Below are 115,343 nucleotides of genomic sequence, written 5' to 3' on the forward strand. Positions count from 1 at the left end.
CGCACGCTCAGCAAGGCGCGACCATCCGGCTCATAACGCACCGGCGCGTGGGTGCCAGTGGTCATGGGCAAGCGACTGGGCAGCAATTGCCCCAGACGCTGCTTCAGCTCCCAGGGCAGCGCATGCTCGAGCAGCTCACAGACACTGAGGCGGGCCAGCTGCGCCAGTGACGAAACCTTATCCAGATAGGGCGCCAGCCACTGCTCCAGTGAATCGAGCAATGCTTCGGTGCTGAAATCCGGCCAGTTGTAGCCGCTATCATACTGGCGTGCAAGCAAAACCCGAATACACAATTGCTCAGCCGTCTCATCGAAATCAAGCAGTTGCAAGCCCTTTTTACGCACCAGCGCCAGCATGGCGGATTTGATCATGTCAGGATCGATATTCTGGATCCGGCTGGATTTGAGGGTGATGCCGCCCAGCATGGTGCAGCGCATGGCACTGACCCGGCCGGTTTGCTCATCAAAGCTGCAGTCATTTGTCTCCTGCAGCAAATACGCCAAAGGCCCATTCAGCCATTCAATATCGAAGGCAGACGCCAGATAAATCCGCCCGGCGCTGCGCCCCTGGGATTGCTGAAAGTCGGCCACCACCAGAAACTCCTGGTGGCTCAAGCCGGATTCTGGCGCCAACGTCACACCTGTGCCATTGGCCAGCTGAAAACCTTCCACGCCCCGGCGTTTGGCGATGCGATCGGGAAACGCCAGTGCCAGCAGCAGCCCAATGTCTTTGGGATGTGCCCGACTGGCAATGGCAGACAGATCATCGCGCCGCGCAAAATGCTTAAGCCAGCGACTGGCCTGAGTCGCCAGCTGACCTTTGGTCGCCAGCGGCAAATAGTGACTGATGTCTTCTCCCCGGCGCGGCAGACCGCGGGCTTCCAGTATCGCCGCCAGCATACAGGCCAGTGGCAATAGATCAGTGTCATTCAGCGATGATGCCAGTACGTTTGCCTGCAGCAGCATATGTGCCAGTCGCGGATGACACCCCAGCTGATAAGCTTGCCGTCCCTGTGAGGTGAGTTTGTGCTGACCATCCGCCAGTTGCAGCGACTCAAGCAATGCCCAGGCCTGCGCCTCATGGGCCGGTGGTGGCGGGGTCATTAAAGGCAAATCCGCCAGCGCCCGGCCGCCCCAGTTGGCACACTCCAGAGTCACGGCCAGCAGATCGGCATGCAGAATTTCAGCATCTTCCGCCCTGGGCTGACGCTCAAACTCCTCCTGACTCCACAGCCGCAGGCTGTAACCGGGCGCCAGACGACCGGCGCGGCCGCTGCGCTGAATGGCCGATGCCTGACTGATACGCTTGAGCGCCAGTCGGGTCACGCCGGTTTTGGGGTTAAATCCGGCATGGCGCTTAAAGCCGCTGTCCACCACCATGGAAATGCCATCTATGGTCAGACTCGACTCGGCCACATTGGTCGCCAGCACCAGCTTGATCCGGCCATCGGTCAGCGGTGCCACGGCGGCATCCTGCTCGCGGGCACCGAGCTCGCCATACAGGGGAAAGATGCCATAACGCTCAGGGCTGAGGCGCTCGGCCAGATACTCCTGCAACCTGAGAATTTCTGCTTTGCCCGGCAGGAAGGCCAGCAGCCCCTGATGTTCAGTGGCTGCAATGGTTGCCGGCAGATTTTGCAGCAAAGAGACGATCTCCTGCCCCATGTGCGCCAGCCAGTCCTGCTGGCTTTTGACGCCCCGGTACTCCACCTCCACCGGGAAACTGCGACCTTCACTGACCAGCAAAGGCGCGTCCGGCATTAACTGCTCCAGCGGTAAACCCTGCAACGTGGCCGACATGGCGAGGATCTTCAGGTCATCCCGCAGGCTGGCCTGCACTTCCAGCGCCAGTGCCAGGGATAAGTCAGTGGTCAGATGGCGTTCATGGATTTCATCGAAAATGATCAGCGCCACCCCGGTTAATTCCGGGTCCTGCTGGATCATCCGGGTCAATACCCCTTCCGTCACCACCTCCAGCCGGGTGTCTTTACTGACCCGGCTTTCGCCGCGCACCCTGAACCCCACTTCGCCGCCCACCGGCTGACCACGTTTGGCGGCAATAAACTGGGCTACGCTGCGGGCAGCGACCCGACGCGGCTCAAGCATAATGATGCGGCCGTCGATTTCACTCCAATCGAGCATCGCCAGCGGCAGCGCCGTGGATTTACCGGCACCGGTCGGCGCCTGCAGAATGACCTGAGAAAAGTTGCCCAGCGCCTCACGAACAGGCCCAAGCAGTTGATGAACAGGCAGAGAATTCAAAGGGGAACATCGTCTAAGGCTGGAAAAATTAGCGCCAGTTTACTAAGGAAGGCCAGACCAAGTCCAACCAACAACCTGCGACCATGATGATCAGGCTCAGGCGCTGATATGCAGGCTCGCCGGAGGTTGGTCAATATCCAGCTCTGCCAGAGGACGCGGACGGGCAATCGCAAACCCCTGAGCATAATCCACCCCGACACGGGCCAACTGAGTGGCAATGGCATCATCTTCGACGAACTCTGCGATGGTTTGGAAATGCATCTCTCTTGCCAGCTGGCAGATAGCGTTAACTATGGCCTTGTCCTTGGCATTGTTACACACCTGCTGAATGAACTGACCGTCAATTTTGACAAAATCCACATCCAGTTCCTTAAGATAAGCGAAACTGGAAAAACCTGAGCCAAAATCATCCAGCGCCAGCTTGCAGCCCAATGGCTTAAGCAGTTCAATCAAACGGGTGGCCACCTCGATCTGACTGACGGCCGCCGTCTCGGTAATTTCAAAACAAAGCTTATCCACCAGTTCTGGCTCACTCATCAGCCGCAACTCAAGCCAGGTCATGAACTCCTCATCCTGTAACGACGTTGCTGACAGGTTCACTGATACCAGTGCCAGTTGTTGCCACTGTGACAAATGATCCGCGGCCCACAACAGCAAATTATCCACTACCCAACGGTCAATTCTGGGCGCCAGACTATAGCGCTCGGCAGCCGGTAAAAAAACACCGGGAGACAGCATCTCGCCATCGCCCACAGGTAAACGCAGCAGCACCTCCAGATGCATCCCGGTCTCAGGCACCAGCAGCGGCACTATGGGCTGGAAATACAGTTCAAATCTGTCATCGGCCAGCGCGCTGACCAAATCCACCGACGCGGCCATTTCACCATACAGCCGCAACATTTTGGGATCTGCCGGATTGTAAAAATGCCAGCCATTGCGACCCTGCTCTTTGGCAAGCCGACAGGCGACATCAGCTTGGGTCATCACGTTGTATATGTCCCGGGCATCGGGATCCAGCATGGCCATGCCCAGGCTGGCGGTCACTCTGTGCTGTTTGCCCTCCCACGAAAATTCATGGGATTCAATCTGTTGACAGATACGTCTGGCGATCATCTTGGCCGATTCCGGATTACAGTAGTGCATCAGAATGCCAAACTCGTCGCCACCCAGACGGGCAACCAAATCCCCCTTGCGAACCAGTTGTTTCAGGCGCATGGCAATCTGGCAAACCAGTTTGTCTCCGGCGATATGGCCACTGATATTATTGACCACCTGAAACTGATCCAGATCCACAAAGGCAATGCACACAGGCACCTGCTCTTCCCGTTTAAGCAGTTTTTCCAGCATGGCTTCAAAGTGCAGACGATTGGGCAACCCTGTCAGAGTGTCGTAATTGGCATGGAAGGAAAGCTCATCGGCCAGACGATGCTGCTCACTGACATCTTCAGCCATAATCACCAGATTGTCGCTGTCCTGGATACGGCTGAAATTCAGTTTGAGCCAGTGCCGGGTATTGGGCCGCACCACAATTGGCAATTCACACCAGGCCTGAGACAGGCGCCCCTCACGCACCACCTGAATGGTTTCCCGCAGCACATCATGTTTTTCCTCGCTGACCAGCTCATAGATCAGATGATCTTCAGCCAGAGGCATGTTCAGGCGGGCAACCTTGTTGAGCATGGTCAGTTTATCGCTACTGTCCAGCACTCCGCAGGCCAGCGGCAATTGGTTGAACAAATCCTGGTAGCGCCGCTCACTTTTGAGCAGCTCCCGGGCAATTCGGGTCAGTTCCATGGCTGCGCCGATAAGCGCCTGGGCGTGCTGCAGCTCTGAGATAAATGTCTCATCCCAGCTTCTGGGCTGCTCATAGTTCACTGCACCAACCGCAATTTGAGTGTCACCAAACACCAGCGGTGGCAACACCAGCAGACTTTTGACCTTTTGCTCCCGCAGAAACTGCTTTTCCTGCCGGGCATCCTGGGGCAGATCGTTGATATCAGTCAGATTCAATAACTTTGGTGTACGCATCAAACGGCGAAAATAGGGCATTCTGGCCAGCGGCCAATCGGCGTTTCCACCAAGACCTGCGCCAGCTTTGACGTAAAGATTTCGGGGTTTCAACCCCTTGCCGGAAAAGTCTGAACTGAGCACAAACACCCCGCCGCATTTGAGCTGTTGAGTAATAGTTCGCAGCGCTCTGTCGACATTCTGTTCCAGCGTAACCAGTGGCGCATCACTGAATATATCCACCAACGCCTGCTGCAGAGGGGTGCCATTCACTGCCGACATGAAAACCATTCCTTTATTCTTAAGCAGGGACAACCAGAATCCGGGTTGCTTTTCCCCATTTACCTCTAAGAATAGATTAAGATTTCCGGCTTACCCTGCTGCTTGAGGATTTTTGGATGAGGCGACTTTTTCTTGGCTTTGCTCCGACACCGGCGCAAGTTGTACAGCTGAGCGCGCTGCAGCGGGACTGTCAGTCCAGTGGTCAACCGGTAAATCAGGCCAATCTGCATATGACACTGGTGTTTTTGGGTATGGTCAGTCAGGAGCAGGAGCAACAGCTGCGCGACGCAGTGGCAGGTCTGCCACGGTGCAGATTCAGTGTTACCCTTGATCAACTGGTTTATTGGCAAGGCGCCAAAGTGCTGTGCCTCAGTGGCACGGTGATGGATCCGGCACTTAAGCAACTGGCGCACTGCGCCGGCCAATTGGCAGCGCGTCTGGGGCTGCACCAGAGTGAGCATCCGTTCACGCCCCACATTACCCTCAGTCGTAAAGCCAAATCCTTGCCCGCAAAGGTCGTGCCGCCGAGCATAAGCCTACAGCCCGATAGCCTGCATTTATACCTGTCCCACAATCCAGGTGATGGCGTGCGCTATGACATTATCCAGAGCTGGCCGCTGCGCTCTGGCTAATTCAAATTAGCGTCTTACTCATTCTGACACAGGGTAAATCCACCCCTCTGGGCAAATGGTAAATGGCATCGACTTCTTTCCCCTCACCACCGTAACCGCAACGGCGATAAAAAGATGCGGCGTTAAGCGTGGCTTCCAGCGTCAGCGCAATAAATCCCCGGGAGGCAGCCATGGACTCCAGAAATGTGATCATCGCCCTGCCATCGCATCTGTCCAAACAAAAATAGCCTCCAACGGGTCTTACTCTTCATCCAAAAAACCAGTAACTACGGGGCGCTGATCAATCACGCCCAAATAGAAATGTTGTTCGACCACCTCAACAAACCAATCTTCCAACTCTCCAGATGACCAAATCCGCCTGCGGATAAAATCCATGACACCCTTTCAATATTGCTTCCCGGCGAATATCCAGACAAAGCTGCGCATCTGCTGCAGTGGCTTTTACTCTCTTCATTCTTTAATTCCCTTCCATAAAAAAACCGCCGGTAAACGGCGGTTTCTGAATCATTAAGCCTGCTGTCAGTCTTTGAGCAGCTCGGCCACAGTCAGTACGCCGTGCGCGGTTGCACCGGCGCTCCACATTGAGCCAGCGTTATCTTCAAAGGCAGATGCGATATCCATGTGCAGCCAATTGGCATCCGGTGACACAAAGCGAGACAGGAAAGCCGCCGCATTGGAGGCGCCCCCCGGACCACCACCTTTTACTGCGCGGCTGTTGGCGGTATCCGCATAGGCCGACGGACAGGCCTCCAGATGCCAGGGATCCAGCGGCAGTGGCCAGACCCGCTCATCCACGGCGGCGGCTTTGGCCCTTGCCAATTCGAGCACTTCGGGACGGGTCGAGAAAATGGCGTTGTACATCTTACCCACGGCCATGACGGCCGCGCCGGTTAAGGTCGCAGCATCAATAATCAGTGGCGCACCCGATTCACTGGCAGCCTGCAGGCCATCGGCCAGCACCAGGCGCCCTTCGGCATCGGTGTTGACCACTTCCACTGTTACCCCATTTTTGTAGGTGAGAATGTCACCCAACTTATAGGCATGACCGCTGATCAGGTTTTCGGCACAGCACAGATACAGCTTCACCCGTTTATTCAGTCCCTGATGAATCGCCAAGCCCAGCGCTGCGGTTACCGTTGCCGCACCGCCCATGTCGCACTTCATGCCCAGCATGCCTTCAGAGGGTTTGATGCTGTAGCCGCCTGAGTCAAAGGTGATGCCCTTTCCGACCAAAGCCACAGATACTGGTGCATCTTTACCCAGAGGGTTGTAATCCAACTCCAGCAATACAGGCGGCCGATCGCTGCCGCGCCCGACGGCGTGAATACCAACCCACTGCTCTTCTATCAGGGCTTCGCCTTCAACGATGCGATAACTGATGTGCTCAGGTGCCAAATCCTGCAGCCAATGGGCCGCCGTCAGCGCCAGCCTGACCGGCGACAGATTCTCGGGCGTTTCATTGATCAGCTGACGGGCAAAATTGGCACAGATCAAACGCTGGGTAAGAGTTTGCTGGATGTCGTCATCCCCGCACCAGCTCAGTTCATAGTCCATGCGGGCATCAACAAATCCCTGGGCGAAGGCCCATTGGGAAGACAACTGCCACAGATCGCCGCCCAGTTGTACCCGATTGATACCCAGAGCGCGCAGCTTGCGGGCAGCCTTTTGGATCTGCAGCAGCGGCTGACTATTGCCAACGTGTATATAAGCAGAGCTTCCGGCAAAGGTGACATCCGCTTTTCCCCAACTGGCCTGGGGCGCCTCTTCGGTCAGGCTGACCAACATAAGTTCCGTCATGGAGATTCCTTATCCTATGTGTACAGATTGTCCTCAGTGTACATGGGCGGCATAGGCGAACCAAGTGAGATCATTGACTGATAAAGGGAAGTTGCTAGCCTGTAGGCTTTTCCATTGCCGGAGCCATTCATGCAATTCGCGACGCCACTTGAGCAGGGCAAACTGCTCAAACGCTACAAACGCTTCCTCGCCGATATCCAGTTGCCGGATGGCAGCGAGATCACCATTCACTGTCCTAATACCGGCTCCATGAAAAACTGTCTGTTTCCGGGAGAAACAGTATGGTTTTCCCGCTCGGACAACCCCAAACGCAAATACGCCTGCACCTGGGAGTTAATGCAAACCCCGGATGGTGAGCTGATTGGCATCAACACTGGCCGCGCCAACGCGCTGGCAGAAGAAGCTATTCTGGCCGGCAACATTCCTGAGCTGACCGGGTACGCCAAACTCGCCCGGGAAGTAAAGTATGGCGAAGAAAACAGCCGCATTGATATTCTGCTGACCGATGACCAAAAAGCAGATTGTTATATCGAAATAAAAAGCTGCACATTAAAGGAAGGAGATAGAGGCTACTTTCCTGACGCAGTTACCACCAGAGGCCAGAAACACCTGCGGGAACTGATGCAAATGGTGGCCGAAGGCAAGCGGGCAGTCCTGCTATTTATTGTGCAGCATACAGGTATAAATAATGTATCCCCGGCAGCCCACATCGACCCGGATTATGCTGCACTGTTTAACGAGGCGATAGAGGCTGGCGTCGAGGTGCTGGCCTATCGTTGTCATCTGAATGAAAACACCAGTGAATTAGACTGCAGCTGTCCTGTATTAGTATAAATTTTCAGCACAAAATTTGAATTTCAGGTAATTAGCGGACATAGTCAAAGAATTCATTCAAGCTGACGAGAAAGATTTGCCTAGGTGGGTAGATTCTGATATAGATAGCGGCCGTTCTGAATCAGACGCCCTACAACGCAATTGAAGACAGGAGATGCGTTATGCCTGAAGGCACTAAAAAACTTGGCGTTCTCGCTATCGCAGGTGTAGATCCGTACCAGGAGAAACCTGGCGAGGAATACATGAACAGCCAGCAAATGGCCCACTTCAAGACCATTTTAGAAGCCTGGCGTAATCAACTGCGTGAAGAAGTGGACAGGACTGTAAACCACATGCAGGACGAAGCGGCCAACTTCCCGGATCCAGTTGACCGTGCGGCTCAGGAAGAAGAGTTCAGCCTGGAGCTGCGTGCCCGTGACCGTGAGCGCAAGCTGATCAAGAAGATTGAAAAGACACTGCAGAAAATTGAAGACGATGATTTCGGCTTCTGTGATTCCTGTGGTATCGAAATCGGTATCCGTCGCCTCGAAGCGCGTCCTACCGCCGACCTTTGTATCGACTGCAAGACACTGGCAGAGATCAAAGAAAAGCAGATGGCAGGTTAATCCCTGCCTCAGGTGCGGGTTTTTGCCCGCCCTGGCTGCAACCCAGAGCAGCATTATTCAAGTATGTCATCTTATACAGGCCGTTTCGCGCCGTCCCCCTCAGGTTCTCTGCATTTTGGTTCACTGGTTGCCGCACTGGGCAGTTATTTGCGTGCCCGCTCGCAGCAAGGCAAGTGGTTGGTTCGTATTGAAGATATTGACCCGCCGAGAGAAATCCCGGGGGCTGCGGATGATATCCTGCGCACGCTGGAGCAATTTGGTTTGCACTGGGATGGCGACATCCTGTATCAAAGCAACCGCCTGGAAGCCTATCAACAGCAGATAGATAACCTGCTGGCCGATGATCAGGCCTATTTTTGCCAGTGTACTCGCAAACAAATCAAAGAGATGGGCGGCACCTATGATGGCCGCTGCGGGCGACTTGAGCCGCCGCTGAGCAGTGGCGCAATTCGCATCCGCAACCAAAGTGCTATCGCCAGCTTCGACGATATTCTGATGGGCAAGGTCACCACATCCACAGATTTTGCCGCCGAGGATTTCATCCTCAAACGCAGTGATGGATTGTATGCCTATCAATTGGCAGTCGTGCTGGATGATGCCTTTCAGGGCATAACTGAAGTGGTTCGGGGGGCAGATTTACTCGAAGCTACCGTCAGGCAGCTCAGTCTTTATCAGCAATTTGGCCTGGCCGAGCCCCAGTGGCTGCACCTGCCGCTGGCCAGCCTTGAGCCAGGTTTTAAACTGTCCAAGCAGAATCACGCCACGCCGGTCGATGGCAATCAGCCACAACCTGCGCTGCAGGCTGCGCTGACATTTCTCGGTCAGCCACAGGTCGAGTGGTATCAGGATATCCGGCTTATGCTCGAGCAGGCCGTTGCTCAATTTGAGCTGCACAGAATTCCCGGCCAACGGGAAATCCTGCTGACAAACTGAGGCCTACGGGCTTGCGTATACTCATCCCGTGGCATTTGGTATAGAATAGCCGCCAGATTTTTAACCCATTACACAATTGTTCCGAGGTGTCCCATTTTTCGCCGTATCAGCCAATTCTGTAAACAACTGTTCGAAGACGCGCAGAGTAAGACCCAATCAGATGTTGAGACCCTGGAATCCGGCCTGACTCTGGAGATCATCCCTCGCAACGGTCATAACATTTCCCGCAGGCAAATCAGCGAAAATGCCCTTAAGGTGTTGTACCGTCTGCATAAATCCGGTTTTAAGGCGTATCTGGTCGGCGGCGGTGTTCGGGATTTGCTGCTGGGCCTGGAACCCAAAGATTTCGACGTGGTCACCAATGCGACGCCGGAAGAGATCAAAAAGCTGTTCCGCAACTGCCGTGTGGTTGGCCGTCGTTTCCGTCTGGCACACATTGTTTTTGGCCGGGATGTGATTGAAGTGGCGACCTTCCGTGGTCATCACGATCAGGGCGACGACAAAACATCCAAGTCCAATGCCTCAGGCCGTCTGCTGCGTGACAACGTCTACGGCAGCATTGATGAAGATGCCGAGCGCCGCGATTTTACCGTCAATGCCCTGTATTACGACATCAGCGATTACAGCATCCGCAGCTATGGCGGCGGTCTGCAGGATCTGAATGCCGGAGTATTGCGCCTGATTGGCGATCCCGCCACCCGTTACCGGGAAGATCCAGTGCGCATGCTGCGCGCCGTGCGTTTTGCCACCAAGCTGAATATGCAGCTGGATAAAGCGGCCGCGGCCCCGATCCGTGAACTGGCGCATCTGCTGAGTGATATTCCTGCCGCCCGCATGTATGAAGAAGTGCTGAAACTGTTCTTCGCCGGAAAAGGTGAAGCCAACTTCCACATGATGCAGGAGTATGGCCTGTTCCAGCCCTTGTTCCCACTGATCCACAACGGTATTAAAGAGAACCCCAAGGGCCCGCTCAACCGTATGGTGCAGATGGTGATGAGTAATACCGATGCCCGCGTCATCGAAGACAAACCGGTCACACCGGCCTTCTTCTACGCCGCCCTGCTTTGGTATCCACTGCGTACCCGCGCTGAAGAGATCGCCCACGAAAGTGGCCTGAATCTGTATGACGCCAGCTTTGCCGCCATGGGTGATGTACTGGAGGATCAATGCCGTACTATCAGTATCCCTCGCCGCTTTACCGCGCCGGCACGGGATATCTGGCAGATGCAGCTGAGATTTGATCGCAGCCAGAACACCCGAGCATTCAAACTGCTGGAAAGCCCGAAATTCCGTGCAGCCTATGATCTGTTACTGCTGCGGGGCGAAGCCGAAGGTGGTCATACGGCCAAATGTGCCAACTGGTGGCAATCCTTTGTGGAAGGTAATGACGAGCTGCGTTCGACCCTGGTGAAATCCGGTGGCAAAACGCCGCGCCGCCGTAACCGCAACCCAAGGCGCCGCCGTCGCAGCAATGAAGACAGTCACAGCCCGGAAAGCCAGGGCAGAGACGAATAATGCCTTTGGTGTTTGTTGCACTCGGAGCCAATCTCGAGCAGCCAAAACAACAACTGGACAGCGCCTGTCAGGCGCTGTCTGCGTTGGCACAGCCCGGTACGCTGCGGGTATCGCCCTATTATCGCTCAGCGCCAATGGGCGAAGTGGAGCAGCCCGACTATGTCAATGCGGTAGCCTCATTTCAGACTGAACTTGCACCGCTGACGCTGCTGGATGAACTGCAGCGTATTGAGCTTGAGCAGGGACGTCAGCGTCTGGTGCGCTGGGGCCCCAGAACGCTGGATCTTGACCTGCTGCTGTATGGCGATGAAATCATCAATACCCCCCGATTGACCGTGCCTCACTATGGCATGAAACAGCGTGCCTTTGTGCTGGTTCCACTGGCAGATCTGGCGCCGGATCTGCAACTGCCCTGCCAAACCCGGCTTGCGGCACTGATCACCCAATCCATGCGCAACGAGCTGATCCCTCTCTGATTTAATCACCAAATCTTCTCAGCCTGTGACGGACAGACGTTGAACTTCCCTTGCAGTTCCCTTATAACTGCCTCTCCTGACAGTTTAATAAGTACCCATATGTCTAAAGTCACCAGCTCGACCTTAATCAAATTCAAACAGGAAGGCCGTAAATTTACGGCGCTGACCGCCTATGACGCCAGTTTCGGTGGCGCATTTGACCAGGAAGGCATTGATGTTTTGCTGGTAGGCGACTCGCTGGGAATGGTGTTGCAGGGTCACAGCGATACCCTGCCCGTGACGATTGACGATATTGCCTATCACACCCGCTGTGTCCACAGAGGGATTGAGCGTGCCTTGTTGATTGCCGATATGCCATTCATGAGCTACGCCACGCCAGAGCAAACCATGGTAAACGCCACCAAACTGATGCAGGCCGGCGCCAATATGGTCAAGGTAGAAGGCGGCGAGTGGTTGCTCGAGAGCGTCAGTATGCTCACCCAACGCGGCATTCCTGTGTGCGCTCATCTTGGGCTGACACCTCAGTCAGTCCATGTGTTCGGTGGATTCAAGGTTCAGGGACGTGACGCCGACAACGCCCAGCGTATTATCAACGAAGCCAAAGCCATGGAGGCCGCCGGCGCGCAGCTGCTGGTACTGGAGTGCATCCCTGCCGCGCTGGCCAAAACCATTACCGAGGCGCTGACCATTCCGGTTATCGGCATTGGTGCGGGTAAAGATACCGATGGCCAGATCCTGGTCATGCATGACGTACTGGGCATTTCCAGCGGCTATATCCCGAGATTCTCCAAGAACTATCTGCTGCAAACCGGTGAGATCCGCGCAGCGGTTAGAGCTTATATCGAAGAAGTCAGCGACGGCCGTTTCCCTGCAGCAGAACACACTTTCAACTGAGCCAATTTTTGTGAATGAATCCAGTATGATTACCAGCGCTAATATTGCTGACCTCCGTGCCCGGGTAAAAGCATGGCGTCAGCGCGGTGAAACCATCGCCTTCGTCCCCACCATGGGCAATCTGCATCAGGGGCATATCACGCTGATCAAAGAAGCGGTCAAACGTGCAGACCATGTGGTGGCCTCCATCTTCGTCAATCCCCTGCAATTCGGCCAGGGGGAGGACCTTGATGCTTACCCAAGAACCCTTGAGGCGGATCAGCAGGCCTTGAGTGAAGCAGGATGTGAACTGCTGTTTACGCCTACGCCGGGGATTATGTATCCTAAAGGCCTGAGCGAGCAGACCTATGTGGAAGTGCCGGGGATCAGCGATGAGCTCTGCGGTCAGACCCGCCCGGGACACTTTCGCGGCGTAGCCACAGTCGTGTGCAAACTGTTCAATCTGGTGCAGCCTGACATCGCCCTGTTTGGCAAAAAAGACTTCCAGCAACTGCTGGTGATCCGCACTATGGTGGAAGACCTGTCTATTCCGGTAGAAATCGTGGGCGTCGATACGGTGCGTGAAAGCACAGGGCTGGCGCTCAGCTCCCGCAACGGCTATCTCACCGCCGATGAGAAACAGCTGGCGCCGTCACTCAAGCACACATTGGATAAACTGGCAGCCGATATTCAGGCTGGCAGCAGCGTGCAGACTGCAACTGAAGCCGCGCTGATGCAACTTGAACGCTGTGGTTTGCAGCCGGACTACATTGCCGTGCGCAGTGCCCGCACCCTGGCCGAGCCGACAGATGAAGACGCTCAGCTGGTGATCCTGGCGGCAGCTTATCTGGGTAAAGCCAGGCTCATCGACAATCTTGAGTTCAGTCGCTGACCGCAGCGATTACACCATGCGTTTTAGGGTCGCCTGCGGGCGGCCCTTTTTTATTTCGTCAGAAGCCCTTCCGCCGTCAAAGAACTGGCATAAATGCCAAGCTTGAGTACAATGTTAAAATATTGCTAATCAAGAATATGTTCTGCCAACATAAGCAAGCAGATACCCCTGAAATAACTGCAATCTCAGCCCCGGACAGCCCAATAAGGATATTGATTGATGATTTATCGCATCACCCTGCTGACACTGTTGCTGCTGTCCCAGGCAGCTTACGGAAATTCCGTATACAAGTGCATGCGGGATGACAAAGTCATCTTCAGTCAAACCGCCTGCCCTTCAGAATTTCGTCAACACAAAATCGAGTATCAGCTCGGTCTGACCACAGAGATAGATTCAGACAAGCGGCCGGAAGCCAAAGATCATCTGCAGGAACTGCTCAGCAACCAAAACCTCTCCAGCGATAAACTGCTGAAGCTGCTGGATGCAGAAATCTATCGGTTACAGCAGGAAAACAGTTATTTCCGTATCCTTAAAGCGAGTGAGGAAAAAAAATTGGAGCGTAAACGCTATTGGCAGAAAAAACCCCAGAATGACCCTGAGTATGTCAAAGAGAAAGCGGATATAGACCAGCATTTTGAACAACTTACCGACCTAAACAACGACACTATCAGCTTGCTGCAACAGCACAAGCAGCAACTGCTCTCCCCCTCTCAACCTCCGGCATCACAATGAAATACCGGGCGAATACGCCCTTGTGTTGCAAACCGGGCAAGCGGGTTGATTTACGCTTGCTATAGTTAATTTGACCCTCCCCCAATCCAGAGACGGAAATCTGCACCATGAAGATTGCACACAAGATTGTCGCGGCCTGCATGCTACTGTCAACGATAGCGATTCTCGGCACCGGCAGCGTAATTGGCTGGTTAACCCTGTCAAAATCGGAGACGGCCCTCGAAGACAGAGCAGTCAAACAGCTCATGTCGATCCGGGCAATCAAAATGGAGGAGATCTCCGGCTACCTGGAAACCATCGCCACCCAACTGCAGAACTACGCCGGCGATCCCACGATTCATAACGCTCTCAGGGAGTTTTCTGCGGCTTATCCGAAATTCTCCGCCCAGAGTCAGGGGAAATACCAGAGTACTCAGGCGCTCAGCCGTTACTATCAGGATGAATTTCAGCAGCAGTATCAGCAACTGAATGATGGCCTGAAAATTGATGCCCAATCCCTGCTGACAGAGCTGAGTAAAACCGCGCAGGCATTGCAGACCGCATACATTGCCGACAACCCCAATCCACTGGGCAGCAAGAATAGTCTCAATACCAGTGATGACACATCGGACTATGCCCGGGTACACAGTAAATTCCATCCGGCGATCAACAACTTCCTGACTGCTTTTGGTTACTATGATGTGTTCCTGGTCGACCTTGATGGCAATGTGGTCTATTCAGTGTTCAAGGAACTGGATTTCGCCACCAACCTCAGCACCGGCCCCTACCGCAATTCAGGTCTTGCCCGCTCCTTCCAGCAGGCGCTCAAGACACCCGGCGAAACCGTGTGGGAAGATTTCACCGCTTATACGCCTTCCTATGAAGCGGCGGCGTCATTCATTGCCACCACCATCAACACAGATGGCGCACCTGCCGGTGTACTGATCTTCCAAATGCCCATAGACAACATCAACGCCATCATGACCTTTGATGGTAACTGGGATCAGGCCGGTATGGGCAGCAGCGGCGAAACCTACCTGGTCGGGCCGGACAAAACATTGCGCAGCCAGAGTCGTTTTTTGGTGGAGGACAAAGCCGGATATCTGGCAACCCTCAAAGCCTCTGGCCTGCCAACTGAGTTAGTAAACACTATCGCCAGTAAAAACAGTGCGATAGGTATGCAACCGGTTGACACCAAAGCGGTACGCAATGCCCTGGCCGGTCAGGCCGGGATGGAACTTATCCAGGATTATCGCGGGGTTGAAGTGTTGTCAGCCTATGCCCCTTTGAAAATACTGGGTAATCACTGGGCCATTGCCGCTGAAATTGACAAAGAAGAAGCCTTTGCCGATGTGCAGACATTGCAGCACACCGTCATCCTGAGCATTCTGCTGACATTTGGTCTGTTACTGATACTGGCTGCAATTCTCGGGGTTGTGGTCGGCCGCGGCATCGCCAGACCGATAGTCAGCACTCTCAGCCAGATTGACCGGGTTTCCAGAGAAAAAAATCTGACGGCCAGATTCGATCAAAATCGCAGCGATGAGTTGGGCAAACTCAACGCCAGCCTGAATCAGTTGTTTAATGAAATGCAGCAGCTGCTGTCCAATTTCGGCAAAACCACAGATGAAATTTTCCAGCACAGCAAACAGATAGCCTCTGATATGGAAAAAGCCCGGGAAGCGACGGGCTCCCAGACCCGCACAGCCCAGAGCCTGTCCTCATCCGTTGAGCAAATGAGCCACTCCATTCAGGACGTTGCCAGCTCTGCAGGCAGCACGGCCAATGCAGTGCAAACCGCCAACGTAAAATGTAAAGAAACGGCCAATGTCGCCACCAATATGGGTAAGGACATGAGCCAGCTTAACAACACCATGCAACAGGTGACTCAGTCAATCATCCGGCTGGAGCAGGAAAGTCTGTCAATTGCCACTGTGCTGGACGTGATCCAGAGTATCGCCGAGCAAACCAACCTGCTGGCGCTGAACGCTGCCATTGAGGCCGCCCGTGCCGGCGAACAGGGGCGGGGCTTCGCCGTGGTAGCTGATGAGGTGCGTACACTGGCAAGTCGTACTCAATCCTCCACCGAGGAAATCCGCACCAAGATTGAGCGACTGCAACAGGAAACCAAAAGTGCCGTGGCGCAGGTCAATCAGGCGGGCGCCAATACCAATAAAGGGATCAGCGCGTTTGAAACCACTGGCAAAATGCTGAATGAAATCGTAGAGATGATCGAGTCACTGAATACCATGAACCTGCAAATTGCCGCAGCCGCTGAGGAGCAGTCCAGAGAAACTGGGAAAATCAATGACAGCTCAAGGATGATAGCCAAATCCTCAGTTGCCATCTCTGATATGACCCAGAACACCCAAGGAAGGATCCTGGAACTGGAGCAAGGAGCTGACAGTCTGAAACGACAGGCCGCACGATTCAAGTACTGACAGATTGCCGCCGGATAAACAACAGGGCGACCCATGGGTCGCCCTGTTTTTTTAATGATACCAACTTCATTAATAGTTTGATCAATTCAGTACGGGTTTCAGCTTCTCAGGCCAATGCCGCGGGACACCAGATAGTAAGCCAGAGTCCACAGACCAACACAGAAGGCCACTATGATACCCAGCGACAGCGGTACACTGATATCCGCCGTCCCCAAAAAGCCGTAACGGAACACGTTGATCATATACACCACCGGGTTGAGTGCCGACACGCCCTGCCAGAAATCCGGCAACAGGGAGAGTGAATAAAACACCCCACCCAGGTAGGTCAGGGGCGTCAGCACAAAGGTGGGGATTATGCTGATATCATCAAAGCTCTTGGCAAATACCGCATTGATAAGCCCCCCCAGAGCAAACAGCATGGAGGTCAGGAGTACGGTCACGGCCACCAGCGCCACATGCTGGATACTGATATCCACGAAAAACAGTGCCACCAGAGTCACGATAAAGCCCACGCACAGCCCCCGCGCCACACCACCGAACACATAGCCGGCAATCATCACATAATGGGGCACAGGCGCGACCATCAGTTCCTCCAGATTGCGCTGGAACTTGGCGCTGTAGAAGGAGGAGGCCACGTTGGAATAGGAGTTGGTAATCACTGACATCATGATAAGGCCGGGGGCAATAAACTCCATGTAGGACACGCCCCCCATGTCGCCAATCCGGCTGCCCACCAGATTACCGAAAATCAGAAAATACAGGGTCATGGTGATCGCAGGCGGCACCAGAGTCTGCACCCAGATCCGGGTAAAACGGGTGATCTCTTTAATCAGAATGCTCTTGAAGGCAGTGAAATACAGCTTGGTCATGTTCATGCCTGTTGCTCCTTCTTGACCTTGTCCACCAGCGACACAAACAGCTCCTCCAGGCGGTTGGCTTTATTGCGCATGGAGATCACTTCAATCCCCAACGTCGTCAGCTGAGTAAACACCGAGTTGAGGCTGAAATTCTTGGCCACTTCAATCTCCAAGCTGTTGCTGTCAGTCAGGGTGCAGCGGATGTGCTCAAGCACAGGTGCTTCACTCAGCGGCTTGCGCAGATCCAGAATAAAGGTTTCCACATTCAGTTGACTGAGCAGATGCTTCATCGAGGTGCGCTCAATCAACCGCCCCTTGTCGATAATGCCGATATTGCGGCACAACATTTCAGCCTCTTCCAAATAATGGGTAGTCAGAATAATGGTGACCCCTTCACGGTTGAGCTTTTTAAGGAACTCCCACATGGATCGGCGCAGTTCAATATCCACCCCGGCGGTAGGCTCATCCAGGATCAGCAATTTGGGTTCATGCATCAGCGCACGGGCGATCATCAGTCGCCGCTTCATGCCACCGGACAACTGACGCGACTGGCTGTCACGCTTGTCCCACAGATCCAGCTCTTTGAGATACTTTTCTGCCCGCTCCAGCGCCACACTGCGGGGGACGCCATAATAACCGGCCTGATTCACCACGATCTGCAGCACAGTTTCAAACTGATTGAAGTTAAACTCCTGCGGCACCAGACCGATACACAGCTTGGCCAGCTCCAGCTCTTTATCCAGACAGTGACCGAACACCTGCACCTGACCACTGCTCTTTTGTACCAGCGAGCAAATCACCCCAATGGTGGTGGATTTGCCCGCCCCATTAGGTCCCAGCAGAGCAAAGAAATCCCCCTGCTCCACCGTCAGGCTGATGCCTTTAACGGCTTCAACCCCGCCTTTGTAAGTTTTCCTCAGGTCATCAATCACCAATGCGCGATTTGTCATTACTCATCCTGTGGTCTTTTTATGGGAGAAACAAAAACTCCCGCGATTGCGGGAGCTTATTGATACACGATCGGGCGACTTATTCCAAGGGCACCACTTTGGCGATATACGGCAGATTGCGATAACGCTCGGCGTAATCGATACCATAACCCACGATAAATTCGTCAGGAATGGTAAAGCCCACGAAATCCACATGCACATCCACTTCACGGCGCTCAGGCTTGTCCAGCAAAGTACACAACGCCAGACTCTTGGGCTCACGCAACAGCAGCATTTCACGGATCTTGGACAGGGTATTACCTGAATCAATCAGGTCTTCCACGATCAGCACGTCACGGCCATTGATATCGGATTGCACGTCCTTGAGGATCTTCACATCGCGCGAGCTGCTCATGGCATTGCCATAGCTGGATACGGCCATGAAGTCGATTTCCACATGACCATGGATGCGGCGGCACAGGTCAGCCATAAACACCGCCGAGCCTTTCAGCAGGCCAACCATCAGCAGACGCTCGCTGTCTTTATAGTGGGCGTTGATTCTCTCAGCCAGCTCATCCAGCTTCGCATTGATCTCGTTAACGGAGATCATCTCTTCAATGGTGTGTTTCATATCAATCTCAGTTGTCGTCGCTGGCAGGCTGATCCGTTTGTTCAGTCGCGCCATAACCCCAGCGATCGGTTAATCTGTGTTCAACGCCCAGATGGTCCAGAATTCGGGCGACCACGAAGTCTACCAGATCCTGCAGCGTTTGGGGATGGTGATAAAAGCCCGGTGACGCTGGCATCACCACGGCTCCCTGCTGGGTCAGCTTGAGCATATGCTCCAGATGAATCGCGTTGAAGGGCATTTCTCGTGGCACCAGAATGAGTTGGCCGCGCTCTTTGAGCACCACATCCGCGGCCCGCTCCAGCAGATTATTGCTCATGCCGGTGGCCACCGCCGCCAGCGTGCCGGTGGAGCAGGGACAGATCACCATCTGTTTGGGCGCAGCGCTGCCGGAGGCAGGCGGCGAAAACCACTCTTCTTTGCCCAGCACCACCAGCTCACCACAGGCGTTGTGCTTGAACCGTGCCAGCAATTGCTCGCGGGCCTTATCCGGATGGCTGGAGAGTTTAAGCCCTTCTTCTGTCGCCAGCACCACCCGCGCGGCACTGGAGATCATCAGATACACCCGGTAACCATCGGCCAGCAGACACTCAAGCAGCTTCAGCCCATAAGGCGCGCCGGACGCGCCGGTCCAGCCCAGGCTGATGCACTTGTCTTTGATTGAGTGGGTTTGACTCATTGGCTTTCCTTGTCGCCCAAAGCTATCTCGGCTGGCACAGCTTTGTCTGCCAGCGCGCACTTCTGTGCAAGCGCATTCAGCAGCTTGCCATGAACGCCGCCAAAGCCGCCATTGCTCATCACCACGATATGCTCATTCGCTTCGCTGCCATCTACCGCCGCCTGAACCAGGGCATCAAGATCATCAAACACAATCACCGGGATGGGAGCGTTGCCCATGCTGGCAGCCAGATCCCACTCCACCTTGTCGCCCTGAAACAGCAAGGCCCTGTCAGCCAGCTGCATGGACGCGGCCAGGGTGTCTTTATGCACGCCGCGCTTCATGGTGTTGGATCGCGGCTCCAGCACCACAGTAAGCTTATTGTCGCCCACTTTGGCGCGCAGCGCCTGCACTGTGGTGGCAATGGCGGTGGGGTGATGGGCAAAATCATCATACACAGTCACGCCCGCCACAGTACCCAGCTCCTCCAGGCGGCGCTTGGGTTGGACAAAGCGGGTCAGCGCGTCAATGGCGGCAGCGGGCGCCACGCCCACATGACGGGCAGCTGCAATGGCCATCAAGGCATTTTCCATATTGTGACGGCCAATCAGCTGCCAGTTAAGGATGCCCTGAGAGGCGCCATCGAGGAAGATTTCAAACTCATGGCCATCATCGCTTAACGCCTGAATAAACCAGCCTTTGTCGGTAAGCGTATTGTTCAGGGTTTCCTGCTCACTCCAGCAGCCCATCTCAATCACTTCACGTACAGCTTGAGTCTCGGCAGGCCAAATCACCTTGCCTTCCCCGGGCACTGTGCGCACCACATGGTTAAACTGGCGCTGAATGGCCTTGAGATCATCAAAGATATCGGCGTGGTCGAACTCCAGATTGTTGATCACCAGGGTACGCGGCCGGTAATGCACAAACTTGGAGCGCTTGTCGAAGAAGGCGCTATCGTATTCATCCGCCTCCACCACAAAGAAGTCAGTTGCGCCCAGGCGGGCGGATACGCCGAAGTTTTGCGGCACGCCGCCAATCAGGAAACCGGGCTGATAGCCGCAATCTTCCAGGATCCACGCCAGCATGCTGGAGGTAGAGGTTTTGCCGTGGGTACCGGATACCGCCAGCACCCATTTGCCCGGCAGGATATAGTCTGCCAGAAACTGCGGGCCAGAGGTGTATTTAAGACCGCGATTGAGCACGGCTTCGACACAGGGATTGCCGCGGCTCATGGCATTGCCAATCACCACCAGATCCGGCTTGCTGTCGAGCTGCGATGGGGCAAACCCCTGGATCAGTTCAATGCCCTGCTCTTCCAGCTGAGTGCTCATAGGCGGATACACATTGGCATCCGAGCCGGTGACCCGATGGCCCATCTCCCGGGCCAGCAACGCCAGACCGCCCATAAAAGTGCCACAGATCCCCAGAATATGTACGTGCATGCGCTCGCTCTTCTTTAAGCTAAAAAACCAGTCAAAAAAATCGATTCAGAAAAATCGGTTCAGAAAAATCAGCCTCATTGTACCTTTGCAGGCATTGAGCACAAGCCATGCCGCCGGGGTTTATGCGCCCTCCCCCACAAACGTCAACGCCCGGCATGGCCGGGCGTTATCAGCTTAAGTCACTTTGTCAGTCAGGCAGTTGCCGCATCAATGGCCTGAGACACGTCGGCAATAATATCGTCGATATGCTCAATGCCTACGGAAATGCGGATCAGGTCTTCCGATACCCCGGCGCTGGCCAGTTCGCTGGCATTCAGCTGCCTGTGGGTGGTGGTCGCCGGATGACAGGCCAGCGACTTGGCATCGCCAATATTGACCAGCCGCAGGATCATCTGCAGCGCATCGATAAACCGGCCACCGGCCTCGCGCCCGCCTTTGATGCCAAAGCTGATAATGCCTGAAGCCTTACCGCCGCAGATTTTATCGCAATTGGCCTTGTAGGGGCTCTCTGGCAGAGCGCCATAATTGACCCAGTTCACCGCCGGATGCTGCTCAAGGAAAGCCGCCAGTTTTTCAGCGTTACTGCAATGCCGCTCCATACGCAGGCTCAGGGTTTCCAGCCCCTGCAGCAGCAAAAAGGCACTTTGTGGCGACAGCGCCGCGCCGGTATTGCGCAAAGGCACTACGCGGCAGCGACCGATAAAGGCGGCAGGCCCGAACGCCTCGGTATAGACCACGCCATGGTAGGACGGGTCCGGGGTATTGAGCACAGAGAATCTGGCCTTATTGGCCGCCCAGTCAAACTTGCCCGAATCGATAATCACCCCGCCAATGGTGGTGCCATGACCGCCGATATACTTGGTCAGCGAATGGATGACGATATCCGCGCCATGTTCAAACGGCCGGCACAGCACAGGCGTGGCCACTGTGTTGTCCACTATCAAAGGCACGCCATGCCGGTGGGCAAGCTCAGCAAGCTTTTGCAAATCGACAATATTGCCCGCAGGATTGCCGATGGATTCGCAAAACAGCGCTTTGGTGTTGTCATCGATCAGCGCTTCCAGTCCGTCAAAATCATCAAATGCGGCCATGCGCACCTCCACGCCCTGGCGCGGCAGCGTGTGGGCGAACAGGTTATAGGTCCCGCCATACAGCTGACTGGTGCTGACGATATTGTCTCCCACCTGCACCAAGGCCTGAATCGCATAGGTAATCGCCGCCATGCCCGAGGCCAGCGCCAGTGCGCCAATCCCGCCTTCAATGGCCGCCAGTCGCTGCTCCAGCACATCCGTGGTCGGGTTCATGATGCGAGTATAGATATTGCCCGCCACCTTCAAGTCGAACAGATCCGCCCCATGTTGCGTGTTATCAAAGGTATAGGAAGTGGTCTGGTAAATCGGCACCGCCGCCGCTTTGGTGGTCGCTTCCGATTGATAGCCATGGTGCAGTGCCAATGATTCGAGTTTCATGATTCGGTTCCTTGAATGTGGGCGATATTTGCGCAGGGGAGTTCAAGTTAGCAACTGGACATCTGGATGTCTAGATGTTTTATTCATTCTGAGGCCACAGAATGGTCTGGCTTGTTTGTTGATTGAGTTTCACCTTCAACGTAGCCGTTAACGTTTATAGGCAAAGGGTTCCTGCAACCACTGCCGTATGGTGTAGTTGCCAAGCTTCGCTTGCCAGAATGATGTTTTGCCCCTGTGGAACATGCCGTTTGTCAGTGGCTAACGTCGTGGAGTAAATACATCCTTGTATAACGGCCAGTTCGCCATCCATGGCTCTCGCTCATAAGCACATTTACCTTAGGCAAATACTCGCCAACCCACACCCGGGGAGAGGGCTTTGCTCTTCCAACAAATACTTCCCTGTGCAAGGCCAGTTCGCCATCCTTGGCTCTCGCTCGTAAGCGCGTTTGCTTGGGCAAACATTCGCCCTAACAACCCCAAGGACGCCCCAACCGAAGTTGTTACCCACCGTGAAATACCTTCAATACACGCAATCGACACCGAATCAGCATCCCTGCTTCTACGATGCCTGCCTCGTCATCCATGACGAGACTTGCTATTGAATTCATTTCCCTCGACTCTGGCATCCTTCTTTGTTCTACCTCCCGCATCCATGCAATCATCCGGCAACTTCGGACGGGGACAGGTGTAATCTGTCAGCATCCAGAAAAAATGGTGCCCGCCCTAACTCTCTCACAGTTACAGACCGTCCAGATGACCGCAAGAGAATAATATTCAAGCGATTACACTCGTCTTTGTCCCTTGTTTTATGCATTTTTTGAGATTCGGCGTCTCTCAGAAAAATTTAGCAATGTTAGAATCATCGGCTCGGTTTCTGTGAGTTAGTTTGGCGATTGAGCAGAACACTCAAATCAAGCCGAGTTCCCTTCTATTTTTTCGAAAATCAGTGATCTGCATTTAGAAACAGCTAATTAGCTAAAGCGATACTCTAGCTTGAGAACTGAAGTATCAACTACAGGCGACCCGAAAGGCTCGCTTTTTGTGGTTCCGACAAGCTTCACAAATTAGATGTATTTCCCGTTATCTATCATGATTTTATGAAAAAATATGCTGCCACATATATTTCCAACTCCATATTCAATGTGTATCACAGAGTGGCGGTAAAAATTATCCCCCTCTCCGCGGCATAACGTTGCAATATGGCCTCAATTTCAAAAGTATAAAGAAGCACCAAGATGGAAGTTTTAGAGAGTTTACTGCGCAGTTTTAACACGGATGTTGTCAACAGCTGTATTTTGGCCGCTATGGCCGTGATTTTTGGACTGGGACTTTGGTACACCAAACAAGCTAAGCAGATAGAGTTTGTAAACTATGTACCGACGCTGCTCACCACCTTAGGCATATTTGGTACCTTTTTGGGTATTGTGCTGGGCCTGCTCGATTTTAACCAGAGCAATATTGAAGCCAGTATTCCACCACTGCTGGAAGGTTTGAAAACCGCTTTTATTACCAGTCTGGCGGGTATTTTCTCATCCCTGATTTTCAAAACCTTGTCGACCTTTGACATCCTCAAGCCCAAACAGGTTGAAGAAAGTAGCTCCCATGCCACGCCAGAGGCGATTCTCGGTGCGATGCAAGCTCAGGTTGCTGAAATTAAAACACTTAGAGAATCTATGGTTGGCAACGAAGAGTCGACCTTGTTTGGTCAATTGAAAATCCTCCGTGGTGATATTAATGACAATGCCAAATTGTCATTGAATAGCGCCAAAGAGCACGCAGACAAGCAACAACAGAACTTTGAGGAGTTCTCTGAGAAGCTGTGGCTGAAGCTTCAGGATTTCGCCGATACTTTGTCGAAGTCTGCGACAGAACAGGTTATCGAAGCGCTTAAGCAGGTTATTGTTGATTTCAACAACAACCTGACCGAGCAGTTTGGTGAAAACTTCAAGCAGCTTAATGAAGCCGTGCACAAACTGGTTGAATGGCAGGAGAACTACAAGCTTCAGCTACAGCAAATGCAGCAGCAGTATGCTCATGGCGTCGAGTCTATTTCAGCGACTGAAGCATCTGTTGCCCATATCAGTGAGCAAAGCAAAGTCATTCCTGAGTCCATGAATGACCTAAAAACCATTATGGAAGTCAATCAACACCAGTTAGCTGAGCTGGAACGTCACTTGGAAGCGTTTAAAGAGATGCGTGATAAAGCCGTAGAAGCCGTACCGCAAATCCAGCAACAGGTACAAGATACGGTTAATGATATTTCTGCTGCTGTCTCGACCGCCAGTGAACACTATAAGCAGTTGCTCACTGAATCCGACGAATATATCAAGTCGCACGTAACTACCTCCAATGAACTGTTGGAGAAATTTGCCAATGAGACTGAAACAGGTATTACCAAAGTCAGAGACCGTCTGGTAGAGAGCTCTGAGCGCATCAGCAATGATATTAATTTGGCCGGAGATCAGTTTACTGATGCAACATCCAGAACCAATGAATCTTTAAAAGGTAATTCTGATTACTTGCAGTCGCAGACCGAAATTATCAAGCAGCACCTGCAAGATGCGGTGAGCGATCTCAACAGTGTGATGCGCGACATGATTGAGAAGATGGTCAGTGACGCGAAAGAAATGACCTCAACCATTAAAGAAGCTAATCACAATCTGGCAAGTGATACCGAACAGGTACGAGATACCGTGATTAAGTCCACCGAAAAGCTTCAGCAGCGCCTCAATGAAGTGATTGATGAGACGGCAACCCAGCAAATCAATCAAGCAAAACGTACCTTCGATGCAATGGAAGACCAGGTTAAGCAACAAGTAGGCTTTACCGCTGAAGCTGTTGACTCTCAGCTGAAACTGATTGATTCCGCTATGCAGCAGGAAATCAATCGGGTGATGAATGAAATGGGACAGGCATTGGCCCAGGTCAGCGGCAAGTTCGTCGAGGATTACATCAAACTGACTCAAGCTATGAATGAGATTGTGAGCAAGCGGGTTGCATAATGGAAAAGCTATTTGGAACCAGTAAGGGCGCTCAGGAAAGCGGTGAGCACTGGTTAACAGTATCGGATTTGATGGCTGGACTCATGATGGTGTTTTTGTTTATCGCCATCGTCTTTATGATGATTACCCAGCAGGAGAATGACAAAATCAAGGATGTCGCGGTTGCCTATCAACAAAATCAGGTCGCGATTTATGAGGCTCTACAGCAAGAATTTAAAGATGACCTCGACAAATGGGGCGCAACCATCGACCAAGAGACATTGGCATTCAACTTCCAGTCACCGGATGTGTTGTTTGCCAATAACGAAACACGGCTGAGCGCTGCATACAAAGATATTCTGGATGACTTCTTTCCGCGTTATATCAATGTATTAAAACCCTATCGTGATTCTTTGGATGAGATCCGCATTGAAGGCCACACCTCCAGTGTTGGCCTGCGTGGTTCCACTGAAACCGAGGCCTACTTCTACAACATGCGCCTGTCTCAAGGACGCACCCGTGCTGTGCTCGAATACGGTTATGCACTCATGCCTGAAGAAGCTGACTGGATTAAGGCCAACATTGCAGCGGTTGGGTTTTCGTCATCCCGATTGGTAATGAAAGATGGTGTGGAAGACGCGGCGAAATCTCGCCGGGTCTCTTTCCGGGCGATCACCAATGCTGATATTCAAATTAAGCGCATTCTGGAGAGCAACTAAGTGAAACTGACTGTTGATCTCAGTGCGCTTCACAGAGCTGTCGCGCCGCTTGGAAAAGTCGTCACCAACTTTTCCATCCAAAGTAACTCCAGTGGATGGGTGGATATTGGTGACCATTTAAAAAGCGGGATGATCCTTGGTAAAGACATTCAGCTTGCTGATATTGACGGTACCAACGGTATTCTTAATTACAACGGTCACCAGGTAATGCTCTACATCCCCGATCAGGGAGGCTACATAGCGCAGGTCTTGGCTGACGGGAAGCAAAAAGGTGCCAAGCGAGTACACGTGGCTGAATGTAAGACCATCATCGGAATGCGTGAACGAGGCAGGTTTAATGACAGATATGATGTCATCAACAGGATTGACGGACTGTTTCCCGTTTTTGGCGTTGACTACCACTCGCAACAGGAAGTTAAGGGAGATGCCGCTCTAGCGGTCTGCCAAAACTGCTTAAGCCTCCTTAACCATAAGGACTTCCCTAATCTCAGTTGGGGAGATAAAACTAAGTTCGTGAATGAGTTCTCTTACGCCAAATTCTTCGAAACCTACAGTTCATATTTTAAGTCCTTACCTAAATCGACAGTGGGCTTCCAATCTGGTGGCTATACAGCTGACTGGCCGGGAATTTCAGCCAAGTTGCGAAGTGAACTGGACTATACCTGCGAGCAATGCGGAGTCAATTTGACTGGTAACACCAAGCTCTTACATGTCCACCATATCAATGGCAATAAAGCAGACAACAGCAGGAATAACTTGAGGGCACTCTGTGCTGACTGCCATAAAAAGCAACCTCATCACGGCCACCTTTACGTTAGTAACGAAGATACACTAAAAATAAACGAATACCGTCGTGAGCAGCACAAGTTCGACGTATTTAACTATGACAGTGTGCTTGAATGCGCAGACACAGCCTTAGAGGGCTTAGTCATTAAGTGCCAAACTAGAAGTTTGATGGTTCCTGAGCTAGGCTTTGTGATTAACAGTGGTAGCAAAATGATCTCTATCGATCTGTGTTGGCCAAGGCGGAAAGTCGCCGTCTTAATCAGTATGGATTCGGCACCAGATTTGAGACAACTTGGCTGGAATGTATTTTCGGCCTTTGAAGCCTTGAATAACTTCTATGAGTTTCAGGCGAAAGTAAGGTAATGTCCTTAAAATGGTTGGGACATAGATTCTATGTCCCAATATAAATCTAAAATCAAGTAACCAATACAAACAAAGAGCATCAACCAAATTCAAACACAGACTTCAGTAAAATTGTTCACAAATTGGCTAACACAAGACTCAATGTCAGATATAACAGCGTTCTCCTGTTGATTTCGCCCTTTAATTGCTACTCGAAATGAAATCAACATGCCACTTGGTAGCTGTTGTTCTAGATACTGGATATCAGCTCTAAACTGTCTTGTGAGCGACTTGATGACTTGTGCTCTCTGATATATCGCATCATGCCGTACAATCAAATCTGGAAGCTCAACTTTCAGCCTTGCCTCTTCAATTTTGATATCCTGAGTTTCTTTCTCTATCTGCTCGACTCGCTTATAAGAGCTCTTGGTCGCAAAATACATCATCGGCAGTGCCACAATACCACCCAATACAGCAGCCCCACCTGCCATACCAGCACCACCCGCAGCCAAAGCTCCACCACCAAACCATGCAAGAGTAGCATTACTGGCTGCCACTCCTGATAATGTTGCGATAGCTGTTCCGGTAGAAGCTGAACCGACCAACGACACAATGGCCCACGCGCCAACCGCAGAGGCTCCGCCAACCACACCACCAAAGCCGGCCTGAAGCACATAACTGTGATTTTTTGAAAACTTGTCAATATAGGTAAGTAACGTCTGGCTCTTATACGAAGAATTCAATTCGGCATGAGTTAGTATCAACTTTCTAACAGACTTGAGTGTTTTATTGACCAACTCGATTTCCCGGCCCACTTCAGCCAACAAGCTATTTATAGCGTTAGTATGTTCTGATACTTCAGCGTATATAACTTGATATTGCTTGTATGCTTCTTCACGCTCTTCTTCAGATTCTCTGATACATTCAGAGCCGCCTAAGGTAATCACACATTTTAACAATCGCCAGAGGCCCTTTAAAACAAACCACAAACCTTTAAAAAACGCCATCACGACTGATTACCACCTGACAAAAGACTTTCTTAATAAGTCGATACAAAAATTTAAGCGAGCGAGACTTTACTGCATATCAATCACTTAGAACAGGTGACAATAAACAAAATGCAATGAACGCGTAATTTACTCCAAGAGGTCTAAGGCGGGACAGGGCTAACTTCCACTGTACTCACATATTACACCCGGTCTCCCTCGAAGCGGCCGAAGGGGATGGGTTCAAATGCCGTGGACGAGGCATGGACGCCGAGTCAGCGCCAGTCGAATCAAGGGCGAGTATCGCGAAGCGATGAGCTTACGAACGCGAGGCAGGATAGCCGAGCTGGAGGGATTTACAGGGATATAAATCGAGCGTCTGTCGCGTTAGCCAATTTTCGACAAAAGCCTGAGGAGTTGTCAGCGTTGGTTGGGGCGGCAAGGGAGATGCAAGAGGGAATTGCTGTTGATCCCCTCTTGCCCGGGTGAAGCCTGGAAGGCTTCGATGTTCTGGCAAGCGAAGCTTGCCTAATCCATGCCGCAGGCATATTGGTGCAACACGCCAACAAGTTCGCCAAGCACAGCTTGGCCAAACTCACTCAAATCGCCATAAAGGCGAAACTCAAACATAAACGGCTGGTAACACCATTGGTCGGCGCACATACTGATACAAGAGCGAGTGAAACCGCTCCATATCAGCGCGGGTGCACTTGCTCCATTCAAGCGCCTCGCCCACCACACCATGATGGCCAAAGGCATTGAGCCGAATGCCAACAGATTCTGGCAAGCTGGCAAGAAACTCGCCGACGGCGGCGACTTCAACCTCCAAATCACTCTTGCCGGGGATGTGCAGCAGGCGCACTTCGTGCAGTTTGCCAAGGGATGCCAGATGGCGAATGGAAGCCAGCACTTTGTGGTTATCCCGGCCGACCAGCCAGTGGTGAGTCGCGGCTTGCCAGGCTTTGAGGTCAATCATGGCGCCATCAAGCCAGGGGGCAACTTTATCCCAGCCGCTTAAAGGCAACTCACCATTGCTGTCGATAAAACAGGTTAAATGCTTAAGCTCACTGTCGGCTTTTATCGCGCGAAACAGTGCAATGATAAAAGGCAATTGCAGCGTGGCTTCTCCGCCGGACACCGTAATGCCGCTTAAAAACAAGTGGTGCCTGCGGATGAGTGCCAGCATGTCGCTGACGCTCATCTGATCTATCTTGGGGTTGGCCTGATGGGGGCAAACATCAAGACACAGATCGCAGCCGGTGCAGCGCGCACTGTCCCACACCACTTTGCCCGCTTGCAGACTCAGCGCTCCGGCCGGACAAGGCGCTACACAATCACCACAGTGGTTGCAATGGTTGATGGTGTGGGGGTTGTGGCAGTTTTTACAATTGAAATTGCAGCCCTGCAGGAAGATCACCAGTCGGTTGCCCGGGCCATCCACGCAGGAGAAGGTCAGAATACGACTGACCTTTGCGCTTCTTTCACTGTGCTTCTCTGTTGCTGTTACTGCCACTGCTGCTGTCACTGCGGGGTATTCCTGCCTCAATCTTTGTCTGGTCTGGCCTAGAGTTATCTGGTCTGCGATGCGGCGAGTGGCGGGGTCATCTCCAGGCTCACCACTCTGGGCTGACGCTCAAGAATGCCGGTGTTTTTGGCCGCCTCAGCACCGAGGAAAGTGGTGTTGGTGCGCGAACCCTGCTCATCGTAGCGGGCAATGTCTGACAGCTTGACCATATAGCCGGTCACCCGCACCAGATCGTTGGAGGCCACATTGGCGGTAAACTCGCGGTAGCCTGCCATCAGTGCGCCTTTGGCCAGATTAAACATGGCTTCCGGATTGGCTTTGACTGTCTCATCTATGGTGAGAATGTCGCTGATGCCAGAGGTGTAATACTGGTGATGCCCGGCGGTGGCCTGCACATAACTGACCGGGTCCGGCTCAGTGCCATAAGGAATGCGCACGCCCGGGGTCACGTCTTTATCTATGCTGATGCCGCCCTGGGCATGCAGCACGGCCTTGCCATTGAGGCCATAAGCCACGCTCATGTCATCCACCAGCTGCGCCAGTTTGGCCGAAATGCGATGCCCCATGGCGTTGGCCCCGGCATCCTGACCATATCGTCCGGCATGCCCGGCTTTGTCCATCAGCTGGTTGACCGCCTCGGCCATGCCATAAATGCCGAACATGGGGGCAAAACGCGCCTCCTCAATCAGGCCTTCCTGCACCAGGAAGCTGTCAAAGAAGTTGGACTCTTCATGCAGGAAACGACTGCGCTCATCCATCAGCACCCGCATCTGCTCACTGTGATAAGGCAGCACACGGGTCAGGAAATCCGCTTCATCTTTGGCCTTGGCCGCCACCAGTTTGAGGTTCATGCGCACCAGAGTATTGGAGCCACCGGCCAGCGGCAGTGAGTTATAACAGCTGACAATACCGAAGCGCTTGTCACCATAGGTCGCGGCATGCATGGGGTAATTGGCGATATGCGGCTTGCTGCACTCACAGATATTGGCCGCCGCCTGACGCAGCAGCGAGTCCGGGGTGATGGCCGGGTCATACATAAAGGTCAGGTTGGGCGCGATCTGCTTGAGCTCGGCATCGATTGTCAGAATAGTGCGGCACACAGGATTATCGGTTGGGCCGATATTCACGTGCATAAAGGCGTCCGGCAGGGTGCGGTCGAGCATGATCCAGAAGCGCTTGAGTTTGGCATACAGCTGCTGGTCGCTGAGATCGCCCACATAGGGCATCAGCAGATCATCCAGTTGCCCCAGATACACAGGAATGGAGGTTACCGAAGGCACATGGTGATAGATAATGCTGAGCATATTGAGCGCATCATCAAAGTCAGCCGCAGGTGGCAGCTCCAGATACTCAGAGCCATTGTTCAAAAACACCGCATAGTCCGGCAGCACATATCTGGGCTTAAATGGCGCATGGCCCTCAAACATGTCGCACAGACTGCCATCGCTGAGCAGCTCACGCACCGCATCCGGCACGCTCACATAGGGCAACGAGGCTTCTGCCTCCAGCGCCAGCCAGTGGCTTTTTTGCCTGGGTGACAAATTAGGATTGGTGATGATGGACTGGAAGGCTTGCTGCAGTGAGCTGAGTTCTTGAGGCATAGGGTAGATTCCGAAGCGACTGTGATTGCTGGCCTGCACAGCGGGAAGATCAATCCGTCGCAGGCCTTGCGCATTGCCCTGTACTTTACCCAGCGCCAGCGCGCTACCCCAGTGAATTATCCGGCCGACCATTTTTCCAAAACGGAAATCCGCTGCACAGATCACATCCACAGTTTCGGCGTTTCACCATAGAGTCAGCTCAGTGAGGCTGCTACCCTGTGCCCATGGTGGTTATCCCTGTACTTTCTTATGAATTATCTCGCCCTGTCCCGCGTCAGCATGAAACATCTGGCGGTGTTGCAACTCATGCTGCGCAGCCAAAGCGTCACCCTGGCTGCCGAACGTCTGTGTGTCTCCCCTTCCAGCATCAGCAAGACGTTGTCGCAGCTGCGGGAAATCCTCGACGATGAGCTGTTTTACCGCGAAGGCAATCAGCTGACACCCACACCCTATGCCATCAGCCTGGCGCCGGCGGTGCAGGATATTCTGGCGCGGGTGAATGGTCTGGTCGCTCAGGGCGAGTTTGATCCGCAAAACTGGGTCGGGCAGTTTTCGCTGTCGATGCGCGCCAGTACCCTGGAGCTGTTTGCCCGGCAGCTGGCTCTGCTCAGCCAGTCGCTGCCCAGCTCGGTGGAGTTCAATATCTTTGCCAAGGAGCAACTGGGGTTTGATGCGCTGCTGCGCGGCGAAGTGCAGTTTTTGCTGCTGCCCCACGACATCACCCAGCCGCCGGTATTGCACCGGGATCTGGTGTGGCAAACCCTGGTTACCGATGAGCTGGTGTGCCTGATGCGCCGTCAGCACCCGCTGGCTCAGCTGCCGCTGACTCAGGAGCGTTATCTGAGTTTTCGCCATATCGGCATCCATGATCGCGAGCTGGCCGAGCCTTATTTTATTCAGCACCTGACTCACAATGTCCACGCCCGGGATGTGGCACTGACGGTTGCCGATTTTGGCGGCGCGGCCATGCTTTGCCACCACACTGACTATCTGCTGACCTGCTCCAGACGCTGGGCGCAGCAGGCGTCGCAGGCGCGGGACTTGTTGCAGCAGCCGCTGCCGTTTGATTATGGTCAGGTGGGCTACAGCCTGGTGTGGAATCGCAACAGCCTTAAAGATCCGGCGCTGCAATGGTTGCAGCAGGAACTGCTTGCAAGGTTGTCGGCAGAAACCGAAAAAACGGCGCTGACAGGTGGGCAGGATCACACTTCGAAATCTGGAAGTAAAAACATCTAGACGTCTAAATTGACAGACATCTGTCTATTCAATATATTTGCCGCTAACTTGAGTGACATGAAACGGGTTTTCAGCGTCACATCTCAGATGTTTGGCCGGAAATGATGCCGCCAGGATACAGCCAAGATTTGTGCCCACGAGGGATTTGGCGCAAATACACAAGAATAAAGAGAGAATAATTTTGACTCATCCAGTGACACCAGCCACGGCAAAACAACAGGGCTCCATCATTGCCCTGCTGCCCCTGTTCCTTTTCCTGGTACTGTTTATCGGTGCCGGTTTGTACTTCCAGAGCCAGGGCGTAGATTTTGCTTTTTATCAGCTGCCTGCCCCGGTAGCCATTCTGCCTGCGGTTGTGCTGGCATTGCTGATTTCCAAACAAAGGCTCAATCAATCGATTGAAACCTTTATTGGCGGGATCGGCCACAGCAACATCATCGCCATGTGTCTTATCTACCTGCTGGCAGGTGCCTTTGCCTCGGTGGCCAAGGCTACCGGCGGGGTGGATGCCACAGTGGCACTGGGCCTGTCGCTCATCCCCTCATCCCTGCTGCTGCCCGGCTTCTTTGTGATTGCCGCCTTTATCGCCACTGCCATGGGCACCTCCATGGGCACCATAGCCGCCGTGGCACCGATTGCGCTGGGTGTGGCCACGGAGGCCGATATCAGCCTGCCACTGATGGCCGGTGCTGTGATGTCAGGCGCGCTGTTTGGTGACAACCTGTCGATCATTTCGGATACCACTATTGCCGCCACCCGCACCCAGGGCTGCGACATGAAAGACAAATTCCGTGAAAACCTGATTTTCGCCCTGCCAGCCGCGCTGGTGACTCTGGTGCTGTTCGCCGTTGCCGGTCAGGGACAGGTAGAGCTGGCGCCGCAGCAGATCGATCTGCTGAAGGTATTGCCATACCTGACCATTCTGGTGCTGGCGGTGGCGGGTCTGAACGTGTTCGTGGTGCTGACTATCGGTATCGTACTGGCAGGTGCCACCGGGCTTATCGGCGGCGACTATGGCTGGGTAACCTTTGGTAAGGATATCTACGCCGGTTTCACCAACATGCAGGAAATTTTCATCCTGTCCATGCTGGTAGGTGGTCTGGCAGCACTGATGCAGCAACAGGGTGGTCTGGCGTTTGTCAGCCGTCAGATTGAAAAGCTGATCGCCCGTTTCTCCAGTGCCAAAGGTGATGCTTCCTGCCGCGCCGCTGAGCTGGGCATGGCCGGTATCGCTGCCGCGACCAACCTGTGCGTGGCCAACAATACCGTGGCGATTGTGGTCAGCGGTGACATTGCCAAAGATCTGGCCACCAAGCATGGCGTGACGCCCAAGCGTGCCGCCAGCATTCTGGATATCTTTGCCTGTATCGTGCAGGGGCTCATTCCTTACGGAGCCCAGGCGCTGCTGATTGCTTCGACCTTCGCTATCAGCCCTGTCGATGCCATAAGCTACACTTGGTATGGTATGGTGTTGGCACTGGTCGCGGTTGTTATTGTGGTAGTGCGTCCCCGCAACTGAATATTCCACGGAACAGGAAGGCCCCAGCCGAGGGCCCCGGCAATCAGGAAGTGTCGTGACTATGGATGATGAAATCCAGCACGGAAAATATGACCCCCACAGACTCATCTTCCATATGTGTCTGGTGGGGGTAAGCATATGTGTTATAGGCATAAGCATCAGCCTGATTGCATTTTTCCAGCAATTGGGCTGGGGTATTTTTGGACTCCATGTCGACGCGCTTGGCGATTATCTGCGCTCTCCCCTCGCCTTTCTCTATAACGTTTGCCTGCTGCTGGCCGGTGCCTGTTTTGTGCTGGCCATGTATGGTCTGCATCTGGTCAGATATGACAGATTCACCTCACTGCTGGCAGCGTCCGGCGCGCTGTGTGGTATTAGCGTGATGCTGCTGGGCGCCTATCCATTCAACGATCAGCCCATTCACTATATGGTCGTTATCGGCTTTATCTGTACGTCAATGCTGATGTTTGGTGTGCTCTTTATCTACCGTTTCAGCCGCCCGCAGCTGTGTCCCGGATTTCTGGGCGTAATCAGCCTGCTGGGGATCATCGCCAGCATACTGGTGCTGTGGGAGCTGGAACCCAACCGCAGCTCAACCCTGTGTGCGGATGTGGGGTTTTGTTATCTGGCCTTTTTGATGTGGTCACATACTTTCCTCACCATGCTGGTTGCCGTAGGGCTGGCACTGATGGCCCGCCGACTGGTGGCAGCCGCTGCCGACTGATTTATCCTCAAAAATGTGACCTGCGTACTGGACTCGCTGGCCGGGTTAATGAATATTAGCGCCCCCGAAATGCAGTTAAATTTTCGCCATGTATGCCAAGCCTGCCCCGTCACTGGGTCAGTACGATCTACACCATCTGATTATCTTCCTGATGCTGACCGGCGCCTTTGTCGCTACGGCAGGACTGGTGCTGACCGTCGACTACGAATACCAGCGCATCGGCCTCAAGGTATTTTCCCTGCGGGCCAATCAGCTTGGCGACTATCGCCTGTCGGAAATGGCCTATGTGATCAACGGCAGCACCCTGTCTTACGGCATGTGTACCCTGCTGGGGATGTTTGGCCTGTATCAGCTCAGGCTCGACCGACTGAGCAAACTGATGGCACTGACCGGTGCCTGGATGGGACTGTCCATCCTGCTGATGGGCATTTATCCGCTGAATTATCTGACGGAGCACAGGTTCTGGTCGACCAATATGCTGCTCAGCTGCCTGCTCATCTGTCTGGTGACCATAGTGGGCTGGCTCAGCCACAAATGTTATTGCACCCGGGGGATGACCGTGGTCAGTATCCTGCTGTTTCTGGTCAGTTTCAGCATTCTGCTGCAGGTGGATTTACGGACCCTGAGACTGCTGCCCTGCGATCAGCTGATGGAGCCGCATTTCTGCGCTACCGCCATGAACTCCTGGGCCATGTCGATTTTATCGGTGATTTGGGACGTGCTGCTGGCGCTGAACATGCGCAAACTGGTGATCAAGGATTATCAAACCCGGTCACTGAGGCATCTGAAAGGTGAGTAGTATCCGTCTGGCGCAGTATCTGGCACAGTGTGGCATCGCCTCCCGCCGTCAGTGTCAGCGCCTTATCACCGCAGGTCAGGTAACCCTCAATGGCCACCAGGCGCTGCCCAATGCCAGAGTCATTCCCGGGCAGCTGGCATTGGGCGATATTTTGCTCAATGGCGAGCCGGTGACCGGGCCGCAAAGCCGCACATGCTGGCTGTATCACAAGCCCGTCGGCGTAGACTGCCGCCTGTTACCCCAGCACCCCGACAGCCTGTATCACCAATTGCCCGACTCCCCCCGCCTGTATCCTATTGGCAGACTGGATAAGGACTCCCGCGGGCTGTTGCTGCTGACCAATGACGGCGAGTTGACCCAACGGCTGATGCATCCGGACTTTGCCCATGAAAAATACTATGAAGTGACGGTTGACCGGCCTTATGAGGATGAGTTTATTGCGCAAATGCAGGCCGGCGTGCGCTATCAGCAAACGCTCACCCGCCCCTGCCACTGCGAGCGTTTGGATGACATACGCTTTGGCATCACTCTGACTCAGGGGCTTAACCGGCAAATTCGCCGCATGTGCGCCGCGCTGGGTTATAAAGTGGTGGATTTGAAGCGTACGGCCATTTTGTCGCAAACCCTGATCGACGATAGCGGCCACGAGCTTGACGCAACAAAAATGCGGCCGCTCACCGAAGATGAGCAAGCCGCATTGTATCGGGCTGCTGGGCTGGCCTGAACTGTATGCCAGTCCAAACCTCCAGTTAGGTTTGCCGGTCGCTGCTGACACTGAGCCGCCAACCACCGGCAACACTGAGGGTTACTTCACAATCACCATCTCTTCGAGCAGGTTATCGGCGTTATCCAGATACTGCATCACCCACAGCATGTAACGGCTGTCGACCTGAATCGAGCGGTTGCTGTCATCATCATAGTTCCAGTCACCGATAATCGACTCATACACGCCGTCAAACAGCAGGCCCACCAGCTCAGCGCGACCATTCATCGCAGGCGAACCTGAGTTGCCGCCTGTAGTGTCCAGGGTCGACAGGAAGTTAACCGGCACAGAATCAATGGCAGACATATAATAGTCGCCGTATTGTTTCTGCTTGATCAGCTCCAGCTGCTTTTTGGGGGCATCGAAGGGATCGATGCCAGTGTCTTTGGCGGCAATACCTTCCAGACGGGTAAACGGAATCGCGTACAGCCCATCCTGCGGCGCATAGCCTTTCACATGGCCGACCGTGACCCGCAGGCTGGAGTTGGCATCGGCATATACAGGCTTACCCAGGCTCTGGTTATAGGCAATGATAGCTTCCATATACTGAGGGCGCACCTTCATCAGATCGCCGGCCAGTTGCTTTTGCTGCGCTTCCAGCGCCATGTTCATGTCGTACAACTGCACCGCCAGTTGGATAAAGGGGTCTTTGGATTGCCTGAACTCGTCGACCGACTTATTCATCCACGCCAGACGCACCTCTTTGTTGTCCAGCTCAGTACCGGCATACAGCTTATCCAGGGTCTGCTGCAATTTGGCTTCGTCAAACTGACCGGTCAGGCCAAACGCCTTATCCAGCTCAGGCAAACGCTGGGCCTTGGGCAGCATGGCGTAACGGGTCAGCATCTCCAGCAAAATAGCCTTATCGACATTTTCAGCATAACGGCGATCGATTCGCTCCATGCCGGAGGTGAAGCGGGTCATGTCGCGCTCCTGATAACCGGGCTCACGCTCCATATCCGGCTTCTGCTTCTCGTTGGCCAGACGATACAGGCTGTCCGCAGTCTTCAGCATCTGCGCATAACCCATATAACTTAAAATCAGGTCGCGCTCCTGATGCTGCTGATCTTTAGCCACCAACTGGTTCAGTTCAGCGAGCGCCTTGCCATACTGTTGCTTGCGCTTGGCATCGGCGTTAATCCAATTGGTCAGCTGCTGCTCCATGGCGACCTTGTCTGCCAGCATGGAGGATTTGCCATAGAACTCGATCATCGAGGTGAAGTTTTTGGCATAGTTGGCCAGGCTGGCCAGGGTGCTTTCATACTTAATGCGATCGTCAGAACCTTCAGGCGCCACATCGTAGATGATGTCCATAATGGTTTCGCGCAGGATTTTGGAATTGGGATAAGTCCACCCAAACTGATTTTCCACTTCCTGAGCAGTGCGGTATCTGTTGGTACGGCCGGGGTATCCCGCCACCATCACAAAGTCGCCTTCCTGCACACCTTTGGCAGAGACTTTCAGGAAGCTTTTTGGCTCAAACGGCACATTATCTTCGCTGTAATCCGCCGGCTTGCCATCCGGGCCAACATAGGCGCGGTAGAAGGAGAAATCCCCTGTGTGGCGCGGCCACATCCAGTTGTCGACATCGCCGCCGTATTTACCCACGCTGCCGGCCGGGTTGTATACCAGGCGCACATCGCGGATCTCCAGCTGCTTCACCAGATAATATTCCAGCCCCCGGTGGAAGCTGTATACCTGACAGCGGTATCCGGCATCCTGCTCACATTCAGCCACCAGCGACTTTTCTCTGGCTTCGACTGCTTTGTAGAAGTCATCACCGGATTTCTGGTTCAGTCCGGCAGTGACCTTGTCGGTGACATTGGTGATCTCTTCGGTCACATAGATGCGCGAGCCCGGTGTAGCCTGCAGTTCATCTGACATTTTGCGGGCCAGAAAGCCATTCTGCAGCAGGTTGTTTTCGGCGGTAGAGTTATACTGAATGGCGCCATAAGCGCAGTGGTGGTTGGTCACCACCAATCCCTTGGGCGACACAAAGGACGCGGTACAGCCACCCAGGCTTATCACTGCATTCATCGGGAATTCAGTCAGATCAGAAATCGACTTAACATCGATTTCCAGCCCTTTGGCTTTCAATTCTGCGGCCATATCCGGCAGTTGATGCGGCTGCCACATACCTTCATCGGCCTGGGCAGTAAAGGCGGTTGCCACTGCGGCCGTCAGTAACCATTTTTTCATTATTCGCTGTCCATATTGCTTTTGGTGTAGAGATTGCCCATAACAAAACGGGCAATAGCGCTGGATTCCTCGCTATTGCCCGACTTTATCATATGTTGCCTGTTTGCCAACTGAGCAGACATGCTCACTTACAAATCGGCAACCTTATGTGCTACAGATATCTCAGTCTGTGAACTCACAGCGCCACCCACAGCTGGGCGAATACAATCGCCAGCCCCCCCACACCGGACAGTGCCAGAGCCAGCTTACCGCCGGATACCTGATATCCATCGGGCTGACTGACGCGTTGACGCAGCGCCATGGCAATCGGCAGGAAGATGATCATCACCACCAGTGGCACAGCCGCGAATCCCAGCACAGCCACGAAGCCATCAGGGTAGAACAGCGCACACAGCAAGGGCGGAATAAAGGTAATCAGCCAGGTTTGAATGCGACCGGCGAGGGTATCTGCCGCGCGGGTCAGCTCAGCGACAAAGTCATACAGACTCAGGGTCACACCCAGGAAGGAGGTGATCAGCGCCAGATCGGCAAACAGGGATACCGCCTTGCTGATGAAATCACTCTCAACCATGGCCTGCAGTGCCGTCACCAGTTTGGGCAGCGAGCCTTCAAAAGCGTGAATTTCGGGGCCACCGACCGTACCCAGCGTCACCATCAGCCACAGAATGTAACAGGCCAGCGGAATGGTCGAACCAATCAGCAACACTTTGCGCAGCGCCCGGGTATCACCGTCCAGATAACGCACCAGCGTTGCAATACACACATGAAAGCCAAATGAAGTGAAGACCACAGGGATCGCTGCCAGCCAGGCATTGCCCAGATCATCGGTCACAGCCTGTTTGAGCATTTGTGACGGGCTCACTTCCGGCAGCAAAAACAGCACCACCAATATCAGCGCCAGGATCATCAGCGAGAACAGCAGCCGTGACACTTTGTCCACCCAGGCCACGCCCAGCGCCGCAAAACCACCGAGCACCAGGGTGAACATCAACACCGCCGCACCGTGGCTCAGCTCCATGTCCAACATGGTCTGCGCCTTGAGTGACAACAGCGATGAACCGCCGGTTAAATAGGCGGCCGTCAGGGCAAACAGCAGGCTGAGAAATGAGGCACCCTGAATAAACTGCCCTTTTTTACCCAGCAGCTTACCTGTGATTACATGGACATTGTCCCCCACCCCGGATCTGAGGTTAATCTCCAGCATCAGCAGCGAGGTGTATGCCGACAATCCCCAAATCACCAGCATCAGAATGATCGCCTGCCAGAAACCCAGTGCCGCAGTCGCCAGAGGCAACGCCAACATGCCGGCACCAATGGCCGTGCCCGCCACAATGGCGATAGAACCCAATATTTTTAAACTCACGAATTTGTCCTGTTATCTCGTTATTGTTGTTTTACAAAATCTCCGGCTTCGGCGGAGCATGGACGTCAGATTCAGAACAGCGGTAAGGAAGAGTGCGGGAGAGAAAACCTGGGCTTTCTTAGCGGGTGATGACACGAAGTGCGGTATCTACGGAACACAAACTCAGCCTCCTTCCCCATTCCAACCTGACGTTGTGAACGGTAAGGCCCCAATGGCTGGACTGTATTCCCGTGGGATCAGCCAGGCCACCGGGGCTGGCTAAATCGCATTTCAATCAGTGAAAGGTACATCACTCTGCTTACTCAAAAAATATGACCTCAGCGGACATTATCAAAGCCCTCTGCCAGGCACAAGAGAAGCACGGTGGCAATGTTAAAGAAACAGCAAAACATGAACTAAGTCAGCCAGACTGACTTGAAATGTGGCTGCAGATCATTAAAATGTCGCCGTCCTCGGGGGAGTAGCCGCCTGCAGCCAGCTCAGCATGAACATGTGCTGGTATCGGGGTGAGTATCAACAGACTTGGCAAGGTGCCGCGCAGTCACTGGCAATCACAGCTCAGTGCAGCACACCCACAATACGCCATGGTACTCACAGCGGATTTTCAGTATTGAAAAACGCCTGGCAAGACCTGAGCACCTTAATCCACTAACCACAGTGGAGCGGTGCTCGTGTGTCTGAACTCCTGAACTCCCGCATTTCAGGTTATCATCCTCACCGGTATCGCTCCTTTGGAGACATCAATTGGAAGCTTTTCTGGCCTCAACGGTTGCCGTTGCCATTGCAGAAATCGGTGATAAAACCCAGCTACTGGCGCTGCTGCTGGCTGCCCGGTTCAAAAACAAAACCGCGATTATCAGCGGCATTCTGGTCGCCACCTTACTCAACCACTTTGCAGCTGCCTGGATTGGCCAATGGGCCATGGGATGGATTGCTCCACAGATGGGCACTTGGTTAATTGCCGGCTCTTTCTTTGCCATTGCGCTGTGGGTACTGATCCCGGATAAGGCTGACGATGAGGAGAATCGGTTCTATCAATATGGCCCCTTTATCGCCACCACCATTCTGTTCTTTATCGCCGAAATTGGCGATAAAACCCAGATTGCCACTGTGGTGCTGTCGGCCAAATATGATGACCTGATGATGGTCGTTTCCGGCACCACGGTCGGCATGCTGCTGGCCAACGTGCCCGTGGTACTGCTGGGTGATTACAGCGCCGAAAAACTGCCGCTGGACTGGATCCGCCGCGGCTGTGCAGTGCTGTTTGCCGGCTTAGGTATCGCAACGCTGATCTTTGGCTAATCCGGCCCGTATGCCCCCAGCCGGAATAGGCCATCATCCTGGCAGGCATGGACAAACCAAAGGTAATTCAGCCCGGTAATCACCGGGCTGAATCCCCCACAGGCTGCGATCGGAATACCGGCACTGATACCCGTCACAGCCAACACAGCACCCACCATGCTCAGTTATTGTTAGCTGACATCTCAGTCACCGACATTCTCAGTCGCTCTCCGATAACCAGTCCGCTAACCAGTCATAAACGGCAATCATCACCTTCTCCTTATCAAACGATGTCAGCATACCGGCCTTCAGCCCATCAAGTAATCGATTAATTCAGATTAAGCTAATCGGAATTACACCAACCTCATTAATAGTTTGATCAATTCAGAGCATGTCAGGAATTCGGATTCAATGCGCTTGATACTGCGTTGAACTGTTTTGACATAACACCACTATGACTTCGCCAGCTCACAGGCCACATGGATGGTGCGAATGGCGTCAGCCATACGCTCTCGAACGAGAGATAGGATGTCGAACTGGCTTTGGTACAAGGAGGTATCATAGTGCGAATGTCAGTAACGCACGACTGCATGGATGCAGGCGGCAGAGCAACGCAGGAGCAGTTGCCATGGAGCGGTTAATGACCTTGTCTCAAGCCCATTGAACTGCCGCTGAAACAGATCAACTATTAAATGAAATGGGTAATATGGGACCTCAGACAAACAAAAACCCGCATAACGCGGGCTGATGTTCTGGCTGGATAAGTCTTGCTTATACCATGCGGTGGCTAGCTTTTGGCGCGGGCGACCACGGCGGCCGTCATGCGGGAGATACAGGTCATCTCACCGGCACCATTGTAGATTTTGACATCCCATACCGAGCTGCGCTTACCCAGATGCACAGGCGTGGCGACCGCCTTGAGTATCCCGTTACGTGCGGCTTTCAGGTGGTTGGCATTGATCTCCTGACCAACGCAGTAAAAGTGTTCAAAATCCACGGCAAAATTGGCCGCATAACTGGCGACGGTTTCAGCCAACACCACGTTGGTACCGCCATGAACTATGCCCAGGGGATTGTGCAGATGAGGTCCCACCGGCATGGTGGCCACCATATAGTCATCGCCGATTTCGGTGATTTCTATCCCCAGGGTTTTCATTAAAGTCCCTTTGCCGCTGATGCCGTTATCCAGCCGGGCGCAGTCCTCAAGAGTGACCGGCCTGAACCAAATACTCATACACAGAATCCTTATTATTTTTCAGTAGCAGGCAGTCTACTGGCTAAAACCGGGCTTGCAAAGGGTGATGAAGATAAGAAAGGCAGGATAAGCGGGCCTGTCGTCACAGTTTCACAAAAGCGAATATTTGCACTTGCTCAAGTAGTTAGACAATTCAGGCAGGGCTAATATCAACACCGGCGGCAGTTACCGGCGGGCTTGATCATGGTGCCCCAGCAGCAACGAAGTGGCCCCCGCTATCCGTTCATTTTTTATAGTTGGATATCCGGGGGCCGTAGGGTTATACCAGTCCACATAGGAGATTGCTCTTCTCAGAGCGATGTCAGCGATTCGAGTGCAAGTCAAATTGACAATGGCATAGTCGACTATGGCGAGACGATTTGATGCAGCAACCGTAAAGCAGCCACGCTCCCGAAGGGCGAGTTTAAGAACCCGTATACTGCGTTGTTCAGTTTTGATTTATTCCAATAGATCTTCAACTGAGTGCCTGGTCTACGCGTCCTTTTATTCTCGCTGAGTACGTTATCTCCTATGTGGACTGGTATCAGGTTGTCCTAACCCGATATTCTTTTTCCATGACATTGCCCATGCGGGCCGCCTGTTTGATACCTCTGGGGGTATTAATCCAGGTCTTTAACTGCTTCCAGAGTCAGCTTGATCATATCGTTCAGGGTCTGCTGACGTTCTTCGGCGCTCAGGTGCTGACCCAGACGCAGATGGTCGGTCACAGTCATCATCGCCAGAGCGCGGGCACCAAACTCGGTCGCTACGCCATACAGACCGGCTGCTTCCATTTCCACACCCAGCATGCCGTACTTTTCCATAAAGTCGTAGCGGCTCTCATCCGGGCTGTAGAACAGATCCGAAGAGTACAGGTTGCCCACATGGTAGCTGGCACCCAGTTTTTCAGCTGCATCAGCAGCACGGCGCAGCAGGCCGAAGTCGGCGATCATGGCAAAGTCAGTCTGTGGGAAGCGGGTGCGGTTAACCGCAGAGTCAGTGCTCGCGCCCATCGCCATCACCACGTCCATCAACTTGATCTTCTCGCTCACCGCACCACAGGAACCGATGCGGATAATGTTTTCCACACCAAAATCGGTGATCAGTTCTTTGGCATAAATCGAGATGGAAGGCACGCCCATGCCCGAGCCCATCACAGAAATACGCTTGCCCTGGTACTCGCCGGTGTAACCGAACATGTTACGTACGTCGGTCACCAGACGGGCATTGTCCAGGAAGTTTTCAGCAATATACTTGGCGCGCAGTGGGTCGCCAGGCATTAATACAGTTTTTGCAAAATCGCCACTCTGGGCATTGATATGTGGTGTCATGGAATTAACCCCCAATAGAGAACAACAGACCGGCAATGGTGCCGCTCATCAGGTTGGCCAGAGCCGCTGCGATCAGCGCCTTGCCACCAATTTTACCCAGGTCATGACGGCGCTCAGGACACAGCGCAGACAGACCACCAATCACCATCGCCAGTGAGCCGATGTTGGCAAAACCACACAGAGCGAAAGAGATGATCACCTGAGTCTTTGCAGACAGCTGGTCCGCCACTTTGAGGAAATCAACGTAAGCAACGAACTCGTTAATCACCATCTTCTGACCGATGAAAGAGGCTGCAGTAGTCGCCTCACTCCAGGGCACCCCCATCACCCAGGCCAGTGGCGCCAACAGGTAACCCAGCATCATCTGCAGTGACAGACTTTCAATACCGAACCAGCCACCGATACCACCGATAATGCCGTTCACCAGCGCGATCAGGGCAACAAAGGCCAGCAGCAGCGCAGACACAGCCATCACCTGCTGCATCCCCATGGAAGCACCGTTGGCGGCAGCATCCAGCACGTTGGCAGGCTTATCGTCCAGATCGTCCATCACCTTCTTCAGGTCATTTTCCGGCGTTTCAGTCTCAGGCCACATCAGCTTGGCGAACAGCAGACCAGCAGGCGCTGTCATGAACACCGCAGTCAGCACATATTTCACATCCACACCCATCTGGATGTAACCGATCATGGTGCCACCGGCCACAGACGCCAGACCGCCGGTCATCACGGCAAACAGCTCAGAGCGGGTCATGGATTTAACAAAAGGACGCACCATGGATGGCGCTTCAATCGGGCCCACGAAGATGTTGGCGGTGGCCGACAGAGATTCAGCGCGGCTGGTCCCCAGAATCTTGGACAGAGCGCCACCAATCACGCCGATAATCATCTGCATAATGCCCAGATGATACAGCACGGCAATCAGCGAGCTGACAAACACCACCACACACAACACGTTGATAACAAAGATAAAGCCCATGCCAAAGTTGGCCAGGTCACCGAACAGGAATTTCAACCCTTCATTGCCGTAGCCGATCACGCTCATCACGCCATCAGAAGCCACCTGCAGTACGCTCTGTCCAGCGGGCACGTACATCACGAACGCACCAAAAGCGACCTGAAACGCCAGTGCACCCAGCACTGTACGTACATTGATCGCCTTGCGATTCTCGGAAAACAACACTGCCAGCCCCATCAGACTGAGCATACCCAAAATACTGATGAAAATTTCCATAAATTTTTAGTCCGGATAACCAGGAAGTGACGGCAGTGTATCGGGCGTAATCTGGGGGGCAAGTGATCGGGATCACTTTGCTGAACGGGGCATTAAAATTAATTTAGGGAAGGCGAAAACCAGCTCAAAAAGGCACCCACAAACAACTTCACCAAAACAAGATTAACTAATTTAGCAATCAAAACACCCGCAAAACACAAAGATACCACACAAAAACAAACAAACACCGTGCATTTGCATCAGCAAAAACGATGGGGCTTACTGGTATTAAATACAAATTATGGAGAAATATTTAGATCTGATTGGTAATTTAATTACATAAAAATGGGGCTAACTTGCCCCACTTATTGCTGCAGATTTGGTCACTGAATCCCAAACAAGAGTGACGGCCTGACACCGGCCCCGCAGGAGAGGACGGGCAAGGATGGGAAAAGTCAGCGGGCAGCCAAGCTATCCAGGCAAGTAAGCTATCCCGCGATCCCCGGCTGGAGCTCAGTAGAACCAGCCACGGGCAACACCCAGGCGGCTGACCCAGACCAGCACCAGCGCCCACAGCGTCACAATGGCTGGCATCAGCAGCGCAGAAGCGCCCAATACCGCATAGGCATCCAGCAGCAGGAAAGAAGCGGCCATCTGCACCAATACGGCAATAAAGCTCAACAGCAGTACCGGCGCGCCTTTGGCCTGTTTAAACATTAACAGCGCACAGCCTGCCAGGCCGGAAAATACCGCCACGCCAAACAATGCCGTCAGCCATCCCGGCGTAGCCTCTGCCATTTGCCGCTGTGCTTCATTCATCTGCGCCAGCGCCTGAGCATCTATGGTCAGCTGAAAAAAGAAATTCATAACACCCAGCAGATTCCACATCAGACTGACCCAGATAAAGATCATCACCGACATGGGGATACTGACTTTTTCACCTTGTGCACTCATCAATTATTAGTCCTGATATTAATGGCCTGGCCAAACAGGCGTCCGCACGCCCTGACAGTAAAACCGGCCTTCAAGGATACCTTCATGACGACATGTTGCCTATAGCAGCACTGAGCCCCTGACTCAGCCCGCATTGCGGCGTCACTCTCACGGCCAATCAAAATCGGCCAATGAACACCCGTCAATTCAATCCAGACCGACCCATTAAGGTCAGGGACAAAACCGTGGTGCCAAGATCACGCGGTATTCAGCATCTCATCACTGGAGCCAGTCTCCCCGCTTTGAATGACAGTCATCCAACCTGCGTTTTTATATGTTCATGAGGTGCTCAGAGAAGCAGTCAGCCCCGCAACTGCGCTGAAAATCAGACAGAACCGCTGGTAAACCTCAATAAAAAGGCGCCCGCAGGCGCCTTTATTCAGGGTTTAGCCGTTAGAAATTGGCGATTACCGCAGCGGAGCAGCTACTGCCATCCGCATCACAGACCCGATACTCCACTGAGTCGGCGCTGGTGCTGAACCGGTCACGGTAACGACCGGTATTATCGGTCTCAGCCACCATGGCACCATCACGGTAAATTGCCACGGTATTGCCATTCGCGCCGCTCCATTCCAGATCCACCAGCGCGCTGCCGCGGCGGGACTTCATGGCCCGGATCACTCCCGCTTCTATTGTGCTGGGTTCGGCCAGAGTGATCTCCATGGTAGCAGTGTCAGCGTTGCCATCAGCATCAGTGACTGTCATGGAGACACTGTAACTCCCTGCCATCGCATAAGTATGGGTTGGACTCATGTCGCTGGAGCTGCTGCCATCACCGAAGTCCCAGGCATAACCGGTAATATCGCCGTCATCGTCAGTACTGGTGTTGGTAAAGCTGACGGTGAAATCAGTCACCGCATAGCTGAATCCTGCCACCGGCGCAGAGCCACCGGGGTTATCGCCCAGTCCGGTGATCACCAGTCCCCAGGAGTTGAGGGTGCCCAAGTCAGCACCGGCATTGTCACTGACCTTGAGGGTCCAGGTACCCAGCGCCATTTCACCGTTGAAGTTACTCAGCTCGTAGGTTTCTACCAGGTCATCGGCGCTGCCGCCACTGCGATTGTGCAGTACCACTTCAGTACCCTGAGGAGACTCGAGCGCGACAATCAAATCGCCAATCCAGGTATGGGTGATATCAACGTTGGCAGTCACCCCAAAGACGGAAACATCGTCGGTGACTTCAATAGTGCTTTGAATACCTGCCGGAGTGTTATCGGGAATGCTGACCGGATCGGTGTTCTGATACGGATAATCCTGCAAGCCCTGCGGCAGCACATTCAGTGCGACGCTCTTACTCTTGCTGAAATCGCCATCTACGCCGGTCACCGTCAATGTGTAGTCGCCCCAGGGGGTCGCGGCACTGGTCATCACATTGAGGTTGAAGCTATCTCCCGCTCCGGCAGAAGCCGCAGACAACGAAACCCCATCCAGAGCCGGCTCAGTGGCAACGCTCAGATTGGCGGTATTGTCCCAGCCTCCCACACTGCCCAGAGTAAAGCTGTAGCTGGTGCTGTCCCCTGCCACAATCTGCGCAGAAGGGGGCGTTGCCGAGAAACGGAAGCCCGGCGCCGGATCGGCATCTTCAAGTGCTGCACGCAAATTCAACCGGTTGCCTGATACTGTCTTGCCATTCAGCTCAGGCAATGGATCACCGGTATTCATCAGCAGGTTCTTCATTTCGGCAATATCCAGCGCCGGATTAACCGACCAGACCAGCGCTGCCGCGCCGGCAACGTGAGGACTGGCCATTGAAGTTCCACTGTATACCGAGTATGAATTCCCCGGCGTGGTCGATAAAATGCCACTGCCCGGTGCGCCCATATCCACAGACACTGGTCCCCAGTGGGAACAGCTGTCCAGCGCGTCATTGCGGGTCGTCATGGAAACCGCCAGGATGGCGGCTGAGTCGTATGAAGCCGGGTAGCTGGGTACCTGATCGATATCGCGGGCAGGCGCGCCGGTTCTGCAGTTACCGGCAGCAGCAACAAACATAATGCCGGCATCACCGGCTGCATCAATCGAGTCTTTCAGCGCCTGGCTGAAATCGCCGCCGCCCCAGGAGTTGTTGGTGGCACGCACATCCACACCACGGTTAACCTTCAAATCAGTAAAGTAATCAATACATTCGATAGCATCTGCCGTCGAACCGTTACCCGCAGCGCTGAGGAACTGACAGCCAATAATGGTAACATCCCAGTTGACCCCCACCACACCAACGCCATTATTACCCTCGGCGCCTATGGTGCCGGACACATGCGTGCCGTGACCGTTGCCATCCATAGGGTCACCATTGTCGTTGTAGGCACTGAAACCGTGGATATCATCGATGACCCCATTACCATCATCGTCAATGCCGTTTCCGGCAATCTCCCCCGGGTTAACCCAAATGTTGCCCGCTAAATCTTCGTGGTTGTAATCGACACCTGTGTCAATCACACCGATGATGACGCTGTCATCACCGGTACTGATATCCCAGGCTTCCGGTGCATCCACATCAGCATCAACGGTACCGCCACTCTGACCGGTATTGTTTAATCCCCACATTTCCGGATAACGGGGATCGTCAGGAGTACCAAGGGCTCTGAGGATGTAATTGGGCTCGGCATACTGCACTGCAGGGTGACGACTGAGGATCTTGGCAGCCTGTTCAATATCCACGCCTTTTTTCACGGACAACCTGGCCAGCTTGCCACCAAACAGCGTCTTGTATCTGTCATCCATGCCGTCGGCATTTTTATCCTGCATCACACCGCGTACCAGCTGTCTGGCCTGAGCCCGCTCGGCGGCACTGGCGTTATCCTTAAACATCACCAGCAGCGAGTCAGTTTCATATGAGGCAGTCTTGGCTATTGCCGGAGTGGCCCCCAACAACAACGCCCCACTGACAGCCAGCGCGAGAGAAGAGAGTTTTACGTTTGACATAATGATTTCCTATCATGAGAAATTCAAACCGCCGCAGCTTGCTCCGTCCCCCCAACAGCCACACTGACATACACCGGCTTTCAGTTCACATCTCACATCCCGGCACAACAATCCGCTTCGGCACTATTTTTAACCCCGCACATAGATGACACACTCCCACTGCGCCGAAAAGCACCCCCCGGGTCAAACAAGAAAAAAGTATTAGGCCTAAATACTGTCTTCAACAAAGACCGATCGCACGATGATCTGCGCAACCAACTGAACCTGTGACCTTTCGCCTCCAACCAGCCCAACAGGTCAAACATCTGTTGCACAAAAAAGTCTATTCCTTCTTCCGATTGTGAACCCGGCGTCTGCATCAGTAAGTTCGGGCCTCGTGACCCTAAGTTTCCACATACATTGGAAATATGGAGGAATTAGTGAGCATTCAACTGTACCGCCCGGGACGTGGCAACAAGCCGGTATTGGCGCTGGTGGTTTTGATATTGCCGCTGCTGAGCCCTGTCGCGTATTCAGAACCCGTTCCTGTCACTTTGCAGTTGCTGCTGGAAAGTCACGGCCGGGCCAATCTGCTGTCGGCTCTGCAATTGGGGGACCACAACCAACTGGAAGTGCTTCAGGTCGGCAACAATGATGCCGTTACCATACAGTCCGGGTCAGCCAACCTCGCAAACGTCCAGCAATTGGGAACCGCCAACCAACTGGTTCTTGAGCAGCAGGGCAACAACAACGCAGCCTCTGTCAGTCAGTATGGGGAAGAGAGCAGTATCCAGATATTCCAGTACGGAGAGGCAAACTTTTCCATTCAACAACTGGCGTCCGGTGAACACGTCACCGTGACACAATACTAAATTCAAACAAGGAGTGTTTCTGATGAACCTCTATACCAAACGTACTCTACTGGCTTTAACAGTTGCTGCAGCGATGGGTGTGACGTCGGCACAGGCGGCCGAAACTCACAGAGTGAATGTGAATCAGGCCGGTGAGGCCAACGTTGCCGATGTCAGCCAGACAGATCAGCGCCATGAAGCAGAGCTGACGGTCACCGGTGACAGCAACAGCACCATAGTGTCTCAGGATGGTGTCTGGACAGAGAGTTACAACACTGTCAGCGGCGACAGCAACTCAGTCAACATTAACCAGACAGACACCTGGCATACCAGCAGAGTCACAGTAACGGGCAATGAAAACACCGTCGATGTGCAGCAGAACGATTTTCTCAACATCAACGATGTAGTGATTACCGGTGACAGCAACACTGCCGATATCGAGCAGGATGGTTTTATCAATTCTGCCGACACCACAATTACCGGCGCCGACAACAATGTGAGACTTTACCAGCTGGGCAGCAACGCCAGCATTGTTGAAATGAATGGCAATGCCAACACCGCCGACATCGATCAGCAGGGCAGCGACAACCTTGCCGTATTCCGAGTCACAGGCAATGACAACGACGCCGTTATCGTACAGGAAGGTAACAGTAACCAGGCCGGTGAAGTTGCACTGGATAATACCGCCAACGTCGGCAACAACAACGACATCACCATCAGCCAGCTTGGTGACAGCAACTTTGCTGCCGCCAAAGGCATTCAGGGCGACAACAACAGCTTTGAAGCGTTCCAGACCGGCGACAGTAACGTTGCCTTCGTTTACAGCCTGACCGGCAACAACAACGGCTTTGCCATCGAACAGGAAGGCAATGAAAACGTCGCTGACCTGCGCTTTGTCAATGGCGATCGCAACGACGCCGAGATCTTCCAGCAGGGCAACAACAACACCGTAGGCGAACCTCAGGTGGCCATCGTTGACGGCAACAACAACGAGCTGGAAATCGAGCAGACAGGCAACAGCAACGCCGTCGATTTCGCGGTGGTCGGTGATGATAATAATGTGTATCTGGAGCAGGACGGCAACAGCAACCTGGCGCAGTTTATTGCGCAGGGTACTGACAACCTGATGCTGCTGGAAAGCCACGGTGATAATAACGAGGTCTATAGCTTCGCTATTGGTGATGACAACAATATTGATGTGGATCAGGAAGGTAACAGCAACTTCGGTTATGTGGATATCACCGGCAACGACAACGAAGTTGACCTGGAGCAGGAGGGCGATCAGCACGAAGCCAACATCACTATTGCGGGTAACAACAACACCGATGTGGAAGTGACTCAGCGCGGCGAACTGAACCTGGTTGACCTGCTGATCAGCGGTGATGAAAACACCGCCGACATTATGCAAACCGGTATCGGCAACTGGGTGGGCGGCACCGAAGGCGGCGCATTCAGTGTCGATGGCAGCGGCAACAGCCTGACCATAGTTCAGAATGGCAATGACAACCTGGTCACCGGCTCACAAACCGGCACAGGTCATACCATCGACGTCACGCAGAACGGCAATGACAACTTCGTCAATGTGGTTCAGAACTGATTCGAATTCTGCAGCCGGCGTGAATGCCGGATGACACCCTGTTGAATTCATGCAAAAGCCCGAATCCTGGATTCGGGCTTTTTATTGGCCGCACGGCAGTCATATCCCAAGCAAAAACCAACAAGCGGCAAGCAAATGCCAACAGGCAGATAGTGGCAGAGTTCTATTGGCAGCAGCCCAAATGACAGGGCGCTGAAAACGCCGCCCGGCAAAGCCGGATATTCAGGCTTCAGCGGGCGGGCTCAGACAGCAAAACTGAACTGCAGCAGTTGCTTAACTGACCAGATCAAAGTGATTGTGGTGGGACTGCGCCCAACGCAATAACTCGACCCGGTTTCTGGACTGGGTTTTGCGGAATATAGACGACAAATGCGCCTTCACTGTGTGCTCACTGATACACAGTCTGTGGGCGATTTCCTTATTTCTGGCACCGCTGCCAACCATCTGAATAATCGTCCGCTCCCTTTTGGTCAGCGCCTGCAACATCGCCAGATGATCCGCACTGACCGGCGCATTCCCTTCCAGTTTCTGCACCAGCTGCCTGAGCATTCGGCTCATCATGGGGCGGTCAAACCAGAGTTCATCGGACAACATTTTCCGCAAACCGGTCAGCAGTAAATCCATGCGCTGGTCGGCATACAACACGCCGCGCACGCCCATCAACAACAGCGAATCCAAAGCGATGGAGCCAGCCTCAACCTGATACAGGGCGACCGGCACGTGGGGAACAAGGCGGGTAACGATCAGGGGGATCCCCTGATTGTCGAGGGCAGCACCATGCTGACTGACCAGATAAAAGCAGTTTTCTGAGTAGTTCAGATCCAGCTCATTGACATGACTGACAACCCGGGTTTTTACCCCCATGGATTCGGCAAGCATCGCCAAATGGCAAGGGGCGGCAATTTGATGTAGGAAGACCAATTCCTTTGTAGTGTCCATGCACCATCCTCCTGAGTGATTTTTAAGGCCACTGTATAAACAAACCCAATGTCGCGCTTTTCCATCCCTGGCACTCATGTGCTCTTTTATTAAGTTGCAATATTGTAAAATCAAGCACGAACCCACACATCATGCATTAGTATTACCCAGTAGTCAAAAATACCAAAAAGGCAAAACCATTCAGGTAAACACGCCTTTAAACCGCCCTTTTAGAGAACCAAAAACCATTTCCTGACCACGCGATTCAACGCCTTGGAAAATCGAGTTTATCTATTTATTTTTATTAGACTTTACACACAGAAAAATGGTCATCCCAAACGGTAATATGCAGTAAGACCGCCGTTACCGCAGTTGAAGTCACCTCAGCATCTGCCTGAGTCAGACTAATGTATGAACTCACCAATGCTCAGCAGAAACTGTGCACCCGGCCTGAACTGCAGTGACCTCTTCGGTGATACCGACAGAGGTATGCGCTGCGCGAATCCCGTCCTTGAATACAGCATCAGTGGCGACAAATTGTTCTGATATAGAAATAAACACTTTTCCAGTCGGCTCCTCCACAGAACTGTATTTTAATGTTAATTTGGACATCCGGACGTACGCCAGGCTCAAACTTAACCGGTTGTAAGGCGGCATTAACAGAAAATAAAAGGTACCCTGAACATGGCGAAATACTCGCTCCCCAAAGATAAAATCAAAATTCTGCTGCTCGAGGGCGTGCACTCTTCTGCCATTGATGTATTCCAGCGTGCTGGCTATACCAACATTGAGTATCACCAGGCATCGTTAACCGGTGAAGACCTGCTCAATGCCATCAGCGATGCCCATTTTGTGGGGATCCGCTCACGTACCCAATTGACTGAAGACGTGCTGCGCCAGGCTGAAAAGCTGGTGGCTGTTGGCTGCTTCTGTATTGGTACCAACCAGGTCGACCTGCTCGCAGCAGAAAAACTCGGAATTCCGGTATTCAACGCGCCATTTTCCAATACCCGCAGTGTGGCTGAACTGGTATTGGGGGAAATCATCATGCTGCTGCGCGGCATTCCACAGCGCAACGCGCTGGCCCACCGCGGTGGCTGGATGAAGAGTGCCGGCGGCAGTTTCGAGGCCCGCGGCAAGACCCTCGGGGTCATTGGTTATGGTCACATAGGTACTCAGCTGGGTACGCTGGCGGAAACCCTGGGTATGCGAGTGGTATTCTTTGATATCGAAGATAAATTGCCACTGGGTAATGCCCAGCAACTGCACTCTCTGGAGCAGTTGCTGTCGATTGCCGATGTCGTCAGTCTGCACGTGCCGGAGACACCGCAAACCAGAAATATGATTGCTGCGGCACAGCTCGCCTCAATGAAAAAAGGCAGTATTCTGATCAACGCCTCCCGTGGCACAGTCGTCGACATCGATGCGCTGACTGCCGCGCTGTCGGAGAAACATCTGGCCGGTGCGGCTATCGATGTATTCCCGGTTGAACCCAAGTCCAACGAGAATGAATTTATCAGCCCACTGCGTGGTCTGGACAATGTCCTGCTGACACCACACATTGGTGGCTCGACCATGGAAGCACAGGAAAATATCGGTATCGAAGTCGCCGGTAAACTGGCCAAATATTCCGACAATGGTTCATCCGTGTCAGCCGTGAACTTCCCGGAAGTCTCTCTGCCTCAGCACCAGGGTACCTCCAGATTGCTGCACATTCACCAAAACCGTCCCGGGGTGCTTATCCAGATCAACCAGGCGTTTTCTGAAAAAGGCATCAATATCGCGGCGCAGTATCTGCAAACCACTGCAGAAATTGGTTATGTGGTGATGGAAGTCGAGTCCCATCACGCCGAAGAGGCCCTGACTCAACTGAACGCCATTGAAGGCACTATCAGAACCCGTCTGCTGTTCTGAATTTAATGTCATCGTTCCCAAAAGACGACCACCTGGTCGTCTTTTGTTTTTTTATAAGAACAGTTGATATCTTTTAACGACGGCAGCCAAACGTCAGTAATCTCCGCCAGAAGCTCCCTTTGCCTGTCTGCCGCAACCGAGTACCGGCATCCGACGCCGGTAAATGTCGCTGTCGATACAGATTGATATCAAGCCTGTGACACAGGCACTTGTTATTGGGTAGACTGCACCCAATATTATTTCCATGGGCATTTTCGCCCCGGCATACCAGGAATTAACTATGACAGCAGCACTGCAATCCCCGGACTGGGTACCGGGAACCGGTTTTCCGGCTTTGGTAATTTCCCCTCTCTCTCATCTGGGACTGATCCGCATCAGCGGTGAACAAACCCGCCAGTTTATGCAGGGTCAGGTTACCTCTGACATTTACAATCAGAGCAAGGACGAATGGCATTGGGGTGCCCATTGTGATCCCAAAGGTAAAATGCTGGCCAGCTTCCGCAGCCTGTTTGATGGTGATGATCTGCTGCTGTTGATGCCCCGTTCGGCCGTTGCAGTGGATCTGCCGCAACTGCAAAAATACGCGGTATTCAATAAAGTTGAACTGACCGACGCCAGCGACACGCTGATCATTCTTGGCATTGCCGGTGAGCAGGCCAGCCGGTTTGTCACTGACCATATTGGTCCCGATGAGGCCGCGGTTACTGCGCTGGATGACGCGCTGGTGTTACGTGATGGCGAACGTTTTATGGTGATCACTTCCATCGCCAAAGCCGACGCTCTGATGGCTCTGGCGCCGGAAGCCGTATTTGACCACAGCGCCTGGCAACAACTGGAAATTCTCGCTGGCTATCCTAATTTACCGGCTGCACATGCCAATCAGTTCGTTCCGCAAATGTGTAATCTGCAGGCGGTTAACGGCATCAGCTTTAACAAAGGCTGCTATATGGGCCAGGAAACGGTCGCCCGCATGAAGTATCGCGGTGGCAACAAGCGGGCGCTGTATATCATCAGCGGTACAGTCAATGATCTGGTGAATGCTGACAGCCAGTTGGAAATCCAGATGGAAGACGGCAGTTTCCGGCGCGCCGGTGCTGTACTGGAGGTGGCTCAAACCGGCAACAAGGTGCTGCTGAGCGCTGTACTGCCCAATGATACTGAGCCTGATGCGCAGCTGCGCCTTGCCGGAGACGACGCCAGCGAGCTGAAACTGCTGCCGCTGCCCTACTCTCTGGAAGACTGAGCCTAAGAAAAGCGTATTTTCCAGCAAATCAAAGAGCGGCAACTGCCGCTCCTTTTATTTATACCGTAATCAGTCCCCGCGACAGACTCCCCCACCTGACCGGCGTATAGGGCAGGATACAGGCACGACTAAGCCTCTGAATAGCTTGCTAGAATCTCCAGTACCTCAGGCAAGGCCGTCTCAAAATGACGGATCAATTGCGGATCAAAGTGACTGCCGGCATTGCTCTTTAAAATCGACATGGCTTCATCCACGCTCATGGCCTGCTTGTAAGGTCTGACTGAAGTCAGCGCATCAAATACATCGGCGATGGCAACGATACGTCCTGCCAGAGGGATAGCCTCGGCACTCAGGCCTGAGGGGTATCCTGAACCATCCCATTTCTCATGGTGCGTCAGTGCTATGGTGTGCGCCAGCGACAGCAGCGGGTCGCTGTGCTCGCCGATAATTTCCGCGCCGATTTGCGCATGCTTTTGCATCACCTGCCACTCAGCAGCATCCAGTTTACCCGGCTTTTTCAGAATCGCATCCGGCGTACCGATTTTGCCCACGTCATGCATGGGCGCTGCGTTATACAGCAGCTCACAAAATGCCTCAGGTAAACCGGCCTGACGGGCCAGCACCCGAGCGTAGTGGCTCATGCGTACCACGTGCAGGCCGGTTTCATTGTCCTTGTACTCAGCCGCCCGCCCCAGGCGCCGGATAATCTCGAAGCGGGTTCGCTCCAGTTCAGCCGTCCGCTCACGTACCTGTTGCTCCAGCAGCCGTTTCTGATCATACAGTGCCAGCTGGGTCTTTACCCTGGCCTGTACCAACGGCGCGCTGACCGGCTTGGTAATATAGTCCACCGCGCCAAGCGCAAAACCATGGGCTTCATCGGTCACCTCCGCCAGCGCGGTCACGAAGATCACCGGGATATGCGCCGTCATGGGATCCTGCTTGAGACGCTCACACACCTCATAGCCGCTCATGCCCGGCATCATCACATCCAGCAGGATAATGTCCGGCGGCGTCCTGCGGGCCTGAGCCAGCGCTTTGGGGCCATCAATGGCAACCCGGACCTGATACGTCTCTTCCAGAATGCCGACCAGAATATCAATATTGGCGGGGGTATCATCCACCACCAGCACACAGGCTTTTTGCATCAGTTGCCTCATTTCCGTCGGGACGATATCCGTCCGATTAACTCTGCCGCCTCCTCGAAACGGTACTCCTCTGCCAACACATATACCGGTTCAAGCTCCTGCCATTGATGCTCAGGCACACTGGACTTCAGCGCTTTCAGCTCAGCCAGCGCGCTGGCATCGTTATCCATCAGCCGGCCCTGAATCCTCGTCAGCTGTGCTTGAATTGGCTTTGTCGGCAACTCAGGCGCAGGCACGGGCCGGTCAGCGTCTGTGTGGCGGTCCGCCGCCTTTTGCCAGGCCATGATGGCATCACACAGACCGGCTATCTGCTCGCTGGCCTTACAGGCAAGTGTGTCATCAAATTGCTGCTCTCCCAGAGAATTTTCCAGTTGCTGCGCCAGCTCTACCAAAGGATGGCACACCAGATTGCCGGCCACCCCTTTTAAGGTATGGGCCAGACGCTGCGCCAGCGTCCAATCGCCGTCGGCCACCGCCTGAGCAATATCCACCATAACTGTCTGCTGGCCAGTAACAAAACGCTGCAGAATGCGGGCATACAGACGTCCTGACTGCTGCACCAGCGCCAGCCCCCGATCAACATCCAGCTGCGGATGCTCTGGCCAGCCGGTGGTCACCTGGCCCTGCACACAAGGCAGGTGTTTCAGTAAAGTCTGATACAGGAGTGCGACCTGAATGGGCTTGGCAATATGGTCGTTCATCCCCGCTGCCAGGCATTTTTCCCGATCGCCCGCCATGGCGTTGGCGGTCATGGCTATCACCGGCAGTGAACGGTATTTTTCCTGCCTGCGGATTGCCGCAGTTGCCTGATAGCCATCCATCACGGGCATCTGACAGTCCATCAGTACTAGGTCAAATTCATTCTGTGCCAGTTTTTCCAGGGCGATACGGCCATTGCCGGCAACAGACACCAGCACCCCGGCCTGCTCCAGAAATTCGCTGGCGACCTCCTGGTTCATTTCATTGTCTTCCACCACCAGAATTCGTTTACCGGATAACGCCGTGACCTTGCCGACCTCCGTTGGCGGCGCGATTCGCCGCACCGGCAGGGAACCATCCAGCCCGACCGTGGCGACTATGGCATCAAGCAGCCTGGAGGGACTGACCGGCTTACTGATGTAACCCGCCAGACCGAGCGCCTCAAAACGGGTAATAAACTCCTGACTGGCGTGGGCCGTCACCATCAGGATCTGTGGCGCTGCGGCCAGCTTCTGCAGCTGCTGCGCGGTATCCAGCCCATCCATGCCCGGCATTTTCCAGTCAAGCAATACCAATCTGAACGACTGGCGGGCCGCCAGCCTGAGTGCATCTTTGCCACTTCTGGCGGTGGTGACATCAAACCCCATGTTCTGCAGCGTGCTGCGCAGAATGTCCCGGGCCGTATCATTGTCATCCACCACCAGCACCGGCATGCCTTCCAGTTCAGTCTGCGGCGCCACAGGCTGGGGAATGGTCAGTTGCAGCGATATGTTGAAGAAGAAGGTCGAGCCGTGCCCCTGCTCACTTTCAACACCTATGGTCCCCCCCATCAGCTCTACCAGCTGTTTGCAGATAGCCAGCCCAAGGCCGGTGCCGCCATATTTGCGGGTGGTGGATGTATCCGCCTGGGTAAATGACTGGAACAGGCGGCTGCGTTGCTGCTCACTCAGGCCGATGCCGGAATCGCGCACACTGAAACTCAGAGAAACCTGCTCGTCAGTGCGCTTTATCACCGCAATCGACAGCAGCACCTCGCCACGTTCGGTAAATTTGATCGCATTATTGACCAGATTGACCAGCACCTGTTTAAGCCGCAGCGCATCACCATCGAGATATCTGGGAACATCGCTGGCCACCGCAAACAGCAACTCCAGCTGTTTGCGGGCGGCAGGCTCGGCAAACATGTCGCTCAACTCCTCCAGCATGCTGTCGAGCTGGAAGGGGTGCTGTTCAATCGCCAGCTTGCCCGCTTCAATTTTCGAGAAATCGAGAATGTCGTTGATGATTCCCAGCAGCGACTCGGAGCTGCGGCGGATCTTCTCGACATAGTTGCGCTGTCTATCGTTCAGCTCGGTCGCCAGCGCCAGCTGCGCCATGCCGATGACCGCATTCATAGGGGTACGGATTTCATGGGACATATTCGCCAAAAAGTCACTCTTGGCCCGACTGGCGGCATCGGCGGCATCCTTGGCCTGCTGCAGTTCATCTGACAATGCCTTTTCCCGGGTAATGTCCGTCATGCTGATCACGTTGGAAACCAGGCTGCCATCGGGATTTCTCAGGGTCGTTACCGACATATCCATCCAGTACAGCTGTCCGGTCTGACTGACAAAACGGCGCTCTACCCTGATACTCTGTCGCCCCGTGGTCTGGAACATCATAAACATTTCCCGCGACGCTTCCCTGTCCTCCGGATGCACCAGATCCCGGTAAAAACTGCCGATCAACGCCTTGCGATCCATCGCCATATAGCTGCTGAACTGATCGTTGCAGTCGATAATGGTGCCTTTGGGATCGACGTTGACAATGCCGATACCCGCGGTATCAAACAGCGCCTGGAAGTGGGCCTTGCTGCGGGACAGGGAATCGGCAATCCGTTTGCGCTCGGAAATATCGGTCAGATAGCCGTGCCACAACAGGCAGCCATCCTCCAGAAACTGCCCTCTGGCCCCCATTTCCAGCCAGCGTAAATCGCCTGACGGATGACGGTACTCCAGCTGGCATTGCCACTGCAGCCCGGCGTGTCCACGCCCGCTTAACAAACGCTGCAGCCGCAGTTGATCCCGACCGCCCAGCCGCGGCAACAGCACACCGGGATTTTTCAGGATCTCATCCCGGTGGAACCCCAGAGTGCTGATGGCCGCTTCCGATACGAAGCTGAAATTGAAGTCCTCGGCGCTGCGCCACAACAGTTGATACATAGTGCTGGGCACGGACTCAGTGATCTCTTCCAGCTGCTGCCGCGACTGCTGCAGAGCCTCCAGCCAGTGTTTACGCTCGGTAATATCGTTGAGGCTGCCGTTGCACCAGAGTGGCTCACCATCTTCGCTGTAAACCGCCTGGCCACGGTCCTGCAGCCAGCGCACCGAGCCATCCCGGTGACGGATCCGGTATTCCAGCTCAAAATCGACCTGCCTTGCGAGCGCATCTTCCAGTTGCTGTTGCATCAGCGCCAGATCTTCTGCCAACACCAGCGAAGCTAATGAGCGGCTCTGGGGCGACATAAACTCAGCGGCGCCATAGCCTGTCAGTTCCAGAATATGCTCACTGACATAATCAAAATCCCACAGGGTATCGCCACAGGTGCTGTAAACCGCGCCGGGAATATTGGCCACCAAACGGCGGAATCGCTCTTCGCTGGCGCGGATCAGCTGCTCATCCAACAATTGCCGGGACATATCCCGCACCGACATGGCCAGTTGCAACTCTGCTCCATCCCCCTGGGGCAACAGCGCCAGATTGATTTCCGCATCAAATCCCTCGCCATTGGCACGCACACAGCGGGTTTGCACAGTATGCAGAGTCAGTACCGGCGAACTGGCCTGCCAGAATTCCAGCAATTTGGGCTGCCATTCAATCCAGGCCTGCTCATCCAGCAGGGTCGATAGCTGGCGATGCACCATGGCTGGCGCGCTGTAACCAAACAACTCCAGACAACGGGTGTTACTGAAAACCACCTGATTCTGGTTGGCGATCACCAACATGGCTTCAGGTGCCGCCTCCAGAATGGATGACGCCCGGCTGGCCAGAGAGAACTGCTCTGTCACATCGTGGAACAGTACTTCTACCGACAACAGATTCCGGTTCTCATCCAGCAGTGGCTGCATAAAACAATCCAGACGCCGCCTGTGCCCATCCATGTGCTTCATTTCGACCTGATGAGGCGGCACAGCGTCGCCGGACAGCGCCTGTATGGTGTACTGCCAGTTGACTTCGTTGATGGGATTGTGGGTATAGAGCCGCTGATACTTGAGCCGGAACAATTCGGGATCATAACCCAGCACCTTGGCAACCCCTTCACTGACCTGTACCAGCTGACCTTCGGCATTGAGCGAGCAGTAAAATGCACTGGCACTCATGCCTTCAATCAGACCGGCAAACCTGTGTCCGCGGGAATCGAGCAACGCCTGCTCGCGCTCATCCACCAGTTGCGCCAGCTCATTGAATGCCGCCTTGACCGTCATGACTTCGCTGATTCGTTCATTATCGGTGGGCAGACGGGACAGACGGCCACGGCCAAACTCTTCGATACCACCAGCCAGACTGCGCAGGGGCAAAGTGATATTGCGGGAAATCCACACCACACTGATCAGCAGCAGTGCCACCATCACCAGCAGGCTGACAATCAGCTCCAGCCCTTTCTCCGCCAGCACACTGTCCAGATGGGATGCCGGCGTCATCAACACCAGCGTCCAGTCCAGCTTGGGGACCCTGGCAACAGACGCCATATAAGTGCGCCCCAGTTCGCTGACTTCCGCATTACCGTGCCCGGCAGCCAGCACCGCGCGGATATCTGAGTGCAGCTCAGCGTCCGGCAACCAGCGACTGGACGCCTGGGTCATCAGCAGCGACTCATCCGCGTGATACACCAGCTGACCACTGGCGTTAATCAGCACCATCTCATCCGGGGCCAGCCCCAGTAACTCAGGCAATCCTTTCAGCGCCAAATCCACCGTGACCACCCCTCTGGGCATGCCCGGATGACCGAATGGATGGGCATAGGTGATCATCATGGCGTTGCCCGCCCCCTTGTCGAAATAGATGGGCGACCAGTAGCCTTTGCCCGTTTGGGTTGGTACCTCCCACCAGGCCCAGTTGCCATCGGCATAGTCATAACTTTCTTTGGCGATATCCAGACTCCTGAGGCCTTCAGGAGTGCGGTAAACATAGGGGGCGTAACGGGTCAATCCCGGAACCGACTGGGGTTCAAAGGCAATGGCGTTACCAAAAAAGTCGGGGTTGCGCCGCAGCCTTTCATAAAGCAGATCGGGAAGCGCCTTGCCGGTAAACAAACGATCATCGTCATCGAGGGAGTTGAGAATATCGGCAATGCCTTCGGTGGATCGCTGCGCCCGGGACAGCAGAAAGTCCATCCGCATCGCCGCCCGCTCAGCCTGCTGCGTCAGACTGGTAAATACCTGCTCAGACACCTGATTGTACTGATACCAGGCCATCAGGGCGTAAAACAGAATAATCAGCAACATGAGAGGAGCGGCGAAAACCAGAAGGCGACGTTGAAATGTTTGCAGTCCTGAGTGGCGCATGACCTGATTATCCTTGGTAAAAAGAGCAGGCAAAAACGACAACAGGGCCAATACAGGCCCTGTTGTTATTGATGACATCCGGTGCCCTTTAGGGCCTGGGTCATATTGTTATTGGGTTCAGGCGGTCTGGGGACATAACGACAATCGGGCAAAGTAATCCCGTGTTTCTGCCACAATAATGTGTCGCAATCCCACGATGGCGATCAGGTTGGGGATAGCCATCAAGCCATTGACTGTGTCCGCTAACAGCCAAATTAGATCCAGCTTAATAAAGGCCCCACAGGCAATCAAGCCAAGAAAGATCATTTGATAGATACGGCGGCCGCGATCGCCGGTCAGATAAGACCAGCAGCGCTCGCCGTAATAATGCCAGCCCAAAATGGTGGTGAAGGCAAAACACACCAGCGCAACTGTTACCATATACTGACCAATCAATGCGTTACCACCTGAAGCAAAGGCAGCACTGGTCATGGCGGCACCGGCGGCATCCCCGTCCCACACACCGGTGAGAATGAGCACCAGACCTGTCATGGTGCAGATGATGATGGTATCGAAGAAGGTACCTGTCATGCTCACCAGTCCCTGCTCGGCGGGCTCATTGGTCTTGGCGGCTGCGGCAGCAATCGGCGCGCTGCCAAGGCCGGATTCATTGGAGAACACCCCACGGGCAATACCAATCTGCAGCGCCATGGCGACCGTCGCACCGAGGAATCCACCGGTCGCCGCGGTTGGATTGAACGCCGAGTGGATCACCAGCTCAAATGCCGGCACCACTTGATCGGCATGACTGCCCAAAATCCACAAACAGGCCAGCAGATAACCTATGGCCATGGCCGGCACCAGCTTTTGTGCAACCGCCGCAATGCGGGTCACGCCACCCAGTACCACAGCCGCGACCAGCAAGGTCAGCACAGTCGCCGTAACCCAGGATGGCACATGAAAGGCGATGGTCATGGCATCACTGATGGCGTTGACCTGGGCAAAGGTCCCTATGCCAAAAAAGGCCACCCCCACCCCGAACAGAGCAAACAGCTTGGCCATCCAGCCCAGCCCCAGACCGCGCTCGATATAGTACATGGGACCGCCGGCGATATTGCCGTGCTTGTCCGTGGTGCGGTATTTCACCGCCAGCAAACATTCAGCGTACTTGGTGGCCATACCGAAGAAAGCGGCCAGCCACATCCAGAACAGTGCGCCCGGACCACCGATTTTAATGGCGGTCGCCACGCCGACGATATTCCCGGTACCGATAGTGGCCGACAGCGCGGTACACAGGGCCGCAAAGGGAGACAAATCGCCCTTGCCCTCACCGGGTTTGAACAGCAGCCCCAGTGCCATTGGCAGGCGAAACAGCTGAATAAGTTTGAGACGAAACGTCAGGTATGCGCCTGTACCCACCAGCAGGATCAGCGTGGCAGGGCCCCAGACAATGCTGTTGATGTCAGCAACTAACTGATGAAAATCCATGATATTCCTCGAAATTAAACTGCAAATTTAGAGGAGGAAAAGAAATGGCTGAACGCGCCTAATAGCGAAAAGACGGTAATGAAACCGGCAGGCAACAGGGCAAAGCAGTCATCCTCTCCTCTGTCCTTTTGCCTGAGCGTTTCACCGGATGTCGAATGACATCACGGCTTGCGCCTTCGGCGCCGACTTTCCCCAAAGGGCTGTCGGTCTCTCCAGAGGCTCGTCCAGTAACAGTCCACGCAAGTCTGACTCGATTGAGTTCAGCCTGGCACCTGAAAGAGTGCTTTCCCGGCAAACCTGGTTTGCAGCGATTGGGAAAGTTGCCTCGTCGGTGTGGGGGCGATTCCCCACTCTCCTGCTACCTTCATCCGAACGGATTGCCCACCATTAAGGGGGCAGGGATGCAATTCTGCGGCAAAGCGGCGCACCAGACAAGTGACGTTGCTCACAATTTTCAGGCACTAAAGCACGAATTTTTAATCAGTTAGACTGATCCTTATGGGATAAACTGGGATATTCTGACTACAGATGCCGGCAACAGGGAGTCGTACCATGGCCATCACAGCGCAGTTTTGTCAGGTTTCCAAAGGATTTAACGATGGCGACCGGTTTCATGCCGTGCTCGATCGGGTGGATTTGACACTGCACCAGGGGCAAACCGTCGCGCTGACCGGCCCCAGCGGCAGCGGCAAAAGTACCCTGCTGAATCTGATGGCCGGATTTGAGCTGGCAGATCAGGGCGAAATTCTGCTGGGGGGGCAATCCACCCGCCACTGGCAGGATGCCCGGTGGAGCGCCTTTCGCCGCTTGCAACTGGGGGTGGTGTTTCAGCAATTCAATCTGCTCACACCACTGAATGTCAGAGACAATATCGCCTTTCCCCTGCAGCTTGCCGGTCTTGACTGGGATCCCTGGTGCCAGCACCTGAGCGACAAACTCGGCCTGAATGAACTGCTTGAGCGCAGCGTTGAGCAGCTGTCCGGCGGTCAGCAGCAAAGAGTGGCGGTGGCCCGGGCGCTGGCCCATCGCCCCCTGTTACTGCTGGCCGATGAACCCACCGGCAACCTGGATCAGCAGTCCGGTCTGAATGTGATGTCACTGCTGTGTGAGCTTGCCGCCGAAGCTGGCAGTACCGTGCTGATGGTGACCCACTCCAGCGAATGTGCTGCCTTTATGCACAGCCACTGGCAGCTGAAACAGGGCCAGCTGCTGGAGCTGGCGTCCCGCGATGCCGTGGAGGGCTGAGCCATGCCAGAGCCCAAGGTCACACCCGCAGGTGGCAATCAGCCAAATCCGGCCGCCACACTGCGCGCCGTGCTGCTCAGTCTCAGGGTATTTGCAGCTCACTATCGCCATAAGCCGCTGCAGGCCGGAGCCATTCTGCTGGGCATAGTGCTGGCGGTCACTCTGCTGAACGGGGTGAAATCCACCAATGAAAATGCCGTGCGCAGTTATGCCGATGCCACTGAACTTCTCAGCCGGCAGGCCAATGGCTATATCGTGCCGCCCGGCACCACAGGCAGTTTTGACCAGAGCCAGTATTTCCGCCTGCGCCAGTCCGGCTTGCCGGTGTTGGCCGTGCTGGAAGGCTATGTGCTGGATGATAAGGGTCGCCGCTGGCACCTGACCGGCAGCGACATTATCGCCGCCACCGCGCTGGCCATGCAGAGTGCAAATCAGCCCACGGCAAAGGGAAGCGATAGTTCAGCTCAAACTGCCATGGCCGATATTCCCACTTCAGCACTGCTGCGCGGCGAGCCACTGGCGCTGGTTGATGAAAGTCTGATTCAGCGTCTGGGCGGCGATAGTCTGCCGCTCAACGGACAAACCGTCACCCTTGTCCCCCTGCCCGCTGACGCCGGACTTGGCAGCAGCATACTGCTGGACATCGGCTTTGCCCAGCAGCTGCTGGCGCGCCCGGGGCAACTGTCCTACATAGCACTGATGACCGACGATCCGACACAGATAAGCCAGGCCAGCGCGTTGCTGCAACAGGGCAATATTTATCGCCCCGGCGATAAGGGCGAAGCGCTGACTGAGCTGACCGCCAGCTTTCATCTTAATCTGCAGGCCATGGCCATGCTGGCTTTTGTGGTGGGACTGTTTATCGCCTACAACGGCATTCGCTACAGTTTGATGAAGCGTCAGCGGCTGCTGCTGAAGTTGCTGCAGGCGGGGATTACCCGCAAGGCACTGATGGCGGCACTGCTGCTGGAGCTGACACTGCTGGTGCATCTGGGTTCAGCCATCGGCTTTGTGCTGGGGCTGCAGCTCAGTCAGTGGCTGCAGCCTATGGTCGCCATGACGCTCGAACAGCTGTACGGCGCCAGATTGCTGCCCGGCCACTGGCAGTTGGCCTGGTTGCTGGAAGCCATCGCCCTGACGCTGGCCGCGGCGCTACTGGCCTGCATTCCCCTGTACCGGGCATTAACCCATCAGTCGCTGGCCCGCGCCGGCAGCACCGTCAGCCAGAATCTGATCCACTACCGCAGTCACCGCCTGCAATTTTATCTCGCCTGTGGCCTTATCCTGCTGGCCGGACTGCTGTTGCCTGTCAGCCGGTATTATCAAACCAGTCTGGCGCTGCTTGGTCTTGTGACCCTGGCACTGCCCATGCTGCTGCCGCAGCTGATGCTGTGGCTGCTGTCGGCACTGCAGCCACTGGTACCCAAAGGACGCTGGCGCTATCTGGTGGCGGAAACCCGCGAGCTGACCGCCCCGCTGGCACTGGCCATGATGGCCTTGCTGCTGGCGCTGAGCGCCAATGTCGCCATGAATACCCTGGTGGGCAGTTTTGAGCAGACGCTGAAAACCTGGATGGATAATCGGCTGCATGCCGATCTCTACATCCGCCCCAACCCGGCGGATACCGATCGAATTGAGCACTGGCTGCGCCGCCATGAAGGCATTGATCCGGTCGCAATTCAGTGGGAAGCCTTTGGTTATCTGCAGCTGAGCGCAGCGCTTGCGGATACCGAAGCTAACGCCAAACCGGCCGCCAGTTATCGGGTGATGCTGCTGTCGCGCGATAAGGACGCCATGCTCAATACCGTGTCACTGAAACAAACCGATGGCGATCACTGGCCGGCCTTTTTCGCTGGCCAAAGTTTGATGCTCAGTGAGCCACTGGCGCTGCGGCACAATATCCGCATTGGCGATCGCCTGTATCTGCAGGCTGCCGCCGCCCTGTATCCCGACGGCCTGCCGGTCGGCGCTATCTATTATGACTATGGCAAACCCATAGGCGAGGTGATGCTCAGCGATGCACTCTGGCATCAAATCGGGCTGCCCCATCAAAACCGCAATTTCGCCGTGGGCTGGCAGGGCGACACCGACAAACTGCAGGCCCAGCTGCAGGCTTTGGGGGTATCGCCGGCCATGATGTACAGCCAGAGCAAAATCAAGAGTGAAGCCATCAAGATGTTCAAGCGCACCTTTTCCATTACCGTCGTGCTCAACAGCCTGACGCTGATCGTGGCAGCTATCGGCCTGCTCAGCGCCACCATGATGCTGATGCAGAGCCGTCAGGCACCGTTGGCCAGACTGTATGCCCTGGGAATATCCCGCCCCGGCCTGTTTACCATGGTGAGTGTGCAAATGCTGCTGATGGTGCTGCTCACCGCGCTGTTGGCGCTGCCTGCCGGTGCCGTGCTTGGCTGGCTGCTTATTCACAAGGTCACGCTGCAGGCCTTTGGCTGGAGTATCGCCATGATCTGGGATTGGGCTGCCTGCCTGCAGCTGGTGCTGCTGGCGCTGGTGATCAGCGCCGTGGCGGTGATTTTCCCCCTGCTCCGGCAAACCCGCAAACCGCTGATCAGCAGCCTGCAACAGGAGGTTCTGTAATGCGCTATCCAGGGTATTCAAGTCTGCTACTGTGCCTGATGCTGTCACTGCCGGGCTGCACGCCGGCATCTGCGCCCCTTTTCGAGGCAAAAACTGAGACAGAAACTGAAACTGAAACTGAAACTCGGGGCATGGGCAAACTCATGGGCTCAGATAAGGCAGAGATCAGCCGCTATGCCAAAGTGGAGCGCCAAACCCGCCTGAGTTTCCCGCAGGATCACGGCGCGCATGAGGACTATCGGCAGGAGTGGTGGTATCTCACCGCCAATCTGCACAACCAGCAGGGCGAGGCGTTGGGGCTACAGTGGACGCAATTTCGCATCGCACTGTCGCCGCCAGAGAATAGTCTGCCGACAGCCGCGACCACAGGAGCCAATCAGGCAGACAGCAGCGTCAAAGACTCACAGCCCGGCTGGGCAACCTCCCAGCTGTACATGGCCCACAGCGCAGTCACTACAGCCAGTGAGCATCTGAGTGCCGAGCGCTGGTCCAGAGGCAATCCGCAACTGGCCGGAGTGGAGTCATCGCCACTGCGCATCTTTCTGGATGACTGGCAGTGGCAAAGCCGCACTGATGATTTGCTGCCGGCGGTATTGCAGGGCGGCGACCGGGAGTTCAGTTATCGCCTCAAACTGGGTGGCCGCAGCCCTTACCAGCTTCAGGGGGAACAGGGATTCAGCATCAAGAGTGCCGATGGCAAGGTGGCCTCTCACTACTACAGTCAACCCTATATCCACATCAAGGGTGAGGTGACGATCCGCGGCACCACTCATCAGGTGATGGGCAAAGGCTGGCTCGATCGGGAATGGAGCTCGCAGTTTCTGACCGGTGAGCAACAGGGCTGGGATTGGTTCGCCCTGCGTCTTGGCGAACATCAGGGGCGGGATACGACTCTGATGCTGTTTCAGCTCAGGGGCGGCGCCGGAGCAGGCCAGCATTTTTATTCCGGCAGACTGATGCGCAAAGATGGCACCGGCAGGCAGCTGGCAAGCCAGGAGATCCGCATGCAGGTGCTGAAAACCCACAGCTCGGCCAAAACTCAGGGGAAAGTGGTGCCCATCGAGTGGCAAATCAATATTCCCACTGAGCAGATAGCCCTCACAGTGCAGGCGCTCAATGCCGATGCCATGATGCCCCTGACCATTAAGTATTGGGAAGGCCCTGTCATTATCAGCGGCAGCCATCAGGGTACAGGTTATATGGAGCTGACCGGCTACTGATGCGGCGCCGCCGCGCCTCTATCCACCAGCACAGAGCCGAGATGGATTTCAGCTCACGGGAGGACAAATGTCCTTAGTCAGTCACATCAAGCCTGCGTAAACTCGGCGCCATACCCTTACGATCAATGGGCTGACGTCACCGACTGCGCGGCACCCAAGAGGCAGCATTATGGATATAACAAGCTGGTTTGATATCAACAATACTCTGGTCAATATCCCCATCGGCAGTGGCTATGCCCTGTCCTGGATTGAAGCATTCGGCACTCTGGCCGGATTGCTGTGTATCTGGTTTGCCAGCCAGGAAAAGACCATCAACTACCTGTTTGGTCTGATCAATGTCACCCTGTTTGGCATCATCTTTTACCAAATCCAGCTTTATGGACTGTTGATGCTGCAGCTGTTTTTCTTTGCCGCCAACGTCTACGGCTGGTATGCCTGGACCCGGCCACAACAGGCAACCGGTGAACTGTTGAAAGTCCGCTGGCTATCCAACACCAAACTGGTCATCACAGGCTTGCTGGCAATCGCCGCCATTATCTGGCTGACGCCTAATATTTATCCGGTATTCAAACTGCTGGCACAAACTGCAGTGGAAGCCATTAACCTGCTTGGCGGCCAGCTCAGCATGCCGCAGATTGAGCCCAATGCCTTCCCCTTCTGGGACTCTGTAGTGACTGTGCTGTCGGTGGTGGCGCAAATTCTGATGACCCGTAAATACGTGGAAAACTGGTTACTGTGGATGTTGATCAATGTGGTCAGCGTGGGCATTTACACCGCCCAGGGCGTATATGCCATGTCCATTCAGTACTGCATTTTGCTGTTTATTGCCGCCAATGGGGCCCGACAGTGGATGCACAGCGCCAAAGCCAATCAACAACCTCAGCCGGAGGCAAAGTCATGATTGCCCAGCCTCATATTGGACTGACACCATCACAGGTCTCCGAGCGGGTGGTACTGTGTGGCGAACCGGCGCGGGTAAATCGTATTGCCGCACTGCTGGAGAATCCCAGACTGCTGGCAGAAAACCGCGAGTTTCGCTCCATGTCCGGCACCTTTCAGGGCGTGCCCATTACGGTAATGAGCACTGGCATTGGCGCTCCGTCGGCCATCATTGCACTGGAAGAGCTGCGTCAGTGTGGTGCCCGTCAATTTGTGCGGGTCGGCAGCGCCGGTGCGCTGCAACCCCATATTCAGCTGGGAGAGCTTATTCTGGTTGAAGGCGCCGTGCGCGATGATGGCGGCAGTGCCAGCCATGCTCCGGGCAGCTATCCTGCGCTGGCCGACCGGCATTTGAGCAATGCCATGGAAGCCTTTTTACAGCGTGAAGGTGCCGCATTCCATCCCGGTCTGGTGCGCTCTCACGACAGTTTCTATCGCGACGATGAATTGCAGATCTGCGAGTACTGGCACAGATTGGGGGTGCTGGGTGCCGACATGGAAACCGCTGCCTTGCTGACCATAGGCCGTATCCGGGGATTGCGTGTTGGCGCAGTTCTGAATAACGTAGTGCGTTATGGAACCGATGTGCAGGCCGGCGTCAGTGACTATGTCAACGCCGACCAGGCATTGATGAATGGCGAACTGCTGGCGATTCGCTGCGCCCTGTACGCCTTGTCAGATTGCCCCTGAAAACCACTGCAACACATTGATATGCAACTTGCCCCTTATGCCAAAGGCCGCTTCAGCGGCCAACTTCAACAGCAGGCCGAGGCCTTCACCCGAGCACTGCTGAGCTGTGATCACCAGCTGACTGAGCTGCAGGCCGGTCAGCAACTGCTGAGCCAGGGTAAAAACCTGGATTTCCTGTATCTGGTGCCCGCCGGTAAGGTCTCCATGCATATCAGTGCCATCAATGGCCGACGCTTTCAACTGGGTGAACTGAGCTGTGCGCAGCACCTGTTTGGAGAAATGGAGTTCTTTACCGGCACCCTGTGTCAGTGGAGCGTGGTGGCTGAAGGGCCGCTGCAGGTCCGGCAAATCTGTCTTAAATCAGTGCAGCAACTGCTGCTGACGCAACCTCAGCACACGCTGTTTTTTGCCAGTGCCCTAGCCTGGGACTATCAGGACTCGCTGGATATCTATACCAACCGCCTGCTGCACACCATCAGCTACAACATCGCCTGGGATCTGCTGCAGCGCAGTCAAACCCAGAACTGTCTGCACGCCTTTGGCAAGATGGATCAGGAAGCCGAGCGCTTCGGCACCAGCAGCAGGGTGTTTCGCCGCGCGGTCAGGGAGCTGGTCGACAAAGGCCTGATTGAACGTCAGGGTGCCAATCTTAAAGTGCTGGATATCAATAAGCTGCAACAGTTCGTCGATCAGGGTTAATACGCTGAACTCTCAACTATTTTTTGCAGTTTGCCGGTAACCTGCTTGCTGCCGAACCGGCGCAAATGATAGCCTGATGCTCCTGATGTGACGTAAAGGAATGGTCATGTTTACCCGCTTTTCAGCCATCCTGGCACTGCTGTTGCCGATGGTCTCTGCCTGCACCAGTCAACCCCAAACTCCCACCATCAATGCCGCCAGCCAATGCCAGCAGGATCTGAATTTCTTACCCGACTTTCTGCTTGCCAATGACACAGGTGCGCCGGCGCATCTGGCGCAAAAAGGTCAGGCTCATTTTGACGAGGCACTGCAGCAGGCACTCAGCGAAGCGGCATCCATTACGCAATTGCCGCAATGTCAGCCCATCATCAAGGAATATCTGAAAAGCTGGCGCGAGGGACACCTTGGCCTGACCATGCTGATTGAGCCACAGCAGGACACGGCAGCCGCCGAGACATCACAGGAGCCGCAGGAGCAGGCCGACAACCTCTATCCCCGGCTGGAATCTCTGTCTCCCCTGACTCTGCTGCTGACGCTGCCAACATTTGACTGGCGCTACGCCGAAGCCATTAATGACTTGTTTATCAACGAGCAACAACTGTTCAGGGAGACGCCATTCTGGATTATCGATGTCCGTCAGAATGGCGGTGGCAGCGACTCCAGTTATCGCCCCGTGCTGAAACATCTGCTGAGTGACGAATACCTGGTGACGGGAGTGGAGTTTCTGGTGACACCGGACAATATCGATGCGCAGCGGCAAATTTGCCGCCAGATGAACAATGATGCCGCCTGTATCGAAGTGATAAGCCCGCTGGTCGAGGCGATGACTTCCGCTCCCATTGGCAGCTATGTCAGCAACAACAACTCAGACGTGAACTCAGTCAAACGGACGGAAGATGCCGGCTTTGGCCCGGAAAAAGTGGTGATCCTGGTAGACAAAGGTTGCGGCAGTTCCTGCGAGCAGTTTTTACTGGCCGCCAAGCAGGGAATGAATATCAAACTGGCCGGTCGCAGCAGTTACGGTGCGCTGGATTACTCCAATATGCGCGGCAAGCGACTGCCCTCCGGCGTATTTGAACTTTACTATGCGACAAGCCGCTCCAGACGACTGCCTCATCTGGCCGTGGATATCGCCGGAATTGCACCGGATATCTTTTTGCCGCCCACCGACAGTGACACCTGGCAGGATGACGAAGTGCTGCTGATACAACATTGGCTGGAAACCGGTGAGTTTCTTAACTCTCTGTAGAATTTTAAGTTTTGCTGAAATGATTAAGTTCTGAACAAAAATTCACTTTTAAACGGTTATTTTTTGACTAGAATCCCGCGCTTTTGTAATTCAGAGATTCGATATGAAACAGCGCGGTTTTACCCTGATTGAACTGGTGATCGTCATCATCATCCTGGGGATACTGGCGGTCGTGGCCGCTCCCAAATTTATCAACCTCAAGCATGATGCCCTCACAGAAACCATAGTGAACATGCAGGGTCAGCTGAAATCCGCCAATGATCTGGTGTTTTCCAGGGCTGCCGTCGCAGGTAAAGAAAATCTGGAGTACAGCAATATCCACAATCCGGTGGACTCCAGCCTGATTATCGATGGCAAGAGAGTGGATCTGCACTATGGGCACATTCAGCCATCCAGCGCCAATATCGACGGGATTATGCATATCGACGATGCCGACTGGACAGTGGTCAGCACCCCGGGCATTTTCGGCCAGGCCTATATGACACCACGCGGCGCGCCGGCTTTTGGCGCCAAATCCACCGGCGATATAGATAAGTCCCAGTGCTTTTTGAAATACTCTTTCGACAGGGCCCATTACCAGCAGCCCAGCTATGAAGTGAATACTGCCGGCTGTTAATCTCCGCGGGATTGCCTGGCCTCAGGCAATCCCGGCGATTATACCAATTTCATTTCATCGTTAATCTGATTCAGCGGGAGTTCAATACGCTTGAGACAAGGTCATTAACCGCTCCCCGGCAACTGCTCCTGCGTCCATGCAGTCGTGCGTTAATGACATTCACCACATCCTTGTGGCTTGCGAGTTGGCGAAGTCATAGTGGTGCTATGTAAGGACGGCTAAGCACAGTATCACGTGCATTGAAACCCGCACGCTCCGAATTGATCAAACTATTAATGAAGTTAGTATTACTGAGAATCCGCTCCCCAAGCGGCACTCCCGCCAGCTCTCTGCTCCCCTCTTCACACCATCTCACAGAAAAACCCTGATCTTTGAGTGCACCTCTGCATTGCTCCCGGGCTGGTGTGAGATTGCCACCCAGGCAATTGCGGCTGCGAATTTTTCCCGATACCTGCATCTCTGGATCTGCCGGCCCTCCCCGGTTGTATTTATCCGGAGCCGTATTTTCGGACAGGTCAAAACTATCAACGCAAACAGTAATAACTCGCATTTACATTGCGATAAACAGTTGCTAATATTCGGCAGCATCAGATAACACCTGCAACACTAGGGAATGGGGAAATGATCAAAAAGACCTTGATAGCCAGTGCGTTAATCAGCACTTTCAGCAGTTTTACGGCAATGGCCGCCGACGATACCGCAGCACTCAAAGCACAATTGGCCGAGCAGCAACAGGCACTCAAAGCGCTGGAGAAAAAGCTGGAACAGACTCAGAGCCGGCTGGAACAAACCGCCGATCAGGCCGAGCAAAACAGCAACAGTACCAGTCGCACCACCATCGGTGGTTATGGCGAGCTGCACTACAACAACATCACCAACAACAAAACCGACACCACAGATAAGGAAATCGATTTCCATCGCTTCGTGCTGTTTTTTGGTCATGAATTTTCAGCCAAAACCCGCTTCTTCTCGGAACTTGAGCTGGAACACTCACTGTCAGGCGAAGGCAAAAAAGGCGAAGTGGAACTGGAGCAGGCATATATCGAGCACGATTTTACCGATAGCCTGACAGGTAAGGCCGGTTTATTCCTGATGCCAGTGGGTATCCTCAATGAAACCCATGAACCCACCACCTTTTATGGTGTTGAGCGCAACCCGGTTGAAAAAGACATCATCCCGACCACCTGGTGGGAAGGCGGTTTGTTGCTGAACATCAAGGCGGCACCCGGGCTGAGCTTTGATACCACAGTCACCTCTGGCCTCAAGGTCCCCACTGAAGGCAGCAATGCTTATAAGGTCCGCAGCGGTCGTCAGAAAGTATCTGAAGCCAATGCCGATGCGCTGGCCTACACAGGCCGGGTGAGGTACACCGCCATCCCGGGACTGGAGCTGGCCGCCACCGCCCAATATCAGACTGATCTGACCCAGGGCGCAGCCAATGTGGAAAAGGCGCCAGCGACCCTGCTGGAAGCCCACGCGATATACAGCATCGCCGACTTCAGTGTGCGCGCCCTGTACGCCCAGTGGAATATCGATGGCATGCAGGCACAGGCGTTGGGACGTGATCGCCAGAATGGCTGGTACATTGAGCCTTCCTATCGCTTCGCCCCTGAGTTTGGCGCTTATGTCAGATACAGCGAGTGGAATAACGAAGCCGGCGATCCCGCCAAAGAAGCCAAAACCCAGACCAGTTTCGGGGTAAATTACTGGCTGCATGAAAACGTGGTATTCAAGGCCGACTACGAAATTCAGGGCGGCGCACTGGATGCCGATGGTTTCAACCTGGGTGTGGGATACCAGTTCTGATCCCAACACTATTGTCATCAATCAAGGGGGCTTTGCCCCCTTTTGGCCGTGGAAGTTTTATCATGCTTCTCTCTTGCTTATCCCCCGGCTCTGCCTGTTCCAAAACAGCATATTCCAAATTAGTGCGATGGTGCCAGCGGCCAATGTTATTGACTGCGCTGCTGATTTTGCTGCCTTTTTACAGCCAGGCCGAAACCCGCTATCAAACCAGTGAACAGTTTATTCAACAGGCCTTGGGGATGATGCCAACCGCATTGGTATTGTGGCTGGATAAGCCGCAGCAACATCAGGTTGAACAGATCCTGGCACACACCGGCAGCCGCCACAGGTATCGTTGCTGGCGCAGTGGTAAACAGAGTGTGTGGGTGCTGGATGAAGTCGGCAAAGAAGCTCCCATCACAGTCGGCATTCATATCGCCAACGGTAAAATCGTCACCACCAGGGTACTGGTGTACCGCGAAAGCCGGGGGGATGAGGTGCGCCATGAGTTCTTCACCGACCAGTTCAAAACCGCCGCCCTGACTGAAGAGTTGCAGCTGGATAGACATATCGATGGCATCACAGGTGCAACCCTGTCGGTGCGGGCACTGACCAAACTCAGTCGCATTGCCCTGTATCTGGACAGTCTGGTACAGACAGGTGACCCCCAATGAAACGGGCCTCTCACCGCCGTTCGCTAACAAAAAACGCGGTGCGTCACTGGCACAGGCGCCTGGCGCTCATCGCCTCGCTGTTTATCCTGCTGCTGACCTTAACTGGCGTCGCGCTCAATCACGCCCACGACTGGGGACTGGACAATAAGGGGGTGCGCCACAGCTGGCTGCTGGACTATTACGGTATTCGTCCACCGGCGCAGACCTTGGTCATTCAGCCCTATGGCATCACAGACAATCTACTGTGGCTGGATGACAGGCTGCTGTTTGAGGCTTCAGGCCCTTTGCTGGCAGCGGGTGCATTTGCCGGTTATCACATCGCCATGGACAGTGCCCGGCTGTATGTACTGACGCAGGATGGACAGCTGCTTGATACCCTGGATGCGGCCTCCGGACTAAACATGCCGCTGACGCGCATGGCCGCCGCGACAGACAATGGCTGTCATAAACTGTGGCTGGAAACCGGCGCAGGGACAGTCTGGCTGAATGAACAACTGCTGGCGCCGATTGCCGGTGCGGCGCCTGCCAACCTTGTCTGGCTGACACCGACGGTTAATGACGATGAGACGCTGATGCTCAATGCCCGCGCCATGCATTTAAGCTGGGAGCGGGTATTGCAGGATGTGCACAGCGGCAGATTGCTGGGGATCAGTGGCAAGTGGCTGTGGGATCTGCTGGCGCTGGCTCTGCTGACCATCGCCCTGACCGGCCTGAAGCTGTGGTGGCAACAGCGCCGAGCCAATAGCCGCTATCGCTGACTGTACAGGCTACCCCGGAAAAGGCAGGCGAGGCTGCAGCGCAACAGCCCTCTGCAGTGGAACAGTGCTATATCTGGGCAAACATCCGGACGCTGTCGCGCTCAACAACGCTGGGTTCAATATCCATAAACTGGGGCGCCAGTTGCGGATTCTGCAAACGTGCCAACAGGGCGCTGACCGCCTCGGCGCCCAATTTACCCTTGGACTGATGAATGGTGGTCAGTGCCGGATTCAGGTAGCGGGCCAGATGAATGTCGTCATAACCGATAATCGACAGCTCGTCGGGCACCCGGATGCCGGCATGCTGAGCAGCGTGCAGCACACCGATGGCCATCATGTCGTTACAGACAAACAGCGCGCTGGGCAATTGGCTCTTATCCTGGCCGACCCGGGAAAACAGCTCGGTAAACGCCTGCAGACCACCATCGGACTCAAAATTACTCTCCACCACCCAATCGGGATTAATCACCTGCCCGGCCGCCAACATGGCATCAGCAAAGCCCTGATAGCGCAGATCGGCCTGTTGCCGGTTGCGTGGTCCGGTAATACAGCCAATGTCGCGATGGCCTTTATCGATAAGGTACTGAGTCGCCAGCTGGCCACCCTTGCGGGAATGTCCCTGAATACGGTCGCAGGGGAAGTCGGCCTCGCCCCAGTCCATCACCACCACGGGCAGGTTGTTGAGCCGCTCGTACACTTTGGCATCCTCGCCTTCGAGCATGGCACACATCATGATAAGGCCATCGACCCGCCGCTCGACCAGGGTCGCCAGCGAGCGTTTGAGCCGCTGCACATCCCCTTCGGTATTGCACAGAATCAGGTTATAGCCGCGCTGATAACAGGCCTGCTCGACCCCGCGCACCACCTCGGCGTAAAAAGGATTGGTGGAGGTCGTCACCAGCATGCCTATGGTATTGGTGCGACAGGTTTTCAGGCTGCGGGCCACGGCAGATGGCCCGCGATAGTTCAGGGTACTGGCAGCATCCTGTACCCGTTTGGCAATGTCTTCACTGACAAAACGGGTCTGGTTCATCACATGGCTGACCGTCGAGGTGGAGACCCCGGCAAGTTTGGCGACATCTTTCATGGTAGCCATGGAATTTATGCTCCGGTGAATAAGGGTTAAAAACGAAATACAATCAATGCGAAGCGATGAAACTGTCAACCTCTTGCCGATTTGGGATAGAGGTCTGTGCACCAAAACGGGTGACCGAAATCGCCGCCGCGCCGTGGGCAAAAATCAGCGCCTGCTCAAGGCTGCGCCCTTCCAGCAAGGCGGTTACCAACGCACCGTTAAAGGTATCACCGGCAGCAGTGGTATCGGTAGCCTCGACTTTAAAACCGGCGATGATTTTCCCCTGACACTCTTCATCCGACTCAGTGGCAGTCTGGCTCAGGTAAACGCCTTTGGCCCCGAGGGTAATGAGCACAGTGGCGATGCCTTTGGCGTGCAGCACCGCGGCGGCCTTGGCAGCACTGGCTTCATCAGTTACTTCAACGCCGGTCAGCAGGTGCGCTTCGGTTTCGTTGGGAGAGATGATGTCCACCAGCGACAGCAGCGAGTCCGGCAATTCACGGGCCGGTGCCGGGTTAAGGATGACCTGAGTACCATTGGCTCTGGCAATCCGGGCCGCCTGCTCGATGCCACACAGAGGCGTTTCCAGTTGCATCAGCAGATAGTCGGCCCCGGCGATCTGCGCTTCATGGCGGGTCACCAGCTCGACGGTGAGCAGCGCATTGGCGGCGGCATCCAGGCAAATACTGTTCTCACCATTATCGGCAACCTGGATCATGGCAATACCTGTCATGGCATTTTCCATACAATGCACGGCATCGACATTCATGCCGTCTTTGGCAAACTCCTGCACGATATTGTTACCAAAGGCATCATCACCCACACAGGCGATAAAACCGATGTCAGCACCGAGACGGGAGGCGGCCACCGCCTGATTGGCGCCTTTGCCACCGGGGATAACCTGGTAGTTACGACCATGCAATGTCTCACCCGGGCGGGGAAAAGAAGGCACCTGAAGCACATGGTCAGCATTGACACTGCCTAATACTACTAACTTATTCATTTGATTTTCCAAAAAATAATATCAATTCTACCATTGCATTCACGCAGGTGACGCACCCGTAGCTGAGCACTCACGGATGCCGGTGCGTACGTTGAAACACCTTTCCTCTCCCGGCGCCAGATACACCAGAGTGCCACTGGCCTTGGCCGCCAGAAACCCCTCTGGCCGGCAGGTGGCCGGCAACGCATAGGCCGCCACCTGTTGGTCGCCATTGTACAGAATCCAGCGGGTCAAGTGATTGAATTGTTTGGTATCGAATTCAGTGATCAGACACTTGTCACCCATCGCCATGGCAAACCTGGCTCGTTCGGTATAGCGGTCGATACCATCGGCAAAATACACAATTTCCGGGTCATGCAGACCGGGCTCATCGAGCACGGTAAACGGCGCTGCGGATGTCAATGCCTGGTTATAAGCCAGCCACTGAGGTGTTGGCTGCACATGAGCCGGTACACTCTGGCGCAACATAAATGCCTCATCGGGCAGATTCTGGGTCATCACAGCCCCTTCCTGATAGGTGGCATTGATATGACACATGTACTGCAGCGGCATAGGTTTGGACGCCAGATTCTGCACCGACATGCCAATATCAAACTCACTGGCATCATGCGCCAGCGTCACCGACGGTGTGGCCAGATAGTGATCGCCAAAGCCCATCACATACTCATAGCGGCCTTTGACGATAACCTGCCGGTCATCGATCTCCAGCCAGGCGCTGTCCATCGGTGCACAGGGCATTTCTCCGTGCAGTACATGGTCATCCTCCGGAGTGGGGCAGCCCATGCGGATCATCCCGGCATGAAAGGCAAAACAGCCGTAGGTTTCCACAATGGTGCTGGCCGGTTTGGGTTCGCTGAACATGTTTTTCATGCCAAGATTGATACCCAGAAACTGCGCCTGCCACACCATCTGCCCCATGAACGGCAGAATGATCAGATACCCTTTGGCGTTGCGCACTTCAACGGCCTGCACCCCGGAGTTATACACAAAGGTATAAATTTCAAAGGCATCTGATTTGGCAATCAGACTTCTCTGGCTTGAAAAACTGTGCTTGTACAAAGGCAGAGTCAACATCTTCAATCTCCTGCACCGGCGCCGGGCTCAGCCACGGCTGCCGGGTCCATCAGGCCGCGCTGGCCACCAATGTTTGAGTACGCTTGAATTTCTTCTCACTCAGGAAGTACCCAAACACCAGTGCGAAGCAGACGGCGCTGACCACGAAAGAGTTTTGCATGCCGACCCGGTCTGCCACGAATCCCTGAATCGCCGGCACAATCGCGCCGCCTATGATCGCCATCACCACGAAGCCGCCAACGGTTTCTGTGTAGCGGGTATCCACCGACTGCAGGGTCGAGGCAAAAATGGTTGCCCAACAGGGCGCGAACAGCGCGGACGTCCCCACCGCGACCCACACGGCACTGAAATTGGGCACCAGCGCCACATACATCAGACAGGCAAAACCAATGGCGGAATAGCCCATCAGCACGTTTTCCTGAGAGGTTCGGGTAAACAGATAGTTAGCCAGCAGCTTACCGAGGAAATACATGATGAAGGAGTACAGCAGATAGTTGGCGGCGTCGTGCTCCACCATATTGCCATCCAGCTCGAGCGCCAGACGGATAGTGAAAGACCATACCGCAACCTGCATCCCCACATAGGCAAACTGTGCCCCGACACCCTTGAAGAAGCGGACATTACCGGCCAGATATGCCAGCGTCTGACGCAAACTGGGCTGTTTGTCTTTAATCGCCCCTGCCACTTTGCAGCTGGGATACTCAGTCACGGCAATCAGCACTGCGACGGTCGCAATCACGGCCACCAGCCACTTGTAGGGCTCCAGTGTTTGCTGCAATACCATAGCCTTGAAGGCTTCCAGCTCGGCACCGCTCAGGGTGACCATTTGCTGCTGAATATTGACACCTTCCTGGAAGATCAGATGCTTGCCCAAAAGCAGCCCCAGGATATAACCCATGGCATTGATGGTATGGGAGATATTCAGACGCAGCGTGGCGCGATTTGACTCACCTATCATGGCCGAGTAGGTATTACAGGAGGTTTCCAGAAATGACAGACCTATGGCAATACAGAAAATGGCCGCCAGGAACATGGTGTAAGTACCGGCCACAGACGCCGGGAAAAACATCAAACAACCGAAGATGTAGAGCGCCAGTCCCAGCAAAATTGCCAGCTTGTAGGAGGTTTTCTTGACCACCATGGCCGCCGGGATCGCTACCAGAAAGTAAGCACCGTAAAAGGCTGACTGCACCAGCGCCGAGGCGAAGTTGGACAAATGAAAAATCGCCTTGAACTGAGTGATGAGCACATCATTCAGCGCCGCAGCCGCCGACCACAAAGCAAATACAGTGGACAGCAGCAAAAACTGGAACAGCGGGGTTTTGTTCAGATAACCGTCCGGCTGCTGAATTGAAGCGTTTTTTATCAACATAGTTTGTCTTCCGGGTACTGGAGCTGGATTAGAAAGTCACGCCAGACTGAAAAATCACATTCGCGAAAGGGGTACATTCGCCGGTTCTGATAATTGCCCGGCTGTTGGCGGTACGTTGTTTAAAGGCATCATGGGTAAGATAGGTCACCGGGATGTCGCGGCCGCAGCGCCGGGATTCCAGCTCAAGCTCAGCCAGCAAAGCCTGATGCAGTTCCGGGCTTTGTGTTGCAAATTCACCGGCCAACACCACAGCGTCAACCTGACAGCTTGCCAGCCAGACTCTGACGGTTTGCAAAAAACCGGGAATGCCATGGGTCAGCGCCAAATCAATGCGCTGCACTCCGGCAGGGACAGGTAAACCTGCATCTGCAATGGTAACTTCATCAGTGTGCCCAAGGCATGCGGCCAACTGATTCATGTGTGCATTCAACATTGAATGTTTGATCATGACTCTCTTCTTACTCAGTGATTAATGCCACTGCCTGTGCCACCGTCAGATTCGGGTACAGAGGCAGCGAGGCGAATGAAGTACCCAGGCAGTTTGCTGCCGATCTCAAAGCAAATGACCGACAACTATCTTGGAAATACCTATCGAAACATGCATCGAAACGTTTCGATAGTGAGACAAACTATAATCGAAACGTTTCGATTGCAGTTATATGTGATTAATCAAGCTGTGACAGAGATCGCTAACTTTAGCCGGTGCTTAAAAATTCAGGTCATCTCCCCGGCATAGGACCTGAGCACAAAACAGCGTGCCGGGCTGCCGGGAAACGCAGGTACTTCACCCACGGTCACAAAGCCGAGTTTGCGATAAAAATCAGCAGCATGTACTGGAAAAGTATCAAGCCTGGCCTGCAGATACCCACGTTATCCGGCGAGACTTTCTGCCCTGCCGCCCTGCCGCCCTGCCGCTCTGCCGCTCAGCGCGCTGCCCAACAGTGCTCGGCCCATCAGTGCTCGGCCCGGTCCGGCTCGCAGATAGGCCGGGGCAACCCAGACGATATCAATCAGCAACATGCCGAGCAGCAACAGCACCCGCCTCAACGAGTGAGGCGGATCCTCAGGACAACAAGGGAATTAAGACGGCCAGTAGTCAGCCAGCAGTTTCAGCTCATCCGGTGGTGTGGCATTGGTGCGCCAGTAGTCGCGGCCATCCGTGGTGCGCCCCAGCAGTTTTTGATTACACAGCTCACGGCGGATACGGGCGAAATCCCCGAAATCCTCATAGCGGCTGATAATCTCATTCACTTCCCGCTCACTGTACCTTTGCTGGTACTGAAAGCGGCAAGCAAAAAACCACAGGCTGAGTTTCTGCAGGCTGTATTTTACCGGCCAGGAATGCAGGACATAGTCTGCGGACATAAAGGGCTGCAACTTGCGTGGAACCGCCACATCCAAGACCGGCACCACGGCAGGGGTTGGTTTGGCATCAACGTCGGCTTTCAGATGTTGATAGTTGCTGTATCCATTAGCCTTGGCCAGGATATTGAGCATCTCCACGTGGCTGGGAAATGCCTCACAGGTTTGCAACTGACTGCGTAAAGATTTGGCCAGGGCAGAGATATCTGCGCAGGCAAAAGGAATGGTTTCTTTGGACATAATCTTACCCATAATTTGGGTGCCGCCACTGGATATACAGGATATTCACAGCGTCAGTGATCGCCCTTGTGACATTGGCACTCATTACACGTAAGAGTCTACAAGTTGGATTGGTTGACAGGTTTAGCGTCTGTAAGCTCCCGAAAGACCTTGCAGTGGCGATGCCTGGGTGGACTGCCGACCCTTGCCATATGTTAACAGCGTTAACAGAGATGGCAAGGAGCGTTGTGACTGAAGTTACCTTTGGTCCCCGGCTGAAAGGCTTATCATGCAGCCAACCCCGGTGTTGTGCTGTCTTGGTCTGGATTTTGATATTGGCTCAGCGTTGATGGCCTTTCCTGGCTCTGACCGCCGGTGCTTTGGTGGGAACCTTGAGAATTTGCCCCTGTCTGAGCCCGCGACTGGTGCCAACAGCCGCAATCAACCAGGCCAGCAATAATCCCAGAAACAATGCCACCGCCATCCAGGATACCAGCGTCAGGCCGGTATAGTGCGCCAGCTGGGTCGTCCCGGTGACACAGGTCCCCACCGGGAAGGTAAAGGCCCACCAGGTCAGGGCAAAAGGCATATGACGGCGCATCGCCCTGAGCGTCAGCAAGCCGGCGATCATCGACCAGTAAAAGGCAAAACCCCACACGGGAATGCCGTACAACAGCGCCATGGTGTGAAACCCCATGCCGACATTGGCCGGCAGTATTGCCATGGCAACCACCCCCAGACTGCCAATCGCCGTAACCGACTGTCCCAGCGGCCCCAGCACAATCCACAGGGTTGGCACCCGCGCGCCACCTGAAGTGCCGGCATGGGATAACCTGCGCCAAATCAGGGTAATGATGATGAGTGACGTCATCAGGCTCAGGCCAAACATGGCGTAGCAGGTATACAACAGGGCTTGCTGCAGTTCGATACTCTGGGCATGGGGAATAAGCAGCGCTCCAATGCTCGCCGATACCATGGGTGGCACCACAGGCATCAGCCAGCCACCGAAGGCGGCATCATCCGCAGTTTCATAGCGGGTAAAGTGCAGATAGGGGATCACCACCGCCGTCAGCAAACCAGTAAGCGTACCGGCAATCCAGAGTATCCAGCCGATATCCAGCGCCACCGCCTCAGGAAGCACATGATGCCCCACCAGCACAGCGCCCCCTGCCACCGTCAACATGGCCATGGGCGGCGCACCAAAGAACTGTGCCATCACGGCATCATTGAGCTGGCGCCTGATAATGTGTGGCTTAAAGAGGGTCTGCAGCGTTTTAATCACCAGCAGCAGGATCAGCATGCCGGCGGCAATCAGCCATACCACTACGGCAAAGCCGGTCAGGTGCTCGCCCCATATCGGCAATCCTGCCGCCGCGTTGGCAATAATGCCGGTGCCCATCACCGAGGCAAACCAATTGGGACCAATCTCCCGGCTGTACTCAGGGGTTTCCGTAGCGATTGCAGTTACACCTGATGCCAGCACTGCCGCTGATTCAGGTGTTGCGGACGAAGTTTTTTCTGTCGATGCCATAGTCTTTCCGGGCCAGGCCCAAGGTGACAAACATGCTAAGCACTTTACGCCCCTTGCCTGAGCATGCAAATCAAATAGATCCCACACCGCTGCCGATATGGTGCTCCTCAGGAGATCCACCGGCGCGCAGTTTCCCAGGGTTCTTGCCGTGACACAGGTGCAGCGTAATTTTTGCGACACGCATCAAAAAGCCAAGTAAATACAACCTGATATTATGCCCGGCTATTCCAAACCCGTCGGGCAACTTGCGCCCCGATGATTTTACTTCTGCATCAAAAGGGAAATGACCATGCAGTCACTCTCAGGTTTCAAACGCATTTTACTCTGCCTGCTCCTGGCAATTCCGGGTCTGTCGGCCAACGCTGATACCAGCAGCTTTCAGTCGCAGTCCGGCACGCTGAATATCGCCGGGGGCACAGCCCACATTCCGGTAATGAAACAGGCGGCCAAAGCCATCATGACCGGCAACAGCGAGATCCGCATCACCATCGCCGGCGGTGGCAGCGGTGTTGGCGCCCAGCAGGTCGCCAAGGGGCTGGCAGACATAGGCAACACAGGTCGTCCGTTAAAGCCCGGAGAAGCCCAGCAGGGATTGATCTCTTTTCCCTTTGCTATCGATGGCGTAGCCGTCATTATCAATCCGCAAAACCCGGTGCAACAGCTCAGCTCCCAGCAGGTGCGGGATATCTATGCCGGTAACATCACCAACTGGAAAGCGCTGGGCGGAGAAGATCGCAGCATCAACCTGTTCACCCGGGATGAAGCCAGCGGTACCCGTTCGGTGTTTGTGAAAAAACTGCTGAACAACTCCCCTGTCGCCACCAGTGCCAATGTCGTGCCCTCCAACGGTGCGATGAAAACCGCCGTGGCGCGGGATCCCGGAGCCATTGGCTACTCGAGCGTCGGCTATATCGATCAGATGGTTAAGGCCCCTGCGCTGGACAATGTCCAGCCATCCAATGAAGCCTGCGCATCGGGTCAATATCCGGTCGTCCGTCAGCTGTATATGAATACCAAAGGCCAGCCCCAGGGACTGACCAAAGCCTTTATCGACTATATCTACAGCCCAAGTGGCGCGGAGTTTATCCGTGCAGCCGGATATATCCCGGTCAAACAGTAACCCGCCATGACCACATCTGCGACCGGCGAACGTATTCTCTGGCTATTGGCGGCCTCAGTGCTGCTGATGGTGATATTGCTGTTCGCCTTTCAGGTGTGGTTTGCGCTGCCGGTATTCTTCAATCCACAGGCCTCGGTGTTAACCCTGCAATGGCTGCCGGAGCAGGGGCAATACGGCATTCTGCCGATGCTTGCCGGTTCGTTGATCATCGGCCTGCTGGCCCTGTTTATCGCCTTTCCCATCGCCCTTGGGGTATGCGGATTTTGCCTGTTTCCCCGTTATCAGGCTGGGGCGCGGCTCATCCGCCGACTGGTGCGGCTGATGACAGGCATCCCGACTGTGGTATACGGTCTGGCGGCCATCTTCCTGCTGGTGCCGCTGATCCGGGAAACCTTCCGCAGCGGCTCAGGTTTCAGCCTGCTCGCCGCCACCCTGATGATAGTGCTGCTGATCCTGCCGGTGATGATCATGACGCTGGATAATCACTGTCGTCCGCTGATGACTCAGTACCGCATGGTTGCTGCGTCTATGGGGTTTAATCACGCCCAGACATTGCGCTATCTGGTGCTGCCCGGCGCTCGCCGCGCCATGACCAGCGCCGCGCTGCTGGGCTTTGGCCGGGCCATCGGCGACACCCTGCTGCCCATGATGCTGGCAGGCAATGCCCCGCAACTTCCCGCCAATGGGCTGGAATCGATACGGACACTCACGGCCCATATCGGACTGGTGCTGGCCACGGAAAACGGCAGTGCCATGTACAACTCTCTGTTTGCCGCAGGCCTGCTGCTGCTGACCATCAGTGTCACGGTCACCCTGGCGGTCCGTCGCCTCAGCATCCCGGCTGGCGCTGCCGCGAAGGAGCGTCAATCTTGAGCGCCAGATACTTCCACTGCTGGTGCCTGTTATGTGCTGCTGCGCTGCTGCTGTGCATCGTATCGGTGCTGGGATTTATCCTGCTCAGTGGCATGCCGGCGATGAACATAACCCTGTTTTTCGGGGATACTGATCCGCTGGCGGCAATCATGGGATGGGCACCCATCTGGGAGGGCATCTGGCCGGCCTGTGTAGGCACAATGGCAGTAGTCGGTGGCGCTCTGTTGCTCGCCCTGCTGCCGGGGCTGGCAACGGGTATCTGGCTGGCAACCGCCAAAACGGGTCGCACTCACATGTTGCTGGAGCTGGCAGTGGATATTCTCGCCGGTATTCCGTCGGTATTGATGGGACTGTTTGGTTTCACCCTTATTCTGCTGCTTCGCCATTGGTTACTGCCTTCGGCCAATACGTCACTGGCACTTTCGGCTGTCTGTCTGGCGCTGCTGGTGATCCCCTATCTGGCGGTAGCAACCCGCACCGCCATACAGGCACTGCCGGCCAGTCTGACACTGACAGCCCTGTCACTGGGCATGACCCACTGGCAGACCCTGTGGTCAGTACTGCTGCCCTGTGCCCAACGCGGTATCCGTGGCGGGATCATGCTGGCATTCGGGCGGGCAGCAGAGGATACGGCCGTGATCATGCTGACCGGCGCCGTGGTCAATGCCGGATTACCGGGAGGTATCTTTGAGCGATTTGAAGCCCTGCCCTTTACCATCTTTTACTACAGCGCCCAATATCAGAGTGACGCCGAATTGCAGATGGCATTTGGCGCCGCGCTGACCCTGCTCTGCCTGACTGCCACGGTATTTTCGCTCACCGGGCTGAGTATGCGCCCCAACCTCAAGGAAGCTTCCCATGCCGACTGTCACGCAAATCCCCAATGAGTCATCTTTGGCAGGCTCGGTCTCGGGCCTGACCGTCAGATTCGGCCGGCAAACAGCGATTGAGAAGATCAATTTACAGCTCAGGTCCCATCAAATCCACTTGCTGACCGGCCCCTCCGGCAGTGGAAAAAGCACGCTGCTGCGGGCGCTGAACCGCCTGAATGATGAGCTGGATAATCACAGCACAACGGGAGAGATCCGCCTGCATCTTGACGGTCGCTGGGTTGAGGTAAACCAGCTGAAATCCGGTGAGCTTGCGTATTTGCGCCGCAAAGTCGGTATGGTATTTCAGCATCCACAACTACTTCCCGGCAGCATCCGCCAAAACCTGTTGTTGCCGCTGAAGATTGTCCGGAGAGTGACCGGAGAAGCGGCGGAAAAACTGATGCAAACCAGCCTGCAACAGGCGGCACTGTGGGACGAGGTGAAAGACAGATTGTCGGCTCCGGCACATACGCTGTCGGGCGGTCAGCAGCAGCGTCTGTGTCTTGCCCGCACATTATCGATGGAGCCGGAAATCCTGCTGCTGGATGAGCCCACCTCCTCGCTGGACCCACAGGCAACCGCGCAAATCGAAGCGCTGATCCTCAAACTGCGCCAACACTGCACTATCGTCATGGTGTCTCACTGTGAGGCGCAAACCGCCAGAATGGCGGACATCCGCATCAGCCTTACCCGCCGCCCGAGTTAGCGTCAGCTACCGCAGTCACCCAACGCGACGACTGCGGCATTGCGCCCCATGCCATATGGTGTTTCGCAGAAAGCTCAGGCGTTTTATTGCCCGGACGGCTCTTGCCGCCACAAACCATGATGTAAATCACACATCAATACATGAGACGTTTGTTAAGCAAATGTCGAAATACAATTCTTTGATTGAGATCACGGGGCAAAACATGATCCCAATCAAACAACATACTTATTACCTCTCAAGGGGTATATAAAGCCCTTACAAACTTGCTGAAACTGATGGTATATCAGGCAGTGACACGTGATAAAGATCACAACTGTCAATCAGTTAGGAGGGTTTGAATGTCCTCGGAATACCATGTTACCAGCTTAGTTTTGCATGCCCATCAGGCGGCCATTGAGTCGGTGCGGGCAAGCATTTTGGCTCTGCCCGGAGCCGATATCCATGCCATCAGTCCTGAAGGCAAATTCATCGTTACCCTCGAAGGTGACAGCCAGAAGAGCATCCTCGCCGGAGTGGAATCCATGCAGGCCCTGGAAGGCGTTTTGTCCAACAGCCTCATCTACCACCATGTCGATTCAATAGAAGAGTGAGAAAACCATGAGTATCAGTCGTCGCGAGTTTTTAAAGGCCAATGCCGCGGTGGCCGCGGCTACGGCAGTGGGCATGACCCTGCCGGTCAAGGTGGTGGAAGCTGCCGAGCAAGCCTTCCCGATCAAGTGGGACAAAGCCCCCTGCCGTTTCTGCGGTGTGGGCTGCTCCGTATTGGTCGGCACTGAAAATGGCAGAGTCGTTGCCACCAAGGGAGATCCGGAAAGTCCGGTTAACCGTGGCCTGAACTGCATCAAGGGCTACTTCCTGTCGAAGATCATGTACGGTAAGGACCGTCTGGATTCGCCGCTGCTGCGCATGAAAGATGGCAAGTACGACAAAGAAGGTGAATTCACTCCGGTTAGCTGGGATGTGGCTTTCGATGTGATGGCTGACAAGTGGAAAAATACCCTGAACACCAAGGGCCCAACCGCCATTGGTATGTTCGGCTCTGGCCAGTGGACCATCTGGGAAGGCTATGCTGCCGCCAAGCTGCACAAAGCCGGTTTCCGTACCAACAACATCGACCCCAATGCCCGTCACTGTATGGCGTCTGCGGTAGTGGGCTTTATGCGTACCTTTGGTATGGATGAGCCTATGGGCTGTTATGACGATCTGGAAGCTGCCGATCACTTTGTGCTGTGGGGCGCCAACATGGCCGAGATGCACCCGGTGCTGTGGGCCCGTCTGACCGACCGTCGTTTAAGCCACAAAGACTGCAAAGTGCATGTGCTGTCCACCTTTGAAAACCGCAGCTTCGAGCTGGCGGACAACGCCATGGTGTTCCGTCCCCAGTCAGATCTGGTGATCCTCAACTACATCGCCAACTACATCATAGTGAACGGTGCGGTAAACAAAGACTTCGTCAACAAGCACACCAAGTTTGCCCTGGGTGTGGATGATATCGGCTATGGTCTGCGTCCGGATCATCCGCTGGAGAAGAAAGCCAAGAACCCTGGCAACGGCAAGTTCAGCGACATCAGCTTCGCCGAGTATGCTGAGTTCCTCAAGCCATACACCCTGGACTATGCGGTGCAGATGAGCGGTGTTCCGGCCGAGCAGCTGGAAGCTCTGGCCAAGGCCTATGCTGACCCAAGCATCAAGATCATGAGTCTGTGGACCATGGGTATCAACCAGCACGTGCGTGGCGTATGGGCCAACAACATGCTGTACAACCTGCACCTGTTGACCGGTAAGATTGCTACCCCAGGTAACAGCCCATTCTCGCTGACCGGCCAGCCATCAGCCTGTGGTACTGCCCGTGAAGTGGGTACCTTCGCCCACCGTCTGCCAGCAGACATGGTCGTCAACAATGACAAGCACCGCGCCATTGCCGAGAAAACCTGGCAGCTGCCTGAAGGCACTATTCCGCCCAAGCCCGGCTACCACGCCGTGTTGCAAAGCCGCATGCTCAAAGATGGCAAGCTGAACTGTTACTGGACCATGTGTACCAACAACATGCAGGCTGGCCCCAACATCAATGAAGAGATCTACCCTGGTTTCCGTAATCCGGAAAACTTCATCGTGGTATCCGATCCCTACCCAACAGTGACCGCACTGTCTGCCGACCTGATCCTGCCGACCGCCATGTGGGTGGAAAAGGAAGGTGCCTACGGCAACGCCGAGCGCCGTACCCATATGTGGCACCAGCAGGTGAAGGCTCCTCAGGGCGCCAAGTCTGACTTGTGGCAGCTGATGGAGTTCTCCAAGCGCTTCAAGGTTGCTGAAGTATGGCCAGCTGAACTGATTGCCCAGAAACCTGAATATGCCGATAAGACCCTGTATGACGTGTTGTTTGCCAACGGCGTGATCGACAAATTCCCGATCACTGACTGCAAGGGCGACATGAACGACGAGTCCGAGCACTTCGGTTACTACGTGCAGAAGGGGATCTTCGAAGAATACGCCACCTTCGGTCGCGGTAAGGCTCACGATCTGGCTGAGTTTGACCGCTACCACGAAACCCGTGGTCTGCGCTGGCCAGTGGTGGAAGGCAAAGAAACCCTGCGCCGTTACGTCGAAGGTGCTGACCCTTATGTCAAAGCCGGCGAAGGCTTCAACTTCTATGGTAAGCCAGACGGCAAAGCGGTAATTTTCGCCCTGCCTTACGAGCCAGCCGCCGAAGAGCCAGACGCTGAATACGATCTGTGGATGAGCACAGGCCGGGTGCTGGAGCACTGGCACACAGGCACCATGACAGGCCGCGTACCTGAGCTGCACCGCGCCTATCCTGACGCGCAGATCTTCATGCACCCGGAAGATGCCACAGCGCGTGGTCTGAAGCGCGGTGATGAAGTGATTGTGGCTTCACCCCGTGGCGAAGTGCGCACCCGGGTGGAAACCAAGGGTCGTAACAAGCCGCCTCGTGGCGTGGTGTTTATGCCCTTCTTCGATGCCCGTCAGCTGGTGAACAAGCTGATCCTGGATGCGACAGATCCTATCTCCAAAGAGACGGATTTCAAGAAGTGTCCGGTTAAGGTGATGAAGGCCTGAGCGTAAGTCGGAAGCATAAGTATGAGCAGCGGCAAACAAACAACCAAGGTTAAAGGGGTCAACCGTCGCCAGTTTCTGGCGACCACGGCCCGGGCCACCTGTGTGATGGGACTGGCTGGTCTGGGACTCAGTGCCCTGGCTCGCCAAAGCCTGCCAACAGCCCCACAGGCGCTGCGTCCTCCCGGCGCATTGCCTGAGGCTGAGTTTTTGTCTGCCTGCGTGCGCTGTGGTGTGTGTGTCGATGCCTGCCCGTATGACACCCTCAAACTGGCTCGCTGGTTTGACGGTGCGGCCACCGGCACACCCTTCTTTGATGCCCGCGCCGTGCCCTGTGAGCTGTGTGATGATATTCCCTGCGTACGCCAGTGCCCCTCGGGTGCGCTGGATGCCCGGATGCAGGATATCAATCAGGCCAAAATGGGCATTGCCGTGCTGATTGACCAGAAGAACTGCCTGAATTTCAGAGGGCTGCGCTGCGATGTTTGCTATCGCGTATGCCCGCTGATAGATGATGCCATCACCCTGGAGCAGCAACACAACAGCCGCAGCGGTCACCATGCCGAGTTTATCCCCAGGGTAAACCCGGATACCTGTACCGGCTGTGGCAAATGTGAACATGCCTGTGTACTGGAAGTGCCCGCCATTAAGGTGTTACCGACCGACCTTGCCATGGGCAAGGCCGCGGCCCACGACACCTATGTGGACACTGAATCCACCACCCTGGAGATGCTTAACGGAGGCTGGCGACCATGACCACCAAGACAGAGTGCAAACGCAGTTTCTGGCAGCGAAATCGCTTTCTGCTGCTCAGAAGAACCACTCAGACTCTGGTGTTGCTGGCTTTTGTTATCAGCCCCTGGCTGGCAGCAGAAACCGGCTTCTGGCTACTGAAGGGCAATCTGTCATCCAGTTTGCTGTTTGACACAGTACCACTGGCCGATCCGCTGGTCACCCTGCAGGCGCTGACCAGTGGCCATGTACCGGCTGCCACTCTGGTGCTGGGTGGTTTGCTGATCCTGGCGCTGTATGCCCTGCTGGGCGGTCGCAGCTTCTGCAGCTGGGTGTGTCCGGTCAATCCCATCACAGATCTGGCGGCCTGGCTGCGGCATAAACTCAAGCTGCCCCGCACACCGGAGCTGCCCAAATCGCTGCGCTGGTATCTGCTGGGGCTGGTGCTGCTGATGCCGACCTTCACCGGTCTGCTGGTATGGGAGTGGATCAACCCTGTGCCGCTGCTGTATCGCGCCCTGCTGTTTGGCACTGTGGGAGGCCTGTGGTTGCTGCTGGGGATCTTTGTACTGGATCTGTTTATCAGTGAAAGAGCCTGGTGTGGCCATCTCTGCCCGAGCGGCGCCATGTACAGCCTGGCAGGTAAAGTCAGCCCATTGCGAATGGCGGCAATGCGTCCACAGGACTGCGACATGTGCATGAAGTGCTTTGATGTTTGTCCCGAGCGGCAAATCCTCAAGCCGGCGCTAAAAGGAGACAGCCCCAAATTATTGGGTGCTGCCTGCAGCAATTGTGGCCGCTGCATCGATGTGTGTGACCAACAGGTCTTCAGTTTCAATAACCGCTGCCGTCTGACCAAATCGAGCATCACGACGACAGCAACAACTACCGAATCAGATAATCAATAACTTTAGATTGCCTCCGGGGCGGAGAGAAAATGATGAAAAAACTAATCTGCGTAGCCATGTTAGCCCTCGGCCTGAGTGCGTGTTCCGGTCAGGCTCCCCTGTCCGATGCCAAACCGGTGAACGTAAAATCACTGGCAGGCGATGCCCAGGTCAGTGATGTACGTCCTGCCGATGCCATGCCGGAATATCCGGCTCGCGGTAAATCGCTGCAGCGTAACTTTGCCGAGCAGCCACCACTGGTGCCGCACAAGGACTATGACATCAGCATCAGCAAGAACAGCTGTATCAACTGTCACAGCCCGGAAAAGGCCAAACGTATGCGCACCACTGCCGTGCCGGCATCGCATCTGGAAACCGATGGCAAGACACTGAAAGGCCAGAACTATTTCTGCACCCAGTGTCACGTGCCACAGGCCAGCAATAAACAGGCTATCGTCGATAACACCTTCTGATTGTGCTGTGCCTAAACGAAAAAGCCACCCTTGAGGTGGCTTTTTCATTGCAAGGACGATGACTTAGGGCTGAAGACCCAATGCTCGCAACTCTGCCCTTGCCAGCTCATCTCCTGCTGCAGCACGGGCTCGCAGCTGAGCAATTCTGGCTTCCCAGGCGGCGTCGCCTTCCAGGGCTGTTCTCGACTCAGCCTCCCAGACGGCATCACTCTCCTGTGCTTTGGACGTTGCTTCCCACGTGGCATCACCTTCCAATACTGCCATCACCGGACCTGACACGACTATTGCAGCCACCAAGGCGACGACTCTTTTTCCAAACATACGCATTCCTCCTTGAATTTGCGCGTAGCACATTAATACCAATTTCATTTACTAGTTGATTTGTTTCAGCGGGAGTTCAGTGCGCCTTGAATCAGCATCCCTGACACGCTCTGAATTGATCAAACTATTCATGAAGTTGGTATAACACTACAGCATAATAAACATAGAGTTATGGCAAATTTCAATACGCAGTAAGTCAACAAAGACAACGAAAGACCGACATTCAGGAGAAGCGGGAAGGGGAAAATTCAGATAAAAAAAACCCCGGCCAACGAGTCCGGGGTAAAAATGCTATAAAGCTTCACAAAGTAACCAATTGTGATTGGATCCGCTGAGAATCAGATCCGGCAGAATTCATCACCTCTGCCGACGGCTACCGGAAGTTTCCGACAACTGTCATGAAATCAATTTTGCCGTGGAGGCTGGCCTGAGAATGCCAGAGCGTTACTGAAAAAACAGTCTCCATATTCGACGCAAAGAAGGATAATTCCTGTGGCTTTATTGGTAAAATGAATTAATTCCATTAACTGCATTCCAAACTGGCATGAATATACCCATCAAGACATTGCGCTGTTTTGTCACCCTGGTGGAAACAGGCAACTACACCCGCGCCGCGGAAAAGCTGTACCTGACTCAGCCCACGTTGAGCAAAATGATCCAGCGTCTGGAAGAGCAGCTGGGACAAACCCTGCTGATCCGCAACAACCAGAAAGTCACCCTGACTCAGGCCGGTATGCTGTTTGAGGCCAGTGCCCGACAGATGATAGGCCAGTGGCATCGGCTGGAGCAGGAGATGAATAACCTGTCGGGCGTGAAATCCGGCGTGCTGCGTCTGGGAGTCTGTCCCATGATGAGCAGTTTGTTTATCGGCCTGCTGGTTGAGTTTCGCAAACGCTATCCCGGCATTACTCTGGAGATGGCTGAATACGGAGGCTTTGGCTGCGAGCAGGCGCTGTTGGAAGACAAGCTGGATATCGCTTTTGCGATTCTGCCCATCACCTACACCGACGAACTTGAGCGCACGCCGCTGAGGTTCTACCCGCTGATGGCCTGCCTGCCCAAGAAGCATCCACTGGCGGCCAAAACGGCGCTGTGCTGGGCCGACTTCGCTGATTATCCCTTTATCCTCTATAACGAGGACTTCTCCCTGTCGAAAATCATCACCCGCCAGAGCCGCGCTGCCGGCGTGGAACTGAATATCGCCTTTCGCAGTGGCCAGTGGGACTTTCTGGCGGCCATGGTCGAGGCCGATATGGGACTGGCATTGCTGCCTGAACCCATTTGTCAGCGACTGGACAACAGTGAACTGGCGTTTCGCCCCATGTCACCAGGCATGACCTGGGATCTGGGCCTGACCTGGCGCAAAAACCTGCCGCTGACGCCCGCGGCCAATGCCCTGCTGGAACTGAGCCGGCAGCAGGATTTCTAGTATTTTGTATCACGATGAATACTCGATAAAAAAGAGCGCCAACAGGCGCTCTTTTTCGTTCAGCTCTGAGGCTTTGTCATAAGTCTGCTACGTCGCCAAACGGCCAGCTACTCAGTTAAAAGAGACGCTGGAGATATCTGAGCAATTGCCCGTACCCTGCTCACACACCTGGTAAGTATACATACCGTAAGGGTTGCTCAGGATATCGGTATAACTGCCATCGTTGCCGGTGGCGCTGATGACCACGCCATTGCGGAAAATATCCACTTTACGGCCGGAGGCTCCGGACCAGCTCAGGATGACCTGCTCGCCACGCTTGCCGGAAGACACAGAAGTAGACAACTGAATATCCACAACCGGCGCCGCTTCGCAGCCTTTATTGAGCAGATACTCATGAGCGTCAGCAATCTTGACGATACCATAGCCAAAGTAATCATCACGGCCAGCAGCGCCCGCATCAAAGGCCGACTGCTTCAGCGCTTCACGGATATCGCTGCCGCTGCAGTCAGGGTGATTGGACCACAGCAGCGCCGCCAGCCCCGATACCGCAGGGGTCGCCATGGAGGTGCCGCTCATATATCCATAGTCAGAGCTGCTGATCCCAACTGACAGCATGGAGGCCGCCATAATGGCACCACGATCTTCCAGGGCGGCGCCCACAGCCGGAATGGTCGCCGTGGTTTCTTCACCCAGCGTGCCGTACAGCATGCCGGCAACGTTATTGACGATAATGGCGGCAATCCCCCCCGAGGCTTCGCAGTTCATCACTTTGTCGTTGAAGGAGATCTCACCGCGGTCGATGACACAGACCTTACCGGCAGCGTTTTCATCCACCGCATTGCCCAGCGCCATATAATAGCCCTCAGCAGACACGTCACCCAGGCCGGCATAGCTCATACCGGTGGAGGCAATGGCCTGACCATCACCTTCCAGCACAGACAATACCGCCATATCTGCCGGATAAGTCGACAGGGTGTTGACCCCGCCCGCCGTCACTTCCACACAGCTGGTGTCGATGATCTGCTGATTATTCTTGTTACCCTTTCCTGAGTAGATAATGGTACAGGCCGGAAACTGTGAGAAAGCGGCAATGTCGTCATTGGCATCGTTGGCACCAATCATCATCACAGACTCATACCCGGCAGGATAGGAGCGCACATTGTTGCCATCGTTGCCTGCCGCAGCCAGCACCAGGCCGCCATCTGCAGTAAAGCGTTTGAAGGCATTTTCTTCGATACTGTTGGGACGACCGCCGCCCAGACTCATGTTGATGATATTGGCGCCTGCTGCCGCACACTTTTCAGTGGCCGCCGCCAAATCCGAGGAGTAGCCCCAGCCGTCTGCGTTGAACACCTTGACGATATGCATGTCCACACCGGGCGCCATACCTATGACACCGATGCCGTTATCAGCCGCCCCTATGGTACCGGCGACATGAGTGCCGTGAGGCCCGCCATTTTCATCCCAGTTACCTGTACCCGGATCGTTATCGCCTGTGATGTTCTGCCACAGGAAATCCTCATTGGAGCGGTCCAGCCCCGAGTCGATCACACACACCTTCATGCCGGTATTGGCCTGCAGGGTCAGCTGATTGGCCTGTGACTGATACACAGCATAAGGGGTCAGCTGAGTCACCCGGGCATCACCGGCATCATCGCTGTAGCTTAGTAATTTGCGTTTTGCGTCGGCCTCAATCAGCTGGATATGGGGATTATTCAGCAGGCCTTTTACCTCGGCCAGATCCTTGCCGCTGAAGGTTGCCGCGAAGAAATCCTGCCCTTCGGTGTGAATGTCGCCACCCAGCTTTTTCGCCAGCGCCTTCACCACGCCTTTGTGGCCGACATCCACCTGAATAACATAACGGTCATCGGCAGCCTGGGCACCAAAAGCCATACCTATGCCAAGTGCAATCAAGGTCTTGTTAACTGTTTTCATGACTCACCTTAATATTGAATTCTGATTCTTGCAGGGAAATCCGGGGGCGGGACGCCCTGCCCCCGGATGCAGACTATGGGTTCAGATGCTCACAGCGGCCGAACTGCGCACCTGATTTGATTTTGCTGATCAGGCCGTTAGGGAATCCGGTTTTCATCGACTGACCGTTTTCACACACATAAACCTGACTCATGTCCACATGGTAGGCCACCATGGCCCCGGCGATACCACCGACCATCTTGTTACCGGCGCCGCTCAGAGACAGCGGATTATCCATATGTGCATTGGCCGCTTCGGTGACGCCCTGCTTGCCAAAGAATTCATCCAGGGACATCCACCCCAGAGTGCGGATATAAATCGCCCCCTTAAAGCCCGCCCAGAAGTCACCGGCACGGCCGATAATCACATCGCCGTTATCGCTCATATCGGTTGGCAGCAAACCCGCGAATTCCCCGAAGTTGGCGTGTACCCAATCGGCGCCTTCGATGTCACAGATGTTCTGCCCCCAGAACAGGAACGGGATATCGTCACACCATTTAAGACCACCGATATCAGTAAAGGCCGCATCTCCGGACCTGGTGTGGTTCCACAACATGACATTGCCTTGCTCAGTGCCCAGGGCAACCTGCTTTCCATCGTAAGAAGAAGCATGAGCTTCAATGGCGCCCACCTGCTGGAACAGATTGATCATCGGACCTTCATTTACCCAGGCAACCGCTTCCCAGCCATCGAGAGAGCCCAGCGCCACTTCTCCGTTACCCGAGATAGCATGAGCACGAACCCAGGCGCTGTAACCCCATTCGACATTGCTGGTATCCAGCTCACGCATGCCTTTTTTTGGGGTCCAGATAAACGGGACCAGCTCGCCTTTGTCGTACTCGTAGCATTCGCCGTTGTTATCGACATCCTTGTAGGCCAGACCCACAACTGTGTTCCCGGCATCATCAATATCCCAGCCGGAGGCAGCAGCCGTGCCGGTCTGAGAACCGCCGCCGCAGCTGTTACCGGTAAAATCTCCCAGCGGGGTTATGCCTTTGGCGTCGCTCCAGATGGCCGGCGCACTCACGCCATTGCGGTCGTGATCCGAGTTAACCAGCAACTTGGTGCCGTTGCGGTTCATTCGACCGCTGTCGACAGTGATATAGTCGGGCAACATCTCAAAGCCCTTGTTCTCATCCCAGGTAAAACCATAACCTACGATAGAGCCCATGGATGAACGGCCATTCTTGGCCAGATCGGTCAGGTGCGCATTAACAATAGGCCGGAAGTTGATGCCATCGTCATAGCCGTTGAAGGTCAAATCCGCCTGCTTGGTTTGACCGGCCTGAGCCACAATAGGGGTAAACTCACACTGATTGTCAGTCGCCGGATTACTGCTTTCACTGTCGTTCCAGTATTCAGGCACGGACACAATCGAACTTGGTGATGTTGGGTACCCCCCGGCCAGAATCTCTTCGGTATACAGCACATAACGCTGACCCGGCGTCAGCCCACTGATTTTGAAGTAACCATCAGGACCAACCTTACCCTGACTGGCATAACCGGACTGAACGGATACCGCATCAAGCAGTGGGTTATCGATATTGCGGGCAATGATGTTGACGCCGCTGTATTCAGTGCTGCCATCTTTCAGCCGCAAGGTCCCTTCGATGGAGCCGTAGCTGGCTTTGTACTCAGCCGTCGGATACAGGTTGGAAATAGACACCCTGTCATCCAGCACATTCACTGTGCTTTGCGCGATACCACCCACGCCGTTATGGGAGATGAAGGGAAACATGGTCTCTATGATGGCAGGATCGGCCGGATTTTCTGTACCGTCCCACACCTCAGTGTCAAATCGGTGGACGGGATTGACGCCACAGCCCGGCACCCCGGGATACAGAGGTGCCCAGGGATAGCTCATATAACCGAGGTGACCATTGGTCTGAGAGTGGGACAGGTTGATGGCATGGCCGAACTCATGGGTAAACACACCGGCAACCTGATTGCCTTCAGTGTCGTTGACATACACGTTCCAGCCATTCATCACCGCCGTGGCTTCGATAATCTTGTTGTTGCCGTCAGCAATTTCAGGAAACGCTATCCCCAGCACGGCTTCTTTGGGCACGCCAAAGAAATTTTCCAGAATGCTGCCATCGGTGTCATACAGCACCCAGAAACCATAACCGTTCTGTTTGGTGTAGATCTGCGCAGCGTTGGCGCCTGTGACATCCTTGATACCCGTCTTATCCTCGATGGTACCGGCAACGTCAGCACGGAAAGTCGACGTCTCGACATGGTTCCACTGATCGAAGGCAAATTGGGTAATTTCAACTGCCCTGTCTATGGTTAAAAACACAGTGCCATCATAGTCATAGGTAAAAGCCTCCCCGCCATCGACATACACGGGAATTGAGCCTTTGGAGGTGTCCCACACATAGGGCGCTGGGGTGCCATCGTCGGTAGTCAGCAGCGGACCGGCTGCAAATGCAGAGCCCGTACTCAGCAAGCCTGTCAGAGCAAGAGTTAACTTATTGATTTTCATTATTTCATCTTCCCATTGCTAATCCATTGCTCTGATACAGCCTTGCCTACCAGACCCATAAAGTCGGCAGCATCGACCGCGCCGGTGGTGGTCAGCATCTTGTTTTCCGACTCAGACAGCAGACCGTTGGCAAACTCCATCTCGCTGAAGATGCCGTGATTATTGAATTCGTTGCGCAGTTTGCCGCCCTGGATAACAAACTTGCCCTGAGCCATGCCGGCAGTCGTGCGCAGACCGGTTAACCCCGCCGCTTCATGCATGAATACCACGACGGTTTCATTGGCATGCCAGCGAGGAAAGCCCTCAGGGGTAACCGCCAGCATCTTATTGCCGTTGGCCAGCGTACGTGGTTGAGTCAGCCCAAACTGACGGAAGGTATAGCTGGAATTCCTGGCGTGCTGCCCCTTGGCGGCAGTATTCACCTTAATAGTGACTTCAGTGTAAGGAATGCCCTGCTCTGAAATACCATCGGTTACTGACTGCACCTGGCCAGATAAAATACTTTCAGACTCGGCAATCAATTGTTTTAAATTTTGTGGTTTCAGCTTTGCTGCATGCGAGGGTGCAGCAAGCAGCACCAGCGCAGATATCAGCGCCAGCAGATATGGCTTAAGGTTCATAGACTATCCTTCTGTTTAGTTTTTATATAAGGCAGGGCTGAACTGTGCTGCCGTAAATTCAAGCTAGCGAGTCGTGATTTTCGGCGATATCAGGGAATCCCTGATTTTTGGGTGACAACAAAGAGGCCTGGTATCAGAAGATGAAACAGCGATTAACGAGAGGATAGAGCGTAACAGTGCAAATAACTAAAGCGATATCAGTTAGCGAACTTTAAAACTCACAAACCAAACCATCAAAGGTGGAGATATTTAAATAAACAGGATATTCAGCACCAAAACAAAAGCACCAAACCGCAACAACTAAAAACCTTAAAAAATAATAACACAAAGAATAAACAGCTAAATGCACGCCACTTTTCAATCAAATTATCCATACACAAAGACAGATACAAACCAATACCAAAGCGACAAAAGCAATAAGGTTCACCAACACCGGCAGGTGTTACATTGTGTATCATAACGAGATATTCACTACTGAATGAGATGTTGTTGCAACGCAAAACGAACCAATCCGGCAACATCAAAAATATTCAGACGCGCCATAATATGAGCACGGTGAGTTTCAACTGTTTTTATACTGACATTAATTGACTCGGCAATTTGACGGGTAGAATAACCCTCAGCAATCAGCTGTAATATTTGCTTTTGTCGCTTGGTCAGCAGTTCAAGCAATGAAGTCGAATCCGCATGGCTGGATAACAATTTGCTCAATATGTCCGTATCGATTTCCCTGCTGATATAAGTACCTCCCTGCAGCACTGTGGTAATTGCCGGTTCCAATTCGTCAACCGCAGCATCTTTTAATAGATAACCATGAGCGCCGTGCCTGACACAGTTGGCCACATATTCAATATTACTGTGCATCGACAAAATCAGGATTTTGATGCCGCTATCCTGCCGTGCGAGCAACTTGACCACCTCCATCCCATTCAGGCTTTTAATGGAAATATCCAGCACCAGCAAATCCGGCTGTAATTTCCTGACCAGCGCAGTCGCTTCCAATCCATCACCGCACTCTCCAACGACAGTAAGAGACTCAATGGAATGCAATAAGGTTTTAATGCCTGCCCGCACCAGTTCGTGGTCATCAACCAGGACCACGCTGTAGTTATTCTGCATAGGGAAACTCAACTGTTATCGATACGCCACCACCAACAGCGGCATTGATTTCAAGATCACCGGCAAGAGACAACACCCGCTCTTCAACACCCAATAACCCAAGATGGCGACCACCGCTGATTTTGGCTTTTACGCTGTCAATATCAAAGCCGATGCCGTTATCGGAAATCCGCGCCCGGACGCTGGAGTCAGTAACCGCTAAAGTCACTTCAATCCGGGTTGCCATGGCATGCCTGATGGCATTGGTCACAGATTCCTGTATCACCCGAAACAGCGTGATAGTGAGCTCAGGATTGATCCGGGGAAAATCTTCATCGGCAACAAATGTAATGGGATGGCTCAACGACGAGGACATAATGCGCAGCTGATGACTGATTCCGGCGACCAAACCCACGTCATCCAACAGGCTGGGCCTTAAGTCGAATGATATCGCCCGCACCTGTTTAATCATGCCTTGTATGGTGTCTATACACTGGTCAATCTGCTGACTTCCCTGTGGATGCTGACGGCGAAAGAGTTGCAGGCTGATTTGGGTTGCCGTAAGGGATTGACCGAATTGATCATGCAGTTCCCGGGAAATGGACTTACGCTCTTCTTCCTTGGCATGTTGCAACCTGGTCGCCAGACTGCGCATCCCCTCAAAGGCAGTCTGCAGTTGTTGTTCATTCTGCCTGAGCTGTGCAATCACCTTCAGCTTATCCTCTTTCAGGGCAGTTAGCTTTCGGGTGTAGCGCTCCCACCTGGCCATGCGATATCTGTGATACATCACCGCCAGCAGGCAAAGCAGTATGAGCGCCAGCATCATATAGCGGGTGTTTCGCCACCAGGGGGGAATAACGGCTATCTCAAGCTGAGCAGGCTCACTCCATACCCCACTGGTTCCCAAACCACGAACCTGCAATCGATGCAATCCGGGCTCCATCTTATAAAAATTAAGATGGTTCATATTGTTAAGCGGTATCCAGCTGTCTGATGGCGAGACACGGTACTCATAGCTGTGGCTTGGCGCAGCAAAATCCAGCAATGCAAACTCTACGCTGAGCATTCCCTCCCACGGAATGGTCAATCGCTGCCTCTCTGTGATGGCCAGGCCCTGCAATGTGTCTGGCAAGCCATCGTGTGCCAGCCTGGTAAATCGCATCGGGAAATGGATCGCAGGGCCGATACCTGTCGCGTGAGTCAGCAAATACACGCCATTATGGCTGCCAAACACACTGTAAGCCGGACCTGCAGACTTTGACCTTTGAATAAAACTGCCGGCATGAGTCAGTACCGGGTCTGCCAGAGGCTGAAAAGTATCGTCAGCCGGTGAAAAGGCGAATATTCCTGTGTTGGTAGCAACCCAAATATTGCCATCATCCTGGGGTAAAATCGCTTTAACCGAGTCAGTTGCCAGCCGGGGATCTGCGGTAACATTCACTCCCCCGGGCATATGCTGATCCAGCGTGACCGTGTGCAGACCACCACCATCGGTTCCAACCCAAACTCTGCCTTGCCGATCTTTGGCTATATCTGAAATATAAAAGTGAGTTAAACCGCTGTTGCTTACCAACAGGCGCTGGCATGACATAGTGGCCAACTCACAGAGATTAAGGCCGTTTGAACGGGTGCCAACCCACAGAAAGCGGCCATCGAGCAGCAGCGAGGTTATATAATTGCCGCTCAGAGAAGACGGATCATCAGGATCGTGTCGGTAGGCCGTAAATCCACCACTGCTGATATCAAACCGGTACAGGCCATCCCCGCCGATCCCTACCCAGATATCGCCATCTTTCCCCGGTTCCAGAACCCTCACAAATCCCTTTCCAATGGAATCAGCCTTATCCGGATCATATCCCCAGAAACCCAGCACCCTGCCGGTATTGTCTATATACCAAAGTCCATTGGAGGCGCCGACCAGCAACGCCTGCGGCCCTACTGTGGCGAGGCTGACAATGCCATTGAGTTGCAAGGCGCCCAGACTGACATCAAGTTTGCTCAGCTGCCGGGTTTGCATATCCATCCAATGCAGTCCGTGACTGAAGGAACCCAGCCATACCCTGTCACCATCCTGTTCTGCCAGCACCGCAGTGACATCCGGTAACGCATGCCAGAAACTGTCGGTCTGAGCAGCGGCACTCCTTGCCGGCAAAGGGGAGTCATACAGGAAAACCCCGCTGCCCCAGGTTGCATAATACAACTGACCTGACTGGCTTTTGATGATACTGGTGACAGTATCATCACTGCCGGGAGTCAGCGCTTTAGCGTAACCAGAGCCGGGCCTGAATGCATGTAAACCATGACCCAGCGTGCCGACATAAAGGACATCAGCATCCAGCATCAGCGATGCCACGATTGGTTCAGCTCCGGTGATACTGCCCAATTCGACCTGACTGGCAGCCAGGTCGTCAAACCCGATCCGTATCAGTCCCAGCCGGGTGCCCACCCACAGACACTCTCCAGCCTGCTCTGCAATGGCAAATACGTCATGATTCCCCTGAGGCAAGGGAACGGTGACAAATCCGGTGGCATCATCCTGCCAATAGGCCAGCCCGCCCCCCAGGGTCCCAACCCACAGGCGATTCAGGCTGTCGACAAACAGCTTGTAGACATAATTACCGGGCAACGAACCGGCAACGCCTTCCTGTTTAAAATAGCGGGTATTCATACCGGATTTGGGGTCAAGGCGATTCAAGCCAATCTGGGTTGCCACCCAGAGTTGGCCATTAGCACCTTCAATCACATCGTAAACGCTGTCATTACTGAGAGAGTGATTGTCAGCCGATTGATGTCGATAATTGGTAAAAGATTGAGTCGCAGGATTGTACCGGCTCAAACCACCGCTGTTGGTCGAAACCCAGATGTGATTGTCACGGCTTTGATAGAGGTTACGAATATCCAGTGCAGCAATACTGCCCGGCTCGCTGATATTCGGCTTATGCGCCTGAAGTTGATAACCATTATAAAAAAACAGTCCTTGCTGGGAACCAATCCACATAAATCCCTGATGATCCAGCAGGACGGCAGAGATGTTTTCCGCATTGAGCCCGGCATGCTGAGCAATACGCTGACCACTGGCCTGAACCCCGGCGACTATCCAAAGCAACAGCACTGCCAATACACGTATGACCAAGGTAAACATCGGCTCCTCCCCCCAGAGCCAACACGCTATCATCTGCCAAAGTCACCATCAACATACTGATAACATTACATTAATAAAAGCCCGCGCTAATATTCCTGAAATAATTACGGGTCCCCACTCAAAACTCTGAATTGACTTAAACCCACCCGTAAACAGACCATGAAACACCCTGCCTGCGCTACTTTTGCTCATTTTACAAAAGCCATAAAAAAACCCGCCATCAGGCGGGTTTTTTAAGAAAGCTCAGCTTAGCGCAGAATTACTTCTTGGCAGCAGCTTCTTTAGCTTTAACGTCAGCGATTACCGTTTCAGCTACGTTGTTCGGACATGGAGCGTAGTGTGAGAACTCCATGGAGAACTGACCACGACCAGAAGTCATGGTACGCAGGTGACCGATGTAGCCGAACATTTCAGCCAGCGGTACGTCAGCCTTGATGCGAACGCCAGTCAGACCAGCTTCCTGATCCTTGATCATGCCGCGACGACGGTTCAGGTCACCGATTACGTCACCAACGTGATCTTCTGGAGTGAACACGTCAACCTTCATGATAGGCTCCAGCAGCTGTGGCTTGGCCTTAGGCATGGACTGACGGAATGCACCTTTAGCAGCGATTTCGAACGCGATAGCAGAGGAGTCAACTGCGTGGTAAGAACCATCGAACAGTTCAACTTCAACGTCCAGTACTGGGAAGCCAGCCAGAGGACCGGTAGCCATCATAGACTCGAAGCCTTTCTCAACGGCAGGCCAGAATTCCTTAGGAACGTTACCACCCACTACGCTGGATACGAACTTGAAGCCAGATCCTGGCTCACCTGGACGGATGCGGTAGTCGATCTTACCGAACTGACCAGAACCACCAGACTGTTTCTTGTGAGTGTACTGGTCTTCGATTGGCATGGTGATGGTTTCACGGTATGCCACCTGTGGAGCACCCACAGTCAGTTCAACACCGAAGGTACGCTTCAGGATGTCTACTTTAATATCCAGGTGCAGTTCACCCATACCTTTCAGGATGGTGTCACCGGTTTCCTGGTCGGTTTCAACCTGGAATGATGGATCTTCAGCAACCATCTTACCCAGAGCAACACCCAGCTTCTCAGAAGCGCCTTTGTCCTTAGGAGTAACAGCGATAGAGATTACTGGAGTTGGGAAGATCATTGGTTCCAGAGTACATTCGTGCTTAGGATCACACAGAGTGTGACCAGTCTGAACGTTCTTCATACCTACAACCGCGATGATGTCGCCAGCTTGTGCGCTGTCGATTTCGTTACGGTCGTTAGCGTGCATCTCAACCATACGGCCGATACGCTCAGTCTTACCGGTAGCAGAGTTCAGGATGGTGTCACCCTTCTTCAGCTTACCAGAGTAGATACGGATAAAGGTCAGGGCACCGAAACGGTCGTCCATGATCTTGAACGCCAGAGCGCGCAGTGGCTCGTCTACAGAAACAGTAGCAACTTCGCCAGTCTCTTCACCAGTTTCTGGATCAGTCAGAGGCTGTGGGTCAACTTCAGTTGGAGAAGGCAGGTAATCAACCACGCCGTCCAGAACCAGTTGCATACCTTTGTTCTTAAACGCAGAACCACAGAAAGTTGGGAAGAACAGCAGGTCACGGGTACCCTTACGGATACAACGCTTCAGTTCTTCGATAGATGGCTCGGTACCTTCTTCCAGGTACTCCATCAGCATATCTTCGTCAACTTCCAGAGCAGTTTCGATCAGCTTTTCACGGTATTCTGCAACCAGATCAACCATGTCAGCTGGAACTTCTTTAACTTCGAAGTTTTCTGGCAGACCTGAATCATCCCAAATGAAAGCTTGGTTGTTCAGAACGTCAACAACGCCCACGAACTCATCTTCACGACCGATTGGCAGAGTCATAACCAGTGGGTTAGCACCCAGAACACGCTTAACCTGAGCAACTACGCGGAAGAAGTCGGCACCCATACGGTCCAGCTTGTTCACGAAGATCAGACGAGCAACTTCAGACTCGTTAGCATAACGCCAGTTGGTTTCTGATTGTGGCTCAACACCGCCGCTACCACAGAACACACCGATACCACCGTCCAGAACTTTCAGAGAACGATAAACTTCAACGGTGAAGTCAACGTGTCCGGGGGTGTCAATAACGTTGAAGCGGTGATCCTTCCAGAAACAGGTAGTCGCCGCTGACTGAATGGTAATACCACGCTCAGCTTCCTGGTCCATGAAGTCCATGGTGGAGGCGCCATCGTGTACTTCACCCAGACGGTGGATTTTACCGGTGAGCTTGAGGATACGCTCGGTGGTCGTGGTTTTACCCGCGTCAACGTGAGCGAAAATACCAATATTTCTGTATTTTGATAAGTCGGTCATGATTCAACTTTTATGCTTAGTTTAGAAAGTAGACGGAGTATGCCACAAATCGCAGCAAACCACACATCAGATTTTGAGGCGCATATTGTAAATGCGAAACACTCTACAGCGCAAACCAAGCTTGCACTTTTTCACAACAAGATTGGGAGTTATTCCCGCTTTTTAGTAAAAAAGCACCGCACTTTAAGTTGTTAGCTGAAATTATCGATTGTTCTGCCGTTTACAGACAATCAACCTGATAATCCTGTCCGCAATTGCAATGCCCTAATAAAACAAGGAAAGGTACAACCGCTTTCATGCTAGGGATACGGCGTTTCATCGCCGCACACAGCCAGACGAGGTTAATACCCTCCCGCCGTCATGGCATTCCATATAAACTGCTTTGCCACGACATCTACTATGCAACTCCCCGCCTGTCGGCAAGGTGATCGGTTTATGAAATCTCTTTGGTCAACAGCTCATCAAACGCCGGGATCACCAGTACGTGGCTGCGCATCTTACTGAGAACCGCTTCAGCAGTGTTGCCAATAACATGTCCAAGGATCCCCTTGCGCTGACGGGCGCCAATCACGAAATACTGCGCCTTCAACCGGCACGACAGATCGTAAAGACAAAGCTCGGGATCGCCGGCGACCACATGAATTTGTTCATCGGGCAGATTCAGCGCCGCCAGCTCATCAGCAAATCGCTCCCTGGCCGCCGCAGCAACAGTGGCATTGTCCACTAAATCCAGGTCATTGATGACTACGTGCATACGGCTGACATAGGCCACATGCAGTTTACCGCCGGTTGCCTGAGCCAGTGCCCGTCCTCTGGCAACCGCAGCCTTGTTCAGCTTCTGTTTGACCGGAGAGTTACTGCCCAAATCCACAGCGACCAGCACATCCTTACCGGTTTGCTGCGGCTTGTCGCTGAGAAACAGCACCGGCACTTTGGTATGGCGGATCAGGTGCCAGTCGGTAGGCAAAAACCGGTCACTGGCATGGATAGCCTTCACGATTAGCTTGAAGCCCTGCTCATGAGCTGTCTTGCTGGCATGCTCGTAAAGGTGCTTGCACCACAGACTTTGCACCGGGATTTGTTCGGCGCCAAGATCTGCCAGCTTTTGTTCCACTGCCTTTTTGGCCTTTTTGACAATCGCGGCCTGAGTGACTGGCGTCACCACAGGAATATAGTGGTCAAAGTCGGGCAGATGCTCATAGCTGTAGGCGTAAATTTCCGGCGCCATTTGCAGCTGCAATGCCAATTTTACCCCCTGGGTGACGGCATCTGACTGACTGTCGGCTTTCTGCGCAATAATATAGACCTTGTCCATCACATTCCTCCTGAATGAATTCTGACCTTTCCGTGTGTCATTTTACTGACCAACAATTAATCCACGATTAATTTGTGAGCTTAGACAGAAACAGCTAGACAGGATTGTGATGGCGATCGCATATCAAGAGAGTTTCAGGCAACCCCTGAGGATAGATGTCCGAAGCGGAAGTTGCCCCGACCATGTTCTTTGACTTCATACATGGCAATATCCGCTGACTCCAGTATCTCTTCTAGAGTCCGGCCGTGCTGCGGATAAACTGCAATACCAATACTGGCGCCGATATCACACTCCAGTATGTCATTGACGATGATCGGACGCGCTAACCGGCTCAGTACCGTTTTCGCCAGCTTACGCAGACGGGCATTGTCTTTATCAACATTGCCAACACCGATAACGAATTCGTCGCCGCCCCAGCGGGACACCATCACATCCTCACCGAGACCATCGAGCCGCTCAGCCACCACTTTCAATACTGTGTCGCCAGCCTCATGACCATAGATATCATTAACCGGTTTGAAGCGATCCAGATCCACCAGCAGCAGCCCCATCAAGCCATTGCTCTGATCGGCCCGACGCATCATCTCCTTGAGAATTTGCTCCCCCGCCCGACGATTTTTCAGGTGAGTGAGCATGTCGTGCTCGGCTTCAAAGCGGATCATCCGCTCACGGTAGGTTCGTTCGGTCACGTCATACATCATTACTTCAAGGACAATCTCAGTTTCGTCCTCTGACACCTGCACTTTGGAAAACAGACAATGCACCCACTTGAGGATATCCGAGTCCACCGTGCGCAGCTGTAATTCCATCTCTACGTGATTGGCAAAAGGGTCGTCCCGGAATGCAATCAAAAATGCCGCCAATTCGGTTTGCTCTTCAAACCACTCAACCAGGGTATTGCGCGACTGCCGGCTTTGGCTGCCACTGAGTTGGATAAATGCTTCATTCACCTCAACCAGCACATTATTCGAATCCACCAGACAAATGCCTGCACTGGCCTTTTCAAAAATCAGCCTGAATTTACGCTCCAGCTGCTCAGTCTTTTCCCGCAACTCACGTTCCTGAGCGATGGACGCATTGAGATTACTGATCAGGGTGTTAATCCCGGTCACCAGGCTGCCAATTTCGTCCTTTTCATGGCCTTTGGGAATGCTCAGGATGGCATTGGTTCCCGGCCTGATTTGCTCAACCTTACCGGTCAGCATATTCAAGGGCGATGTCAGGGTCTTGTTGACCAGAATTGACACCAGCACTGCAATCGCCAAAGCCTGAATCGCCAGCACCCAGGCCTGACTGATCGCCCCGGATGTCGCTCTTTCATCGATCAGCGCCATGTTGGGCAGCAGTTGCAACCGCCCCAAAACCTCATCACCAAAAAATGGATGTCTGATATCAAACTCCAGGATGAATATTGATCCCTCATCAAATCCTTTACTGCCAACCCAGCTGCCTTTTTCCGATACCAACATGGCGCCAGCCACCAGATCGTTAACCTCCAGACCTTCAACAATCTCCTTGGCCAGCTCAGCATCCTGTACATACAGCGCCACTGAAGCCGTTTTCTCCACGGTCAGCGCCAGCTGTTTGATTTGCTCTCTGGCACTCTCGGTCCAGCGCTGTTTGGCATCCAGATAAAAATACAGGCTGGCGATCAGTGCCCCGACAAAGGCACCGATACCAATAGCAAATGCGACTTTGACGTAAAGCTTCTGATTAAGGACCAAATCTGTGCACCACCTTCATGGTATCTGTCAGCTCAGAGCTGCGCACAAAACTGATGGCAGATGGCGAGCTGCCAATCCGCTGGCTCAGAGCCTCAACAGAGGCTATTTCTTCCGGTTGCCTGACCCGTCCGGAAAACTGCAATCTGGCCCAATAGGCATTGACCTGTGCCAGACTGCGATTAACCAATGAACGATAAAAGGCCTCCTGAACCAGAGGATCACTGGCATTTTCATACACGACAACTGACTGACCATTGGGGAAGGTGCGATAGCGCCCCATAAATATGTCCACCAGCTGGCCATGAGTCAGGGTTTCGATATCACTGTCTGCATTAACCACCACCGACAGCGCCTCTTCCGCTTTAACCGGAAGCAGTATCACCCATAGCAGTAACAGCGTTGATAGTTTCTTCATGGCTAAAAGGTAAAGCTCAGGTTGATGGAAAACAGTTGCACTTGGTCATCATGAGACAAAGCATTGTCCCTAACCCACAAAGAACTGCCGGGTTGCATGATAGACACGTTATCCCACTGCACTTTGAGTGCGACATCCTGCGCAAAATCCCAGCGCAGCCCCAAACTCCACGATCGCTGCTCCAGCCGCGAGGCCATAAAGGTGTAGTTCACCCCCTGATACAACTGCTGTAACTCAAGTTGCGCCTGCTCAGGTAAAAAAGGAGAGATCTGTGGTGGTGGTACGTGAGGTACATCCTGCGTTTGGTGTACTCCGGCATAGACAGCGTAAAAAGTGAAGTCTTCGATTCGCCGTCCCACGCTCAGATAGCCGGAAACATAAGGCATCAACATGTCCCAGTTGGTATCTGTATATCCCAGCTCTGACTGGACCAGCCAATCGCCATTGTCGTACTGCACTCCCGCGGCATAGTAAACAGCATCACGGTTTTCAAAACGGATTTCACCCGCCAGACCGGCTGCCTCCGGCCACAACTGCGAAGGCACCTGCTCCAGTGCATAGATGAGTTCAGAAGATGGCTCGGACATGCCCGTGGTATCTGCCATGGCAACAGCGACGCGCCACAGCCACTCAGCAGACGACATACTCAAAGTGAGGGCGTATACCTGATTGAGTTTGATTGTAATGTCCTGATCGGCACCAGCCAGGTCTGCTTTGTTGGTGCCATAGGCCAGCTTGGCCTCAAGCAGATAATCACCGGCGTGGCGGCGGTAGGAAATATCGGCTCCGTCATACTTGGATATAGATGAAATCAGGCTATAGAACTCGGGCACAGGACGCGCCCATAGGTAAGCATAAGAAACATCCCGATACTCTGACAGCATATACAGATCCAGCCCCAGACGGCCAACACGAATGGCCCAGTTGTCGTCAGGACGGTATCGGATGAATCCCCATTCAACAGTATCACTAAGCTGGTGACTGACTCTGTCTTTGAGCACAACCTGGATCAGAGCATCAAACCTGTCGTTCAGTTGTGCATCCAGTTGCAGACCGAGCAAACTGTCTGCATTGGCACTCCAGCCCTGAGGTACGCCGTCCATCGTATAGTCACGATGAAACTTCAGATTCCGGCTATCGTTATGAATCACCCCAAGATTGCCAAACCCGCTGAAACCTACACCGGCATCAGCATTAACGTTGCCACTCCCGACTCCCCACAATAGGCACAAGCTCATAAGCAAGCTTCTGTTCACTGCATTCTCCTGAAATTTACCCTTTCAGCGCCCCGGGAAGCCAATCCAGTCGCTCCCGGAAAACCCCGGACAACCCGAAGCATTGCGGCTATTTAGTTAGTTGCTTGTTAAGCTTAGAAGCTTTCTGGCGAATGTGGTAAATGAAAGCAGGGGTATTTCAGTTGAATCAACCAGTGAGTCAGTCCAAGGCAGCAATAAATTTCAGGCATAAAAATACCCGCCATTTGGCGGGTATTTTTTCAAGCTTTAAATCAGGCTTCGACCGGAGAGACCACGAACAGCAGATCGCCCTGAGACACCTGTTGGCCATTGGAGTTCAGAATACGCTCAATGCGGTATTTCTTGTCCTCAGGATACAGTACGGCGTTCTTACGGTTAAAGCCAGCCAGCGTGACCTGGGAGAACATCTTCATCGCCTCGGTCAGTGCCAGTGTCTGGTCAACCGCCACAACATCCCCTTCTTTGACGAAGTCAGCTTCACCCGGCGCCGGAGAGGTATAGAAGATACCAGCGCCCTGCGCCAGCACTTTCAGCTCATCACTCTCACCAACACGCAGCGATGCTGTATCCACCGCCTGGGTCTCAGCAGCGGCATCCATTTCAGCGATCAGCTCAGGAATATCCAACTCAGCCATCAGGCGTGGCAGATAGTTGGTGTCATACACACCTTCATTGAAGGTGGTATCCCGCAGAATACGCTTGAGCAGCGGAATATTGGTGCTGATGCCTTTGATAACCACATTGTCCAGATAAGCCAGCATCTTGGCGATGGTGTCATCTCGGTTTTCACCTGTCATGATGATCTGGGCGATCAGACTGTCATAGTAAGGTGATACTTCTTTGCCTTCACCGGCAATAGAGATGATTTCCACGTCCGGATGTTCCGGCATCACATATTCAGTGATCAGACCCGGATTAGGCAGCAGTTGCAACACGTTGTCGCTGTCCAGTGCAGCTTTCTCGGCCGTCACACGCACTTCGATGGCATAACCTTTGTCCTGAGGCTCCAGCGCTTCGATTGAACGTCCGGCGGCAATATCAAACTGCGCCGATACGATATCGATACAGGAGGTCGCTTCAGTGACCGGATGCTCTACCTGCAAACGGGTATTCATCTCCATGAAATACACTTCGTTGGCATCCAGGTTGTAGATGAACTCCACAGTACCGGCACCCATATAGTCAACGGCATTACCCAGCGCACGGGTATATTCCAGCACCTGCTGTTTCAGCTCTTCAGGCAACATGGTGGAACCGGACTCTTCTATCACCTTCTGGTTGTTGCGCTGCACCGAGCAGTCACGCAGACCCAGCACCTTGGTGTTACCGAATTTGTCACGCAACAGCTGAACTTCAATATGACGCAGAGAAGTAACGTATTTCTCCAGATACAGATCGCCATTACCAAAAGCGGCAGCCGCTTCAGTCGAGGTTTTCATAAACAGTGGGATCATGTCTTCAGGACGCTTCACCACCTGAATCCCTTTACCACCACCGCCCTGTACGGCTTTAAGCAGCACGGGATAACCAATTTCATTGGCAACATTCACCGCCTGCTCGGCATTGCTCAGAATACCGTGAGAGCCGGGGACCACTGGCACCTTATTGGCCTGAGAAGTCTTAATGGCGTTTGACTTGTTACCCATGGTGGTCATGGAGTGCACACTCGGGCCGACAAAGTTAACACCATTGTTGGTACACAGCGCCGCAAATTGAGGGCTTTCAGACAGGAAACCAATACCAGGGTGCAACGCATCAACCTGCTCGTACTCAGCCACTTTCAGCACTGAGTAGGCGTTCAGATATGACTCATCAGAGGTGTTGCCACCCAGACACACGAGTTTGTCGCTGTCCTTGAGCATATCTGCAGGTACTGCGGTCATGTCAGGATCAGAGGCCACCAGCACCACATTGATATTATTGTCATGCGCCTTGCGGATAAGCTTCACTGCGGTACAGCCACGGGCGTGAACCAGCACCTTGTCGATGGGCTTCATCAGCGCACGGGGATCATCCTGTCTCAGCTCATCATCCTGCAACTGCTGCTCTGGTACCAGAGTCGACAGCGCACTGCCAATCACTTCGCTGATATCCTGGGTTGGCATTGGCATCAACGGATCGATGCTGGCCAGCTGACCATCCAGCGTTTCGCTGAATGGGTTATGTACCAGGCCATTCATGGCACCTGGCACTCTGGACAAATAGTTGGACAGCGTCGAAGTCGAAGGCAGATACGCAGGCACCACCATCTGACCGGCGAACGGCATGTTGGTGCCGGAGAAGTAGTAGGTCTGCACCAATGGATGAGTCACAAAAGACGCCTGGGCACCACCGGTACAGTCACCGAAACCAAACATCAATACAGGCAGTTCGTTGTCGCGCACAAAACGGGTGATACGGTCGTTCACCACGGCCATAGAGAACAGGGCGGCGGCACCTTCTTTGGTCTGCATACCACCTGAGCTGATGAAGCAAATCACCGGCAACTTACGCTTGGCACACTCAATCAACAGCGCAGAGAACTTCTCGGCACTGGCCATATCAAAAGCACCGGCCTGGAACGCGGTGTTGGATACAGCCACACCCACTTTGATCTTCTGACCGTTGCTGTTGAAGTCTGCCATACCGGTAATCAGACCACAGGGGCGGATACCTTTGTCCAGCGCATCTTCAATAGACAGACGGAAGCCTGGGAAATTCAGCTGATTGGCTGACATCTTGTCGGCTTCAATCTCTTCAAACTGAGTGAAGAACTTGGCAATGATATTTTCCCAGCTCATCTTGCCGGTCTTCTTCTCATCACGCAGAACCTTCTGGATCAACAGATCCTGATAACCCATGGTCAGACGGTTCCAGAAGTCCTTACGACGACCGATACGTACCGGGTTAATGGCACCGGTATATTGAGTTGAGTCATCTTCACTGTCGAAGTACTCAGGCAGCAGGCGTTCAAAGAAGTATGTCAGGATCACAAACAGCGAGTTGTTCAGCTGTGGGAAACCCACACTCTTCCACTGTTCAACACGCACCAACAGCTCGGCGCGGTTGGACTGGCCCATAAAATACTTCAGCCACTTGTAGAACTTGCTCTTGTCATTGGCCACATCCTGAGTGGACATTGCCTTATCGATAGACTTGTGCAGCAGGCTGTCAACAGACGCGCGGGACAGACTCTTGGTCATCATGGCTTCTTTGGCGATAGACGCCAGATTCACCACAACGTTGTCATACAGGGCGTTGAAAATCAGAATGTTGTAGCACTGCCAAATGAAGTCTTCACGCAGCTCTTCATTGACCACCACATCCAGCACTGTCATCTCATTCAGCTCTGGCCATGGCTTTTGGGTCACGTCAGTCGGCAGACTTTCCAGATACTGGATCAGCCCTTTGAAGTTGTTGGCAGCGTTGCTCTTCCAGCGGTGATACAAAGACCAGCCGATGTTGAACATCAACGCCTTGCGCGCCTTCTTGTAGTTCTCTTTCGGCTCACCCAGGATCAGTCGGGTCAGCATATTACGTTCGGTGCTGACTTCATCCCGCTTGGCGATGAAATTGCCCCACAGCTTGTTCAGCTCATCGTCGTAAACCAGCTTGTCCGGGCTTGCCAACCAGGTTTGGAACACTCTGTCCTGTTCCTGTTGAATTCGGGCCTTCAGGTCACCTTCAGGCACACTCACCCGTGACAGGCGGCCGTACTGCTCTGTCGAAATAGAGTGAATACGGCTGCGCAGCGTCAGGTAACGCAGGTAGCGGTAAGCACTGCCGAACAGGTTCAGGTGCATGGTTGGGCTATTGGCGACTGCCAGTTCAGCGTGATGCTCCAGCGACTTCAGGCTGGAAGAGGGATTCAGGAAGCGCTCCAGAGATCTGTCATAGTGTTCACGCAGATCCTTGGACTCCTTCACGAATTTCACAGCAGCACGCTCAACCGCCTCGATAGAGGAAATAATGGCACGGCGCAGGTTGTGTTGACGCTCATCGCGGTCAGAAGGAGAAAAATCGATAATGCCGTCAATGCAACCGGCGGTATATAGCTCTTCCGGGGATACGCCCACAGACTTGGCGCACTCCTGCCAGGACAGGTTGTACTTGCGAGCAATGCTCTGCAAACCCTGTGGCTGGATGGTGTTAAAAATACCGTCACGCAGCGACAGCAGAATGTTGGCAGCCGCCAGCGGGATAGCACCACCTGAGTATCCGGCGCCAACTACAATACCGACTGTAGGTACGTCTACGTTGGCACTTTCAGCGATAGCCTTGGAAATTGAGTGAGCCTGATTGTGACTGTTGGCCACTTCACCGGCATCGGCTCCGGGTGTATCAATCAGGAACACGATAGGCATGGACAGCTCGGCAAACAGGCGAATGGCCTGACAACAGGCCATATGATGCTCAGGCATCCAGGCACCATTGGCGGTACTGCGCTCCTGGGCGATAAAGCCCACGCGACGGGTGCGTGAGCCGAAGTTCAGTTCAATTTCAGCGCTGTAAAATGGGCCGTTATGGGTTTCACGGATCAGCTTGCCTTTCAAATCGGCAATAATGCGCTTGGCACCTGGACGGTTTTTATCCAGAGTTGGCTGGATCACCTTGGCCACATAGCCATCAACATCCAGATTCGCCAAATCTTTGAGGTTGGCCTGAATGGCGTCGTCATCCAACAGACCATGGATCTCGTCTGATAAACTCTTTTTGCTGTGTTCCGGAAACAGAGAAAAATCTTTTGCCAGATGTTCAGCTTGTAGAAAAAGCGGATCGGCAGTTACTGCTTGAGTCATGTTAGCGGGCTTATTTTTGCTGGTCATCTAAAGATCCTCTGCTTAGCCTCTGAAATTTTTAGCCAATAAATATAACTTTGTTATTAAGTCGAATACCATTAAACTGCCTTGGACGCTTTGTTCCATATTTGAGACAGTGAGTAAAACATGCCAGATCTGAACGGTATGATGCTGTTCGCAGCCGTGGTCAGGGCCAAAGGCTTCTCTCAGGCAGCGCGGGAAACCGGCCTGCCCAAATCCACCATCAGCCGTAAAGTCGCCCAACTGGAAGAGCAGCTTGGGGTCCGTTTATTACAACGAAATACCCGCCACCTGAGCCTGACTCAAGTAGGTGCTCTGTTCTTCCAGCACTGCGAAACCATCTGCCACGAAGTGGAAGCTGCCAAGGCGACCATAGAAAACACCCACAACGATGTATCGGGTTCTCTTAGGGTGGCGGTTCCTGTGTCTTTCAGTCAGGAAACTAT

General features: G+C 54.0%; 89 protein-coding genes, 1 pseudogene and 2 riboswitches (2 of these 92 cut by a window edge). Of the genes and pseudogenes, 45 read left to right on the forward strand and 45 right to left on the reverse strand.

The window, feature by feature from the left end; translation table 11 throughout:
* Positions 1 to 2,261, reverse strand: the 5' portion of a protein-coding gene (hrpB, locus tag ACRRUX_RS05605; protein ID WP_432528049.1) for an ATP-dependent helicase HrpB. Its footprint begins 253 nt before the window's first position; only the first 2,261 of its 2,514 coding nucleotides appear in the window; the start codon lies at positions 2,259 to 2,261; the stop codon falls past the left edge of the window.
* Between the two features lie 96 nt (positions 2,262 to 2,357).
* Positions 2,358 to 4,550, reverse strand: a complete 2,193-nt coding sequence (locus ACRRUX_RS05610) for a putative bifunctional diguanylate cyclase/phosphodiesterase (RefSeq protein WP_432528051.1) — start codon at positions 4,548 to 4,550, stop codon at positions 2,358 to 2,360.
* Positions 4,551 to 4,666: 116 nt separating this feature from the next.
* Here ACRRUX_RS05610 and thpR point away from each other — a divergent pair, with 116 nt between their 5' ends.
* The gene (gene thpR / locus ACRRUX_RS05615; RefSeq protein WP_432528053.1) at positions 4,667 to 5,182 is read left to right on the forward strand and encodes an RNA 2',3'-cyclic phosphodiesterase; all 516 of its coding nucleotides are present in this window, start codon (positions 4,667 to 4,669) and stop codon (positions 5,180 to 5,182) included.
* A 1-nt stretch (position 5,183) separates the two neighbouring features.
* Here the strand turns inward: thpR and ACRRUX_RS05620 are convergent, their stop codons facing one another.
* The 3 genes from ACRRUX_RS05620 to pepB form a co-directional block, all read right to left on the reverse strand.
* Positions 5,184 to 5,375: a hypothetical protein gene (locus tag ACRRUX_RS05620; RefSeq protein ID WP_432528055.1), complete on the reverse strand. Its 192-nt coding sequence runs from the start codon at positions 5,373 to 5,375 to the stop codon at positions 5,184 to 5,186.
* Positions 5,376 to 5,422: 47 nt separating this feature from the next.
* The gene (locus tag ACRRUX_RS05625) at positions 5,423 to 5,557 is read right to left on the reverse strand and encodes a hypothetical protein (protein ID WP_432528057.1); all 135 of its coding nucleotides are present in this window, start codon (positions 5,555 to 5,557) and stop codon (positions 5,423 to 5,425) included.
* Positions 5,558 to 5,701: 144 nt separating this feature from the next.
* Positions 5,702 to 6,979: an aminopeptidase PepB gene (gene pepB / locus ACRRUX_RS05630; RefSeq protein WP_432528059.1), complete on the reverse strand. Its 1,278-nt coding sequence runs from the start codon at positions 6,977 to 6,979 to the stop codon at positions 5,702 to 5,704.
* Positions 6,980 to 7,108: 129 nt separating this feature from the next.
* Here pepB and sfsA point away from each other — a divergent pair, with 129 nt between their 5' ends.
* The 9 genes from sfsA to ACRRUX_RS05675 all read left to right on the forward strand — a co-directional run bounded on the left by sfsA (position 7,109) and on the right by ACRRUX_RS05675 (position 16,259).
* A complete protein-coding gene (gene sfsA / locus ACRRUX_RS05635; RefSeq protein ID WP_432528061.1) occupies positions 7,109 to 7,813 on the forward strand; it encodes a DNA/RNA nuclease SfsA in 705 nt (234 codons plus the stop codon).
* Positions 7,814 to 7,974: 161 nt separating this feature from the next.
* Positions 7,975 to 8,418 (forward strand): RNA polymerase-binding protein DksA, encoded by a 444-nt coding sequence (gene dksA, locus ACRRUX_RS05640; protein ID WP_432528063.1) that lies wholly within the window; start codon positions 7,975 to 7,977, stop codon positions 8,416 to 8,418.
* Positions 8,419 to 8,481: 63 nt separating this feature from the next.
* Entirely contained in the window at positions 8,482 to 9,351 is an 870-nt protein-coding gene (gluQRS, locus tag ACRRUX_RS05645; RefSeq protein ID WP_432528065.1) for a tRNA glutamyl-Q(34) synthetase GluQRS, read from the forward strand.
* A gap of 198 nt (positions 9,352 to 9,549) precedes the next feature.
* Positions 9,550 to 10,866 carry a polynucleotide adenylyltransferase PcnB gene (gene pcnB, locus ACRRUX_RS05650; RefSeq protein WP_432528310.1) on the forward strand — a complete coding sequence of 439 codons (1,317 nt, stop codon included), beginning with the start codon at positions 9,550 to 9,552 and terminating at the stop codon, positions 10,864 to 10,866.
* Positions 10,866 to 11,342, forward strand: a complete 477-nt coding sequence (folK, locus tag ACRRUX_RS05655) for a 2-amino-4-hydroxy-6-hydroxymethyldihydropteridine diphosphokinase (protein ID WP_432528067.1) — start codon at positions 10,866 to 10,868, stop codon at positions 11,340 to 11,342. The genes pcnB and folK overlap by 1 nt, the downstream gene beginning before the upstream one ends.
* A 99-nt stretch (positions 11,343 to 11,441) precedes the next feature.
* Positions 11,442 to 12,236 (forward strand): 3-methyl-2-oxobutanoate hydroxymethyltransferase, encoded by a 795-nt coding sequence (panB, locus tag ACRRUX_RS05660; RefSeq protein WP_432528069.1) that lies wholly within the window; start codon positions 11,442 to 11,444, stop codon positions 12,234 to 12,236.
* Positions 12,237 to 12,261: 25 nt separating this feature from the next.
* Positions 12,262 to 13,107 carry a pantoate--beta-alanine ligase gene (gene panC, locus ACRRUX_RS05665; RefSeq protein WP_432528071.1) on the forward strand — a complete coding sequence of 282 codons (846 nt, stop codon included), beginning with the start codon at positions 12,262 to 12,264 and terminating at the stop codon, positions 13,105 to 13,107.
* Between the two features lie 219 nt (positions 13,108 to 13,326).
* A complete protein-coding gene (locus ACRRUX_RS05670) occupies positions 13,327 to 13,839 on the forward strand; it encodes a DUF4124 domain-containing protein (protein WP_432528312.1) in 513 nt (170 codons plus the stop codon).
* Between the two features lie 107 nt (positions 13,840 to 13,946).
* Entirely contained in the window at positions 13,947 to 16,259 is a 2,313-nt protein-coding gene (locus ACRRUX_RS05675) for a methyl-accepting chemotaxis protein (protein WP_432528073.1), read from the forward strand.
* 98 nt (positions 16,260 to 16,357) lie between these two features.
* On the opposite strand, the gene ACRRUX_RS05680 is transcribed toward ACRRUX_RS05675, so the two are convergent.
* The 7 genes and pseudogenes from ACRRUX_RS05680 to ACRRUX_RS05710 form a co-directional block, all read right to left on the reverse strand.
* On the reverse strand, positions 16,358 to 17,128 hold the full coding sequence (locus ACRRUX_RS05680; protein WP_432528314.1) for an ABC transporter permease: 771 nt from the start codon (positions 17,126 to 17,128) through the stop codon (positions 16,358 to 16,360).
* A gap of 2 nt (positions 17,129 to 17,130) precedes the next feature.
* Positions 17,131 to 18,066 (reverse strand): ABC transporter ATP-binding protein, encoded by a 936-nt coding sequence (locus tag ACRRUX_RS05685; RefSeq protein ID WP_432528075.1) that lies wholly within the window; start codon positions 18,064 to 18,066, stop codon positions 17,131 to 17,133.
* A 79-nt stretch (positions 18,067 to 18,145) separates the two neighbouring features.
* Positions 18,146 to 18,676 (reverse strand): hypoxanthine phosphoribosyltransferase, encoded by a 531-nt coding sequence (hpt, locus tag ACRRUX_RS05690; RefSeq protein WP_432528077.1) that lies wholly within the window; start codon positions 18,674 to 18,676, stop codon positions 18,146 to 18,148.
* A 7-nt stretch (positions 18,677 to 18,683) separates the two neighbouring features.
* Positions 18,684 to 19,352: a flavin prenyltransferase UbiX gene (locus ACRRUX_RS05695; protein ID WP_432528079.1), complete on the reverse strand. Its 669-nt coding sequence runs from the start codon at positions 19,350 to 19,352 to the stop codon at positions 18,684 to 18,686.
* Complete coding sequence (mpl, locus tag ACRRUX_RS05700; protein ID WP_432528081.1) at positions 19,349 to 20,773, reverse strand: UDP-N-acetylmuramate:L-alanyl-gamma-D-glutamyl-meso-diaminopimelate ligase; 1,425 nt, start codon at positions 20,771 to 20,773, stop codon at positions 19,349 to 19,351. Before mpl ends, ACRRUX_RS05695 begins: the two co-directional genes overlap by 4 nt.
* A 191-nt stretch (positions 20,774 to 20,964) precedes the next feature.
* Positions 20,965 to 22,242 (reverse strand): O-acetylhomoserine aminocarboxypropyltransferase/cysteine synthase family protein, encoded by a 1,278-nt coding sequence (locus tag ACRRUX_RS05705; protein ID WP_432528083.1) that lies wholly within the window; start codon positions 22,240 to 22,242, stop codon positions 20,965 to 20,967.
* A 736-nt stretch (positions 22,243 to 22,978) separates the two neighbouring features.
* Positions 22,979 to 23,105: pseudogene (locus tag ACRRUX_RS05710) on the reverse strand (IS630 family transposase); the annotation flags it as partial.
* Positions 23,106 to 23,477: 372 nt separating this feature from the next.
* Here ACRRUX_RS05710 and ACRRUX_RS05715 point away from each other — a divergent pair.
* The 3 genes from ACRRUX_RS05715 to ACRRUX_RS05725 are packed head-to-tail and all read left to right on the forward strand — an operon-like array spanning position 23,478 to position 27,091.
* Positions 23,478 to 25,244 (forward strand): MotA/TolQ/ExbB proton channel family protein, encoded by a 1,767-nt coding sequence (locus ACRRUX_RS05715; protein ID WP_432528085.1) that lies wholly within the window; start codon positions 23,478 to 23,480, stop codon positions 25,242 to 25,244.
* Positions 25,244 to 25,942, forward strand: coding sequence for an OmpA family protein (locus tag ACRRUX_RS05720; RefSeq protein WP_432528087.1), 699 nt, complete (start codon positions 25,244 to 25,246; stop codon positions 25,940 to 25,942). The genes ACRRUX_RS05715 and ACRRUX_RS05720 overlap by 1 nt, the downstream gene beginning before the upstream one ends.
* Entirely contained in the window at positions 25,943 to 27,091 is a 1,149-nt protein-coding gene (locus tag ACRRUX_RS05725; protein ID WP_432528089.1) for an HNH endonuclease, read from the forward strand.
* A gap of 89 nt (positions 27,092 to 27,180) precedes the next feature.
* On the opposite strand, the gene ACRRUX_RS05730 is transcribed toward ACRRUX_RS05725, so the two are convergent.
* The 3 genes from ACRRUX_RS05730 to ACRRUX_RS05740 all read right to left on the reverse strand — a co-directional run bounded on the left by ACRRUX_RS05730 (position 27,181) and on the right by ACRRUX_RS05740 (position 31,182).
* The gene (locus ACRRUX_RS05730; RefSeq protein ID WP_432528091.1) at positions 27,181 to 28,077 is read right to left on the reverse strand and encodes a hypothetical protein; all 897 of its coding nucleotides are present in this window, start codon (positions 28,075 to 28,077) and stop codon (positions 27,181 to 27,183) included.
* A gap of 601 nt (positions 28,078 to 28,678) precedes the next feature.
* A complete protein-coding gene (locus ACRRUX_RS05735; RefSeq protein ID WP_432528093.1) occupies positions 28,679 to 29,581 on the reverse strand; it encodes a YjjW family glycine radical enzyme activase in 903 nt (300 codons plus the stop codon).
* A gap of 44 nt (positions 29,582 to 29,625) precedes the next feature.
* Complete coding sequence (locus ACRRUX_RS05740) at positions 29,626 to 31,182, reverse strand: YjjI family glycine radical enzyme (RefSeq protein WP_432528095.1); 1,557 nt, start codon at positions 31,180 to 31,182, stop codon at positions 29,626 to 29,628.
* 249 nt (positions 31,183 to 31,431) lie between these two features.
* On the opposite strand from ACRRUX_RS05740, the gene ACRRUX_RS05745 reads away from it, so the two are divergent.
* The 5 genes from ACRRUX_RS05745 to ACRRUX_RS05765 all read left to right on the forward strand — a co-directional run bounded on the left by ACRRUX_RS05745 (position 31,432) and on the right by ACRRUX_RS05765 (position 36,184).
* Complete coding sequence (locus ACRRUX_RS05745) at positions 31,432 to 32,418, forward strand: LysR family transcriptional regulator (RefSeq protein ID WP_432528097.1); 987 nt, start codon at positions 31,432 to 31,434, stop codon at positions 32,416 to 32,418.
* A 181-nt stretch (positions 32,419 to 32,599) separates the two neighbouring features.
* The gene (locus ACRRUX_RS05750; protein ID WP_432528099.1) at positions 32,600 to 33,937 is read left to right on the forward strand and encodes a Na+/H+ antiporter NhaC family protein; all 1,338 of its coding nucleotides are present in this window, start codon (positions 32,600 to 32,602) and stop codon (positions 33,935 to 33,937) included.
* A 55-nt stretch (positions 33,938 to 33,992) separates the two neighbouring features.
* A complete protein-coding gene (locus ACRRUX_RS05755; RefSeq protein ID WP_432528101.1) occupies positions 33,993 to 34,661 on the forward strand; it encodes a hypothetical protein in 669 nt (222 codons plus the stop codon).
* An 88-nt stretch (positions 34,662 to 34,749) separates the two neighbouring features.
* Positions 34,750 to 35,460: a hypothetical protein gene (locus ACRRUX_RS05760; RefSeq protein ID WP_432528103.1), complete on the forward strand. Its 711-nt coding sequence runs from the start codon at positions 34,750 to 34,752 to the stop codon at positions 35,458 to 35,460.
* A gap of 1 nt (position 35,461) precedes the next feature.
* Positions 35,462 to 36,184: an RNA pseudouridine synthase gene (locus ACRRUX_RS05765; protein ID WP_432528316.1), complete on the forward strand. Its 723-nt coding sequence runs from the start codon at positions 35,462 to 35,464 to the stop codon at positions 36,182 to 36,184.
* A gap of 81 nt (positions 36,185 to 36,265) precedes the next feature.
* Here ACRRUX_RS05765 and ACRRUX_RS05770 read toward each other — a convergent pair whose 3' ends face one another.
* Positions 36,266 to 38,422, reverse strand: coding sequence for a S46 family peptidase (locus ACRRUX_RS05770; RefSeq protein ID WP_432528105.1), 2,157 nt, complete (start codon positions 38,420 to 38,422; stop codon positions 36,266 to 36,268).
* A 175-nt stretch (positions 38,423 to 38,597) separates the two neighbouring features.
* A complete protein-coding gene (locus tag ACRRUX_RS05775; RefSeq protein WP_432528107.1) occupies positions 38,598 to 39,785 on the reverse strand; it encodes an amino acid permease in 1,188 nt (395 codons plus the stop codon).
* 744 nt (positions 39,786 to 40,529) lie between these two features.
* Between ACRRUX_RS05775 and ACRRUX_RS05780 the strand changes: the two genes are divergently transcribed.
* On the forward strand, positions 40,530 to 41,087 hold the full coding sequence (locus ACRRUX_RS05780; protein WP_432528110.1) for a TMEM165/GDT1 family protein: 558 nt from the start codon (positions 40,530 to 40,532) through the stop codon (positions 41,085 to 41,087).
* A 766-nt stretch (positions 41,088 to 41,853) separates the two neighbouring features.
* On the opposite strand, the gene ACRRUX_RS05785 is transcribed toward ACRRUX_RS05780, so the two are convergent.
* The 5 genes from ACRRUX_RS05785 to ACRRUX_RS05805 form a co-directional block, all read right to left on the reverse strand.
* Entirely contained in the window at positions 41,854 to 42,300 is a 447-nt protein-coding gene (locus tag ACRRUX_RS05785) for a PaaI family thioesterase (RefSeq protein ID WP_432528112.1), read from the reverse strand.
* Positions 42,301 to 42,920: 620 nt separating this feature from the next.
* Positions 42,921 to 43,631, reverse strand: coding sequence for a purine-nucleoside phosphorylase (deoD, locus tag ACRRUX_RS05790; protein WP_432528114.1), 711 nt, complete (start codon positions 43,629 to 43,631; stop codon positions 42,921 to 42,923).
* A gap of 4 nt (positions 43,632 to 43,635) precedes the next feature.
* On the reverse strand, positions 43,636 to 44,862 hold the full coding sequence (locus ACRRUX_RS05795; RefSeq protein ID WP_432528116.1) for a NupC/NupG family nucleoside CNT transporter: 1,227 nt from the start codon (positions 44,860 to 44,862) through the stop codon (positions 43,636 to 43,638).
* A gap of 492 nt (positions 44,863 to 45,354) precedes the next feature.
* Positions 45,355 to 45,795 (reverse strand): hypothetical protein, encoded by a 441-nt coding sequence (locus ACRRUX_RS05800; RefSeq protein ID WP_432528118.1) that lies wholly within the window; start codon positions 45,793 to 45,795, stop codon positions 45,355 to 45,357.
* A gap of 432 nt (positions 45,796 to 46,227) precedes the next feature.
* The gene (locus ACRRUX_RS05805; protein ID WP_432528120.1) at positions 46,228 to 48,756 is read right to left on the reverse strand and encodes a S8 family serine peptidase; all 2,529 of its coding nucleotides are present in this window, start codon (positions 48,754 to 48,756) and stop codon (positions 46,228 to 46,230) included.
* A 419-nt stretch (positions 48,757 to 49,175) separates the two neighbouring features.
* Here ACRRUX_RS05805 and ACRRUX_RS05810 point away from each other — a divergent pair, with 419 nt between their 5' ends.
* Together ACRRUX_RS05810 and ACRRUX_RS05815 are read left to right on the forward strand one after the other, a co-directional pair.
* On the forward strand, positions 49,176 to 49,607 hold the full coding sequence (locus ACRRUX_RS05810) for a curlin repeat-containing protein (RefSeq protein WP_432528122.1): 432 nt from the start codon (positions 49,176 to 49,178) through the stop codon (positions 49,605 to 49,607).
* A gap of 22 nt (positions 49,608 to 49,629) precedes the next feature.
* On the forward strand, positions 49,630 to 51,183 hold the full coding sequence (locus tag ACRRUX_RS05815) for a curlin (protein ID WP_432528124.1): 1,554 nt from the start codon (positions 49,630 to 49,632) through the stop codon (positions 51,181 to 51,183).
* Between the two features lie 273 nt (positions 51,184 to 51,456).
* Here ACRRUX_RS05815 and ACRRUX_RS05820 read toward each other — a convergent pair whose 3' ends face one another.
* Entirely contained in the window at positions 51,457 to 52,122 is a 666-nt protein-coding gene (locus ACRRUX_RS05820; protein WP_432528126.1) for a response regulator transcription factor, read from the reverse strand.
* A gap of 663 nt (positions 52,123 to 52,785) precedes the next feature.
* Here ACRRUX_RS05820 and serA point away from each other — a divergent pair.
* Together serA and ygfZ are read left to right on the forward strand one after the other, a co-directional pair.
* Positions 52,786 to 54,015, forward strand: a complete 1,230-nt coding sequence (gene serA / locus ACRRUX_RS05825) for a phosphoglycerate dehydrogenase (RefSeq protein ID WP_432528128.1) — start codon at positions 52,786 to 52,788, stop codon at positions 54,013 to 54,015.
* 280 nt (positions 54,016 to 54,295) lie between these two features.
* A complete protein-coding gene (gene ygfZ, locus ACRRUX_RS05830) occupies positions 54,296 to 55,258 on the forward strand; it encodes a tRNA-modifying protein YgfZ (RefSeq protein WP_432528130.1) in 963 nt (320 codons plus the stop codon).
* Between the two features lie 128 nt (positions 55,259 to 55,386).
* On the opposite strand, the gene ACRRUX_RS05835 is transcribed toward ygfZ, so the two are convergent.
* The 3 genes from ACRRUX_RS05835 to ACRRUX_RS05845 all read right to left on the reverse strand — a co-directional run bounded on the left by ACRRUX_RS05835 (position 55,387) and on the right by ACRRUX_RS05845 (position 63,113).
* Complete coding sequence (locus ACRRUX_RS05835) at positions 55,387 to 56,403, reverse strand: HD-GYP domain-containing protein (protein ID WP_432528132.1); 1,017 nt, start codon at positions 56,401 to 56,403, stop codon at positions 55,387 to 55,389.
* 8 nt (positions 56,404 to 56,411) lie between these two features.
* Complete coding sequence (locus ACRRUX_RS05840) at positions 56,412 to 61,586, reverse strand: response regulator (RefSeq protein WP_432528134.1); 5,175 nt, start codon at positions 61,584 to 61,586, stop codon at positions 56,412 to 56,414.
* A gap of 177 nt (positions 61,587 to 61,763) precedes the next feature.
* On the reverse strand, positions 61,764 to 63,113 hold the full coding sequence (locus ACRRUX_RS05845) for an alanine/glycine:cation symporter family protein (protein ID WP_432528136.1): 1,350 nt from the start codon (positions 63,111 to 63,113) through the stop codon (positions 61,764 to 61,766).
* A 110-nt stretch (positions 63,114 to 63,223) separates the two neighbouring features.
* Positions 63,224 to 63,339, reverse strand: a riboswitch (glycine riboswitch).
* 25 nt (positions 63,340 to 63,364) lie between these two features.
* Positions 63,365 to 63,481: riboswitch (glycine riboswitch) on the reverse strand.
* 184 nt (positions 63,482 to 63,665) lie between these two features.
* Between ACRRUX_RS05845 and ACRRUX_RS05850 the strand changes: the two genes are divergently transcribed.
* The 11 genes from ACRRUX_RS05850 to ACRRUX_RS05900 all read left to right on the forward strand — a co-directional run bounded on the left by ACRRUX_RS05850 (position 63,666) and on the right by ACRRUX_RS05900 (position 75,586).
* Entirely contained in the window at positions 63,666 to 64,358 is a 693-nt protein-coding gene (locus ACRRUX_RS05850) for an ABC transporter ATP-binding protein (RefSeq protein WP_432528138.1), read from the forward strand.
* Positions 64,359 to 64,361: 3 nt separating this feature from the next.
* Positions 64,362 to 66,956: an FtsX-like permease family protein gene (locus tag ACRRUX_RS05855; protein ID WP_432528140.1), complete on the forward strand. Its 2,595-nt coding sequence runs from the start codon at positions 64,362 to 64,364 to the stop codon at positions 66,954 to 66,956.
* Positions 66,957 to 67,087: 131 nt separating this feature from the next.
* On the forward strand, positions 67,088 to 68,176 hold the full coding sequence (locus ACRRUX_RS05860) for a lipocalin-like domain-containing protein (protein WP_432528142.1): 1,089 nt from the start codon (positions 67,088 to 67,090) through the stop codon (positions 68,174 to 68,176).
* Positions 68,177 to 68,345: 169 nt separating this feature from the next.
* On the forward strand, positions 68,346 to 69,077 hold the full coding sequence (pnuC, locus tag ACRRUX_RS05865; RefSeq protein WP_432528144.1) for a nicotinamide riboside transporter PnuC: 732 nt from the start codon (positions 68,346 to 68,348) through the stop codon (positions 69,075 to 69,077).
* The gene (locus ACRRUX_RS05870) at positions 69,074 to 69,805 is read left to right on the forward strand and encodes a nucleoside phosphorylase (protein WP_432528146.1); all 732 of its coding nucleotides are present in this window, start codon (positions 69,074 to 69,076) and stop codon (positions 69,803 to 69,805) included. The genes pnuC and ACRRUX_RS05870 overlap by 4 nt, the downstream gene beginning before the upstream one ends.
* A 21-nt stretch (positions 69,806 to 69,826) precedes the next feature.
* Positions 69,827 to 70,504 carry a Crp/Fnr family transcriptional regulator gene (locus ACRRUX_RS05875; RefSeq protein WP_432528148.1) on the forward strand — a complete coding sequence of 226 codons (678 nt, stop codon included), beginning with the start codon at positions 69,827 to 69,829 and terminating at the stop codon, positions 70,502 to 70,504.
* A gap of 106 nt (positions 70,505 to 70,610) precedes the next feature.
* Positions 70,611 to 71,753: a S41 family peptidase gene (locus ACRRUX_RS05880; RefSeq protein ID WP_432528150.1), complete on the forward strand. Its 1,143-nt coding sequence runs from the start codon at positions 70,611 to 70,613 to the stop codon at positions 71,751 to 71,753.
* A gap of 103 nt (positions 71,754 to 71,856) precedes the next feature.
* Positions 71,857 to 72,369 carry a prepilin-type N-terminal cleavage/methylation domain-containing protein gene (locus ACRRUX_RS05885; RefSeq protein ID WP_432528152.1) on the forward strand — a complete coding sequence of 171 codons (513 nt, stop codon included), beginning with the start codon at positions 71,857 to 71,859 and terminating at the stop codon, positions 72,367 to 72,369.
* A gap of 621 nt (positions 72,370 to 72,990) precedes the next feature.
* Positions 72,991 to 74,175 (forward strand): porin, encoded by a 1,185-nt coding sequence (locus tag ACRRUX_RS05890; protein WP_432528154.1) that lies wholly within the window; start codon positions 72,991 to 72,993, stop codon positions 74,173 to 74,175.
* Between the two features lie 143 nt (positions 74,176 to 74,318).
* Positions 74,319 to 74,828 carry an FMN-binding protein gene (locus ACRRUX_RS05895; RefSeq protein ID WP_432528156.1) on the forward strand — a complete coding sequence of 170 codons (510 nt, stop codon included), beginning with the start codon at positions 74,319 to 74,321 and terminating at the stop codon, positions 74,826 to 74,828.
* Positions 74,825 to 75,586, forward strand: coding sequence for a PepSY domain-containing protein (locus ACRRUX_RS05900; protein WP_432528158.1), 762 nt, complete (start codon positions 74,825 to 74,827; stop codon positions 75,584 to 75,586). The genes ACRRUX_RS05895 and ACRRUX_RS05900 overlap by 4 nt, the downstream gene beginning before the upstream one ends.
* Before the next feature lie 67 nt (positions 75,587 to 75,653).
* Here the strand turns inward: ACRRUX_RS05900 and ACRRUX_RS05905 are convergent, their stop codons facing one another.
* The 7 genes from ACRRUX_RS05905 to ACRRUX_RS05935 form a co-directional block, all read right to left on the reverse strand.
* Positions 75,654 to 76,682 (reverse strand): substrate-binding domain-containing protein, encoded by a 1,029-nt coding sequence (locus tag ACRRUX_RS05905; protein ID WP_432528160.1) that lies wholly within the window; start codon positions 76,680 to 76,682, stop codon positions 75,654 to 75,656.
* 43 nt (positions 76,683 to 76,725) lie between these two features.
* Complete coding sequence (gene rbsK / locus ACRRUX_RS05910; protein WP_432528162.1) at positions 76,726 to 77,664, reverse strand: ribokinase; 939 nt, start codon at positions 77,662 to 77,664, stop codon at positions 76,726 to 76,728.
* A gap of 39 nt (positions 77,665 to 77,703) precedes the next feature.
* A complete protein-coding gene (locus tag ACRRUX_RS05915; protein WP_432528164.1) occupies positions 77,704 to 78,738 on the reverse strand; it encodes an aldose 1-epimerase family protein in 1,035 nt (344 codons plus the stop codon).
* Positions 78,739 to 78,787: 49 nt separating this feature from the next.
* Positions 78,788 to 80,110, reverse strand: a complete 1,323-nt coding sequence (gene fucP / locus ACRRUX_RS05920; protein WP_432528166.1) for an L-fucose:H+ symporter permease — start codon at positions 80,108 to 80,110, stop codon at positions 78,788 to 78,790.
* 28 nt (positions 80,111 to 80,138) lie between these two features.
* On the reverse strand, positions 80,139 to 80,558 hold the full coding sequence (gene rbsD, locus ACRRUX_RS05925; RefSeq protein ID WP_432528168.1) for a D-ribose pyranase: 420 nt from the start codon (positions 80,556 to 80,558) through the stop codon (positions 80,139 to 80,141).
* 632 nt (positions 80,559 to 81,190) lie between these two features.
* Positions 81,191 to 81,712 carry a DUF2087 domain-containing protein gene (locus ACRRUX_RS05930; RefSeq protein ID WP_432528170.1) on the reverse strand — a complete coding sequence of 174 codons (522 nt, stop codon included), beginning with the start codon at positions 81,710 to 81,712 and terminating at the stop codon, positions 81,191 to 81,193.
* Between the two features lie 319 nt (positions 81,713 to 82,031).
* Complete coding sequence (locus tag ACRRUX_RS05935; RefSeq protein ID WP_432528172.1) at positions 82,032 to 83,222, reverse strand: TDT family transporter; 1,191 nt, start codon at positions 83,220 to 83,222, stop codon at positions 82,032 to 82,034.
* A gap of 289 nt (positions 83,223 to 83,511) precedes the next feature.
* On the opposite strand from ACRRUX_RS05935, the gene ACRRUX_RS05940 reads away from it, so the two are divergent.
* The 9 genes from ACRRUX_RS05940 (at position 83,512) to ACRRUX_RS05980 (ending at position 91,963) form a co-directional block, all read left to right on the forward strand.
* A complete protein-coding gene (locus ACRRUX_RS05940; RefSeq protein WP_432528174.1) occupies positions 83,512 to 84,342 on the forward strand; it encodes a phosphate ABC transporter substrate-binding protein in 831 nt (276 codons plus the stop codon).
* Between the two features lie 6 nt (positions 84,343 to 84,348).
* Positions 84,349 to 85,215, forward strand: a complete 867-nt coding sequence (locus tag ACRRUX_RS05945) for a PstC family ABC transporter permease (protein ID WP_432528176.1) — start codon at positions 84,349 to 84,351, stop codon at positions 85,213 to 85,215.
* On the forward strand, positions 85,212 to 86,102 hold the full coding sequence (locus ACRRUX_RS05950) for a PstA family ABC transporter permease (RefSeq protein WP_432528178.1): 891 nt from the start codon (positions 85,212 to 85,214) through the stop codon (positions 86,100 to 86,102). Before ACRRUX_RS05945 ends, ACRRUX_RS05950 begins: the two co-directional genes overlap by 4 nt.
* On the forward strand, positions 86,074 to 86,793 hold the full coding sequence (locus ACRRUX_RS05955) for a phosphate ABC transporter ATP-binding protein (RefSeq protein WP_432528180.1): 720 nt from the start codon (positions 86,074 to 86,076) through the stop codon (positions 86,791 to 86,793). Before ACRRUX_RS05950 ends, ACRRUX_RS05955 begins: the two co-directional genes overlap by 29 nt.
* A 338-nt stretch (positions 86,794 to 87,131) precedes the next feature.
* On the forward strand, positions 87,132 to 87,383 hold the full coding sequence (locus ACRRUX_RS05960; protein ID WP_432528182.1) for a chaperone NapD: 252 nt from the start codon (positions 87,132 to 87,134) through the stop codon (positions 87,381 to 87,383).
* A gap of 7 nt (positions 87,384 to 87,390) precedes the next feature.
* Positions 87,391 to 89,874 carry a nitrate reductase catalytic subunit NapA gene (napA, locus tag ACRRUX_RS05965; RefSeq protein WP_432528184.1) on the forward strand — a complete coding sequence of 828 codons (2,484 nt, stop codon included), beginning with the start codon at positions 87,391 to 87,393 and terminating at the stop codon, positions 89,872 to 89,874.
* Positions 89,875 to 89,895: 21 nt separating this feature from the next.
* Positions 89,896 to 90,627 (forward strand): ferredoxin-type protein NapG, encoded by a 732-nt coding sequence (gene napG / locus ACRRUX_RS05970; RefSeq protein WP_432528186.1) that lies wholly within the window; start codon positions 89,896 to 89,898, stop codon positions 90,625 to 90,627.
* Complete coding sequence (gene napH, locus ACRRUX_RS05975) at positions 90,624 to 91,511, forward strand: quinol dehydrogenase ferredoxin subunit NapH (RefSeq protein ID WP_432528188.1); 888 nt, start codon at positions 90,624 to 90,626, stop codon at positions 91,509 to 91,511. Before napG ends, napH begins: the two co-directional genes overlap by 4 nt.
* Before the next feature lie 32 nt (positions 91,512 to 91,543).
* A complete protein-coding gene (locus ACRRUX_RS05980; protein WP_432528318.1) occupies positions 91,544 to 91,963 on the forward strand; it encodes a nitrate reductase cytochrome c-type subunit in 420 nt (139 codons plus the stop codon).
* A gap of 63 nt (positions 91,964 to 92,026) precedes the next feature.
* Here the strand turns inward: ACRRUX_RS05980 and ACRRUX_RS05985 are convergent, their stop codons facing one another.
* Entirely contained in the window at positions 92,027 to 92,284 is a 258-nt protein-coding gene (locus ACRRUX_RS05985) for a hypothetical protein (protein ID WP_432528190.1), read from the reverse strand.
* A gap of 544 nt (positions 92,285 to 92,828) precedes the next feature.
* On the opposite strand from ACRRUX_RS05985, the gene ACRRUX_RS05990 reads away from it, so the two are divergent.
* Positions 92,829 to 93,713 carry a LysR family transcriptional regulator gene (locus ACRRUX_RS05990; RefSeq protein WP_432528192.1) on the forward strand — a complete coding sequence of 295 codons (885 nt, stop codon included), beginning with the start codon at positions 92,829 to 92,831 and terminating at the stop codon, positions 93,711 to 93,713.
* Between the two features lie 111 nt (positions 93,714 to 93,824).
* Here the strand turns inward: ACRRUX_RS05990 and ACRRUX_RS05995 are convergent, their stop codons facing one another.
* The 11 genes from ACRRUX_RS05995 to ACRRUX_RS06045 form a co-directional block, all read right to left on the reverse strand.
* Positions 93,825 to 95,648: a S8 family serine peptidase gene (locus ACRRUX_RS05995; protein ID WP_432528193.1), complete on the reverse strand. Its 1,824-nt coding sequence runs from the start codon at positions 95,646 to 95,648 to the stop codon at positions 93,825 to 93,827.
* A gap of 73 nt (positions 95,649 to 95,721) precedes the next feature.
* On the reverse strand, positions 95,722 to 98,172 hold the full coding sequence (locus ACRRUX_RS06000) for a hypothetical protein (protein ID WP_432528195.1): 2,451 nt from the start codon (positions 98,170 to 98,172) through the stop codon (positions 95,722 to 95,724).
* Entirely contained in the window at positions 98,172 to 98,792 is a 621-nt protein-coding gene (locus tag ACRRUX_RS06005; protein WP_432528197.1) for a hypothetical protein, read from the reverse strand. Before ACRRUX_RS06005 ends, ACRRUX_RS06000 begins: the two co-directional genes overlap by 1 nt.
* Positions 98,793 to 99,263: 471 nt before the next feature.
* A complete protein-coding gene (locus ACRRUX_RS06010; RefSeq protein WP_432528199.1) occupies positions 99,264 to 99,911 on the reverse strand; it encodes a response regulator in 648 nt (215 codons plus the stop codon).
* A complete protein-coding gene (locus ACRRUX_RS06015; RefSeq protein WP_432528201.1) occupies positions 99,901 to 103,032 on the reverse strand; it encodes a ligand-binding sensor domain-containing protein in 3,132 nt (1,043 codons plus the stop codon). The genes ACRRUX_RS06010 and ACRRUX_RS06015 overlap by 11 nt, the downstream gene beginning before the upstream one ends.
* A gap of 259 nt (positions 103,033 to 103,291) precedes the next feature.
* Entirely contained in the window at positions 103,292 to 105,388 is a 2,097-nt protein-coding gene (gene fusA, locus ACRRUX_RS06020) for an elongation factor G (protein WP_432528203.1), read from the reverse strand.
* Positions 105,389 to 105,821: 433 nt separating this feature from the next.
* Positions 105,822 to 106,703, reverse strand: a complete 882-nt coding sequence (locus ACRRUX_RS06025; protein ID WP_432528205.1) for a universal stress protein — start codon at positions 106,701 to 106,703, stop codon at positions 105,822 to 105,824.
* Positions 106,704 to 106,837: 134 nt separating this feature from the next.
* Positions 106,838 to 108,427, reverse strand: a complete 1,590-nt coding sequence (locus tag ACRRUX_RS06030; protein ID WP_432528207.1) for a diguanylate cyclase domain-containing protein — start codon at positions 108,425 to 108,427, stop codon at positions 106,838 to 106,840.
* Positions 108,417 to 108,842 carry a hypothetical protein gene (locus tag ACRRUX_RS06035; RefSeq protein WP_432528209.1) on the reverse strand — a complete coding sequence of 142 codons (426 nt, stop codon included), beginning with the start codon at positions 108,840 to 108,842 and terminating at the stop codon, positions 108,417 to 108,419. Before ACRRUX_RS06035 ends, ACRRUX_RS06030 begins: the two co-directional genes overlap by 11 nt.
* 2 nt (positions 108,843 to 108,844) lie before the next feature.
* Positions 108,845 to 110,080: a hypothetical protein gene (locus ACRRUX_RS06040; RefSeq protein WP_432528211.1), complete on the reverse strand. Its 1,236-nt coding sequence runs from the start codon at positions 110,078 to 110,080 to the stop codon at positions 108,845 to 108,847.
* A 269-nt stretch (positions 110,081 to 110,349) separates the two neighbouring features.
* A complete protein-coding gene (locus ACRRUX_RS06045; RefSeq protein ID WP_432528213.1) occupies positions 110,350 to 114,903 on the reverse strand; it encodes a biotin carboxylase N-terminal domain-containing protein in 4,554 nt (1,517 codons plus the stop codon).
* A 120-nt stretch (positions 114,904 to 115,023) separates the two neighbouring features.
* Between ACRRUX_RS06045 and ACRRUX_RS06050 the strand changes: the two genes are divergently transcribed.
* A protein-coding gene (locus ACRRUX_RS06050) for a LysR family transcriptional regulator (RefSeq protein WP_432528215.1) crosses the window boundary here: on the forward strand, positions 115,024 to 115,343 show its start. It continues 592 nt past the right edge of the window; only the first 320 of its 912 coding nucleotides appear in the window; it begins with the start codon at positions 115,024 to 115,026; its stop codon lies beyond the right edge, outside the window.

The sequence above is a fragment of the Shewanella sp. GXUN23E genome (genome assembly GCF_050865035.1).
GTDB lineage: Bacteria > Pseudomonadota > Gammaproteobacteria > Enterobacterales > Shewanellaceae > Shewanella.

Coding starts and splice junctions, on each gene's coding strand:
- ACRRUX_RS05610 (WP_432528051.1), bottom strand. CDS start 4,550: ATGTCGGCAGTGAATGGCACCCCTCTGCAGCAGGCGTTGGTGGATATA.
- thpR (WP_432528053.1), top strand. CDS start 4,667: ATGAGGCGACTTTTTCTTGGCTTTGCTCCGACACCGGCGCAAGTTGTA.
- ACRRUX_RS05620 (WP_432528055.1), bottom strand. CDS start 5,375: ATGATCACATTTCTGGAGTCCATGGCTGCCTCCCGGGGATTTATTGCG.
- ACRRUX_RS05625 (WP_432528057.1), bottom strand. CDS start 5,557: ATGGATTTTATCCGCAGGCGGATTTGGTCATCTGGAGAGTTGGAAGAT.
- pepB (WP_432528059.1), bottom strand. CDS start 6,979: ATGACGGAACTTATGTTGGTCAGCCTGACCGAAGAGGCGCCCCAGGCC.
- sfsA (WP_432528061.1), top strand. CDS start 7,109: ATGCAATTCGCGACGCCACTTGAGCAGGGCAAACTGCTCAAACGCTAC.
- dksA (WP_432528063.1), top strand. CDS start 7,975: ATGCCTGAAGGCACTAAAAAACTTGGCGTTCTCGCTATCGCAGGTGTA.
- gluQRS (WP_432528065.1), top strand. CDS start 8,482: ATGTCATCTTATACAGGCCGTTTCGCGCCGTCCCCCTCAGGTTCTCTG.
- folK (WP_432528067.1), top strand. CDS start 10,866: ATGCCTTTGGTGTTTGTTGCACTCGGAGCCAATCTCGAGCAGCCAAAA.
- panB (WP_432528069.1), top strand. CDS start 11,442: ATGTCTAAAGTCACCAGCTCGACCTTAATCAAATTCAAACAGGAAGGC.
- panC (WP_432528071.1), top strand. CDS start 12,262: ATGATTACCAGCGCTAATATTGCTGACCTCCGTGCCCGGGTAAAAGCA.
- ACRRUX_RS05670 (WP_432528312.1), top strand. CDS start 13,327: ATGATTTATCGCATCACCCTGCTGACACTGTTGCTGCTGTCCCAGGCA.
- ACRRUX_RS05675 (WP_432528073.1), top strand. CDS start 13,947: ATGAAGATTGCACACAAGATTGTCGCGGCCTGCATGCTACTGTCAACG.
- ACRRUX_RS05680 (WP_432528314.1), bottom strand. CDS start 17,128: ATGACCAAGCTGTATTTCACTGCCTTCAAGAGCATTCTGATTAAAGAG.
- ACRRUX_RS05685 (WP_432528075.1), bottom strand. CDS start 18,066: ATGACAAATCGCGCATTGGTGATTGATGACCTGAGGAAAACTTACAAA.
- hpt (WP_432528077.1), bottom strand. CDS start 18,676: ATGAAACACACCATTGAAGAGATGATCTCCGTTAACGAGATCAATGCG.
- ACRRUX_RS05695 (WP_432528079.1), bottom strand. CDS start 19,352: ATGAGTCAAACCCACTCAATCAAAGACAAGTGCATCAGCCTGGGCTGG.
- mpl (WP_432528081.1), bottom strand. CDS start 20,773: ATGCACGTACATATTCTGGGGATCTGTGGCACTTTTATGGGCGGTCTG.
- ACRRUX_RS05705 (WP_432528083.1), bottom strand. CDS start 22,242: ATGAAACTCGAATCATTGGCACTGCACCATGGCTATCAATCGGAAGCG.
- ACRRUX_RS05715 (WP_432528085.1), top strand. CDS start 23,478: ATGGAAGTTTTAGAGAGTTTACTGCGCAGTTTTAACACGGATGTTGTC.
- ACRRUX_RS05720 (WP_432528087.1), top strand. CDS start 25,244: ATGGAAAAGCTATTTGGAACCAGTAAGGGCGCTCAGGAAAGCGGTGAG.
- ACRRUX_RS05730 (WP_432528091.1), bottom strand. CDS start 28,077: ATGGCGTTTTTTAAAGGTTTGTGGTTTGTTTTAAAGGGCCTCTGGCGA.
- ACRRUX_RS05740 (WP_432528095.1), bottom strand. CDS start 31,182: ATGCCTCAAGAACTCAGCTCACTGCAGCAAGCCTTCCAGTCCATCATC.
- ACRRUX_RS05745 (WP_432528097.1), top strand. CDS start 31,432: ATGAATTATCTCGCCCTGTCCCGCGTCAGCATGAAACATCTGGCGGTG.
- ACRRUX_RS05760 (WP_432528103.1), top strand. CDS start 34,750: ATGTATGCCAAGCCTGCCCCGTCACTGGGTCAGTACGATCTACACCAT.
- ACRRUX_RS05770 (WP_432528105.1), bottom strand. CDS start 38,422: ATGAAAAAATGGTTACTGACGGCCGCAGTGGCAACCGCCTTTACTGCC.
- ACRRUX_RS05785 (WP_432528112.1), bottom strand. CDS start 42,300: ATGAGTATTTGGTTCAGGCCGGTCACTCTTGAGGACTGCGCCCGGCTG.
- deoD (WP_432528114.1), bottom strand. CDS start 43,631: ATGACACCACATATCAATGCCCAGAGTGGCGATTTTGCAAAAACTGTA.
- ACRRUX_RS05795 (WP_432528116.1), bottom strand. CDS start 44,862: ATGGAAATTTTCATCAGTATTTTGGGTATGCTCAGTCTGATGGGGCTG.
- ACRRUX_RS05800 (WP_432528118.1), bottom strand. CDS start 45,795: ATGAGTGCACAAGGTGAAAAAGTCAGTATCCCCATGTCGGTGATGATC.
- ACRRUX_RS05805 (WP_432528120.1), bottom strand. CDS start 48,756: ATGTCAAACGTAAAACTCTCTTCTCTCGCGCTGGCTGTCAGTGGGGCG.
- ACRRUX_RS05815 (WP_432528124.1), top strand. CDS start 49,630: ATGAACCTCTATACCAAACGTACTCTACTGGCTTTAACAGTTGCTGCA.
- ACRRUX_RS05820 (WP_432528126.1), bottom strand. CDS start 52,122: ATGGACACTACAAAGGAATTGGTCTTCCTACATCAAATTGCCGCCCCT.
- serA (WP_432528128.1), top strand. CDS start 52,786: ATGGCGAAATACTCGCTCCCCAAAGATAAAATCAAAATTCTGCTGCTC.
- ygfZ (WP_432528130.1), top strand. CDS start 54,296: ATGACAGCAGCACTGCAATCCCCGGACTGGGTACCGGGAACCGGTTTT.
- ACRRUX_RS05835 (WP_432528132.1), bottom strand. CDS start 56,403: ATGCAAAAAGCCTGTGTGCTGGTGGTGGATGATACCCCCGCCAATATT.
- ACRRUX_RS05840 (WP_432528134.1), bottom strand. CDS start 61,586: ATGTTGCTGATTATTCTGTTTTACGCCCTGATGGCCTGGTATCAGTAC.
- ACRRUX_RS05845 (WP_432528136.1), bottom strand. CDS start 63,113: ATGGATTTTCATCAGTTAGTTGCTGACATCAACAGCATTGTCTGGGGC.
- ACRRUX_RS05850 (WP_432528138.1), top strand. CDS start 63,666: ATGGCCATCACAGCGCAGTTTTGTCAGGTTTCCAAAGGATTTAACGAT.
- ACRRUX_RS05855 (WP_432528140.1), top strand. CDS start 64,362: ATGCCAGAGCCCAAGGTCACACCCGCAGGTGGCAATCAGCCAAATCCG.
- ACRRUX_RS05860 (WP_432528142.1), top strand. CDS start 67,088: ATGGGCAAACTCATGGGCTCAGATAAGGCAGAGATCAGCCGCTATGCC.
- pnuC (WP_432528144.1), top strand. CDS start 68,346: ATGGATATAACAAGCTGGTTTGATATCAACAATACTCTGGTCAATATC.
- ACRRUX_RS05870 (WP_432528146.1), top strand. CDS start 69,074: ATGATTGCCCAGCCTCATATTGGACTGACACCATCACAGGTCTCCGAG.
- ACRRUX_RS05875 (WP_432528148.1), top strand. CDS start 69,827: ATGCAACTTGCCCCTTATGCCAAAGGCCGCTTCAGCGGCCAACTTCAA.
- ACRRUX_RS05880 (WP_432528150.1), top strand. CDS start 70,611: ATGTTTACCCGCTTTTCAGCCATCCTGGCACTGCTGTTGCCGATGGTC.
- ACRRUX_RS05885 (WP_432528152.1), top strand. CDS start 71,857: ATGAAACAGCGCGGTTTTACCCTGATTGAACTGGTGATCGTCATCATC.
- ACRRUX_RS05890 (WP_432528154.1), top strand. CDS start 72,991: ATGATCAAAAAGACCTTGATAGCCAGTGCGTTAATCAGCACTTTCAGC.
- ACRRUX_RS05895 (WP_432528156.1), top strand. CDS start 74,319: ATGTTATTGACTGCGCTGCTGATTTTGCTGCCTTTTTACAGCCAGGCC.
- ACRRUX_RS05900 (WP_432528158.1), top strand. CDS start 74,825: ATGAAACGGGCCTCTCACCGCCGTTCGCTAACAAAAAACGCGGTGCGT.
- ACRRUX_RS05905 (WP_432528160.1), bottom strand. CDS start 76,682: ATGGCTACCATGAAAGATGTCGCCAAACTTGCCGGGGTCTCCACCTCG.
- rbsK (WP_432528162.1), bottom strand. CDS start 77,664: ATGAATAAGTTAGTAGTATTAGGCAGTGTCAATGCTGACCATGTGCTT.
- ACRRUX_RS05915 (WP_432528164.1), bottom strand. CDS start 78,738: ATGTTGACTCTGCCTTTGTACAAGCACAGTTTTTCAAGCCAGAGAAGT.
- fucP (WP_432528166.1), bottom strand. CDS start 80,110: ATGTTGATAAAAAACGCTTCAATTCAGCAGCCGGACGGTTATCTGAAC.
- rbsD (WP_432528168.1), bottom strand. CDS start 80,558: ATGATCAAACATTCAATGTTGAATGCACACATGAATCAGTTGGCCGCA.
- ACRRUX_RS05930 (WP_432528170.1), bottom strand. CDS start 81,712: ATGTCCAAAGAAACCATTCCTTTTGCCTGCGCAGATATCTCTGCCCTG.
- ACRRUX_RS05935 (WP_432528172.1), bottom strand. CDS start 83,222: ATGGCATCGACAGAAAAAACTTCGTCCGCAACACCTGAATCAGCGGCA.
- ACRRUX_RS05940 (WP_432528174.1), top strand. CDS start 83,512: ATGCAGTCACTCTCAGGTTTCAAACGCATTTTACTCTGCCTGCTCCTG.
- ACRRUX_RS05945 (WP_432528176.1), top strand. CDS start 84,349: ATGACCACATCTGCGACCGGCGAACGTATTCTCTGGCTATTGGCGGCC.
- ACRRUX_RS05955 (WP_432528180.1), top strand. CDS start 86,074: ATGCCGACTGTCACGCAAATCCCCAATGAGTCATCTTTGGCAGGCTCG.
- ACRRUX_RS05960 (WP_432528182.1), top strand. CDS start 87,132: ATGTCCTCGGAATACCATGTTACCAGCTTAGTTTTGCATGCCCATCAG.
- napA (WP_432528184.1), top strand. CDS start 87,391: ATGAGTATCAGTCGTCGCGAGTTTTTAAAGGCCAATGCCGCGGTGGCC.
- napG (WP_432528186.1), top strand. CDS start 89,896: ATGAGCAGCGGCAAACAAACAACCAAGGTTAAAGGGGTCAACCGTCGC.
- napH (WP_432528188.1), top strand. CDS start 90,624: ATGACCACCAAGACAGAGTGCAAACGCAGTTTCTGGCAGCGAAATCGC.
- ACRRUX_RS05980 (WP_432528318.1), top strand. CDS start 91,544: ATGAAAAAACTAATCTGCGTAGCCATGTTAGCCCTCGGCCTGAGTGCG.
- ACRRUX_RS05985 (WP_432528190.1), bottom strand. CDS start 92,284: ATGTTTGGAAAAAGAGTCGTCGCCTTGGTGGCTGCAATAGTCGTGTCA.
- ACRRUX_RS05990 (WP_432528192.1), top strand. CDS start 92,829: ATGAATATACCCATCAAGACATTGCGCTGTTTTGTCACCCTGGTGGAA.
- ACRRUX_RS05995 (WP_432528193.1), bottom strand. CDS start 95,648: ATGAAAACAGTTAACAAGACCTTGATTGCACTTGGCATAGGTATGGCT.
- ACRRUX_RS06000 (WP_432528195.1), bottom strand. CDS start 98,172: ATGAAAATCAATAAGTTAACTCTTGCTCTGACAGGCTTGCTGAGTACG.
- ACRRUX_RS06005 (WP_432528197.1), bottom strand. CDS start 98,792: ATGAACCTTAAGCCATATCTGCTGGCGCTGATATCTGCGCTGGTGCTG.
- ACRRUX_RS06010 (WP_432528199.1), bottom strand. CDS start 99,911: ATGCAGAATAACTACAGCGTGGTCCTGGTTGATGACCACGAACTGGTG.
- ACRRUX_RS06015 (WP_432528201.1), bottom strand. CDS start 103,032: ATGTTTACCTTGGTCATACGTGTATTGGCAGTGCTGTTGCTTTGGATA.
- fusA (WP_432528203.1), bottom strand. CDS start 105,388: ATGACCGACTTATCAAAATACAGAAATATTGGTATTTTCGCTCACGTT.
- ACRRUX_RS06025 (WP_432528205.1), bottom strand. CDS start 106,703: ATGGACAAGGTCTATATTATTGCGCAGAAAGCCGACAGTCAGTCAGAT.
- ACRRUX_RS06035 (WP_432528209.1), bottom strand. CDS start 108,842: ATGAAGAAACTATCAACGCTGTTACTGCTATGGGTGATACTGCTTCCG.
- ACRRUX_RS06040 (WP_432528211.1), bottom strand. CDS start 110,080: ATGAGCTTGTGCCTATTGTGGGGAGTCGGGAGTGGCAACGTTAATGCT.
- ACRRUX_RS06045 (WP_432528213.1), bottom strand. CDS start 114,903: ATGACCAGCAAAAATAAGCCCGCTAACATGACTCAAGCAGTAACTGCC.